The 110,856-nt window shown below is 69.8% G+C and carries 103 protein-coding genes, 1 tRNA gene and 1 other RNA gene (2 of these 105 running past the window's edge); 53 read left to right on the top strand and 52 right to left on the bottom strand.

Features of this window, described 5'->3' with window-relative positions; translation table 11 throughout:
• Positions 1-257, bottom strand: the 5' end (the start) of a protein-coding gene (locus ACX9GQ_RS00650; protein WP_459627594.1) for a KpsF/GutQ family sugar-phosphate isomerase. 724 nt of this gene lie to the left of the window's left edge; the window shows 257 of its 981 coding nt (coding positions 1-257); its start codon is at positions 255-257; its stop codon lies off the left edge, out of view.
• A 274-nt stretch (positions 258-531) separates the two neighbouring features.
• Here ACX9GQ_RS00650 and ACX9GQ_RS00655 point away from each other — a divergent pair, with 274 nt between their 5' ends.
• The gene (locus tag ACX9GQ_RS00655; protein ID WP_459627595.1) at positions 532-1,896 is read left to right on the top strand and encodes an outer membrane beta-barrel protein; all 1,365 of its coding nucleotides are present in this window, start codon (positions 532-534) and stop codon (positions 1,894-1,896) included.
• A gap of 45 nt (positions 1,897-1,941) precedes the next feature.
• On the opposite strand, the gene galU is transcribed toward ACX9GQ_RS00655, so the two are convergent.
• Positions 1,942-2,814, bottom strand: coding sequence for a UTP--glucose-1-phosphate uridylyltransferase GalU (galU, locus tag ACX9GQ_RS00660; RefSeq protein ID WP_459627596.1), 873 nt, complete (start codon positions 2,812-2,814; stop codon positions 1,942-1,944).
• Positions 2,815-3,005: 191 nt separating this feature from the next.
• Here galU and galE point away from each other — a divergent pair, with 191 nt between their 5' ends.
• From galE to ACX9GQ_RS00675, 3 genes are all read left to right on the top strand, one after another.
• Positions 3,006-3,995 (top strand): UDP-glucose 4-epimerase GalE, encoded by a 990-nt coding sequence (gene galE / locus ACX9GQ_RS00665; RefSeq protein WP_459627597.1) that lies wholly within the window; start codon positions 3,006-3,008, stop codon positions 3,993-3,995.
• Positions 3,996-4,090: 95 nt separating this feature from the next.
• Positions 4,091-5,605, top strand: coding sequence for a lytic murein transglycosylase (locus ACX9GQ_RS00670; RefSeq protein ID WP_459627598.1), 1,515 nt, complete (start codon positions 4,091-4,093; stop codon positions 5,603-5,605).
• A 59-nt stretch (positions 5,606-5,664) separates the two neighbouring features.
• Entirely contained in the window at positions 5,665-6,900 is a 1,236-nt protein-coding gene (locus tag ACX9GQ_RS00675; protein WP_459627599.1) for an SGNH/GDSL hydrolase family protein, read from the top strand.
• 3 nt (positions 6,901-6,903) lie between these two features.
• Here ACX9GQ_RS00675 and ACX9GQ_RS00680 read toward each other — a convergent pair whose 3' ends face one another.
• The 3 genes from ACX9GQ_RS00680 to gltB are packed head-to-tail and all read right to left on the bottom strand — an operon-like array spanning position 6,904 to position 13,595.
• Positions 6,904-8,322, bottom strand: a complete 1,419-nt coding sequence (locus ACX9GQ_RS00680) for a glutamate synthase subunit beta (protein ID WP_459627600.1) — start codon at positions 8,320-8,322, stop codon at positions 6,904-6,906.
• A 19-nt stretch (positions 8,323-8,341) separates the two neighbouring features.
• Entirely contained in the window at positions 8,342-8,929 is a 588-nt protein-coding gene (locus ACX9GQ_RS00685) for a glutathione S-transferase family protein (RefSeq protein WP_459627601.1), read from the bottom strand.
• A gap of 1 nt (position 8,930) precedes the next feature.
• Positions 8,931-13,595: a glutamate synthase large subunit gene (gltB, locus tag ACX9GQ_RS00690; protein WP_459627992.1), complete on the bottom strand. Its 4,665-nt coding sequence runs from the start codon at positions 13,593-13,595 to the stop codon at positions 8,931-8,933.
• 640 nt (positions 13,596-14,235) lie between these two features.
• On the opposite strand from gltB, the gene ACX9GQ_RS00695 reads away from it, so the two are divergent.
• Together ACX9GQ_RS00695 and ACX9GQ_RS00700 are read left to right on the top strand one after the other, a co-directional pair.
• Positions 14,236-15,288 carry a threonine aldolase family protein gene (locus ACX9GQ_RS00695; protein WP_459627602.1) on the top strand — a complete coding sequence of 351 codons (1,053 nt, stop codon included), beginning with the start codon at positions 14,236-14,238 and terminating at the stop codon, positions 15,286-15,288.
• Positions 15,289-15,380: 92 nt separating this feature from the next.
• Positions 15,381-16,358, top strand: coding sequence for a hypothetical protein (locus ACX9GQ_RS00700; protein WP_459627603.1), 978 nt, complete (start codon positions 15,381-15,383; stop codon positions 16,356-16,358).
• Between the two features lie 76 nt (positions 16,359-16,434).
• Here the strand turns inward: ACX9GQ_RS00700 and ACX9GQ_RS00705 are convergent, their stop codons facing one another.
• Positions 16,435-16,914, bottom strand: a complete 480-nt coding sequence (locus ACX9GQ_RS00705) for an Hsp20 family protein (RefSeq protein WP_459627604.1) — start codon at positions 16,912-16,914, stop codon at positions 16,435-16,437.
• A gap of 223 nt (positions 16,915-17,137) precedes the next feature.
• Here ACX9GQ_RS00705 and ACX9GQ_RS00710 point away from each other — a divergent pair, with 223 nt between their 5' ends.
• Positions 17,138-17,464 (top strand): hypothetical protein, encoded by a 327-nt coding sequence (locus ACX9GQ_RS00710; RefSeq protein ID WP_459627605.1) that lies wholly within the window; start codon positions 17,138-17,140, stop codon positions 17,462-17,464.
• Positions 17,465-17,560: 96 nt separating this feature from the next.
• Positions 17,561-18,577 (top strand): alpha/beta fold hydrolase, encoded by a 1,017-nt coding sequence (locus ACX9GQ_RS00715; protein ID WP_459627606.1) that lies wholly within the window; start codon positions 17,561-17,563, stop codon positions 18,575-18,577.
• Here ACX9GQ_RS00715 and hisN read toward each other — a convergent pair.
• Positions 18,567-19,349: a histidinol-phosphatase gene (gene hisN / locus ACX9GQ_RS00720; RefSeq protein ID WP_459627607.1), complete on the bottom strand. Its 783-nt coding sequence runs from the start codon at positions 19,347-19,349 to the stop codon at positions 18,567-18,569. The two genes, ACX9GQ_RS00715 and hisN, sit on opposite strands and share 11 nt — an antisense overlap.
• 379 nt (positions 19,350-19,728) lie before the next feature.
• Positions 19,729-20,619, bottom strand: a complete 891-nt coding sequence (locus tag ACX9GQ_RS00725; protein ID WP_459627608.1) for an N-formylglutamate amidohydrolase — start codon at positions 20,617-20,619, stop codon at positions 19,729-19,731.
• A 163-nt stretch (positions 20,620-20,782) separates the two neighbouring features.
• Here ACX9GQ_RS00725 and cpdR point away from each other — a divergent pair, with 163 nt between their 5' ends.
• The 7 genes from cpdR to ACX9GQ_RS00760 all read left to right on the top strand — a co-directional run bounded on the left by cpdR (position 20,783) and on the right by ACX9GQ_RS00760 (position 24,946).
• The gene (gene cpdR / locus ACX9GQ_RS00730) at positions 20,783-21,163 is read left to right on the top strand and encodes a cell cycle two-component system response regulator CpdR (RefSeq protein ID WP_459627609.1); all 381 of its coding nucleotides are present in this window, start codon (positions 20,783-20,785) and stop codon (positions 21,161-21,163) included.
• A gap of 92 nt (positions 21,164-21,255) precedes the next feature.
• A tRNA-Val gene (locus ACX9GQ_RS00735) sits at positions 21,256-21,330 on the top strand.
• A 142-nt stretch (positions 21,331-21,472) separates the two neighbouring features.
• Positions 21,473-21,901: a DUF1330 domain-containing protein gene (locus ACX9GQ_RS00740; RefSeq protein WP_459627610.1), complete on the top strand. Its 429-nt coding sequence runs from the start codon at positions 21,473-21,475 to the stop codon at positions 21,899-21,901.
• A gap of 222 nt (positions 21,902-22,123) precedes the next feature.
• Positions 22,124-22,933, top strand: coding sequence for a 3'(2'),5'-bisphosphate nucleotidase CysQ (gene cysQ, locus ACX9GQ_RS00745; RefSeq protein ID WP_459627611.1), 810 nt, complete (start codon positions 22,124-22,126; stop codon positions 22,931-22,933).
• Between the two features lie 90 nt (positions 22,934-23,023).
• Positions 23,024-23,149, top strand: coding sequence for a type B 50S ribosomal protein L36 (gene ykgO / locus ACX9GQ_RS00750; RefSeq protein WP_106334813.1), 126 nt, complete (start codon positions 23,024-23,026; stop codon positions 23,147-23,149).
• A 128-nt stretch (positions 23,150-23,277) separates the two neighbouring features.
• The gene (locus ACX9GQ_RS00755) at positions 23,278-23,883 is read left to right on the top strand and encodes a tetratricopeptide repeat protein (RefSeq protein WP_459627612.1); all 606 of its coding nucleotides are present in this window, start codon (positions 23,278-23,280) and stop codon (positions 23,881-23,883) included.
• 103 nt (positions 23,884-23,986) lie between these two features.
• The gene (locus ACX9GQ_RS00760) at positions 23,987-24,946 is read left to right on the top strand and encodes an alpha/beta fold hydrolase (protein WP_459627613.1); all 960 of its coding nucleotides are present in this window, start codon (positions 23,987-23,989) and stop codon (positions 24,944-24,946) included.
• Between the two features lie 11 nt (positions 24,947-24,957).
• On the opposite strand, the gene pyk is transcribed toward ACX9GQ_RS00760, so the two are convergent.
• The 3 genes from pyk to ACX9GQ_RS00775 form a co-directional block, all read right to left on the bottom strand.
• Positions 24,958-26,382, bottom strand: coding sequence for a pyruvate kinase (pyk, locus tag ACX9GQ_RS00765; RefSeq protein ID WP_459627614.1), 1,425 nt, complete (start codon positions 26,380-26,382; stop codon positions 24,958-24,960).
• A gap of 25 nt (positions 26,383-26,407) precedes the next feature.
• A complete protein-coding gene (locus ACX9GQ_RS00770) occupies positions 26,408-26,845 on the bottom strand; it encodes a DUF1036 domain-containing protein (protein WP_459627615.1) in 438 nt (145 codons plus the stop codon).
• Between the two features lie 109 nt (positions 26,846-26,954).
• Positions 26,955-28,247, bottom strand: coding sequence for a glycerate kinase type-2 family protein (locus ACX9GQ_RS00775; RefSeq protein ID WP_459627616.1), 1,293 nt, complete (start codon positions 28,245-28,247; stop codon positions 26,955-26,957).
• A 116-nt stretch (positions 28,248-28,363) separates the two neighbouring features.
• On the opposite strand from ACX9GQ_RS00775, the gene ACX9GQ_RS00780 reads away from it, so the two are divergent.
• The 3 genes from ACX9GQ_RS00780 (at position 28,364) to ACX9GQ_RS00790 (ending at position 30,281) form a co-directional block, all read left to right on the top strand.
• Positions 28,364-29,182, top strand: a complete 819-nt coding sequence (locus tag ACX9GQ_RS00780) for an N-formylglutamate amidohydrolase (RefSeq protein ID WP_459627617.1) — start codon at positions 28,364-28,366, stop codon at positions 29,180-29,182.
• A gap of 117 nt (positions 29,183-29,299) precedes the next feature.
• The gene (locus ACX9GQ_RS00785) at positions 29,300-29,539 is read left to right on the top strand and encodes a DUF2312 domain-containing protein (RefSeq protein WP_459627993.1); all 240 of its coding nucleotides are present in this window, start codon (positions 29,300-29,302) and stop codon (positions 29,537-29,539) included.
• A 28-nt stretch (positions 29,540-29,567) separates the two neighbouring features.
• The gene (locus ACX9GQ_RS00790) at positions 29,568-30,281 is read left to right on the top strand and encodes a ferredoxin (protein WP_459627618.1); all 714 of its coding nucleotides are present in this window, start codon (positions 29,568-29,570) and stop codon (positions 30,279-30,281) included.
• A gap of 1 nt (position 30,282) precedes the next feature.
• On the opposite strand, the gene ACX9GQ_RS00795 is transcribed toward ACX9GQ_RS00790, so the two are convergent.
• The 3 genes from ACX9GQ_RS00795 to ACX9GQ_RS00805 form a co-directional block, all read right to left on the bottom strand.
• Positions 30,283-31,977 carry a DUF882 domain-containing protein gene (locus ACX9GQ_RS00795; RefSeq protein ID WP_459627619.1) on the bottom strand — a complete coding sequence of 565 codons (1,695 nt, stop codon included), beginning with the start codon at positions 31,975-31,977 and terminating at the stop codon, positions 30,283-30,285.
• 308 nt (positions 31,978-32,285) lie between these two features.
• Complete coding sequence (locus ACX9GQ_RS00800) at positions 32,286-34,325, bottom strand: L,D-transpeptidase family protein (protein WP_459627620.1); 2,040 nt, start codon at positions 34,323-34,325, stop codon at positions 32,286-32,288.
• Positions 34,326-34,449: 124 nt separating this feature from the next.
• On the bottom strand, positions 34,450-35,943 hold the full coding sequence (locus ACX9GQ_RS00805; protein WP_459627621.1) for a sigma-54-dependent transcriptional regulator: 1,494 nt from the start codon (positions 35,941-35,943) through the stop codon (positions 34,450-34,452).
• A gap of 157 nt (positions 35,944-36,100) precedes the next feature.
• On the opposite strand from ACX9GQ_RS00805, the gene ACX9GQ_RS00810 reads away from it, so the two are divergent.
• Positions 36,101-37,942, top strand: coding sequence for a M3 family oligoendopeptidase (locus ACX9GQ_RS00810; RefSeq protein ID WP_459627622.1), 1,842 nt, complete (start codon positions 36,101-36,103; stop codon positions 37,940-37,942).
• Between the two features lie 73 nt (positions 37,943-38,015).
• A complete protein-coding gene (locus tag ACX9GQ_RS00815; RefSeq protein WP_459627623.1) occupies positions 38,016-39,431 on the top strand; it encodes an ABC1 kinase family protein in 1,416 nt (471 codons plus the stop codon).
• Here ACX9GQ_RS00815 and ACX9GQ_RS00820 read toward each other — a convergent pair.
• A complete protein-coding gene (locus ACX9GQ_RS00820) occupies positions 39,388-44,190 on the bottom strand; it encodes an NAD-glutamate dehydrogenase (RefSeq protein ID WP_459627624.1) in 4,803 nt (1,600 codons plus the stop codon). The genes ACX9GQ_RS00815 and ACX9GQ_RS00820 overlap by 44 nt on opposite strands.
• Before the next feature lie 166 nt (positions 44,191-44,356).
• On the opposite strand from ACX9GQ_RS00820, the gene ACX9GQ_RS00825 reads away from it, so the two are divergent.
• The gene (locus ACX9GQ_RS00825) at positions 44,357-44,905 is read left to right on the top strand and encodes a peroxidase-related enzyme (RefSeq protein WP_459627994.1); all 549 of its coding nucleotides are present in this window, start codon (positions 44,357-44,359) and stop codon (positions 44,903-44,905) included.
• 27 nt (positions 44,906-44,932) lie between these two features.
• On the opposite strand, the gene htpG is transcribed toward ACX9GQ_RS00825, so the two are convergent.
• Positions 44,933-46,837, bottom strand: coding sequence for a molecular chaperone HtpG (htpG, locus tag ACX9GQ_RS00830; RefSeq protein WP_459627625.1), 1,905 nt, complete (start codon positions 46,835-46,837; stop codon positions 44,933-44,935).
• A gap of 407 nt (positions 46,838-47,244) precedes the next feature.
• On the opposite strand from htpG, the gene ACX9GQ_RS00835 reads away from it, so the two are divergent.
• A complete protein-coding gene (locus tag ACX9GQ_RS00835) occupies positions 47,245-47,631 on the top strand; it encodes a DUF2794 domain-containing protein (protein WP_459627626.1) in 387 nt (128 codons plus the stop codon).
• A 12-nt stretch (positions 47,632-47,643) separates the two neighbouring features.
• Here the strand turns inward: ACX9GQ_RS00835 and ACX9GQ_RS00840 are convergent, their stop codons facing one another.
• The 4 genes from ACX9GQ_RS00840 to ACX9GQ_RS00855 form a co-directional block, all read right to left on the bottom strand.
• Positions 47,644-48,165, bottom strand: a complete 522-nt coding sequence (locus tag ACX9GQ_RS00840; protein WP_459627627.1) for an N-acetyltransferase family protein — start codon at positions 48,163-48,165, stop codon at positions 47,644-47,646.
• 66 nt (positions 48,166-48,231) lie between these two features.
• Positions 48,232-49,020: a Bax inhibitor-1/YccA family protein gene (locus ACX9GQ_RS00845; RefSeq protein ID WP_459627628.1), complete on the bottom strand. Its 789-nt coding sequence runs from the start codon at positions 49,018-49,020 to the stop codon at positions 48,232-48,234.
• 195 nt (positions 49,021-49,215) lie between these two features.
• Positions 49,216-51,798, bottom strand: a complete 2,583-nt coding sequence (locus ACX9GQ_RS00850; protein WP_459627629.1) for an ABC transporter permease — start codon at positions 51,796-51,798, stop codon at positions 49,216-49,218.
• A complete protein-coding gene (locus ACX9GQ_RS00855) occupies positions 51,795-52,487 on the bottom strand; it encodes an ABC transporter ATP-binding protein (protein ID WP_459627630.1) in 693 nt (230 codons plus the stop codon). Before ACX9GQ_RS00855 ends, ACX9GQ_RS00850 begins: the two co-directional genes overlap by 4 nt.
• 28 nt (positions 52,488-52,515) lie before the next feature.
• Here ACX9GQ_RS00855 and ACX9GQ_RS00860 point away from each other — a divergent pair, with 28 nt between their 5' ends.
• From ACX9GQ_RS00860 to ACX9GQ_RS00880, 5 genes are all read left to right on the top strand, one after another.
• Positions 52,516-53,247, top strand: coding sequence for an arylesterase (locus ACX9GQ_RS00860; RefSeq protein ID WP_459627631.1), 732 nt, complete (start codon positions 52,516-52,518; stop codon positions 53,245-53,247).
• Between the two features lie 154 nt (positions 53,248-53,401).
• Positions 53,402-54,451 (top strand): aldo/keto reductase, encoded by a 1,050-nt coding sequence (locus ACX9GQ_RS00865; RefSeq protein WP_459627632.1) that lies wholly within the window; start codon positions 53,402-53,404, stop codon positions 54,449-54,451.
• A 117-nt stretch (positions 54,452-54,568) separates the two neighbouring features.
• Complete coding sequence (thpR, locus tag ACX9GQ_RS00870; RefSeq protein ID WP_459627633.1) at positions 54,569-55,105, top strand: RNA 2',3'-cyclic phosphodiesterase; 537 nt, start codon at positions 54,569-54,571, stop codon at positions 55,103-55,105.
• A gap of 32 nt (positions 55,106-55,137) precedes the next feature.
• Positions 55,138-55,434, top strand: coding sequence for a 4a-hydroxytetrahydrobiopterin dehydratase (locus tag ACX9GQ_RS00875; protein WP_459627634.1), 297 nt, complete (start codon positions 55,138-55,140; stop codon positions 55,432-55,434).
• A 72-nt stretch (positions 55,435-55,506) separates the two neighbouring features.
• Entirely contained in the window at positions 55,507-55,899 is a 393-nt protein-coding gene (locus tag ACX9GQ_RS00880; protein WP_459627635.1) for a YkvA family protein, read from the top strand.
• A gap of 3 nt (positions 55,900-55,902) precedes the next feature.
• On the opposite strand, the gene ACX9GQ_RS00885 is transcribed toward ACX9GQ_RS00880, so the two are convergent.
• Together ACX9GQ_RS00885 and ACX9GQ_RS00890 are read right to left on the bottom strand one after the other, a co-directional pair.
• Positions 55,903-56,877 carry an NADPH:quinone oxidoreductase family protein gene (locus ACX9GQ_RS00885; protein WP_459627636.1) on the bottom strand — a complete coding sequence of 325 codons (975 nt, stop codon included), beginning with the start codon at positions 56,875-56,877 and terminating at the stop codon, positions 55,903-55,905.
• Positions 56,878-56,881: 4 nt separating this feature from the next.
• Entirely contained in the window at positions 56,882-57,460 is a 579-nt protein-coding gene (locus ACX9GQ_RS00890; RefSeq protein ID WP_459627637.1) for a sigma-70 family RNA polymerase sigma factor, read from the bottom strand.
• Between the two features lie 246 nt (positions 57,461-57,706).
• Between ACX9GQ_RS00890 and ACX9GQ_RS00895 the strand changes: the two genes are divergently transcribed.
• The 3 genes from ACX9GQ_RS00895 (at position 57,707) to ACX9GQ_RS00905 (ending at position 60,202) form a co-directional block, all read left to right on the top strand.
• The gene (locus ACX9GQ_RS00895; protein WP_459627638.1) at positions 57,707-58,363 is read left to right on the top strand and encodes an invasion associated locus B family protein; all 657 of its coding nucleotides are present in this window, start codon (positions 57,707-57,709) and stop codon (positions 58,361-58,363) included.
• Positions 58,364-58,475: 112 nt separating this feature from the next.
• Positions 58,476-59,729 (top strand): dual-specificity RNA methyltransferase RlmN, encoded by a 1,254-nt coding sequence (rlmN, locus tag ACX9GQ_RS00900; RefSeq protein WP_459627639.1) that lies wholly within the window; start codon positions 58,476-58,478, stop codon positions 59,727-59,729.
• Complete coding sequence (locus ACX9GQ_RS00905; protein WP_459627640.1) at positions 59,729-60,202, top strand: hypothetical protein; 474 nt, start codon at positions 59,729-59,731, stop codon at positions 60,200-60,202. The genes rlmN and ACX9GQ_RS00905 overlap by 1 nt, the downstream gene beginning before the upstream one ends.
• Positions 60,203-60,206: 4 nt before the next feature.
• Here the strand turns inward: ACX9GQ_RS00905 and ACX9GQ_RS00910 are convergent, their stop codons facing one another.
• From ACX9GQ_RS00910 to ACX9GQ_RS00920, 3 genes are all read right to left on the bottom strand, one after another.
• A complete protein-coding gene (locus ACX9GQ_RS00910; RefSeq protein WP_459627641.1) occupies positions 60,207-61,001 on the bottom strand; it encodes an SDR family NAD(P)-dependent oxidoreductase in 795 nt (264 codons plus the stop codon).
• 94 nt (positions 61,002-61,095) lie between these two features.
• A complete protein-coding gene (locus tag ACX9GQ_RS00915) occupies positions 61,096-61,284 on the bottom strand; it encodes a YdcA family protein (RefSeq protein ID WP_459627642.1) in 189 nt (62 codons plus the stop codon).
• 117 nt (positions 61,285-61,401) lie between these two features.
• Positions 61,402-63,306 (bottom strand): propionyl-CoA synthetase, encoded by a 1,905-nt coding sequence (locus ACX9GQ_RS00920; RefSeq protein ID WP_459627643.1) that lies wholly within the window; start codon positions 63,304-63,306, stop codon positions 61,402-61,404.
• A 238-nt stretch (positions 63,307-63,544) separates the two neighbouring features.
• On the opposite strand from ACX9GQ_RS00920, the gene ACX9GQ_RS00925 reads away from it, so the two are divergent.
• Together ACX9GQ_RS00925 and ACX9GQ_RS00930 are read left to right on the top strand one after the other, a co-directional pair.
• On the top strand, positions 63,545-64,306 hold the full coding sequence (locus ACX9GQ_RS00925; RefSeq protein WP_459627644.1) for a sulfite exporter TauE/SafE family protein: 762 nt from the start codon (positions 63,545-63,547) through the stop codon (positions 64,304-64,306).
• Positions 64,307-64,396: 90 nt separating this feature from the next.
• Entirely contained in the window at positions 64,397-66,025 is a 1,629-nt protein-coding gene (locus ACX9GQ_RS00930; protein WP_459627645.1) for an acyl-CoA synthetase, read from the top strand.
• 93 nt (positions 66,026-66,118) lie between these two features.
• Here ACX9GQ_RS00930 and ACX9GQ_RS00935 read toward each other — a convergent pair whose 3' ends face one another.
• Entirely contained in the window at positions 66,119-66,307 is a 189-nt protein-coding gene (locus tag ACX9GQ_RS00935) for a YdcH family protein (RefSeq protein WP_459627646.1), read from the bottom strand.
• A gap of 224 nt (positions 66,308-66,531) precedes the next feature.
• Here ACX9GQ_RS00935 and ACX9GQ_RS00940 point away from each other — a divergent pair, with 224 nt between their 5' ends.
• The 5 genes from ACX9GQ_RS00940 (at position 66,532) to ACX9GQ_RS00960 (ending at position 69,826) form a co-directional block, all read left to right on the top strand.
• Positions 66,532-66,750 carry a YdcH family protein gene (locus tag ACX9GQ_RS00940; protein ID WP_459627647.1) on the top strand — a complete coding sequence of 73 codons (219 nt, stop codon included), beginning with the start codon at positions 66,532-66,534 and terminating at the stop codon, positions 66,748-66,750.
• A 103-nt stretch (positions 66,751-66,853) separates the two neighbouring features.
• A complete protein-coding gene (gene purE / locus ACX9GQ_RS00945; protein ID WP_459627648.1) occupies positions 66,854-67,348 on the top strand; it encodes a 5-(carboxyamino)imidazole ribonucleotide mutase in 495 nt (164 codons plus the stop codon).
• Entirely contained in the window at positions 67,345-68,439 is a 1,095-nt protein-coding gene (locus tag ACX9GQ_RS00950) for a 5-(carboxyamino)imidazole ribonucleotide synthase (protein WP_459627649.1), read from the top strand. Before purE ends, ACX9GQ_RS00950 begins: the two co-directional genes overlap by 4 nt.
• A 156-nt stretch (positions 68,440-68,595) precedes the next feature.
• Complete coding sequence (gene rpsU / locus ACX9GQ_RS00955) at positions 68,596-68,832, top strand: 30S ribosomal protein S21 (protein WP_459627650.1); 237 nt, start codon at positions 68,596-68,598, stop codon at positions 68,830-68,832.
• Between the two features lie 127 nt (positions 68,833-68,959).
• Positions 68,960-69,826, top strand: coding sequence for a tetratricopeptide repeat protein (locus tag ACX9GQ_RS00960; protein WP_459627651.1), 867 nt, complete (start codon positions 68,960-68,962; stop codon positions 69,824-69,826).
• Between the two features lie 20 nt (positions 69,827-69,846).
• Here the strand turns inward: ACX9GQ_RS00960 and ACX9GQ_RS00965 are convergent, their stop codons facing one another.
• The 7 genes from ACX9GQ_RS00965 to ccmA form a co-directional block, all read right to left on the bottom strand.
• A complete protein-coding gene (locus ACX9GQ_RS00965; RefSeq protein WP_459627652.1) occupies positions 69,847-70,341 on the bottom strand; it encodes an N-acetyltransferase family protein in 495 nt (164 codons plus the stop codon).
• An 83-nt stretch (positions 70,342-70,424) separates the two neighbouring features.
• Positions 70,425-71,828 carry an NAD(P)(+) transhydrogenase (Re/Si-specific) subunit beta gene (locus tag ACX9GQ_RS00970; RefSeq protein WP_459627653.1) on the bottom strand — a complete coding sequence of 468 codons (1,404 nt, stop codon included), beginning with the start codon at positions 71,826-71,828 and terminating at the stop codon, positions 70,425-70,427.
• A gap of 5 nt (positions 71,829-71,833) precedes the next feature.
• Positions 71,834-72,283: a proton-translocating transhydrogenase family protein gene (locus ACX9GQ_RS00975; RefSeq protein WP_459627654.1), complete on the bottom strand. Its 450-nt coding sequence runs from the start codon at positions 72,281-72,283 to the stop codon at positions 71,834-71,836.
• Between the two features lie 12 nt (positions 72,284-72,295).
• Positions 72,296-73,450: a Re/Si-specific NAD(P)(+) transhydrogenase subunit alpha gene (locus ACX9GQ_RS00980; RefSeq protein WP_459627655.1), complete on the bottom strand. Its 1,155-nt coding sequence runs from the start codon at positions 73,448-73,450 to the stop codon at positions 72,296-72,298.
• 85 nt (positions 73,451-73,535) lie between these two features.
• Positions 73,536-73,685 (bottom strand): aa3-type cytochrome c oxidase subunit IV, encoded by a 150-nt coding sequence (locus tag ACX9GQ_RS00985; RefSeq protein ID WP_459627656.1) that lies wholly within the window; start codon positions 73,683-73,685, stop codon positions 73,536-73,538.
• A 93-nt stretch (positions 73,686-73,778) separates the two neighbouring features.
• Positions 73,779-74,450 carry a heme exporter protein CcmB gene (ccmB, locus tag ACX9GQ_RS00990; RefSeq protein ID WP_459627657.1) on the bottom strand — a complete coding sequence of 224 codons (672 nt, stop codon included), beginning with the start codon at positions 74,448-74,450 and terminating at the stop codon, positions 73,779-73,781.
• The gene (gene ccmA, locus ACX9GQ_RS00995; protein WP_459627658.1) at positions 74,447-75,052 is read right to left on the bottom strand and encodes a heme ABC exporter ATP-binding protein CcmA; all 606 of its coding nucleotides are present in this window, start codon (positions 75,050-75,052) and stop codon (positions 74,447-74,449) included. Before ccmA ends, ccmB begins: the two co-directional genes overlap by 4 nt.
• A gap of 184 nt (positions 75,053-75,236) precedes the next feature.
• Here ccmA and acnA point away from each other — a divergent pair, with 184 nt between their 5' ends.
• The 3 genes from acnA (at position 75,237) to ACX9GQ_RS01010 (ending at position 80,444) form a co-directional block, all read left to right on the top strand.
• Positions 75,237-77,951 (top strand): aconitate hydratase AcnA, encoded by a 2,715-nt coding sequence (acnA, locus tag ACX9GQ_RS01000; RefSeq protein ID WP_459627659.1) that lies wholly within the window; start codon positions 75,237-75,239, stop codon positions 77,949-77,951.
• Between the two features lie 135 nt (positions 77,952-78,086).
• The gene (locus tag ACX9GQ_RS01005; protein ID WP_459627660.1) at positions 78,087-78,830 is read left to right on the top strand and encodes a DUF1223 domain-containing protein; all 744 of its coding nucleotides are present in this window, start codon (positions 78,087-78,089) and stop codon (positions 78,828-78,830) included.
• 168 nt (positions 78,831-78,998) lie between these two features.
• Positions 78,999-80,444: a DUF1254 domain-containing protein gene (locus ACX9GQ_RS01010; protein WP_459627661.1), complete on the top strand. Its 1,446-nt coding sequence runs from the start codon at positions 78,999-79,001 to the stop codon at positions 80,442-80,444.
• A gap of 60 nt (positions 80,445-80,504) precedes the next feature.
• Here ACX9GQ_RS01010 and tolB read toward each other — a convergent pair whose 3' ends face one another.
• From tolB to ACX9GQ_RS01085, 15 genes are all read right to left on the bottom strand, one after another.
• Positions 80,505-81,794 carry a Tol-Pal system beta propeller repeat protein TolB gene (gene tolB, locus ACX9GQ_RS01015; protein WP_459627662.1) on the bottom strand — a complete coding sequence of 430 codons (1,290 nt, stop codon included), beginning with the start codon at positions 81,792-81,794 and terminating at the stop codon, positions 80,505-80,507.
• 104 nt (positions 81,795-81,898) lie between these two features.
• Positions 81,899-83,161 (bottom strand): cell envelope integrity protein TolA, encoded by a 1,263-nt coding sequence (tolA, locus tag ACX9GQ_RS01020; protein ID WP_459627663.1) that lies wholly within the window; start codon positions 83,159-83,161, stop codon positions 81,899-81,901.
• Between the two features lie 31 nt (positions 83,162-83,192).
• Entirely contained in the window at positions 83,193-83,645 is a 453-nt protein-coding gene (gene tolR / locus ACX9GQ_RS01025; RefSeq protein WP_459627664.1) for a protein TolR, read from the bottom strand.
• Positions 83,646-83,658: 13 nt separating this feature from the next.
• Complete coding sequence (tolQ, locus tag ACX9GQ_RS01030) at positions 83,659-84,378, bottom strand: protein TolQ (RefSeq protein ID WP_459627665.1); 720 nt, start codon at positions 84,376-84,378, stop codon at positions 83,659-83,661.
• Between the two features lie 210 nt (positions 84,379-84,588).
• On the bottom strand, positions 84,589-85,032 hold the full coding sequence (gene ybgC, locus ACX9GQ_RS01035) for a tol-pal system-associated acyl-CoA thioesterase (protein ID WP_459627666.1): 444 nt from the start codon (positions 85,030-85,032) through the stop codon (positions 84,589-84,591).
• Complete coding sequence (gene ruvB, locus ACX9GQ_RS01040; RefSeq protein ID WP_459627667.1) at positions 85,029-86,072, bottom strand: Holliday junction branch migration DNA helicase RuvB; 1,044 nt, start codon at positions 86,070-86,072, stop codon at positions 85,029-85,031. The genes ybgC and ruvB overlap by 4 nt, the downstream gene beginning before the upstream one ends.
• A 76-nt stretch (positions 86,073-86,148) precedes the next feature.
• Positions 86,149-86,766, bottom strand: a complete 618-nt coding sequence (gene ruvA / locus ACX9GQ_RS01045; RefSeq protein ID WP_459627668.1) for a Holliday junction branch migration protein RuvA — start codon at positions 86,764-86,766, stop codon at positions 86,149-86,151.
• Positions 86,763-87,398, bottom strand: a complete 636-nt coding sequence (locus ACX9GQ_RS01050; protein ID WP_459627669.1) for an FMN-binding negative transcriptional regulator — start codon at positions 87,396-87,398, stop codon at positions 86,763-86,765. Before ACX9GQ_RS01050 ends, ruvA begins: the two co-directional genes overlap by 4 nt.
• A 43-nt stretch (positions 87,399-87,441) precedes the next feature.
• On the bottom strand, positions 87,442-87,966 hold the full coding sequence (gene ruvC, locus ACX9GQ_RS01055) for a crossover junction endodeoxyribonuclease RuvC (protein ID WP_459627670.1): 525 nt from the start codon (positions 87,964-87,966) through the stop codon (positions 87,442-87,444).
• Positions 87,967-88,016: 50 nt separating this feature from the next.
• Entirely contained in the window at positions 88,017-88,760 is a 744-nt protein-coding gene (locus ACX9GQ_RS01060) for a YebC/PmpR family DNA-binding transcriptional regulator (RefSeq protein WP_459627671.1), read from the bottom strand.
• A gap of 121 nt (positions 88,761-88,881) precedes the next feature.
• Positions 88,882-89,712, bottom strand: a complete 831-nt coding sequence (locus ACX9GQ_RS01065) for a TIGR00282 family metallophosphoesterase (protein WP_459627672.1) — start codon at positions 89,710-89,712, stop codon at positions 88,882-88,884.
• A 2-nt stretch (positions 89,713-89,714) separates the two neighbouring features.
• Positions 89,715-90,287, bottom strand: a complete 573-nt coding sequence (locus ACX9GQ_RS01070) for a 5-formyltetrahydrofolate cyclo-ligase (protein WP_459627673.1) — start codon at positions 90,285-90,287, stop codon at positions 89,715-89,717.
• A gap of 9 nt (positions 90,288-90,296) precedes the next feature.
• Positions 90,297-90,453: non-coding RNA, 6S RNA (ssrS, locus tag ACX9GQ_RS01075), on the bottom strand.
• Positions 90,454-90,508: 55 nt separating this feature from the next.
• Positions 90,509-90,877 (bottom strand): cell division protein ZapA, encoded by a 369-nt coding sequence (locus ACX9GQ_RS01080; RefSeq protein WP_459627674.1) that lies wholly within the window; start codon positions 90,875-90,877, stop codon positions 90,509-90,511.
• Complete coding sequence (locus ACX9GQ_RS01085) at positions 90,877-91,170, bottom strand: DUF4164 domain-containing protein (RefSeq protein ID WP_459627675.1); 294 nt, start codon at positions 91,168-91,170, stop codon at positions 90,877-90,879. Before ACX9GQ_RS01085 ends, ACX9GQ_RS01080 begins: the two co-directional genes overlap by 1 nt.
• A gap of 430 nt (positions 91,171-91,600) precedes the next feature.
• Here ACX9GQ_RS01085 and tkt point away from each other — a divergent pair, with 430 nt between their 5' ends.
• The 10 genes from tkt to ACX9GQ_RS01135 all read left to right on the top strand — a co-directional run bounded on the left by tkt (position 91,601) and on the right by ACX9GQ_RS01135 (position 102,310).
• The gene (gene tkt, locus ACX9GQ_RS01090) at positions 91,601-93,583 is read left to right on the top strand and encodes a transketolase (RefSeq protein WP_459627676.1); all 1,983 of its coding nucleotides are present in this window, start codon (positions 91,601-91,603) and stop codon (positions 93,581-93,583) included.
• A 107-nt stretch (positions 93,584-93,690) separates the two neighbouring features.
• Positions 93,691-94,698, top strand: coding sequence for a type I glyceraldehyde-3-phosphate dehydrogenase (gap, locus tag ACX9GQ_RS01095; RefSeq protein ID WP_459627677.1), 1,008 nt, complete (start codon positions 93,691-93,693; stop codon positions 94,696-94,698).
• A 92-nt stretch (positions 94,699-94,790) separates the two neighbouring features.
• Positions 94,791-95,984 (top strand): phosphoglycerate kinase, encoded by a 1,194-nt coding sequence (locus tag ACX9GQ_RS01100; RefSeq protein ID WP_459627678.1) that lies wholly within the window; start codon positions 94,791-94,793, stop codon positions 95,982-95,984.
• 87 nt (positions 95,985-96,071) lie between these two features.
• Positions 96,072-96,350 (top strand): hypothetical protein, encoded by a 279-nt coding sequence (locus ACX9GQ_RS01105; RefSeq protein ID WP_459627679.1) that lies wholly within the window; start codon positions 96,072-96,074, stop codon positions 96,348-96,350.
• Positions 96,351-96,487: 137 nt separating this feature from the next.
• Positions 96,488-97,573: a class II fructose-bisphosphate aldolase gene (fba, locus tag ACX9GQ_RS01110; RefSeq protein ID WP_459627680.1), complete on the top strand. Its 1,086-nt coding sequence runs from the start codon at positions 96,488-96,490 to the stop codon at positions 97,571-97,573.
• Between the two features lie 98 nt (positions 97,574-97,671).
• On the top strand, positions 97,672-98,322 hold the full coding sequence (locus ACX9GQ_RS01115; RefSeq protein ID WP_459627681.1) for a thiamine phosphate synthase: 651 nt from the start codon (positions 97,672-97,674) through the stop codon (positions 98,320-98,322).
• A complete protein-coding gene (locus ACX9GQ_RS01120) occupies positions 98,319-99,269 on the top strand; it encodes a tetratricopeptide repeat protein (RefSeq protein ID WP_459627682.1) in 951 nt (316 codons plus the stop codon). The genes ACX9GQ_RS01115 and ACX9GQ_RS01120 overlap by 4 nt, the downstream gene beginning before the upstream one ends.
• A gap of 76 nt (positions 99,270-99,345) precedes the next feature.
• Entirely contained in the window at positions 99,346-100,146 is an 801-nt protein-coding gene (locus tag ACX9GQ_RS01125; protein ID WP_459627683.1) for an inositol monophosphatase family protein, read from the top strand.
• Positions 100,147-100,313: 167 nt separating this feature from the next.
• The gene (locus tag ACX9GQ_RS01130) at positions 100,314-101,282 is read left to right on the top strand and encodes a flagellar motor protein MotA (protein WP_459627684.1); all 969 of its coding nucleotides are present in this window, start codon (positions 100,314-100,316) and stop codon (positions 101,280-101,282) included.
• The gene (locus ACX9GQ_RS01135) at positions 101,279-102,310 is read left to right on the top strand and encodes a peptidoglycan -binding protein (protein ID WP_459627685.1); all 1,032 of its coding nucleotides are present in this window, start codon (positions 101,279-101,281) and stop codon (positions 102,308-102,310) included. The genes ACX9GQ_RS01130 and ACX9GQ_RS01135 overlap by 4 nt, the downstream gene beginning before the upstream one ends.
• An 81-nt stretch (positions 102,311-102,391) precedes the next feature.
• On the opposite strand, the gene ACX9GQ_RS01140 is transcribed toward ACX9GQ_RS01135, so the two are convergent.
• Positions 102,392-104,251: an ABC transporter transmembrane domain-containing protein gene (locus ACX9GQ_RS01140; RefSeq protein ID WP_459627686.1), complete on the bottom strand. Its 1,860-nt coding sequence runs from the start codon at positions 104,249-104,251 to the stop codon at positions 102,392-102,394.
• A gap of 130 nt (positions 104,252-104,381) precedes the next feature.
• Here ACX9GQ_RS01140 and rpmE point away from each other — a divergent pair, with 130 nt between their 5' ends.
• Positions 104,382-104,612: a 50S ribosomal protein L31 gene (gene rpmE, locus ACX9GQ_RS01145; protein ID WP_459627687.1), complete on the top strand. Its 231-nt coding sequence runs from the start codon at positions 104,382-104,384 to the stop codon at positions 104,610-104,612.
• Between the two features lie 109 nt (positions 104,613-104,721).
• Here the strand turns inward: rpmE and ACX9GQ_RS01150 are convergent, their stop codons facing one another.
• A complete protein-coding gene (locus ACX9GQ_RS01150; RefSeq protein ID WP_459627688.1) occupies positions 104,722-108,243 on the bottom strand; it encodes a PAS domain-containing hybrid sensor histidine kinase/response regulator in 3,522 nt (1,173 codons plus the stop codon).
• Positions 108,244-108,433: 190 nt separating this feature from the next.
• Here ACX9GQ_RS01150 and mscL point away from each other — a divergent pair, with 190 nt between their 5' ends.
• Positions 108,434-108,859 carry a large conductance mechanosensitive channel protein MscL gene (gene mscL / locus ACX9GQ_RS01155; RefSeq protein ID WP_459627995.1) on the top strand — a complete coding sequence of 142 codons (426 nt, stop codon included), beginning with the start codon at positions 108,434-108,436 and terminating at the stop codon, positions 108,857-108,859.
• A gap of 125 nt (positions 108,860-108,984) precedes the next feature.
• The gene (locus ACX9GQ_RS01160; RefSeq protein ID WP_459627689.1) at positions 108,985-109,419 is read left to right on the top strand and encodes a hypothetical protein; all 435 of its coding nucleotides are present in this window, start codon (positions 108,985-108,987) and stop codon (positions 109,417-109,419) included.
• 24 nt (positions 109,420-109,443) lie between these two features.
• Here ACX9GQ_RS01160 and ACX9GQ_RS01165 read toward each other — a convergent pair whose 3' ends face one another.
• Both ACX9GQ_RS01165 and ACX9GQ_RS01170 read right to left on the bottom strand, forming a co-directional pair.
• The gene (locus ACX9GQ_RS01165) at positions 109,444-109,689 is read right to left on the bottom strand and encodes a hypothetical protein (protein WP_459627690.1); all 246 of its coding nucleotides are present in this window, start codon (positions 109,687-109,689) and stop codon (positions 109,444-109,446) included.
• A gap of 117 nt (positions 109,690-109,806) precedes the next feature.
• Positions 109,807-110,856, bottom strand: the 3' portion of a protein-coding gene (locus tag ACX9GQ_RS01170; protein ID WP_459627691.1) for an AbrB family transcriptional regulator. Its footprint extends 33 nt past the window's final position; the window shows 1,050 of its 1,083 coding nt (coding positions 34-1,083); its start codon lies off the right edge, out of view; it ends in the stop codon at positions 109,807-109,809.

The following is a 110,856-nucleotide window of genomic DNA, read 5'->3' on the forward strand; positions in this document are numbered from 1 at the left end:
TCGCCCGGATGCACGAAGTGCGAAGGCGTGCCCGTCGAGGCCATCGTCGCCGCGATCTTGCGCCCGACGTGGCCCGACTTGCCCATCCCGGTGACGATGACGCGCCCACTCGCCGCGACGATGGCCTGGACGGCGGCGGAGAAGGCCGGGCCGAGGCCGTCGCGCAGCGACGCGCCCAGCGCGGCCAGGCCTGCTGCTTCGGTCTCGATGGTGCGCAGCGCGGAGGCGACGCTCGGATCGGTCGAGTCATGCGTCATGACAGCGCCTTAGCACGAGCGGAGGGGGAAGAACACGGGCTGCGGCTATCCGAACTTACCGCTCGTTAACCATGCCCGTTTTACGAGTGTTAACCATGTTCCGCACGCTGCGTGCGGTCTTTTCCGTTCGTCCGGAGGGTCTTCCGTGCGCGCCGCAGGGCGTCTTGCCTGCGCCCTTCTCGCCTCGGCCGCGTCCGCTTGCGCGGCCTCGACGGTGCACGCGCAAAGTTCGTCGCCGACGCTGAGACCCTCGCTGGAGGGTTCCGGGGACGGGGTGACGGATGACAAGCCGGCCTTCCGCGGCACCTATCCGGTGGTCGGGAAGCCGGTGCGCTCTGGCAAGAGCACCCGGCAGCAGCCCGCAAGGGGCTTTGCTGACCTGCCGCCGTCGGGCGACCGGCCGATCGGACCCCTGAAGCCGGGGACACCAACTCCGGCGGTGAAGGCCGCTCCGCCCCTGTCGTCCGAGCCGGAGGTCCGGCGCCGCGTCAGGCGCGAGGATGTCGATCCCTATGCGCCGCTGGGGTGGCGAACCGGGGGCCTCATCCTTCGCCCGAGCCTCGAGATGCTCGGCGGCTACGACACCAATCCCAATCGCATTCCCAACCCCGGCGGCGGATCGCCGATGGTGAAGACCGAGGCCGGCCTCGACGTCGCGAGCGACTGGCAGCGCCATGCCCTGCGGGCCGTGATCCGAGGTGCCTTCTACCGCTTCTTCGACACGCCGGCCGCGGATCGGCCCGAGGCGACGGCCGATATCGGCCTGCGGCTCGACGCGGCCCGGGACACGACCGTCGACCTCGCGGCGGTGTCGCGGCTGACGACCCAGCAACCGGGTATCGAGCAGCCGTTCGTGACCAACCAACGCGGGAACATCGTCGAGTACGGAGGCACGGCGGGCGTGACGCAGCGCTTCGGCCTCGCGTCGCTGGGCCTGCGGGGCGGGGTGCTCCGGACCGAATACCAGGACCTGTCGGGGCCGGGCGGCGCGACGATCAACGAGTCCGACCGCAACTACAACGCCTACGACGTCAGGTTGCGGGCGGGCTATGACGCCACGCCGGGCGTGCAGCCGTTCGCCGAGGTGGCGCTGAGCCAGCGCCTCTACGACCAGACCATCGATGCCGGGGGCTACGAGCGTTCGTCAAACGGATGGGCCGGGCGCGTCGGCACGACGCTCGAGTTCAGCCGGATCGTCACCGGCGAAGTCTCACTCGGATACGGCGCCCGGAGCTACGAGGACCCGCGGCTCCAGCCGATCGAGGGCGTGCTCACGGACGTGGCACTGCTGTGGACGCCGACGCCGCTCACCAGCGTCAAGCTGCGCGCCAGCACCGATATCTCCGAGACAACGGTGTCCGGCGCGTCCGGCGCCCTCGTCTACGCCGAAGGGATCGAGGTCACGCACGCCTTGCGCCGCAACCTGAGCCTGACCGCGGCGCTCGGCGCGAGCCAGACCCTCTACCAGGGGGTGCCGATCACCGAGGATCGATACACGGCGGGCCTGCGTCTCGACTGGAAGCTGAACCGCACCGTGGCGGTCCGCGCCAGCGTCGCGCACGAACGGCTGGACAGTTCCGTCCAGGGCGCCGACTACACGGCGAACGTGTATCTCGTGGGGCTTCGCTTCCAGCGTTGACCCCGGGGCGGCACCCCGGGGCCCTCGATGCGCCCGTCGCCGCGGTCAGCGGCCGAGCATCTTGTCCAGTTCGAGGCGGAAGGCCGGGCCTACGTCGTCGCGGGCCAGCGCATAGGCCATGTTGGCCATGAGGAAGCCGAGCTTGGAGCCGGTGTCGTAGATCTCCCCGGCAAAGGTGTGGGCGTAGAACGGCTGCGACTTCGCCAACGTGATCATGGCGTCCGTCAGCTGGATTTCTCCGCCCGCGCCGCGCTCCTGCGTCTCGAGGATGCGGAAGATCTCGGGGCTCAGGATGTAGCGGCCGGAGACGGCGAGGTTCGACGGGGCGGTCCCCTTCGGCGGCTTCTCGACCATCTCGGTGATCGCCTGTGCGCCTTTCTCCTCGCGGACGCCGACGATGCCGTACTGGTGCGTCTCGCTGTCTGGCACCTCGAAGACCCCGATGATGTTGCCGCCATGGGCTTCGTGGCCGCGGATCATCCCCGCAAGGCAGGGCTCCTTGCCGAGGTGAAGCATGTCGGGCAGGAGGACGGCGAAGGGCTCGTCGCCGACGATGTCGCGCGCACACCAGACGGCGTGGCCGAGGCCGAGCGGCGCCTGCTGGCGGGTGAAGCTCGTCGCGCCGGCAGCTGGCAGGTCCTTCTTCAGGGCGTCCAGCTCGCGGGTCTTGCCACGCTCGGCCAGCGTCCGGTCGAGTTCGAAGTTGATATCGAAGTGATCCTCGATCACCGCCTTGCCGCGGCCCGTGACGAAGATGAAGTGCTCGATCCCCGCCGCGCGGGCCTCGTCGACCACGTGCTGGATCACGGGGCGGTCGACGACCGTCAGCATCTCTTTCGGGATGGCCTTGGTGGCCGGGAGAAAGCGGGTTCCCAGTCCGGCGACGGGGAAGACGGCTTTGCGGATGCGCTGGGTCATCGTGGGGTGAAGGGGTCCGAGTTGCGGAACGGGTGAAGGGCGAACGGCGTTGCCGCCGGCCGGGAGAGTGGCGGCGCGAGATGGGCCTTTTTGCGACGCTCAGGAAAACATCAACCGGCGTTGCCTAAAATTCAGGAAAAGGTATGAGGTTCCGCGCCATCGTCCGCGCGAGAACAGGAGATGGCACTGACATGGCGGTACTCGTCACGGGCGGCGCGGGATACATCGGGTCGCATACGGTTCTGGCGCTTTCGGACCGAGGGGAGAAGGTCGTCGTCCTCGACGACCTGTCGACGGGCGTTGCCGGCTCCGTGCCGACGACCGTGCCGCTCGTCCGCGGCGACATGGGTGACGAGGACCTCGTCCTGCGCACCATCGCCGAGAACGATGTCGACGCCATCATCCACTTCGCCGCGAAGATCGTGGTCCCCGAGTCGGTCGCCGATCCGCTCGGCTACTATCTCAACAACACCGTGAAATCGCGGGCGCTTCTCGCCGCGGCGGTGAAGGGCGGGGTGAAGCACGTCATCTTCTCGTCCACCGCCGCCGTCTACGGCGATGCGTCGCTGGAGAAGGTCGCCGAGGAGACGCCCACGGGGCCCGTCTCCCCGTATGGCCGCTCCAAGCTGATGACGGAGTGGATGCTGCAGGACACCGCCCATGCACATCCGCTGAGCTACGTGGCCCTCCGCTACTTCAACGTGGCAGGCGCCGATCCGCGGGGCCGGACGGGCCAGTCCACGCCGCGGGCGACGCACCTCATCAAGGTCGCCTGCCAGACGGCGCTTGGCCAGCGGCCGATGCTGGAGGTGTTCGGCACGGACTTCCCGACGCCCGACGGATCCTGCGTGCGCGACTACATCCATGTCAGCGACCTGGCCCGGGCGCACGTGATGGCGCTCGACCACCTCCGGCAGGGCGGCGGCTCGCTGACGCTCAACTGCGGGTATGGCCGCGGATACTCGGTGCTCGAGGTGGTGCGGACGGTGAAGGCCGTATCCGGCGTGGATTTCGATGTCAGGATCGTCGGCCGACGGCCGGGCGATCCGCCCTCCATCGTGGCCACGGGCGAGCGCATCCGCCGGGAGCTCGGCTGGCAGCCCGAGCTCGACGATCTGGAGACGATCGTCTCCCACGCGCTGGCATGGGAGCGGCACCTGATGTCGCCCAACGCGCGATAGGCCCGGCGGCGGGAAGACGGTTAAGGACCGGTCAACCACGTATGCTATAATCGTTGCGACCGGGGCCCGAGAGCCCCGGCACACGGGGATGGCGCATGAAGCACGGCCGCATTCGCGTCGCGTCGGTGGGCGGGTCAGGCCTGTCCCGCGTCCTCGCCCTTGCGGCAGGTCTCGCGCTGGCCGCCGGCTCGGCGAGCGCCAACACGCCGCCTCCGCCGCAGGCCAAGGCCGCGAGCAAGACCGCAGCCTCCGGCAAGACCACCGCCCCTGTGAAGCCGGCGGCCACGAAGGCAACGGCCAAGCCGCAACCCGCCGCTCAGAAGACGACACCCGGCAAGGCAGTTCCTGCCGGAGCGAAGCCGGCTGCACCCGCACCCAAGGCCGCTGCCGCGAAGCCGGCTACGTCCCCGGCGCGTGCCGCTGATGGCTCCCCGGCGACGACGGCGTCTCTCGGCAAGCCGGAGAAGGCGATGGCGCGTCCCTCCACCGTAGCGGGTTCGGAAAGCTTCCAGGGCTTCGTCACGGCTCTCTGGCCCGACGCGCAGCGGCGTGGCGTGTCCCGCGCCACGTTCGAGTCGGCCTTCGCCGGCGTGACGCCGGACCCGAAGATCGTCGAGCTGACGCACCGGCAGTCCGAGTTCGTGAAGCCGATCTGGGAGTACGTCGCCGGCGCCGTCACCGCGGCGCGTGTCGAGCGTGGGCAGGAGGCGGCCCGCCAATGGGCGAGCGCGCTTGCCGCGGCCGAAAGCCGCTACGGCGTGGACCGCAGCGTCATCCTCGGCATCTGGGGCATGGAGACCCACTACGGCTCCTTCACCGGCGGCAAGGACGTCATCCGCTCGCTGGCGACGCTGGCGCACGAGGGCTATCGCGGCGACTTCTTCCGCGAGGAACTGCTGACGGCGCTGGTGATCCTCGAACAGGGCCACGTCGACCGCGAGGACATGAAGGGCTCCTGGGCCGGCGCCATGGGCCAGACGCAGTTCATGCCGACGAGCTTCATGAAGTTCGCCGTCGACGCGGACGGCGACGGCCACAAGAACATCTGGACGTCCAACCCGGACGCCATCGCCTCCACGGCGAACTACCTGCGGCAGAACGGCTGGACGCCCGGTCTGCCGTGGGGCTTCGAGGTGCAACTGCCCGAAGGGTTCGACTGGCGCCTGCAGTCGGGCTCTTTCTCGGCCTGGCAGCGCGCCGGGGTCCGGCGCACGGACGGCGAGGCAATGCCCCGCTCGGGCGAGGCCACCCTGTTCCTCCCGGCGGGCGTGAAGGGCCCCGTGCTGCTCATCACGTCCAACTTCGCAGTGATCAAGCGCTACAACTCCTCCGACGCCTACGCCATCGGCGTCGGCCACCTCGGCGACCGGGTGATGGGCGGAGAGCCGCTCGTGGCGCGCTGGCCGGTGGGCGAGAAGCAACTGGACCGCAACCAGCGGTTCGAGGTGCAGCGTCACCTCAACCGGCTCGGATTCGACGTCGGCGAGCCGGACGGCCGGCTGGGCTCGAAGACGCGCGAGGCTGTCCGCGGCTTCCAGGAGAAGCGGGGCCTCATCCCCGACGGCTACCCGACGCTGGCCCTTCTGGAAGCGCTGCGCGCCGTCCGTTGACGTGCTAAGCCTCGGTCCGGCGCCCAAGGGTTGCCGGATTCGGGGTTCACGGTTCCTCCATGCGAGCCACGCTGCACCGCGCCGCGTCTGTCGTCCTCCTTGCCGTGGTCCTTGCGGTCGCGACGGCGTCGATGGCCGCGGCCCAGCAGCCGCCGCCTTCGCAGGGGTTCCGCAACCCGATCTCCGACCTTCTCCGCCTGTTTTCGCCGCCGCAGCGACCCCAGCCTCCGCCGCCGGCTCCGGCGCCGCCGCGCAAGAAGCCGCCCGCGCCGATGGTGCTGACCGACCAGCCCAGCGTGCCCAAGGCCGATCCCACGGTGTTCGTCGCCGTCATCGGCGACAGCCTCGCAGAGAACCTCGCAGGCGGCCTGACCGAAGCGTTCGAAAACAACCCCGACGTGCAGGTGCAACGGCGCGGGCGCAGCTCGACGGGGCTCGTGCGCGACGACTTCTATGACTGGCGCAAGGCGACCCGCGAGCTTCTCGCCTCGGACGCGAAGGTGACGCATCTCGTCGTGATGATGGGGTCCAACGACCGCCAGACGCTGCGCGATGCCACCGGGGCCACGCTGGAGCCGTTCACCGATGCCTGGCGCGAGGCCTATGCGGCTCGGGTGGACGAACTGGCCGCTATCGCTGCAGAGCGCAACGTGCCGCTGATCTGGGTCGGCATGCCGCCGATGCAGAACGCGCGAACCTCGGCCGACATGCTCGCCCTCAACGAGATCGTGCGGGCCCGTCTCGTGCGGGGCGGACGGGGGGCGTATGTCGACATCTGGGAAGCCTTCACGGACCCGCAGAACCGCTTCTCGGCCACCGGCCCGGCCCTGACCGGGGAGACGGCCCGGCTCCGGGCCAATGACGGGATCCACCTGACGAAGGCGGGCGCCCGCAAGGCGGCTCACTTCGTCGAGATCGAGCTGAAGCGCATGCTGAACCGCGCCGACCCGACGCCGGTCTTCGCCATGCCGTCGGATCCCAACGATCCTGCTTCCAGCGACCCGGCGCTGCAGCCCGGCGGGATCGAGCGGGTGATCGACGACGCGGTCCGGCGAGGACTGGAGGGTCTTCCGCCGCTGCCGGTCAACATCCCGACCAAGGCCATCGCCGGGCCGATCCTGCCGCTCAACGCGCCAGAAGCGACGACCGGGGGGGCGCTTCTGGCCGGTGCCGTGCAGCGCGGGTCCACCGATGCGGGCCGCCTCATCGAGCAGGTGCTCGTCGAGGGGCGTAGCCCCGATTCCAAGCCGGGCCGCGCGGACGACTTCCGCTGGCCCGGCGCCCGCGCCCCCTGAGGATCAGCGCGGCAGCGTCGTCGAGCCCATCAGGAAGGTGTCGATCGAGTGCGCGGCCTGACGGCCCTCGCGGATCGCCCACACCACCAGCGACTGGCCGCGGCGCATGTCACCGCAGGCGAAGACCTTCTCCTTCGTGGACTTGTAGGAGAGCGTGTCCGCCGCCACGTTGCCGCGCCCGTCGAGCGTCACGCCGAGGGACTGCAGGAGGCCTTCCGGCACCGGCGAGACGAAGCCCATGGCGAGCAGCACGAGGTCGGCCTTCAGGTCGAACTCGGTGCCGGGCACCGGCTTGAAGCCCGCGTCGACGCGCACGCAGCGCAGCGCCTTCACCTGGCCGTTCTCGCCCTCGAAGGAGACCGAGTTCACCGAGAAGTCGCGCTCCGCGCCTTCCTCGTGCGAGGAGGAGGTGCGCATCTTCAGCGGCCAGTTCGGCCAGGTCAGGAGCTTGTTCTCCTTCTCCGGCGGCTTCGGCATGATCTCGAGCTGGGTCACGGAGAGCGCACCCTGGCGAACCGAGGTGCCGATGCAGTCCGATCCGGTGTCGCCGCCGCCGATGACGACGACATGCTTGCCGGTCGCGAGGATCGGCTCGTTCGTGCCGAGCTGCTCGCGACCGACGCGGCGGTTCTGCTGCGGCAGGAATTCCATGGCGAAGTGCACGCCGGCGAGGTCGCGGCCCGGGATGGAGAGGTCGCGGGGCTTCTCGGCGCCGCCGGCGAGTGCCACGGCGTCATGGGTGGCGAGCAGTTCCTCGGCGCTGACGTTGAACCCGACGTGGGCCCCGTAGTGGAAGGTGACGCCCTCCGCCTCCATCTGGGCGATGCGCCGGTCGATGTGGCGCTTCTCCAGCTTGAAGTCGGGGATGCCGTAGCGCAGCAGGCCGCCGGCGCGCGCGTGCTTCTCGTAGACGTGCACCTCGTGCCCGGCGCGGGCGAGCTGCTGGGCGCAGGCAAGACCGGCCGGTCCGGAGCCGATCACCGCGACCTTCTTGCCGGTGCGCTGCGCCGGAACTTCCGGCTTGATCCAGCCTTCCTCCCAGGCGCGGTCGACGATCGCGCATTCGATCGTCTTGATGGTGACCGGCTGGTCGGTGAGGTTGAGCGTGCAGGACGCCTCGCAGGGCGCCGGGCAGACGCGGCCGGTGAACTCGGGGAAGTTGTTCGTCGAGTGCAGGTTGCGCGACGCCTCCTGCCAGTCGCCCCGGTAGACGAGGTCGTTCCAGTCCGGGATCTGGTTGTTCACCGGACAGCCGTTGTGACAGTACGGGATGCCGCAGTTCATGCAGCGCGCCGCCTGGTCCCGGGTCGCCTCCTCGGAGAGAGGGATCAGGAACTCCTTGTAGTGCCGGATGCGATCGGCCGCGGGAGCGTAGCGCCGGTCGCGGCGGTCGATCTCGAGGAAGCCCGTAACCTTGCCCATGGTGGCTGCCCGTTCGTTGTCAGTGGATGGTCAGGCCGAGGGCCTGCTCGCAGCGCCCGATCCAGGAGCGGACCGAGATGCGGGGGGTGAGATCGAAGCCGCCCTCGGGGGCGAGCCGCGTGTAGGCCAGCAATGCGATGTCGGCGACCGTGAGCCGGTTGCCGACCAGAAAGTCGCGGCCCGCGAGGGCACGTTCCATCAGGTCGAGCGCCTGTTCGCCGCGCTCCACCCGCAGGGGCTCGCGCTGCTCGCGGGTGCGCTTGAGGTAGACCATCTGGAAGCGTGCGCCGGCCACGAAGAACTCGTGCCCGTTCTGCTCCCAGAAGAGCCACTGGTCGACCTCGGCCTGCTGGAACGGATCGTCCGGCAGCAGGTCGGAGCCGCGGGCGAGGAACCGGATGATGGCGTTCGACTGGGCGAGGCACCGCCCGTCATCGAACTCCACCACGGGCACCTGTCCCATGACGCTCCTGGCCAGGAACTCCGGCGTGCGGCTCTGGCCAGCCATGATGTCCACCGGCACCCACTCGTAGGGCAGGCCCAGGTGGTCGGCCGTGTACTTGACCTTCAGGCAGTTGCCCGAGTCGAGATCGCCGTAGATGCGCATCTCAGTGCCCCGCGGACGCCATCTGCGGCGCGGTGTCCTGCGCCATCAGCTCAGCCAGGGCGCGGCGGTACTCCACCGGCATGACCTTGCGGAACTTCGGCAGGTAGTGGTCCCACCGGTCCAGGATCTCCTTGGCGCGGGTCGAGCCGGTGTAGCGGGCGTGGTTGGCGACGAGCTGGCGCAGACGCTCGGCGTCGTGGCGCGTCATGTCGGCCATCACGTCCACCCGGCCCTTGTGGTGTAGGTCCCCGCCCTGATGGTGCAGCCGCTCGTTGAGCTCCTCTTCCTCCTCGACGGGCTCCAGCTCCACCATGGACAGGTTGCAGCGCTGGGCGAAGTCGCCGTCCTCGTCGAGGACGTAGGCGATGCCGCCCGACATGCCGGCCGCGAAGTTGCGGCCGGTCTTGCCGATGACCACCACGACGCCGCCGGTCATGTACTCGCAGCCGTGGTCGCCGGTGCCCTCGACGACCGCGATGGCGCCGGAGTTGCGCACGGCGAAGCGCTCGCCGGCGACGCCGCGGAAGTAGCACTCGCCCGCGATGGCGCCGTACATCACCGTGTTGCCGACGATGATCGACTCGTGCGGGACGATCTTCGTCGCGCTCCGCGGCGGATAGATCGCGATGCGACCGCCCGACAGGCCCTTGCCGACGTAGTCGTTGGCCTGGCCCTCGAGCTCCAGCGTCACGCCACGGGCCAGCCACGCGCCGAAGCTCTGGCCGGCGGTGCCGGTGAGCTTCACGTGGATGGTGTCATCCGGCAGGCCCTTGTGGCCGTAGCGCTTCGCCACCTCGCCCGAGAGCATGGCGCCCGTCGTGCGATTGGTGTTGTTGATGGTCGTCTCGATCGACACGGGCGTGCCGTGGGCGATCGCCGCCTCGGCGCGGGCGATGAGGGTGCGGTCGAGAACCTTGTCGAGGCCGTGGTCCTGCGTCTCGCTGTGGAACAGGCCGACGGAGGCGGGCACCTCCGGCTTGTGGAACAGCCGGCTGAAGTCGAGCCCCTTGGCCTTCCAGTGGTCGATCACCGCCGCGCGGTCGAGCATCTGCATCTGCCCGACCATCTCGTCGAAGGTCCGGAAGCCGAGCTCGGCCATGTACTCGCGCACCTCTTCCGCGATGAAGAAGAAGTAGTTTATGACGTGCTCGGGCTGGCCGACGAAGCGCTTGCGCAGGACGGGATCCTGCGTCGCGACGCCCACCGGGCAGGTGTTCAGGTGGCACTTGCGCATCATGATGCAGCCGGCCGCGATCAGCGGCGCGGTGGCGAAGCCGAACTCGTCCGCGCCGAGCAGCGCGCCGACGACCACGTCGCGACCGGTGCGCAGCCCGCCGTCGACCTGCACCGCGATGCGCGAGCGCAGGCGGTTCATGACCAGCGTCTGGTGCGTCTCGGCGAGGCCGATCTCCCACGGCGAGCCGGCGTGCTTGATCGAGGTGAGCGGGCTCGCGCCCGTGCCGCCCTCGAAGCCCGAGATCGTCACGTGGTCCGCCCGGCCCTTCGACACGCCGGCCGCGACCGTGCCGACGCCGACCTCGGAGACGAGCTTCACCGAGACGAGCGCCTGCGGGTTGACGTTCTTGAGGTCGTAGATGAGCTGGGCGAGGTCCTCGATCGAGTAGATGTCGTGGTGCGGCGGCGGCGAGATGAGGCCGACGCCCTGGGTCGAGTGGCGCACCTTGGCGATCACCGCGTCGACCTTGTGGCCGGGCAGCTGGCCGCCTTCGCCGGGCTTGGCGCCCTGCGCCATCTTGATCTGCATCATGTCGGAGTTGACGAGGTACTCCGTCGTCACGCCGAAGCGGCCCGAGGCCACCTGCTTGATGGCCGAGCGCATGCTGTCGCCGTTGGGCAGCGGCTTGTAGCGGTCGGCCTCTTCGCCGCCCTCGCCGGTGTTCGACCGGCCGCCGATGCGGTTCATGGCGATCGCCAGCGTGGTGTGCGCCTCGCGCGAGATCGAGCCGTAGGACATGGCGCCCGTCGCGAAGCGCTTCACGATGGCGCTCGCCGGCTCCACCTCGTCGAGCGGAACGGGCTTGCGCCCGTCCTCCTCGGCCTTGCGGATGCGGAACAGGCCGCGGATCGTCAGCAGTTGCTCCGACTGCTCGTTCAGCAGCTTCGCGAACTCCCGGTAGCGGTCCTGGCTGTTGCCGCGGACCGCGTGCTGCAGCAGCGACACCGACTGCGGCGTCCAGGAGTGCGCCTCGCCGCGAATGCGGTAGGCGTACTCGCCGCCGACCTCGAGCGCGTTGCGGTAGACGGGCGAGTCGCCAAAGGCATCCGCATGACGGCGGACCGTCTCCCGGGCGACCTCGGGAAGGCCGATGCCGCCGATGCGCGAGGCGGTTCCGGCGAAGAAGCGGTCGACGAACGACTTGGACAGGCCGACCGCGTCGAAGATCTGCGCGCCGCAATAGGACTGGTAGGTGGAGATGCCCATCTTGGACATCACCTTGAGGATGCCCTTGTCGATCGACTTGATGAACCGCTTCACCACTTCGTAGCTGTCGACCTCCTCGGGGAAGTCCTTGGCCATCGCCTGAAGCGTCTCGAAGGCGAGATAGGGGTTGATCGCCTCCGCGCCATAGCCGGCGAGGCAGCAGAAGTGATGCACTTCCCGCGCGTCACCGGTCTCCACGACGAGGCCGACGGAGGTGCGCAGGCCCTTGCGGATGAGGTGATGGTGCACGGCCGCGGTGGCCAGCAGCGAGGGGATCGGGATGCGGTCGGACCCCACCATCCGGTCGGACAGGATGATGATGTTGTAGCCGCCCTTCACCGCCGCCTCGGCCCGGTCGCACAGCCGCTCGAGCGCCGACTCCATCCCCTCAGGGCCCTGCTCGGTGGGGTAGGTCATGTCGAGCGTCTTGGTGTCGAAGGCGTCCTCGAAGTGGCCGATGCAGCGGATCTTCTCGAGGTCGCCGTTGGTCAGGATCGGCTGGCGCACCTCGAGCCGCTTGCGGCGCGAGGACCCCTCCAGGTCGAAGATGTTCGGCCGCGGCCCGATGAACGACACCAGGCTCATGACGAGTTCCTCGCGGATCGGGTCGATCGGCGGGTTCGTCACTTGGGCGAAGTTCTGCTTGAAGTAGGTGTAGAGCAGCTTCGACTTGTCGGAGAGCGCCGAGATCGGCGTGTCCGTGCCCATCGAGCCGACCGCCTCCTGGCCCGTCACCGCCATCGGCGCGAGCAGGAGCTGAAGGTCTTCCTGCGTGTAGCCGAAGGCCTGCTGGCGATCGAGCAGCGACACGTCGGTGCGCACGGCGCGCGGCTCGACCGGCTTCAGGTCCTCCAGCACGATCTGGCTGCGCTCGAGCCACGCCTTGTACGGGTGGGAGGTCGAGAGCGACGCCTTGATCTCATCATCGGAGATGATGCGGCCCTGTTCGAGGTCGACGAGCAGCATCTTGCCCGGCTGCAGGCGCCACTTCGTGACGATCTTCTCCTCCGGGATCGGCAGCACGCCCATCTCGGAGGCCATCACGACGAGCCCGTCGTCGGTCACGAGGTAGCGCGCCGGCCGCAGGCCGTTGCGGTCGAGCGTGGCGCCGATCTGGCGGCCGTCGGTGAAGGCCACGGCGGCCGGGCCGTCCCAGGGCTCCATCAGCGCGGCGTGGTACTCGTAGAAGGCGCGCCGGCCCTCGTCCATGAGTGGGTTACCCGCCCAGGCCTCGGGGATGAGCATCATCATCGCGTGGGCAAGCGAGTAGCCGCCCTGCACGAGGAACTCGAGCGCGTTGTCGAAGCAGGCCGTGTCGGACTGGCCCTCGTACGAGATCGGCCACAACTTGGAGATGTCGGGGCCGAAGAGCTCGCTGTCGACGGACGCCTGACGGGCCGCCATCCAGTTGACGTTGCCGCGCAGCGTGTTGATCTCGCCGTTGTGCGCCACCATCCGGTAGGGGTGCGCCAGCGACCAGGTCGGGAAGGTGTTGGTCGAGAAACGCTGGTGGACGAGCGCCAGCGCCGACGAGAACCGCGGGTCGTTGAGGTCGTGGAAGTACTCGCCGAGCTGACCGGCGAGCAGCATTCCCTTGTAGACGAGCGTGCGCGAGGACAGCGACACCGGGTAGTAGCCGGCGGTGCGCGGATCGTTCGCGTCATAGATGGTGTTGGAGATGACCTTGCGCAGGATGAACAGCCGGCGCTCGAATTCGTCCCCCGCCGCGGCGCTCTTGCGGCCGACGAACAGCTGACGGATGACGGGCTCGGTCGGCTTCACGCTCTCGCCGAGGCCCGAGCTGTCGACCGGGACGTCGCGCCAGCCGAGGAAGGTCTGGCCCTCCTCGGCGATCACGCGCTCGATGGTGCTCTCGCAGAACGCACGCCCCTCAGCGTCGCGCGGCAGGAAGATGAGGCCGGCGCCGTAGTCGCCGAGCGGCGGCAGCGCGATGCCGAGCGCCGCGCATTCCGCACGCAGGAACGCGTCCGGCATCTGCACCAGCATGCCGCAGCCGTCGCCCGCCTTGGGATCGGCGCCGACGGCCCCGCGGTGGTCGAGGTTGAGCAGGATCTGCAGGCCCATCGCCACGATCTCGTGCGATGCCCGGTTCTTCATGTCGGCGACGAAGCCGACACCGCAGGAGTCCTTCTCCAGGGCGGGGTCGTAGAGCCCGACGGCGTCGGGCAGCCCGGGATCGCGCACCACCAGCGGCGCGGGCATGCCGGCCGTTCCGGCCGCGTGCGACCCCACTTCGGAAAAGCCCTGTTCCGTCCGCTCGCTCATGGTGACCCTCGCCACGTCCTCAACCCAGGATCGACACGGCCGATGACCGTGCGCCTCGCCGCGTCCTAGCAAGGACCGCGCCGGGCTGGGGGCTTTCGTGGTGTCAGGGTGTAGCTCGGTCGCGCCCCGTCTTGCGCCCGCACCCCGCGGGCGTACCGGGAGGACCGGTGCCCGTCAGGCTCGATCTTTGCGCGTGGCACGTTTGCCGGCGGTCGCGGCCGTCAGGTCGCGTCCCACCGTCATGCTGTTCGTGCCGTTCGTGCGCACAGTCGGAACCCGTCTCTGGCGGGGCCACGCCCCGATGGAATGGGACAGCAAGACTGTCCTATTCGCCGCGGACCTTGCCACACGATTTTCCCGCGCACAAGCGGATTGTGGCAGGGGACAGGCCGCTCCCGCAAGATTCTTTCGCGAGGGGTCCTCCGAGGGTAACGGACGGCAAGAACGGAGCCGCCCGCGGGTCATTACCGGTCGCCGCTGTGGCCGTCGGGCCATGCCGAGGACCGTTGTCTTTCGCGACGGCGTGTGCAACTCCCGACCTGCGCCGCGGGCGCGCTGCAACGATGGACCGGACGTCATGAACTTTGCCAGCGACAACGTCGTGGGGGCGAGCCGCCCCGTGCTCGAGGCCCTGTTGGCCGCCAACGACGGGGCGGAGACCGCCTACGGCGCCGACACCTACAGCCAGCGGGCGGAACGGATGCTGGCGGAGGTGTTCGAACACGAGGTCTCGGTGTTTCTCATCGCCACCGGGACGGGTGCGAATGCGCTGGCGCTTTCCGCGCTGACGCCGCCGTGGGGCGCGGTCTTCTGCCACGCCGAGAGCCACGTGCTCGACGACGAATGCGGTGCTCCCGAGATGTTCACGGCCGGCGCGAAGCTGGTCGGCATCCCCGGGCCCGGCGGCAAGATGGCACTGGCCGACCTGCAGGCGACGCTCGACCGCTTTCCGCGGGGGCTGGTGAAGGCCGTCCAGCCCTCGGCGCTGTCGATCTCGCAGGTGACGGAAGCGGGGACGCTCTATTCGCTCGCCGAGATCCGCGCCCTCAGCGAGGCCGCCCGCAAGGCGGGCGTACGGGTCCATCTCGACGGGGCCCGGTTCGCCAATGCCATGGTCGCGCTCGGCTGTACGGCCGCCGAGATGACGTGGAAGGCCGGGGTCGACGTGGTGACCTTCGGCGCGACGAAGAACGGCTGCCTTGCCTGCGAGGCCGTCGTGTTCTTCGACAAGGCCCTCGCCGACAGCTTCGTCTTCCGCCGCAAGCGCAGCGGCCACACCCTTTCGAAGGGGCGGCTCCTGGGCGCACAGCTCGTCGCCTACCTCTCGGACGATCACTGGATCTCGAACGCGCGGCACGCCAATCTCATGGCCTCCGTCCTCGCAGGCGGGCTGAGCGGCATCCCGGGCGTGCGAATGCCGTGGCCCACGCAGGCGAACGAGGTGTTCGCGGTCATGCCCCCGGCCGTGGACGCACGCATCCGTGCCGCGGGCTTCAAGGGGGCCGACTGGTCCAGCCTGAGCCTTCCCGAGGGCTTCTCCGTGGGGAACGACCGGTTCGTGCGCTTCGTCACGTCCTGGGCCACGCGCCCGGATCACATTGAGGGCCTCATCGCCGCCGCGCGGGGATGACACCCCGCGGAATCGACGGTCCCAGACGCGCCCCAATCGTCGTTTAATCCGTTGTCAGGGATGTCAGTCCGTCCCGAGCCACCGGAGCCGCCATGTCCGCCTGCCAGCGTCCCGTCCTCGCCCTGTCCGCTGCCCTCCTGCTTTCAAGCGCCGCGCTCATCCTCCCGGCCGGGTCGGCACAGGCGCAGCCGATGGCGTTCTGGGGCTGGGGGCCGCCGGGGCCGGCCGTCGAGGAGCGGCTCCCGCCGGGCACCTATCGCAGCTACTCCAGCCGCCAGATCGCCGAGATCCTCTACCGCCGCCACGGAGCGGCACAGGTCCTCATGGTGCGGCCGGCCGGGGACGTGTTCGACGCCGAGGTCATCGACCGCCGCGGCTACCGCGTCCGCTACGTGATCGCGCCCGACACGGCTGAAATCCTCGAGCGTGTGGTCCTGGGGGAGCGCCGGTGGGAGCGCGACCCGGCGGTTCCTCCCGGGCTGGTGCCGCAACCCGGCCCAGGCCGGGATCGGGCGCCCGCGCCGCGCGAGGCCCGGCGGGAGCCGGCCGAGAGGACGGCGCCGGTGGCGCCTCCGGTTCAGGAGGGGCCCTCCGTGACCGTGCCGCGGGTCGGGCCGGTCGAGCAGCGCCCGCTGCCCGAGCCTCCCGTCGCGGCCAAGCCGAAGGGGCCGGAGGCCGAGCCCGCGCCGCCGCGGGCGCCCGCTGCGACGCCAAGCCCTGCGCCAGGCGCTCCCGCAGCGTCACCCGACCGGGCTGAGCCGCAGGCGGCCCCGCAGCGGACGCCGCAGCCCAAGCCGGAGCTCGCCCGGCCGCCGGCCCTGCAGCCCGAGACGCCGCGCACCGTCACGCCCGCGCCGACAGGTGCTCCGCCGGCCGCCGGCGCTGCGCCACAACGGCCCGCGACGGCGCAGACGCGGCCTGTGCAGGCGCCGCCGCGCATACCCGAGCCGCTGGTCGATCCGAAGACAGGCCAGAAGAACCCCCTCGCCACCGTTCCGGTGGCCCCACTCGACGAGACGGTGAAGCCGTCGGGCCCCGTGACGATCGTGCCTCCGGCCCCGCTCGAATGAGAGCGGGATCGCTGAGCGAGCAACAAAAAAGGGCGCCCGCAGGGGCGCCCTTCGTTCATCGGAGAGTGCGGGCCGTTCAGGCGGCGCGCGGGGCTTCGACCGGCTTCTGATCGATCACCGTCCGGGTGCTGCCGCCGCTGATCGGGATCAGGCGGGGCTTCTTCGCCTCGGGAATCTCGCGCACGAGGTCGATGTGCAGGAGCCCGTTCTCGAGGCTGGCGCCCGTCACCTGGACGTGATCGGCGAGCTGGAAGCGGCGCTCGAAGGAGCGGGCCGCGATGCCCTGGTAAAGCATCTCGCTGGCGCGATCGGTGCCGGTCGCCTGACGCTCTCCGCGGACGGAGAGCACGGTCTCCTTCACCTCGATGGCGATGTCCTTGTCGGTGAAGCCGGCCACGGCGACGGAGATGCGGTACGCATTCTCGCCGGTGCGCTCGATGTTGTAGGGCGGGTAGGCGCTGCCGCTGTCGGCGCCGGTGGCCTGGTCGAGCATCGAGAACAGGCGGTCGAAGCCGATGGTGGAGCGGTAGAGGGGGGACAGATCGTACTGACGCATGGCATATCCTCCATGTTGAGCGACATGCGGGGCGGTCCGCCTCTCGAGGCCGGACCGTTCCGGAGCGCAGCCATCATGGCCTGCGCTGACCCCGATGTGGGTGTGCCCCATCTGCAGCGCAAGAGGGGCCGGATGAACGCCGCCTGAACGATCGGGACCGGCTTCGTTCAGGCACGCCGTCGCATGGTTGCCACCGTGGGGCGGGTGGGCCCCGGAGTCGACCATGCGTAAGCGCACGATCTCGCGGCGGGCGGTGGCCCTCCTCGCCGCCTCTCTCATGGCTGCCGGCATGCCCGCCGGAACGGTGACGGCCGACGAACGGCCGACGCTCGACGCGGCGGGAGTCGAGGCCGTGCTGAGGCACCTCGGCTACCGCGACATCGAGCGGGTGCAGCGCCGCGGCGGACTCTTCCTCGCCGACGTCTCCGCTCCCCAGGGGCAGCGCCTGCGCGTCGTCGTCGACGCCTTCAGCGGCGAACTGACGGGCCTGCGGGCGCTGGACTCGACGCAGCCCCGGCGGGCCGAACCGATCCGTACGTCGTCCAACTGAGCGCGGTTCCGTTCCGCCACGCTTGCATCGGGGGGCGCCGCTGCGGCCTACTGGCCCGGCCGCGAGTCGCCGCGCGCATGAGGTTGCCCAACCCGAATGGAACTCGCCTCGCTTCCCCACGTGCCCGTGCCGTCGCAGGCCTCCGTGACGAGCGTCACCAGCGCCGGCGGTGTTCGCCTGCGCGTGGCGCGCTGGCGGCCGACGTCGCGCCGCACGCGCGGAACGGTCTGCCTGCTGCAGGGGCGTGCCGAGTTCATCGAGAAGTACTTCGAGGTCGTGGCCGAGCTTCGCCGGCGCGGCTTCGCCGTCGTCGCGTTCGACTGGCGAGGGCAGGGCGGCTCTGACCGGCTCCTCGCCAATCCGCGCAAGGGTCACGTCGACGACTTCGCCGACTACGAGGCGGACCTGCGTGCCGTGGCCGCGACGGTTCTCGCCGGAGCGCCGCAACCTCACTTCGCGCTCGCCCACTCCATGGGCGGAACCGTGCTGGTCCATGCGCTGGCGAGCACGCCCGATCTCTTCGATCGCGCGGTGCTCACGGCGCCGATGTTCGGCATCGCCGGCCTGCGCCGGCCGCGGGGCGCCCGCCTGCTCGCCGCCGCGCTCGACGTGATGGGGTTCGGTGGGGCGTTCATTCCTGCAGGCGGAGAGACCGCCGTCGCGACGAAGCCGTTCGAGGACAATCCCCTGACGCGCGATCCACAGCGCTACGCCCGGACGGGCGACCTGATCGCCGTCGCGCCGTCGCTCGGCCTTGGCGACCCGACCATCGGATGGGTCCACGCGGCCTTCAGGTCCATGGATCCGTTCCGAGATCCCAACTATCCGCTCCAGATCCGGACGCCGATCCTCAGCGTCGTGCCTGCCGTCGATCGGGTGACGCAGACGCCCCTGGTCGAGCGCTTCTGCGCCCGTCTCAAGGCCGGCCGCTGCCTTGCTCTCGCCGGCGCCGAGCACGAGATCCTGATGGAGCGCGACCCGGTCCGGGCCCTGTTCTGGGCGGCCTTCGACGCCTTCGTGCCGGGAGAGACCCCGCCGCGCACGACGGCGAACGATGCCGAGGACAGCGTCGAGGCCGCCGGCGCCGCGGCGGGCGAACCGGTCAGCGGTTGAGCAGCGCCAGGGCCTCGGCGTGCACGCGGGGGTCGCCCGCGGCCACGATGGCGCCTCCCTCGGCGGCCGGGCCGCCGCTCCAGGTCGTGACCACTCCGCCGGCGCCCTCGATGATCGGCACCAGGGCGACGATGTCGTAGGACTTGAGGCCCGTCTCGATGACCACGTCCATGTGGCCGGCGGCGAGCATGCAGTACGCGTAGCAGTCGTAGCCGAACCGCGTGAGTTTGGAGGCCCTCTCGACCCGCTCGTAGGCCTCGAGGTCCTTGCCCGTGAACAGCCGCGGGCTGGTCGACGAGAGCGTCGCCTCCGACAGGCTGGCACAGGGCCGGGTGCGCAGGGTGCGCGTCCCGCCGGGGCCGCGCCATGTGGCGCTGCCGCCGTCGCCCGAGAAGCGCTCGCCGGTGAAGGGCTGGTGCATCATGCCGAAGCAGGGAGAGCCATTGCGTAGCAGGCCGATCAGGGTTCCCCAGACCGGCAGGCCCGAGATGAAGGAGCGGGTGCCGTCGATGGGGTCGAGCACCCACACGAACTCCGCGTCCTTGCGCTCGTCGCCGTATTCCTCGCCGACGATGCCGTGCGAGGGGAAGGTGCGCTTGATGAGGTGGCGCATCGCGGCCTCGCCCGCGCGGTCCGCCTCGGTGACGGGGTCGAACGCGACGCCCTTCGACTTGTCGGACGCGGCAATGGCCGTCCTGAAGAAAGGAAGGATGGCCTTGCCGGATACTCCGGCGAGGTCGTCCACGAAGGCGGCGAAGTCAACGGCCGTCATGTCGTCCAGTTCCTGCTGAGCCTTGGCGGGTCCATAGAGGATTCTGCCGCTCAGGGAAATTGCGCTTCCGGCAACCTCGTGTCGTCCGGATGAGCCGGCCCGACGCGCCATGCGCTGACGGGGGCGTGCTGAGAGATTCGCCGTTCAGTCATGCATCCCGCGCGGGCCTGCCCGGGTTCATCGATCGATAACGCTGTCCTCGCAATGGCTTGGCTCACGCTCTCACATAGGACAGCAATGCTTGCCTTTTGTGCGCTGCGGTGCCATATTGATGCGGTGCGGTGATGCTCTTGCGTCCCGCGCATGCCCTCCTTGGGCGTTTCCTCCCTAGACTTGGGCCGCCGACGTCAGTCAGGCGGCCTTTTTCTTTCTTGCGCTGCTATTCCGCGGCCAGCCTGCCGCCGCCGAGCTGCAGGTCGACCTCCGCCATCAGCGACTCCACCGTGTGCATGAGGTCGGCGGCGACGGTGGAAAAGTTGGCGGTGCGCTGCAGGCGGCGCTCGTCCATGTAGAGGCCGCGGTTGATCTCGATCTGCAGGGCATGGAAGTCGGACGCCGGGTTGCCGTAATGCTCCGTGATGAAGCCGCCGGCGTAGGGCTTGTTGCGCGTGACCACGTAGCCGCGGCCGCGCAGGCTCTCGTCGAGGATGTCGGCGAAGAGGCCGTTGGCGCTCGTGCCGTAGCGGTCGCCGATCACGAAGTCCGCCCGGCCCGCATCGTCACGTCCGCCCTGCGAGCTCGGCATCGAGTGGCAGTCGATGAGAACCACCATCCCGAACCGGCGGTGCGTCTGCTGCAGCAGACGCTGCAGCGCGCGGTGATAGGGCTTGTAGAGAAGCTCGATGCGCAGCAGCGCGTCCTCGACCGGCAGCCGGCGGGCGTAGATCTCCTGCGAGTCGCCGACGACGCGGGCGATCGTGCCGAGCCCACCCGCGACCCGCATCGAGCGCGTGTTGGCGAACGGCGGCAGCCGACCCTCAAACATGCGCGGGTCGAGCTCGTAGGGCTCGCGGTTGACGTCGAGATAGGCACGGGGGAAGTGAGCCTTCATCAGCGGCGCGCCGCGGCTGACGACGCCGGCGATGAGGTCGTCGACGAAGCTGTCCTCGGACCGTCGCAGGGTCAGCGGGTCGAGCCGCGAGGCCTCGATGAAGGCGCGCGGGTAGGTCCGCCCTGAATGCGGGGAGTTGAACACCAGCGCCGTGGACACGACGTGGGGCTCGACGATCTCGAAAGGCGGGTCGAAGTCGCTGGCCGTGGGGGCTGGCATCGGCGGCGAGAACCTTCCGTTTCGCGGTGGACCAGTGTGCCGCGCGGGCGGGTCCGTGTCCACGCGGCACCACGATCCTGCCATGCCCCGTCCTTACGCGTTAACACTTTCACCGCTTTTTTACCCAGACGGGTCCTAATGGCGGGCGACATCGGAGTTCGACATGGTGCCTGAGACGCTTCCCGCCCCGCGGATCCTCCTCGCGGAAGACGACAACGACATGCGCCGGTTCCTCGTGAAGGCGCTCGAGAACGCCGGATACCAGGTGGCCTCGTTCGACAATGGCCTCTCGGCCTACCATCGCCTGCGCGAAGAGCCGTTCGAACTGCTTCTCACGGACATCGTGATGCCGGAGATGGACGGCATCGAGCTGGCGCGCCGCGCCACCGAACTCGATCCCGACATCAAGGTCATGTTCATCACCGGCTTCGCGGCCGTGGCCCTGAACCCCGATTCGCAGGCGCCGAAGGAGGCGAAGGTCCTCTCCAAGCCGTTCCACCTGCGCGATCTCGTCGCCGAGGTGGAGAAGCTGCTCGCCGCCTGAACCGGGGCTCGCGCAACCTCGCCAAGCGGCTTGCCATCCCCCGATCCTGCCGGTATATCCCCGTCACCTCGCAGCCGGCTCGTCCGGCAGCCGGGCGCGTAGCTCAGCGGGAGAGCACTACGTTGACATCGTAGGGGTCACAGGTTCGATCCCTGTCGCGCCCACCATTTTCCAGCGGCGAAGGCCGTTGCGCTCGACCCCGGGTTCCACCGAACCCGGGGTCGTTTGCTATGGACCTGCCGACCGGCATCGGCGACACCAAGGCAGCACCGGCCGGCGACCCTGCGGCCGAGACGCCAGGAGAATCCCTTGACGGGACATGTCGATCCCTCCCGCGAGACGTTCGCGGCTTTTCGCGCGCTGGACCGCCCGGGGCCGATCCACATGCTGAACCTCGTCCGGTTCCGCGAGACGGCGGCTTACCCCGACGGGCGTGTCACCTCCGGGGCCGAGGCTTATGCGGCCTACGGACGGGAAAGCCAGCCGGTCTTCTCCCGCCTCGGCGGGCGGATCGTCTGGCGGGGCCAGTTCGAGCTGATGCTCATCGGACCGGCGGAAGAGAACTGGGACGAATGCTTCGTCGCCGAGTATCCGTCCGTCGAGGCGTTCGCGACGATGCTGCGCGATCCGGTCTACCGGGAGGCCGTGAAGCACCGGCAGGCCGCAGTGGCAGACTCGCGTCTCGTCAGGCTTTCACCCTCCGCCGCCGGGGAGGGGTTCGGAGGAGCGTTGACTTGACCGTAAAGACCCGTTTACCGCTCGACGTCACCTGCCGTTATGACTAACGTGACATTCACCGTGATTTTGCCAGTCGTGACCGGCTGCATCCAGAAGAGCAGGGTCACTGTATTAACAACCTAGGGTTTAGTGGTGGTGCAGGCGACGCGCAAACGTCGCGACAATTTGTGATTGATCAAGACGGATGTTTCCGGCTGCGGTCGGTAACGTCGCGAGGCAAGCGTGCTCGATTTCCGTTCGCCCTCCCTCATCTCCGGCCTGGCTGACGCCGCCTCGGCGGCGGGTGCGGCCATCATGGCGCATTACGGGACGTGCCGGCCGACGGAAAAGGCCGACGGCAGTCCCGTGACCATCGCCGACCAGGAGGCCGACGCGATCCTTACGGCGGCCGTGAGGCGGCTGCTGCCCGGCCTTCCCGTGATCTCCGAAGAGAGCGCGCCGACGGCGAAGGTGACCGACTTCGACGCCTTCGTGCTCATCGACCCGCTCGACGGCACGCGGGAGTTCCTCGCGCAGAACGGCGACTTCACGGTGAACCTCGCCGTCGTCGTCAACGGCACACCGGTGACGGGCGTCGTCTTCGCTCCGGCTCACGGGCGCCTGTGGACCGGCGGGGCGGATGCCCACGTGTCCTCGCTCGAACCCGGCCGGCCAGCCTCCGCGGCAGGCGACCGGAAGCTGATCAAGGTGCGGCGCCCGCGCAAGCGGCTTGTGGCCTTCGCCAGCCGCAACCATCGGGACGCGTCGACCGATGCCTACCTGGCGCGCCTGGGCATCCACGAGGTCCGGACGGCCGGGTCCTCTCTCAAGTTCTGCTACATCGCGCAGGGTGACGCCGACCTCTACCCCCGGTTCGGCCCGACCATGGAGTGGGACACCGCGGCGGGCCACGCCGTCCTGACCGCGGCCGGCGGCGTCGTGCTCACGCCGGACGGGGAACCCTTCCTCTACGCCAAGTCGGAGGACGACTACCGCAACGGTCCTTTCATCGCGGCCGCCTCCTCGACCCTCGTCGTCGCCGCGGCCGCCTGACGGCGGGCTTGATTTTCCCGCGCGTTCTCTCTAGTAGACCCCCGACTGCCGGCATCTTCGTCGGCCGACCCGTTTTCCGGAACCAGACCGATGAAGATCCGCAACTCTCTCAAGTCGCTGCGCGAGCGCCATCGCGACAACCAGATCGTGCGCCGCAAGGGCCGCGTCTACATCATCAACAAGACCCAGAAGCGCTATAAGGCGCGTCAGGGCTGACGTTTCCATCCCGGGAACGGGATGACGGGGCGCCTCGCGGCGCCCCTTTTCGTTTGTGGATCGCCCCTCCCGAAGCTGTGAGCGGCGATGTTTTTGACAGACGGAACGGCTGCCCTACACTTTGGGGTATGAGGATCGCCGGTCCCGCCTTTGCCCTCGCCGTCGTGTTTGGCCTCTCGGCCGGGTCGACGGCCGCGCTGTCGCAGCAGACCCAGCAGCAGGGTCGCAAGCCTGCGCCGAACGCCTCGGTGCGGCCCACGACGCTCGACGACCTGTTCGAGCGCCTGCAGCGCGCCAAGACCGAGGACGAGGCCAAGGGAATCGCCGACGCCATCCAGCGGCGCTGGATGCGATCGGGCAGCGACACGGCCGACCTGCTGATGGACCGGGCGCTCGAGGCCCTGCGCAGTGGCGACCAGCCCTTGACGATCGAGCTTCTCGACCGGGTCGTGGTCCTGCAGCCGAACTGGGCCGAGGGCTGGAACAAGCGTGCCACCGTGTTCTTCATGATGGGCGACAACACGCGCTCGATGGCTGACCTGCAGCAGGTCCTGGCCCGGGAGCCGCGGCACTTCGGGGCGCTCGCAGGGCTCGGGATGATCCTGAAGAACAACGGCGACGACAAGAAGGCCTACGAGGCCTTCAAGAAGGCGCTCGCGATCAACCCGCACATGCCGGAAGTGAAGTCCGCCGTGGAGCGGCTCGCCCCGGACTACGAGGGACGCGACATCTGACGGCTGTGCTGCGGAGTATGGGCTGACGTCACCTTGCCGGTTCGCAGCCCCCGCCATGCCCGAGAGTTCCGTCCAGCCCCGCCCTGCCAGGAGAGTGCCCCGCATGGTCCTGACCCTCGTCGTGCTCGCGGCGGCGATGGCGGCCGGCGTGCAGGGCCTCGTCTGGCACATCGAATCGAAGCACCCCCCGCTAGGCCGGCGCGTCCCGGTCGATGGAGGTCAGCTGCATGTGATGGAGGCGGGGCCGACGGACACCGACGCGCCGACCATCCTCCTGATCCACGGTGCATCTGGAAATGCCGCCGAGATGATGCTCGCGCTGGGTGAGCCGCTCGGCCGGCGGCTCAGGGTGCTGGCCGTCGACCGGCCGGGCCACGGCTGGAGCGACAGGCCCGGCGGCCGCGAGGACGCGGCACCCGAACGGCAGGCGCGGCTTATCCGGCAGGCGGCGGAGGCGGCTGGCGCGAAGCGCGTCGTGGTGGTGGCACACTCCCTGGCGGGGGTGGTGGGAACGCGTCTCGCGCTCGACCACGCCGACTTCGTCGAGGGGCTGGTGCTGGTGTCCCCCGTCACGCACCCGTGGCCGGGCGGCATCGCTTGGTACTACACGGTCGCCGCCCTGCCCGTGGTGGGGACGGTCTTCACGCAGACACTCGCGCCGCTGGCAGGCTGGCTTCTGCTCGACTCCGGCGTGCGCGGCAGCTTCGCGCCGCAGTCGCCGGTAGGTGGCTATGCCGAGAAGGCCGGCATCCCGCTCGTCCTGCGGCCCTCGCAGTTCCGCGCCAACGCGCAGGACGTGGCGGCGCTGCTGGGGCACGTGGAGGCGCAGTATCGGGAGTACGACCGGATCCGCGTACCGACGGTGGCCGTCCACGGCGAGAAGGACACGGTCACCTCGCACGTCCTCCATTCGGAGGCGATCGCGCGGCAGGTGCCGGGGGCGGGCCTCGTGCTTCTGCCCGACGTCGGTCACATGCCGCACCATGTCGAGACGGACGTCGTCGTGGGCGCCGTCGACGACGTGCTCCAGCGCGGAGCCGGGGCGCAGGCCGGACTCCGGTAGCCGCCCCACCCCTAGCGCTGGGGGCCGACGAAGGCGATCCGCACCATGTTGGTGGCGCCGGGCGTGCCGAAGGGGACGCCGGCCACGATGATCACGCGCTGGCCCGTCGCCGCGAAGCCTTCCGCGGCGGCGATGCGGCAGGCGCGGTCGGCCATGTCGTCGATGTCGCGCGCATCGTCCGTCACGAGGGCGTGCACGCCCCACACCAGGGCAAGCCGCCGGGCTGTCGAGATGTTGGGCGTCAGCGCGAGGATCGGCGGCTGGGGGCGCTCGCGGGCGATGCGCAGGCCGGTCGAGCCCGAGGCCGTCCACGCGATGACGGCCTTGAGGTCGAGCGTCTCGGCGACGTCGCGGGCGGCCACCGCGATGGCATCGGCGCCCGTGGGCTCCGGAGCCGCGCGCTGTGCGGTGATGATGGCGCGGTAGACCTGGTCGCTTTCCACCTCCTCAGCGATCCGGTTCATCGTCGCCACCGCATCGTAGGGGAACTGGCCGGAGGCCGATTCGGCCGACAGCATCACGGCGTCGGCGCCTTCGAACACGGCGGTGGCGACGTCGGACACCTCGGCGCGGGTCGGCACCGGCGAACTGATCATCGACTCCAGCATCTGAGTCGCGACGACGACCGGCTTGCCCATGCGGCGCGCTGTGCGCGTGATCCGCTTCTGCAGGCCGGGCACCTTCTCCAGCGGCATCTCCACGCCGAGATCGCCGCGCGCGACCATCAGCGCGTCGGAGATCTCGATGATCTCCTCGAGGCGGCTGATGGCCTGCGGCTTCTCGATCTTGGCCATGACCGCCGCCCGGCCGCGCGCCGTCTTGCGCACTTCCGCCACGTCCTCGGGACGCTGGACGAAGGAGAGGGCCACCCAGTCGATGCCGGTGTCGAGCGCGGCCTCGAGGTCCGACCGATCCTTCGGCGTCATGGCCGAGACGGGAATCGTGGTGTCGGGCAGGCTCACGCCCTTGCGGTTCGAAATCCGCCCGCCGACCTCGACGATGGTCACGGCCTTCTTCGGCGTGGCCTCGATCACGCGCAGGCGCAGCTTGCCGTCGTCGATGAGGATCGTGTGGCCCGGCTCCAGGGTCCGCAGGATCTCCGGGTGGGGCAGGTGCACCCGCGTCGCGTCGCCCGGCGTCTTCACCGCGTCGAGCACGAACGTCTGGCCGTTCTTGAGCACGGCAGCGCCGTCCGCGAACTCGCCCACCCGCAGCTTCGGTCCCTGAAGGTCGACGAGGATGCCGATGGGGCGCCCCACCTCGCGCTCCACGTCGCGGATCATCGCCACGCGCTCGCGCATGCCATCGTGTGAGGCGTGCGACATGTTGATGCGGAAGACGTCGGCGCCCGCCTCGTGCAGGCGGCGGATCGCCTCGCGGTCGGCCGTCGCGGGGCCGAGCGTGGCGAGGATCTTCACGCGGCGAAGGCGTCTCATCGTCGGCTCCGGGGGCTCGGGGGTGTCACGGTGCGCGCGGGGCCGGCCGGGCCGGATCGGTCAGCTGGACCGTCCAGTTCTTCTGCTCGCCCGTGTCGATCTCGAAGAAGCCTGTGCGGTCGAAGCCACGCGCCAGGCAGTCCTCCACCCCGCGGATGGTGAACTCCTTGTCGCGCGTGCACATGAAGGTCTTGCCGCTCCACTCGCCGCCGCGGTCGTAGTCCTGCGCAAACACGTAGTAGAAGCGGGCCGCGAGCGGCCCCTTCAGCATCGTCTCGCATTCGTTGGGCTTGAGGTTCCACCAGCCCTCCGAGAGCCAGCCCTGACCGTCGCGGTACCCCATCGCCACGCCGACGCGGCTCTGCGTCATGTTGCACAGACGCAGGTCCGCCAGCGCGGGCCGCGGCGCGAGCGTGGCGGCGAGGGGCAGCAGGAGGAGAAGGAGTGCGCTGCGCGGGATCATGAGTCGGCGGACTTCGGTTCGAGGCCGGTCGCAGACCGCTCCGACCGCGCTTCTGCGGATATCGAAACGATCCAACTGCGGCGTTTGTGCCGTTCAACGAAGGTCGAAGTCAACCGACCAGCACCACGCGCAGGTCGTTGACGTTCGTCCGGGTGGGTCCGGGCACGAGAAGGTCGCCGAGTGGCTCGAAGAAACCGGTTGAGTCATTGTCGGCGAGACGCGCCGCGGGATCGAGGCCGGCCGCCTGCGCGCGGGCGAGCGTCGTCTCGTCGACGATCGCGCCGGCCGGGTCGTCGGGATCGCCGCCCCCGCCGTCCGTTCCATCGGTGTCCCCGGCGATTCCCGCGATGCCCGTGGCGCCGTCCAGCGCGAGCGCGAGTGCCAGGGCGTACTCCTGGTTGGGCCCGCCGCGACCGTGGCCGCGGATCGTGACTGTCAGTTCCCCGCCGGACAGAATGGCGACGCGCCGTCCGGCCGCTGCATGGTCGCGCGCCATGGCGGCGTGGCGGGCGGCCACGTCACGGGCCTCGCCTTCGAGGTCCGCACCGAGGTCGATGGTCTCGTAGCCTGCTGCCCGGGCCGCGGCCACGGCGGCGTCGAGGCTGTCGCGCGGGCGGGCGACGATGCGGAACTCCGCGTGGGCGAAGGCCGGATCGCCCGGCTTCGGGGTCTCGTTCGCCGGGTCGTCGAGCAGCGCCCGTGCGGCAGGGGGCAGGGCGATGCCGTAGCGGGCGACGATGGCCCGGGCCTGATCCGTGGTCGTCGGGTCCGGCACGGTGGGGCCGGACGCAATGGTCGAAGGATCGTCTCCCGGCACGTCCGACACGGCGAGCGTGAGCACGCGGGCGGGCGCCGCGCAGGCGGCGAGGCGTCCGCCCTTGATGCGCGAGAGGCGCTTTCTCAGCGTGTTGATCTCGCCGATCGAGGCGCCGGAGCGCAGCATGGCGCGGGTGATCGCCTGCTTGCCGGCGAGGTCGAGGTCGCCGGCGGGGGCGATCCAGTTGGCCGAGCCGCCGCCCGAGAGCAGCACGAGCACGAGGTCGCCGGCCGTCGCCGCCGACGCGAGGTCGAGCGTGCGCTTCGTGGCGTCGATTCCGGCCTGGGTCGGCACCGGGTGTCCGGCCTCGATCATTTCGATCCAGCGCGTCGGCGCGGCATAGCCGACGCGCGTGACGGCGAGGCCGACCAGTCGGTCGGGGCCGAGGCCGTACTCACGCGCGTAGTACGCCTCCGCGACTGCCGCCATGCTGCCGGCGGCCTTGCCGGCCGCGAGCACGACGATCCGTCCATCGGGCGGCGGTGCCGGCAGGTGCGGCGGCAGGCACGAGGACGGATGCGCCCGCTCGACCGCGGCGTCGTAAAGCGACCGCAGGAGCGCCCGCTGCTGCATCCGGTCCGCCATGCGTCGTCCTCTCCCGCCGTATCGCCCCGTCGTTTCGTCCTGTCGTATGGCATGGCCGGCGCATCGTCACTATGGTTCGCGCGCCCGTGCCCGTCGATCCGTCCGCGAGTCGCACCGTGACAGCCAGCCTCACCCAAGCCGGTCTCTTCGATCACCCCGCGGTGCAGTTGGTGCCCGGCACCCTGTCGGGCGGGCTGGTGCTGATCTGCGATCATGCCTCGAACGCCATGCCGGCGGAGCACGGCACGCTCGGCCTGCCGCCCCACGAGTTGGAGCGACACATCGCCTACGATATCGGCGCGGCCGCGGTGACGCGGGAGCTGGCGCGGCTCACGGGAGCGCCCGCGGTGCTGAGCACCTTCTCCCGCCTGCTGATCGACCCGAACCGGGGACCGGACGACCCGACGCTGGTGATGAAGCTCTCGGACGGCGCCATCGTGCCGGGTAACCGCCATGCCGGCGCCGACGAGGTGGAGCGCCGGCTCGACCGGTTCTACCGCCCCTACGACCGGGCGGTGGGGGCGGTCGTCGAGGCGGCGCTGGCAACCGGCGTGCCCCCGTGCCTGCTCTCCATCCATTCCTTCACGCCGTCGTGGAAGGGCGTTCCCAGGCCCTGGCACGTGACGGTGCTGTGGGACGCGGACCCGCGTCTGCCCCGCCCGCTGCTGGAGGCCCTGGCGAACCCGGGAGACGTGGTGGTGGGCGACAACGAGCCCTATGACGGCGCCCTGGCCGGCGACACCGTCAACCGTCACGCCACGCGGCGTGGCCTCGCCAATGCCCTGATCGAGGTGCGCCAGGACCTGATCGGCGAAGAGGCGGGGGCGCTGCACTGGGCCCGGCGTCTCGCGGATGCCTGGGAGGCGGTGCGCGGCGACCCGTCGCTATTCCGCGTCGAGCCGCACCCCACGCGCACGGGACGGCGGCGCGGATAGGCATCATCCCCGCCATCCACAGGCCGCGTGTTCCACGGGCCGGCTGCGGCTTGACCCCCGGTCGGCTTTGCTCGACACGGATGCTCCCCGTGCGTGACCTTCGACGAGGCCTTTTCCATGGACAACTCCATCGCCGCCGACCAGCTCAAGGCCATCATCGAACGGATCGAGCGCCTCGAGGAGGAGAAGAAGGCGCTCTCCGACGACATCAAGGACGTCTACGGGGAAGCCAAGGCCAACGGGTTCGACACCAAGATCATCCGCAAGATCGTCGCGATCCGGAAGAAGGACCACGCGGAGCGCAAGGAGGAGGAGGCCATCATGGAGCTCTACCTCGAAGCGCTGGGCATGGCCTGATCGGCCGGTCCGATCCGGACCCGCGGTGATGGCCCCGGCGCCCTCTCCCGCCGGCCTCGACGCGATCGAGGCGCTGGTCACGGCGCAGGGCCTCGTGATGCGCGGCGCCTTCCACCCCGGCGTCGCCGACGACGTTCCGCCGCTTTCCGACGGGCAGCCCTGCGGCACGCTCGTCCTCTTCGGCTTCGTCGGCCGTCGCGGCTTCGACCGCTTCGCCTTGTCGACCGAGGCGCGCGATGGCCTGCCCGATCCCCTCGACCGCTGGTCTCTCCGCGTCATCGGGGCGATCGCCGAGGCGTGCGGCGGCGTTCCGCTGTTCCCGTTCGGCGGTCCCCCGCATCACCCCTTCCAGCGCTGGGCCCGACGCGCGGAGGACGTGCACCCCTCGCCGATCGGCCTGCTGGTGCATCCCCGCTGGGGGCTCTGGCACAGCTATCGCGGGGCGGTGGCTTTGCCCGCTCGCCTCGACCTCGCGGCGTTGCCGCCGCGCGCCGGGCATCCGTGCAAGACCTGTGTCGGGCGCCCGTGCCTCTCGGCCTGTCCGGTCGGTGCGTTCACCGGCAACGGTTACGATGTCGACGCCTGCGTGGCCCACGTCAGCGCGGACCCGGACGGAACGTGCAAGACCAATGGCTGCCTCGCGCGCGGCGCATGCCCGATCGGGCAGGATGGCGCGCCATCGGCCGCGCAGGCTGCGTTCACGATGAGGGCGTTCCTGCGGGCGAGGCCCGCGCCGCGCTGAGCTACTGCGCCGGCGTGAACCGGTGCACCGGCAGCGGCTTCACGGCAGGCCCGGTGAAGCGGTCCGTCGCGAGGTCGCCGGCGGCAGGCGGATTGAAGCCGTTGGCCACGGCGGCGCTCGGCCTGTTGGTCAGGCCCGAGAGGTCACGGTCGGCCGGGCGCGTCTTCGCGGTGGCCACCATCTGTCGCCCGCCGGGTTCGGCAGGACCGCTGATGCTGGCGGTCGCGAACAGCGCCTTGAGGCCCGACCGGTCGAGGGTCCCGGCGGTGAGACCCGGCGCCGGTTCCCGGGCGGCCGTGGTGACGGGCGCGGGCGGCGGCGTGACGGGAGGAGCCGTCGGCGCCGGCGCGGCCGGTGACGTGCGGGCGGCCTGCACGATCGCGGCCGTCCCGACCCCCGCCGGCCGCATGGGGGGCAGCGGCACATTGGCGTAGGTGAGCGTGACCGGCGCCGCGGGCTGTGCCTGCTGGAGCGGCGGCATCGCCGCCACGGCGGCGGCGGCACCGGCGCCCAGAGCAGCGATCTCCACCGGGCGGGCCGGCGGCATCGGTACGTTGGCGAAGGCGGTGAGGCCGGCGATATCGGTCGGCCGCGCCAGCGGCAGCGGGACGGAGGCGACGGGTGCCTCGACGAGCGGCGCACCGGAGGGCCCGGTCTGCCATACCTGCCGCGGCGCGCTCTCGGCGGCGGGCGCAGGAACCGGCGCGGCGGCCGGTGCGGCAGCGGTCGTCACCGGCTCGGGAGGCGGCGCTGTCACGCGGCGCGGTACGGCGACCGGGACGGATTCGGTCGGGCGGACCGACGTGTTGGCGAAGAAGACCGGACGTCCGTAGTCGTCGCCGGTGCCGGACATCGTGTAGGCCGCGAGCTGCTGCTGCCCGGTGTCGCGGCGTGCCGCCTGGCGTTGCGGCGCGCGTGTCGCCTGGGCCTGCGCGACGTCCTCCTCCTCGTCGGCGCCGCCGAAGAGGGCTGCGAAGAAGCTCTTGCCGCGGCGGGTCGAGAACAGGCCACCCTCGTCGCCCGCATCGGCATAGGCTGAGACGGAGCCGCCGCCCGCCTCGATCTCGGCCGCCGCCTCCTCGTACCGCGGCATCGGCTTGCCGTCGGAGGGGATGTGCACGGTCTTTCCGTCCGGGAAGAGACGGGCCAGTTGGTCGCGGGACATGCGCGGCCAATGGCGGACGCTGCCGGCATCGAGGTGAACGAACGGGTTGTACGACGTGGGGTAGTAGCCGACGCCGCCGCGCTGCATGCGCAGGGCGATCTCGCGAACCTGCCCCATGGAGACGTCGGGCAGGTAGAAGTCCATCGCCTTGCCCTCCATGTGCTGGGAGTGCTTGGCGACGGCACGCGAGCGGCGCCGCAGCATGGCGTTCGTCTCGGGGGCCCGGTAGGCGGAGACGATGTGCAGCGGCTCCTGGGAGCCCACGGCCCGGCGGACCTCCCACACGATGTCGAACAGGCGCGGGTCCATCGACGTCGGCTCGTCGCGCCGCCAGTCGCGCAGGAGCCAGTTCAGCTTCTCCAGCGCGGCTTTGTCGAACGACCCGCCCTTCTTGTAGGTGATCGACGCCGATTCCTTGGTGTGGGTGTGGTAGACCTCGAGCGTCCGGGTCTCGCCGTTCGCGACCGCATCTCCGACACGGCCCGTGCCCGCCGCGAGCACGACGGCGGCGCCGAGGCAGGGCACCATCATCGACGTCCAGCGGGACGGGGTGCGGACGGTACGCCGGGAGCGTGTGCGAACCAAAACGTCAACTCACGGATGCGGCGCGGGCCAGCGCGGATCGTGGCAGGATCGCTGCCATGCTGAACAGAAGCTTGCGCAAAACGGTTAATGGCACCTTAAGCCCCCTCCGGCGCCCAGCGACTCGACCATAGTCGTCCGACCGGGGGGAGCAAGCGCGCGTCCGCCTGCCGTCGGAGTGGGCATCGGGTAGGCCGGAATGGTGGCGAAATTCCGGCCGCGGCCGGGCCGCGGCGCCGGTCGCTCGACCGAGAGCGTCAGGGCTCCGCGCGCTTCAACTGCGCGAATCGCCGGCCGTCCGCCCCGACGCCGAGGGCCGTCTTCACCTTGCCGTCGTAGCCGTAGAGATCGTCGACGCGGCGCAGGCGGCCGGTCTCGTCCACCGTCAGGGTGAAATAGGTCAGGTGCACGGGCAGAGGGGTCTTGAGGCGGATCGTCCTCTCGCCCTTTCCGATCATCGCCCGCATCCGCTCCTCGGTGTAGCCCTGGTCGCCGAGCACGAACTCGGCGAGGCGGAACGGCTGCTCCACCCGCACGCAGCCATGGCTGTAGGCCCGGCGCTCGTTGGCGAACAGGTTCCGGGTCGGCGTGTCGTGCAGGTACACCGCGTGCTGGTTGGGGAACATGAACTTGATGAAGCCGAGCGCATTGCGCTCGCCCGGAGGCTGGCGCACCGAGATCGAGTTGCCGCGGCGGATCACCTCGTAGCCGCGCTTGGCGGCATAGTCGGGATCCTCCTTCAGCTTCGGCAGGATCTCCTTGCGCAGGATCGACGGCGGGATGTTCCAGTAGGGATTGACGATGACGTGGTCCATCGCGTGCGAGAAGACCGGCGTCGGCGTCTCCGTCTTGCCGATGATGACCCGCGTGCGGTGGATGACCTGCCCCTCCTCGACGAGCCGCAGCGTGAACTCCGGCAGGTTGACGATGATGTGCCGCTCGCCGAGGTCCTGCGGCAGCCAGCGCCAGCGCTCCATGTTGGCCACGATGTCGGCCGCCGTGAACGACCCGCCGCCGCGCGTGTCGTCGAGCGCCGCCACCGTTCGCCGGTCCAGCCGACCCGAGGCCGGAAGACCCCGCGCGCGCTGGAAGGCGCGCACGGCGCCGGCGAGATCCTCGTCGTAGACGTCGTCGGCACGGGCCGGGAGGCCGAGCCGGTCGCGCAGGGCCGGCACGCGCTCGTCCTGCATGCCCTGGACGAGCGTCGGCCCGTCGGCCACGGCGAGGCGCGGCGCCAGGGCCGCCGTCGAATCGCGGAGCTCCGCCAGCTTGGCGCGGAGGGCGGCATACCCCGCGTGTCGGGGCTGGAAGCCGGCGAGCACCTGGTCGGGGGCTGCCGACGCCTGCAGGGCGCCGAGCACCTCGTCGGGCCTCGGCAGGTCGAGGTCCGGCGTGATCAGGCTGGAGAGCCGCGTCGGCTCGATCCGCCCGCCGCGCGCGTCGCGGGCATAGGCGAACGCGGCGGCGGACAGCGCGAACTCGGCCTGTGCCAGCGCAGCCGGACCGGCAGCCTTGCCCGGATGCAGCACCGGGTAGGAGCCCGGGTCGAGGCCGTCGCGGTCCGCCGTCTCGAGCACGCCGGCGATGGCACGCGCGGCGGGCGTCCATGCGCCGTCCTGCAACCACAACGGCTGAAACTCGCGAGCGGCGTAGAACGCAACGAGCGCCTCCCGGTCCCGCCTTCCGACCGTGAGGCCGGCCGGGAGGGCCAATGGCCCGCTGCCGACCAGATCTCGCAGCGCGAGCACCACCGGCGCGCCGAGGGCCTCGACGGCGAGACGAGACGGCAACTCGTCAGGCAGCGGCACCGTGAAGGCTTGCTCGGTGCGTGCAACCGGTTGCAGGGCCTTCTCCCGGTCGACAATGAGGATCTCGGCGACCTCGGGGAGGGGAACGGTGACGGCGACGTCGTCGTGGGCCGGTGCCTGGGCCGGTGACGGCGGCATCTCGGCCGTGATGACGGGCGGGGGCAAGGCGTCGGGCAGCGGGACGACGACATCGACGGCCGGGCCGGCGACCATCTCGACGATGAGACGGTCAGCGACCTCCGGCAGGGCCGGCATGGCGATGGAGGGCGACGGGGCCAGTTCGTTGACGGCGAGAACCGCGACGGGGTCGTCGGGCAGGGGGATCGCCGTGGATACGTCGGCATCGGAGAGTGTCGGCCGGAGGGCCGGCGCGTCATCTGCTCGGGCGGCTGGCGCCAGCACCACGCAGAGCGCCACCGCGGATACCCCCGCCAGCGCCGCACGCAACCGCCGAACCTGCATCGCCCACTCCACCCGAATCGACGTCATCCGTGCCGCCCTGATCTTCTCGTCCCCGGCCTCGGCGAGCGCAAGCGACGCCGACGCCGCACGGCTTCTCCCTGCATCCCGGAGATGCGCTTTTCGCCGCCGCTGTTGCCGGAAAGCCTCCCGATCACGCCGCCGCGTCGGCCTGGTCGTCACCGCCGCTATCGAGCCCGAACTCCTTCAACTTCCGGTAAAGGGTCGAGCGTCCGATCCCGAGCTTTCGCGCCATTTCGGTCATGTGCCCGCGATAGTGATCGAGGGCGTAGCGGATGACCTGTTCCTCGATCGAGGCCAGGGGCCGAACATCGCCGTTCTCGTCGAGGAGGCGCATGAGGCTCGAATCCCGCAGAGTCGGAACGGGGTCATGGACGGCGGGCACGGGAGCGAGGCTCTCGGGCCGCACGGCCGGCAGCGGCGGGATGCGGACGTCGAAGCCCTCGACCTGCGCCGCGATCTGCGGGAACTCGGCGACGCCCAGTTCGTCGCCGTCGCAGAGCACGACGGCCCGGAACACCGTGTTCTCCAACTGGCGGACGTTGCCGGGCCACGCGTAGCTCGCCAGCAGCGCCATCGCCTCGGCGGAAATGCCGCGGATGCGCTTGCCTTCCTCGGTGGCGAAGCGCGCGGCGAAGCGCGAGGCGATGTCGGCGATGTCCTCGCGGCGCGAGCGCAGCGGGGGAATGGTGATCGGGAAGACATTGAGCCGGTAGAACAGGTCCTCGCGGAAGCGGCCCTGCTTCACCAGCTCGATCAGGTTCTGGTTGGTGGCGGAGATGAGCCGGATGTCGACGCGCACCGAGCGGCGCCCGCCCACCGGATCGACTTCGCCTTCCTGGATGGCGCGCAGAAGCTTGACCTGGGCGTCGAGGGGCAGTTCGCCGATCTCGTCGAGGAACAGCGTGCCGCCGCTCGCCTCGACGAACTTGCCGACGTGGCGCTCGGTCGCGCCCGTGAAGGCGCCCTTCTCGTGGCCGAACAGGATCGACTCCACGAGGTTGTCGGGGATCGCGCCGCAGTTCACGGTGACGAAGGGCTTGCCGCGCCGGTCGGACGAGCCCTGGATGGCGCGGGCGAGCAGCTCCTTGCCGACACCCGACTCGCCCTCGATCAGCACCGGGATCGTCGACTTCGACGCCCGCTCCGCGAGGCGGACCACGCGGCTCATGTCAGGGCTGCGGGTCGCGAGGTCCTTGAAGGTGAGCGTGTTGCCGGCGTGCCGGCTCATGCGGCGCAGCTCGCTCTCCAGCGCCCCGGTGCGCAGCGCGTTCTTGACCGAGACGCTGAGCCGCTCCGCGCCGACGGGCTTCACGACGAAGTCGGCGGCGCCCGCGCGCATGGCGGAAATGACGGTCTCGATGGAGCCGTGCGCCGTCTGGACGATCACCGGCACCTCGATGGCGGCCGCGGACATGCGGCCCAGCACGCCCATGCCGTCGAGGTCGGGCATCACGAGGTCGAGGACGACGAGATCCACGGGAATCGCCGCAGGGCCGTGCAGCAGGGCGAGGGCCTCCTCGCCCCCTTCAGCGACGACGGTGTCGTAGCCCAAGCGCCGCAGCATGTTGTCGAGCAGGCGACGCTGGATGGGATCGTCGTCGACGATCAGGATGGTCTTGGTCATGGAAGCCCGGGCGTGGCGACGCAGTGTGTCGTTTCGGGGCAATCCTGAGGGGGCACGGTAAACGAGCCTTTAACGGCCTGTGGCCGGGCGGCCATTGATCAGGCGGGGCCCGTGCCGATATGTGGAGATGATCCCCGCGGCGAAACCGGTGAACCCGATGATCCACGTCCACGCCCGCCCGACAGCCCCCTCCGGCGGCTCCGGCTCCCGCGGCCAAGCCCTCGGCGACCTGCCAGAGTGGGATCTGGCGGATCTCTATCCGTCGATGGACTCGCCCGCGTACCTCGCCGACCTCGAGCGCGCCGAGAAGGACTGCAAGGCCTTCGCCGACCGGTATCGCGGCAAGCTCGAGGCGCTCCTCGCCGGTCCCGAGCCGGCCGCCGCTCTGTTCGAGGCGGTGAAGCGCTACGAGGGCATCGAGGACCGCCTCGGGCGCATCATCTCCTTCGCCGGCCTCGTCTATGCCGGCGACACGACCGACCCGCACCGGGCGAAGTTCTACGGCGATGCGCAGGAGCGGCTGACCGCGGCTTCGTCGGACCTGCTCTTCTTCCAGCTGGAGCTCAACCGCCTCGACGACGCGCGTCTCGACGCGCTCGCCGCGCAGGCGCCGCTCGACCATTACCGCCCGTGGCTGGAGGACATCCGCAAGGAGAAGCCCTACCAGCTCGACGACAAGCTGGAGCAACTCTTCCACGAGAAGTCCGTGACCGGCCGTGCGGCCTGGAACCGCCTCTTCGACGAGACCATCTCCTCGCTCACCTTCCGGGTCGCCGGCGAGGACCTGACGCTGGAGCCCACGCTCAACCGCCTGCAGGATTCCGACGGCGCGGTGCGCAAGGAGGCGGCGGAGGCGCTGGCGAAGACCCTCGGCGGCAATCTCCGCATCTTCACGCTCATCACCAACACGCTGGCCAAGGACAAGGAGATCGCCGACCGCTGGCGCGGGTTCCGCGACGTCGCCGAGAGCCGCCATCTGTCGAACCGTGTCGAGCCGGAGGTAGTCGAGGCCCTCGTGTCCGCCGTGCGCGAGGCCTATCCGCGCCTGTCGCACCGCTACTACGCGCTGAAGGCGCGCTGGTTCGGCGTCGACGCGCTGAACCACTGGGACCGCAACGCGCCGCTGCCGAAGGTCGAGCAGCGCACGATCCCCTGGACCGAGGCGCGCGACACGGTCCTCGACGCCTATCGCGGCTTCGACCCGGCCATGGCGGACATCGCCCGGCGTTTCTTCGACGACCGGTGGATCGATGCCCCCGTGCGGCCTGGCAAGGCGCCGGGCGCCTTTGCCCATCCCACCGTGCCGTCGGCGCACCCTTACGTGCTGCTGAACTACCAGGGCCGGCCGCGCGACGTGATGACGCTCGCCCACGAACTCGGCCACGGCGTTCACCAGGTGCTGGCGGCGCCGAATGGCGCGCTGATGGCGCCGACGCCTCTGACGCTGGCCGAGACGGCGTCGGTGTTCGGCGAGATGCTGACCTTCCGCGCGCTGCTGGACCGCACGTCCGACAAGGCCGCTCGCAAGGCAATGCTCGCCGCGAAGGTCGAGGACATGATCAACACGGTCGTGCGGCAGATCGCCTTCTACAGCTTCGAGCGCGTCGTCCACACGCGCCGCGGCGCGGGCGAACTGACGGCAGAGGACCTCGGCAAGGCGTGGCTGGAGGTGCAGGCCGAGAGCCTCGGCCCGGCGATCCGCCTCGGCCCGGGCTACGAGACCTTCTGGGCCTACATCCCGCACTTCGTGCATTCGCCCTTCTACGTCTATGCGTACGCCTTCGGCGACTGCCTGGTGAACTCGCTCTACGGCGTCTACGAGAAGGCGGAGGGCGGCTTCGCCGAGCGCTACCTTGCCATGCTCGCGGCCGGCGGCACGAAGCATCATTCCGAGCTGCTGGCGCCGTTCGGGCTCGATGCCCGCGATCCCGCGTTCTGGCAGATCGGCCTGTCGCTCATCGAGCGGCTGATCGGCGAGCTCGAGGCGATGGACGCCTGACGCCGCTCGATCCGTCGGGCCTTCGCGCGCGTAGACGGTCGACATCCACCGCCCACGGACCCATATCCCGCGCATGAGCAGACGAGACGAGGAAGCCAACCGCCTGAGCGCGCGCGTGTCGCGCTATGCGCGGGTGGGAGCGAACGTGGGCGGCGTGGCGGCGCGGATCGCCGGGACGCGGCTGTTCGGCATGGACGACCGCGACCGGTCGAACGCCGCGGCCCTCATGCAGGCCCTCGGCGGCCTCAAGGGCCCCATCATGAAGGTCGCCCAGTTGATGGCGACCATCCCCGACGTGCTTCCGCCCGAGTACGCCGAGGAGTTGTCCAAGCTGCAGAGCGAGGCGCCGCCCATGGGGCCGGCCTTCGTCAAGCGCCGGATGATGGCGGAGCTCGGCCCCGACTGGCAGAAGCGCTTCGCGTCGTTCGACCTCCACTCCACCGCGGCGGCCTCGCTGGGGCAGGTGCACCGGGCGACGACGCTCGATGGCGAGCCCGTCGCCTGCAAGCTGCAGTACCCGGACATGCAGTCGGCGGTCGAGGCGGACCTGCGCCAGCTCAACGTGCTCTTCGCCATCCACCGGCGGATGGACCCGGCCATCGACACGACGGAGATCGCCAAGGAGATCGCGGCCCGCGTCCGCGAGGAGCTCGACTACGACCGCGAGGCGCGCCACGCGAAGCTCTACGCCCGCATGCTCGCCGACGAGCCGCTGGTGCGCGTGCCGGTCATCCACGATGACCTGTCGACCACGCGGCTGCTGACGCTGGGCTGGCTCGACGGCGAGAAGCTGCTCGCCTTCAAGCAGCACGACCTCGCCGACCGCAACCGCATTGCCACCGCCATGTTCCGGGCGTGGTGGCTGCCGTTCAGCCACTACGGCGTGATCCACGGCGACCCGCACCTCGGCAACTACACCGTGTTCTCCGAGAAGGGCTCGCCGGCAGGCATCAACCTGCTGGACTACGGTTGCATCCGCATCTTCCCGCCGAGCTTCGTCGGCTGCGTGGTGGACCTGTACAAGGGGCTCCTCGAGGGTGACGAGGCGCGGATCGTCCACGCCTACGAGATGTGGGGGTTCCGCGGGCTGACGAAGGAGCTCATCGAGATCCTCAACATCTGGGCCCGGTTCATCTACGGGCCGCTGCTCGACGACCGCGTGCGCACCATCGCGGACGGCGTCAGCCCTGGCCAGTACGGGCGCAAGGAGGCCTTCACGGTCCACAAGGCGCTCAAGGAGAAGGGCCCCGTCACGGTCCCGCAGGAGTTCGTGTTCATGGACCGCGCCGCGATCGGGCTCGGCGGCGTGTTCCTGCACCTGGCGGCCGAGCTGAACTTCTACCGGCTGTTCAACGAGGCCATCGAGGACTTCTCGCTCGACGTCGTCTCGAAGCGGCAGGCCGACGCGCTCGCGTCCGTCGGGCTGCCGCCTCCTGTGTCCTCCGTCAGCGCCGCACGAGGTCGCCGAGCAGGCTCGCGGCCACGGTGAGCTTCGACAGCGTGAGCCCCGACGCCGCGATCGCGTCGACGCTCGCCACCAGCCGCTCCACGTCGGTGCCGCGGCTTCGGCTCCACGCCGCCACAGCGTCCGCGCCGGTGCCGTGGCCGCCCGCCGCCACCTCGCGGGTCAGTGCCCGGTGGGCGCTCTCGATGGTGGCGAGCGCTCGGTCGAGCGCGAGCCGGTCGTAGTAGTCGGCGAGCGGGACGTCCCGGGCCGACGCGACGATCTCCGCGACTCGGAAGCGGGCCGCGACGGCAAAGTGGATCGCCGCGACGTCGGCGATGGGCTGACCCGTCTCTTCCGCCACCAGCACCACGTCCGGCGCGACGTAGAGCGCGGGCAGGATCGAGATGCGGACGGCGAGCGCCTCGGGCACGCCGTCGGCCATGAGCGCGGCGGCGCGGCGCCCGGCGGCCTCGGTCTGCGCGGCGCTGAGGCTGGAAGCCAGCGACGCCTCGACGGCGGCGATCCCCGGCCTGAAGCGTGCCACCGTGGCGGCCAGCCCGTCGCCGGCGAGGTCGACGTGCCGGATGAACCACACCATCCGCGACAGCAGCAGGTCCTGCACCGCGCCGTAGAGGCGCAGCTGCAGCGGGCCGGCGACGCGGTTGTCGAGCTTGTCGATCGACCGGTTGGTGGCGAGGAGGTCGTAGCTGTCGCGCACCGCCGCGTAGCCCGTCGCGATCGTCGCGGCGTCGGCGCCCGTCTGGTCGGCGAGGCGCACGAGCACGGTCGGGCCGGTCCGGTTGATCACGGCATTCGCGAGCTGGGTTGCGATGATCTCGCGCCGCAGCCGGTGGCTCGCGATGGCGTCGGGGAAGCGGGCGAACAGCGTCCGGGGGAAGTAGCTCTCCAGCTGCAGCGAGAGGTACGGGTCGTCCGGCACGCGGCTCGCCAGGATCGCATCGTGCAACGCGAGCTTGGCGTAGGCGAGCAGCACGGCGAGCTCGGGCCGGGTCAGGCCCTCGCCGCGGCGCTCGCGCTCGGCCAGCGCCACGTCGTCTGGCAGGTACTCCACCGCCCGGTCGAGCCGCCCCGCACTCTCCAGGACCTGCATCAGGCGCCGCGCGTAGCCGAGCTCGTCGCGGCCGCGCTGCTCGGACAGCGAAAGTGCCAGCGTCTGCAGGTAGTTGTTGCGCAGCACCAGCTCGCCGACCTCGTCGGTCATCTCGGCCAGCAGCGCATTGCGCGCCGTGGGGTCGAGGCGCCCGTCGCGCTCGGGCGTCGCCAGCGCGATCTTGATGTTCACCTCGACGTCGGACGTGTTCACGCCTGCCGAGTTGTCGATGGCGTCGGTGTTCATGCGCACGCCTGCCCGCGCCGCCTCGATGCGGCCGAGCTGGGTGCAGCCGAGGTTGGCGCCCTCTCCGATGACCTTCGCGCGCACCTGTGCGCCGGTGATGCGGATCGCATCGTTGGCGCGGTCGCCGACCTGGTCGTCCGTCTCGGTCGCGGCGCGAATGTAGGTGCCGATGCCGCCGAACCAGAGCAGGTCCACCGGCGCGCGCAGGATGGCACGCATGACCTCGAAAGGCGTCGCCTCGGGCTTGTCGATCCCGAGCAGGGACCGCACCTCCGGGCTCAGCGCGATGCTCTTGGCGGAGCGTGCGAACACGCCACCGCCGGTCGAGATCAGGCTCTTGTCGTAATCCGCCCAGGACGAGCGCGGCAGGTCGAACAGCCGTCGCCGCTCGGCGAAGCTCGCGGCGGTGTCCGGGTTCGGGTCGAGGAAGATGTCGCGGTGGTCGAAGGCGGCCACCAGACGGATGTGCGGCGACAGCAGCATGCCGTTGCCGAACACGTCGCCGGACATGTCGCCGACGCCGGCCACGGTGAAGGGCGTCGTCTGGATGTCGGTGCCGATCTCGCGGAAGTGACGCTTCACCGCCTCCCACGCGCCGCGGGCGGTGATGCCCATCTTCTTGTGGTCGTAGCCCTGCGACCCGCCGGAGGCGAAGGCGTCGCCCAGCCAGTGGCCGTGCGTGAGCGACAGGTCGTTGGCGATGTCGGAGAACGTCGCCGTCCCCTTGTCGGCGGCGACGACGAGGTAGGGGTCGTCGCCGTCGTGGCGCACCGTGTTGGCGGGGGGCACGACGCGCTCGCCCTCGAGGTTGTCGGTGAGGTCGAGCAGCGTGCCGACGAACTCGCGGTAGGCGGCGATGCCCTCGGCCATCCAGGCCTGCCTGTCCGAGGGCGGCGGCAGGTGCTTGGGCACGAAGCCGCCCTTGGCGCCGACGGGCACGATGACGGCGTTCTTCACCTGCTGCGCCTTCACCAGACCGAGGATCTCGGTGCGGAAGTCCTGCCGGCGGTCGGACCAGCGCAGGCCGCCGCGGGCGACCTTGCCGAAGCGCAGGTGCACGCCCTCGACGCGGGGCGAATAGACGCTGATCTCGTAGAGCGGCCGGGGCAGGGGAAGGTCGTCGATGCGCCCGCTCTCGAACTTGAACGCGATGGTGCCGCGCGGACGCCCGTGCTGGTCGAGCTGGTAGAAGCTCGTGCGGATGGAGGCCTCGATCAGGTTGACGAAGCGGCGCAGGATGCGGTCCTCGTCGAGGCTGGCGATGGCCTGCAGCCCCGTCTCGATCTGGGCGCGCAGCGCCGTCTGCCGGTCGGCCCGGCCGTCGTCCGGCAGGCGGGGGTCGAAGCGGGCGTGAATCAGGTCGACGACCAGTGCAGCGAGGGCGGGATGCTTCGCCAGCGTCGCGGCCATGTAGTCCTGGCTGAACGGCACGCGTGCCTGCTGCAGGTAGCGCGCCAGCGCCCGCAGCGCGGCGACGTCCCGCCAGCCGAGGCCGGCCTCGAGCACCAGTGCGTTGAAACCGTCCGACTCGGCCTCGCCCTTCAGCACCGCCATGAGGGCGGATTCGAGACGGTCGCGCAGCGCATCGTCGAGCTCGATGCTCGCGCCGCGCGCGCGCTCCAGGGCCATGTCGTGCAAAGCGGCGGGCGTCGCATCGCCGGCGGGCGCGACGCTGTAGGTGCGCTCGCTGACCACGCGGAAGCCGAGGTTCTCCAGCACCGGGACGCGCTCGGACAGCGGCAGGCTGGCGCCGTGGCTGAACATCATCAGCGCGATGCGGCCGTCGCCGTCGCCGGACCGGCGTGTGATGCGCACGGCGAAGCGCCGCTCGGGCGACAGCCGTTCCAGCACGGCGATGTCGGCCACCGCGTCGGCGGGATCGACGGCCTCCCGGTAGGCGGCCGAGAAGGCGGCGCCGTAGCGGTGCGCGAGGTGGCGTGTGCGGGTCGGGTCGTGGCTCAGGGACAGCCGGTCGCGCAGGGCGTCCGACCATGTGCGCACCACGGCCTCCACGGCGGCCGTCGCGGCGGCGGCGGTCACGGCCGGTGTGGCGCCCTCGTAGCGGCCGATGACGTAGTGGGTGCGGGCGAGCGGGCCCTCGGGATAGGCGGGGTAGCCGGCCGAGTAGCGGCCCTCGAAGAGCCGGGCGAGGGCCTCGCCGACGCGCTGGCGCACGCCGCTGTCGTAGCGGTCCTTGGGGATGTAGACGAGGATCGAGACGAACCGGTCGAAGCGGTCGGGCCGCGGCAGCGCGAGGATGCGCGGGCGCTCGTAGAGCCGCATGATCTCGGTGGCGAAGCCGAGCAGCGTGTCGACGTCGATCTGGAAGAGCTCGTCGCGCGGATAGTTCTCCAGCACGTTCATCAGGGCGCGGCCGGAGTGGCTCGACGGGTCGTAGCCGGCGCGCCTGAGCACCTGCGTCGCCTTGTGGCGAACGTAGGGGATCGCCGCCGTCGTCTCGGTGTAGGCGCTCGCGGTGAACAGGCCGACGATGCGCAGCTCGCCCTGCAGGATGCCGTCCGGCGAGTACTGCTTCACGCCGACGTAGTCGAGGTGCACGCGGCGGTGGACGCGCGACTTGACGCTCGCCTTGGTGACGATGAGGGGCACCGGCTCGGCGAGAAACGCGCGGATTTCGGGCGTCGTGACGACGAGCTCGCGGCCCCGGCGCAGGATGCGCACGTCGGGATCGGACAGGATGCCGAGGCCCGTCCCGGAGATCGCTTCCTCCGAGCCGTCGCCGCCGTAGCGGTACTCGCCCACGCCGAGCAGGGTGAAGTTGTCGGCCGCCAGCCAGTCGAGGAAGGCGACGGCCTCGCTGATCTCCTCAGCGGGCAGCGGCGGCGGGTTGCTGCGGTAGAGATAGCCAAGGCCCGCCACCCTGCCGCGCATCGCGCCCCAGTCGCGCACGGCGACGCGGACGTCGCCGTAGACCTTCTCCAGCGACTCGACGAGGGCCCGGCGGACGCCGTCGTCGTCGATGCGGTCGAGGTGGACCTGGATCAGGCTCTCGCGCCGCGTCCCCGGCTGGCCGCTGGCCGACGCCTCGCCGGCGAAGCGGATCAGCCGGCCGTCGGGCGCGCGCTCGACCGCGAGGATGGGGTGCGCGACGAAGCGCAGGTCGAGCCCGCGCTCGGTCAGCTCCGCAAGGGTCGAGTCCAGCAGGAACGGCATGTTGTCGTTCAGGATCTGCAGGACGGTGAGATCGCGCAGGCGCCCGTGGCTCTTGGTCTCGCAGTCGATCAGCCGGATGGCGCTGCTGCCGCCGGGGTGCGCCTCGCACAGCTGGTCCCAGGCCATCGCCGCGAACCGCGCGACCGCCTCGGGCGCGTACTGGTCGAGGTCGGCGGGCGACACGCGCCCGTAGAGAGCGTCCCGGAACTCCGGCGGCTGAACGGGCCCTTCGCCCGATGCAGGCGCCGCATCGCGCTCTTGGATCGTCATGGCGTCTTCCCCCGTCGACGGTCCACCGCATGCCGTCGTAGGCTGCAGCTTACCGGCGCAGTGGTAGAGAAACCATGACGAAGACGGGCCGCGGGAGGTGCATATGACGACGAAGAAGCCCGAAACCGGCGAAAAGCCCCGCCCGCAGGCCGGCCGCGACGCTCCGATGGCGCTCGATCTCGCCCAGGCCGACCTCTCCCCGGCGATGGCGGCCTATTTCGAGAAGTGCCGGGAGAAGATCGGCTTCATCCCCAATGTCCTCTCGGCCTACGCGCACGACATGGCGAAGCTGGAGGCATTCGTCGCCTTCTATAACGACCTGATGCTTGCGCCCTCGGGCCTGAGCAAGCTCGAGCGCGAGATGATTGCGGTCGTGGTATCGTCCGAGAACCGCTGCTTCTACTGCGTCGTCGCCCACGGGGCCGCGGTTCGGCAACTCTCCGGCGACCCCATCCTCGGCGAGCTCATGGCGACGAACTGGCGCGCGGCGGACCTGTCGCCCCGGCACCGGGCCATGCTGTCCTTCGCCGCCAGGATCACGCGCGACAGCCATGGCATCGGCGAGGAGGACCGGCAGGCCCTGCGGGACGTGGGCTTCGGCGACCGCGACATCTGGGACATCGCCGCGGTCGCGGCCTTCTACAACATGTCGAACCGCATGGCGTCCGCCGTCGACATGCGCCCGAACGACGCCTACCACGCGCAGGCGCGGTAGGCGTCCTCCACGCGCCGACGCCTGTGCTCAGCCGAGCGCCTTCGCCAGCAGCGCGTTGAGGCGCTTCGCCGACGCGGCCGGGTCGACGGGCGGCAGGCCCTCCGCGGCGCGCGCCTGGTCGAGCAGGAGGTGGGCCGCGTCGCCGATCGCGTCGCGGTCGCCACCCGTGGCAAACTTCTCGGCGAGCGACTGCACCAGTGTCAGCCGGGTGTTGATCTCCAGCACCGGCTTCTGGCCGCCCGTGGCCCTGCCGCTGGCGGCGAGCAGCTTCTCCAGCCCGCGGTCCGGCCCGTGCTCGGCGGCGACGAGGCAGCTCGCGCTGTCGGCGAGGCGGTTCGAGGCGCGCACCGTCTCGACATGGTCCTCCAGCGTCTCCTTGAAGAAGGCGAGCAGCGTCGCGACCTTCGCGTCCACGTCCGCGGCCGGCGGCGTCGCCGTCTCGTCGAGCAGGGGGACGAGGTCGATGTCGGCGGCGCCCTGCGTCACCGACTTGAACGGCTTGCCCTCGAAGCCGATCGCCGCGTTCACCCAGAACGCATCGACGGGATCGGACAGGAGCAGCACCTCGATCCCGCGGGCGCGGAAACCCTCCAGATGCGGGCTGGCGGCGAGGCGGGCCTTGTCGTCGCCGACGAGGTACCAGATCGCGGTCTGGTTGGGGCGCAGGGCCTCGACATAGGCCTTGAGCGAGCGGTCGCCGTCCGGATGGGTGGACGTGGTGAAGCGGGCCAGCTTGTACAGCTGGTCGCGGCGTTCCATGTCCTCGTAAAGACCTTCCTTCAACACGGCGCCGAAGGCGTTCCAGACCTTCCCGTAGGCCTCCGCGTCATTCTCCGCGAGCTTCTCGAGGTCGGAGAGCACGCGGTTGGTGACGCCCTTGCGGATGGCGCCGAGGATCGCGCTTTCCTGGATCGTCTCGCGGGAGAGGTTCAGCGGCAGGTCGGCGGAATCGACGATCCCGCTGACGAAGCGCAGGTAGCCGGGCAGGATCTCGATGTCGTCGGCGATGAACATCCGCCGCACGTAGAGCTTCATGCGGCCCTTGCGCATCGGGTCGAACAGCGCGAACGGCGGCTGCGAGGGCACGAAGGCGAGCACGGAGTATTCGTGCCGGCCCTCGGCGCGCCAGTGCAGCGTCATCGCCGGATCGTCGAACTGGCCGCCCAGCGACTGGTAGAAGGCCTTGTATTCGTCCGCCGTGATCGACGACTTCGGCTTCGTCCACAGCGCCGTGCCGTCGGTGACGGACCGTGGCTCCGCGCCTTCGGCCTCGACCAGCTCGACGGGGACCGGGATGGCACTGCCGTGCGCCTTGACGATGCGCTCGACGGTCCAGGGTTCGGCATAGTCGGCGGCGTCCTCCGACAGATGCAGGATCACGCGGGTGCCGCGGGCGGGGGCGTCATCGAGGTCGCGCGGCTCGATCGTGTAGGTGCCGTGCCCGTCGGACGACCAGCACCACGCCTCGGCCGTTCCCGCCCGGCGGCTGACGACGTCCACCCGGCCGGCGACCATGAACGCGGAATAGAAGCCGACCCCGAACTGGCCGATCAGCCGCGACCCGTCGCCCTGCTCGCCGAGTGCCTCGATGAAGGCCTTGGTGCCGGAGCGGGCGATGGTGCCAAGCGCCTCCAGCATCTCGTCGCGGCTCATGCCGATGCCGTTGTCGGCCACGGTCAGGGTGCGGGCCTCCTTGTCGAGGCGGATGACCACGTGGAGGCGGGTGTCGTCGCCGAGCAGGTCGGCCTGCTGGAGCGCCAGCGTGCGAAGCTTCTCGCAGGCATCGGCGGCGTTGGCGATCAGCTCGCGCAGGAAGATGTCCCGGTCGGAATAGACCGAATGGACCATGAGGTGCAGAAGCCGCGAGACGTCGGCTTCGAACGGACGGCTCTCGGCCGCTCCCGGGCTCGTGCTCAGGGTATCCGTGTCCACGGGTGCCTCGTTCTGTCAGTGCATGGGTTCGCGGCGCAGGCCGCGCGTCCTGCATATCGAGCCAGGGCCGTGCTTTTTCAAGACGCCGTCGTCGCGGTCGCCGCAAAGGAAAAGGGCCGGTCCTTTCGGACCGGCCCTAGGGGCAGGGTATCCGTCGCGGAGTGTACCGTCCGAGCCCGGGGGGCTGGGGGCTGATCGATTCCGAGCCCGGCGGCAAACCCTTCGCAACGTGAGCAGATTCACCGGGCAGTGCGGCCTCCGTTGGCCGTGCTCGGGGCAAAATCGTGGCATCCGGTGACGTTTCCTTGACCGCGGCGGGCATTGAACCGGGTCGACGATTCCGCGTTCCCTGCGGGGTGCCGGCGTGCCAATCTGTCGGTTCCCGACAGCCGATCGCAGGAGGCGCGATGAGCGAGAGCGACGTCTCGGAGCCCGTTTCGGTGGCGTGGCGCCCCGGCCCCGGGCCGGCGACCCCGCCACCGGGCCCGGCGCCCCAGCAGGTCGTCTTCGACCGCGAGGAGCTGCGGCAGCTGTTCAATCTCTACGGCCGGAAGGTGGCGGAAGGCGAGTGGCGCGACTATGCACTCGACTTCCTCAGGGACCGTGCGGTCTTCAGCGTTTACCGCCGCGCGACCGAGTATCCGCTCTACCGGGTCGAGAAGGATCCACGCCTGGCCCGCCGCCAGGGCGCCTATTCGGTCGTGACGCAGAGCGGCCTGGTGCTCAAGCGCGGCCACGATCTCGACCGTGTGCTGAGGGTCCTCGACAAGCCGGTGAAGCTCGTCGACCTCTAGCACGGCCTTCGTTCAGCGCGATGGCGGCGTCGCGTCGCCGGCGCCGAGCGGGCGCTGCATGAGGACCTGGTCGAGCCAGCGCCCGTGCTTCCAACCGACGCAGGGCACGATCCCGGCCGCGATGAAGCCGCAGGAGGCGTGCAGCGCGATCGACCCTGTGCTCCGGCTATCCCCGATCACCGCCACCATCCGGCGCATCCCAAGGTCCGTGCAACGCGCGACGAGGGCTTCCAGCAGCGCCCGGCCCACTCCCTGGCCGTGGCACGCCGGGTCCACGTAGATCGAATCCTCGACGGCGAAGCGGTAGGCAGGCCTTGGCCGGTAGGCCCCGGCATAGGCGTAGCCCGCGATCCGGCCGGCGCGTTCGAGCACCAGCCACGGCATGGCCGCCTCGACGACCCGCTCCCAGCGCTGCCGCATCTCGCCGACCGCGGGGGGCTCGAGCTCGAACGACGCCGTCCCGTTGAGAACGGCGTCGGCATAGATCGTGGCCACCGCCTCCATGTCGGCCGCCGTCGCGTCACGGATGGTCATGCGCCTCCCCAAACGAAAAAGGCCCCGGTCTCCCGGGGCCTTATCTAGCACATCGTGCCGTTCCGCTTACTCGTTGCGCTGGCCGACCAGCGACAGGAGCATCTGGAACATGTTGATGAAGTTCAGGTAGAGCGACAGGGCACCCATCACCGAGGCCTTGCCGGCCAGTTCGCTGTCACCAGCGACCACGTCGTACTCGTTCTTCAGGCGCTGCGTGTCCCACGCCGTCAGGCCGGCAAAGACGAGCAGGCCGACGATGTTGATCACGAACTGGAACGTGCCGCTCTGGAAGAACAGGTTGACCAGGCTCGCGATCACGAGGCCCCAGACGCCCATGATCAGGAAGGCGCCCATGCCGGACAGGTTCTTCTTCGTCGTGTAGCCGATCAGCGAGAGACCGCCGAAGGCCGCCGCCGTGATGAACAGCGTCTGGACGATGCTGCCCATCTTGAAGACGAGGAAGATCGAGCCCATCGACAGGCCCATCACCGCCGCGAACGCCCAGAAGGTCGTCAGCAGCGACGAGTAGCTCATCCGGTCGAAGCGGAACGACAGGAAGAACACGAATGCCAGCGGGGCGAGCATGACGACCCACTTCAGCGGGCTGCCGTAGAGGGCGACGCCGAAGCTCGTCAGGTAGACGCTGCCCATCCGGGCCGCCGCGGCGGACGGATCGGTGGTCATGGAGGCCATGCCCACGCCGAGGGCGACCAGCGCCGAGATCGCCAGCGCCAGCGTCATGTGGTTGTAGATGCCGAGCATATAGGCGCGCAGGCCCATATCGTACTCGGCGGCGCCGACGCGGGAGTAACCCGTGCCGAACGGCGCTGCAGCGTTGCGATCGTAGTTAGACATGTGAGTCCTCTCGAAGAGCGGATTCAGAAACTCTGCCGCCGGGGGATCCCGACGTTGCAAGGAATATGAGGGGCTGATTTGCGAAAAACAAGGGGCGTGCAGAAGTTCGCGTCCTTCCGCCGCGTCGAAAGGAGTCGCCACGGCGGCACCATACAGAAGAGTCGCAACCTAGACTGAACGCCCCGTGAATTACACTTACAGGTTCCGTAGATAAGGCGCCGGCTTCTGCCCGAGGATACGCCAAGTTCCAATGAGCCCAAGGAGGATCGTCAGGGCGATGGCGCCGCCGGCGACAAGAAGAGCGCCGCCGATGTCCCAGGTGAACGACAGCTTCATCACCGTCGTGAGCACCCACCATGCGGCGATACCTCCGGCCAGCGCGCCAAAGACTGCCGTTGCCAGCCCGATGATCCCGTATTCGAGGATGTAGGCGGCGAGCAGCCGGCCGCGGGTGGCCCCGAGCGTCTTCATCACCACCGCGTCGTACACGCGGGCCCTGTGGCCGGAGGCCAGCGCGCCGGCGAGGACGAGGATGCTGGCGAGGATGGCGACCGAGCTGGCGCCTCGGATCGCCATGGCGAGCTGGCCCACGACCTCGTTGACCGCCTCGAGCGCGTCCTTGACGCGGACACTGGTGACGTTGGGGAAGTCCCGCCCCGCCGCGGCGAGGATACGTGCCTCCTGCTCGGCCGTGGCCCCGCCGGGGAAGGTCACGGTGGCGAGGTTGGTGTGCGGCGCGCCGGCGAAGGTATTCGGCGAAAACACCATCACGAAGTTGATCCCGAGCGTCTGCCACTCGACCCGGCGGAAATTCGCGACCTTGGCCGAGATGTCGCGGCCGAGCACGTTGACGGTGATCGTGTCGCCGATCTTCAGGCCGAGGCCGGCGGCGACCTCGGCGTCGAAGGAGACGAGTCGCTCCCCGCGGTGGTCGGGGGCCCACCAGGTGCCCTCCACCAGCCGCGAACCCTCCGGCAGCGCCGGCGAGAAGGTGATGCCGCGGTCTCCCTCCAGCACCCACTGCGCGTTCTCGGCCGCCTTGACCTCGGAGGCCCGGACGCCGTTCAGCGCGACGAGGCGCCCGCGCATCATCGGGACGCGCTCGACGCGGGCGCCGGCTGCGTTCTGGGCGAGGAAGCCGTCGAAGCGCTCCACCTCGCGACTCGGCACGTCGAGGAAGAAGAAGCTCGGCGCCCGGTCGGGCAGGGAGCGCGCCAGCTGGGTGCGGATGGTCCCGTCGATCAGCGCCAGCGTCACCAGCAGCGTCACGCCGAGGCCGAGCGACAGCACGAGGGAGGGGGTCGGCGCGCCGGGCCGGTGCACGTTGGTCAGCGCCAGCCGCAGCTCGGTGGTCTTCGGCCGGGGAATGCGAGCGGCGCCCGCCATCATGGCCGCCCCCACAAGCCGCAGCAGGACGAAGGCGCCGGCCGTGCCGACGACGGCGCCGATGGCGATGCGCTTGTCATACGAGAAGGCGATGGCGCTGCCGGCCAGCGCCGCGACGGCGGCGATGGTGAGCAGGATGTAGCGGCGACGCGGCCAGCGCCGCCCGGGCTCGACCGCATCGCGGAAGAGGGCGGAGACCGGGATGTCGTGGACCCGCCCGAGCGGCCAGAGCGAGAAGGCCAGCGCCGTCATCAGCCCGTAGAGGGCGCCGAGGCCGAGTTCGCGCGGGTAGAGGTGGGGCTCCAGCGGGACCGGCAGGAGGTGGCCGACCGTCGCGGTGAGTGCGAACGGCAGGATCGCTGCCGCAACCAGACCAATCACCACGCCGAAGCCGGCGAGCACGAGCACCTCCGCCAGCGCGATGACGAAGACGCGCCCGCCCGTGGCGCCAAGGCTCTTGAGGGTGGCGAGCGAGGCGCGACGCCGATCCACGTAGGCCGAGACGGCGTTGGCCACGCCCACGCCGCCCACGACCAGCGCGGCGAGGCCGACGAGGGTCAGGAACTGGGTGAATCGCTCGATGTTGCGCTGGAACTGCGGCGCCGCGTTGACCCGGGAGCGGACCTCGAAGCCCGACTGGGGCAGCTCCCGCTGCAGCGTGTCGGCGAACTCCTGCAACCTTCGGTCGTCCGAGGCTCCGGAGAGCACGACACGATGGTTCCACCGGACAAGGCTGCCGGGCACGAGCAGGCCCGACGCGCGCAGCGCGTCTTGGCTGACGATGATGCGCGGGCCGAAATTGATGCCGGCGGAGACCTTGTCAGGCTCCGAGACAAGTTCCGCAGTGAGGACCAGATTGGCGTCGCCGAGACGGACCGTGTCGCCGATCTTGAGGCCAAGGCGCGCGAAGAGCGCCGCGTCGGCTACGGCGCCGAAGGACGCCCCCTTGGGGGCGACGGCCGCAGCGATCGGACCCGGCGGGTCGAGGACCACCGACCCGACCGCCGGGTAGGCGCCATCAATCGCCTTCGGCTCCACCAGCGACGAGGTGCCGTCCGGCTTGCGCACCATCGCGCGCATGGTGGCGACGGTCGTGACGGCACCGAAGCGCCGGATCACGGCCAGTTCGTCGGCCGTCGCCTCGCGCTGGAGCAAGCTCGCGGCGACGTCGCCCCCGAGGATGAGCCGGCCCTGCGAGGCGAGGCCGTCGGTAAGGGAGCGCGCGACCGAGCCGACGCCGGCGATCGCCGCGACGCCGAGCGCAATGCACGCGAGGAAGATGCCGAATCCGCGGATCCCGTGCCGCAGGTTGCGCCCGGCGAGGCGCAGGGTCAGCGACAGCCCGGCGCCTTCCGTCGGCTGGGCGGCCGGTCGTTCGAGCGCCAGCGTCATGCCGCCACCGTCTGCTCGGGGCCGGTCACGATGCGGCCGGACCGCAGCGTGATCATGCGGTCGCAGCGCTGCGCCAGCCCGCGGTCGTGCGTCACGAGCACCAGCGTCGTGCCGCGCTCGCGCTTCATCTGGAACAGCAGGTCGACGATCTGGCTGCCGGTTCGCTCGTCGAGGTTTCCTGTGGGCTCGTCGGCCACGACGATGGCCGGATCGGGAGCCAGCGCCCGCGCCAGCGCCACGCGCTGTTGTTCGCCGCCCGACAGCTGGGCCGGAAAATGGGAAAGGCGGTGCCCGAGGCCGACGGCCTCCAGTTCGGCGGCCGCCTTGTCCCGGGCGCCGGCGATGCCCGCCAGTTCGAGCGGAATGGCGACGTTCTCGAGTGCGCTCATCGTGGGCAGGAGGTGGAAGGACTGGAAGACGATGCCGATCCGGCGGCCCCTGAACCGGGCCAGACCGTCCTCGTCGAGCGGCGCGAGGTCCTCTCCGTCGATCCGAACGCGGCCGCTGTCGGGGCGCTCCAGGCCCGCCAGCGTCATCAGGAGCGTCGACTTGCCCGATCCCGACGGGCCGACGAGGCCGACGGCCTCGCCGCGGTCGACGGTCAGGGACACGCCCTTCAGGATGTGGACGCGGGCCGCGCCGCGCCCCAGGCTCAGTTCGACGTTCTCGAGTTCGATAGCCTTGACCATCCTGCCGCCTGCACCGATGTGAGCCTGCATGACCGAAGCGAACCCCCCCGAGGCCGCGCGATCGTCGTCGTCATATGGTGACACCCGCGTCGAGTTCCAGCATATCCCCGTCCGCGCGCCCAGCCGGCGCACCTTCGCCGCCCTGCTGGGCGGTCTTGTGGCGGCAGTCGTGACGACCGGCGCGACTGCAGCGACGCCCATCCGGCTGGTCGTCCTGGGCGACAGTCTCAGCGCCGGCTACCAGTTGCCGCAAGGCGCCGCGTTCCCGGAGCAGTTGCAGGCCGCCCTGCGTGCCCGCGGTCGCGCCGTCGAGATCACGAACGCCGGCGTCTCGGGCGACACCGCTTCACAAGGTCTTGATCGCCTCGACTGGTCGGTTCCGGAGGGGACGCAGGCCGTGATCGTCGAGCTCGGCGCCAACGACGCGCTGCGCGGCGTCGACCCGGCCGTCACGCGCAAGGCGCTGTCCACCATCGTCGAGACGCTCAAGTCGCGTGGGATCGCCGTCATGCTGGCCGGCATGCTGGCGCCGCGGAACATGGGCGCCGACTACGCCGCTGCCTTCGACCGGATCTACCTGGACCTCGCGAAGCAGTACGGTGTGCCGCTCTATCCGTTCTTTCTCGACGGGGTCGCCGGCGTGGCGAAGCTGAACCTGCGGGACGGGATTCATCCGACGGCCGAGGGCGTGGGCGTAATCGTCGAGCGCATCCTGCCGTCGGTCGAGGCCTTCCTGTCCACCGTCAAGCCGTCGAGCTGACCCTCTGCGCCTTCTCCCCGAGGCCGCGGGGCGGCGTCGATCCGGGACTGGCGGGATGGCCCGGTCCATGCTTTGTAGCGCCCCGGCCTGACCCGGCCGTTGCCCTCCTGCCTCTGCGCCGGTTCCCGGCGCTGCCGTCCCCCCGGAGTTTCCGATGAAGTACCGCCCGCTCGGCCGCACCGGCCTCGACGTCAGCATGATCTGCCTCGGCACGATGACCTGGGGCCAGCAGAACACGGAGGCCGAGGGCCACGCGCAGATGGACTATGCCGTCGACCGCGGCGTGAACTTCTTCGACACCGCCGAGCTCTACTCGATCCCGCCGAAGGCGGAGACCCAGGGATCGACGGAGCGGATCATTGGCTCGTGGTTCGCCTCCCGTGGCCGCCGCGACCGGATCGTGCTGGCGTCCAAGGTCATCGGCCGCAGCGCGATGGACTGGTTCCGCGATGCGCGGATCCCGGGCGAGCTCAACCGGGCACAGATGACAGAGGCGCTCGACAAGTCCCTGAAGCGGCTCAGGACGGACTATCTCGACCTCTACCAGCTGCACTGGCCGGACCGTCCCGTGCCGTGGGGCTCCAACCCGACCGTGTTCCGGGAATCCGAGTTCCGCGGCCCGGAGAACCCGATCGAGCAGATTCTCGAGGTGCTCGGCGACTTCGTGAAGGCCGGCAAGGTCCGCCATGTCGGGCTCTCCAACGAGAGCGCCTGGGGCACCATGACCTTCCTGAAGGCTTCGGAGATGCGCGGCCTGCCGCGGGTGGTGTCCGTGCAGAACGCCTACAACCTGCTCAACCGCACCTACGAGGTGGCCATGGCGGAGGTAAGCATGCGCGAGGACGTCGGGCTTCTGGCCTACTCCCCGCTCGCGCAGGGTTACCTGACGGGCAAGTACCTCGACGGCGCCCGCCCGGCCGGGGCACGCACGACGCTGTTCAACCGGGGCCAGCGCTACGAGAAGCCCGGAGCGGAGGAAGCGATCCGCAAGTACGTGGAACTGGCGCGCGAAAGCGGGCTCGATCCGGCGCAGATGGCGCTCGCCTTCGTCAACGGGCGTCCGTTCGTCACCGCCAACATCATCGGCGCCACGTCCATGGCGCAGCTGGAGACGGCGATCGGCTCGATCGACGTGACCCTGCCTGCCGAGGTCGAGGCCCGGATCGACGCCATCCACCAGCTGCACAGCAATCCCTGCCCGTGAGGCGCGCTGGCTGGGTGGGTTGAGAATCGCCTCCTGCCGCCCCATCATCCGGATGTATTCGCGGGGACGGATTCGTTCGGCCCCATCGTCCGGATGTTCGGCGCGCGGGAGGTTCGCATGCCCCGCCTCTTCACCGGTCTAGAGGTCCCCTCCGACGTCTCCGAGATGCTCTCGATGCTGCGTGGCGGCCTCGTGGGCGCGCGATGGGTCGAGGCAGAGGACTACCATGTGACCCTCCGCTTCGTCGGTGACATCGACGATGCCAGCGCCCGTGACCTTTCAGTGATGCTCGGCGCAGTCCGGCGGCCCCCGGTCACGCTGACGATCGGCGGCCTCGACGTGTTCGGGGGCGACAAGCCGCGGGCGCTCGTGGCGCGGATCGCGCAGAACGATCGCCTGTGCGAGCTCCAGGCGGAGCAGGAGAAGCTGGCACGCAGCGTCGGTCTCGCCCCCGAGAAGAGAAAGTTCGTGCCGCACATCACGCTCGCCCGGCTGCGGGACACGTCGCCCTGGCAGGTGGCGGACTTCCTCTCCCATCGCGGCCACTTCCTGCGCCGCAGCTTCACCGCCGACCGGTTCGTGCTGTTCTCCTCCCGTGCCTCCATCGGCGGAGGACCCTATGTGGTGGAAGCGGCCTACCCGCTCGCGTCCTGAGCGGGCCGGGCCGCCGGCGCGGAGGTGAGGACATGGGAAAGAAGCTGATCGGGGCCGAGAGGGAGGCCGTGCTGCACGGCCTGCCGGGTTGGGAGCCCGTCGACGGGCGGGACGCGATCCGGAAGCGGTTCGTGTTCCGTGACTTCAGCGAGGCCTTCGGCTTCATGGCCCGCGTCGCGCTGGTCGCCGAGAAACTCGACCACCATCCCGAGTGGAGCAACGTCTACCGGACCGTGGACGTTGTCCTGACCACCCACGACGCCGGGGGCCTGACCGGTCTCGACGTCGAACTTGCGTCCGCCATGGACCGCATCGCGGGCCTTGGCTGAGGAAACGGGACGCGAGGCCTTGCGCGGCGGCTGCGCGGGGCCATCTCATTCCCGACGAGGAGGGCCGACGGAATGGCCGACGACGTGTTCAGCTCCACCTTCAGCAAGGCCGAGATCGAGGCCATGCGACGCGCCGCGCGCGACGAGGCGACGCTGGGCGAGGGGCTTTTCGGCCTGATGCGCCGCTTCGGAAGCCGGATCCCCTTCGCCGAGGACGCGCTGGCCGCCTGGTACTGTGCGACCGACCCGACCACCGAGCGTCGCGTGAAGCTGATCCTGCTCGGCGCGATTGGCTATTTCGTGCTCCCGGCGGACCTCGTGCCCGACATCCTGCCGCTGATCGGCTTCGGCGACGATGCTGCGGTCATCGCGGCGGCCGTGACGTCCGTCGCCCGGGCGATCAAGCCCGAGCACCGCGAGCGTGCTCGCGGAACGCTGGGCCTCGATCCCGAAGCCACGGCGTGAGGATCAGGGCCTGATCACGACCTTGCCCAGCGCCTTGCGCTCGGCGATCAGCCGGATGCCGTCTCCGGTGCGCTCCAGCGGCAGGACCTCGACAGGCCCGGTTCCAATCGCACCCGCTGCCGCCCAGTCGAAGAGCGTCCTGACGTTCGAGGCGTGGGTCTCGGGTTCCTTCTCGGCGAAGGCGCCCCAGAACACGCCGAGCACGTCGCACCCCTTCAGAAGGACGAGGTTGAGCGGCAGCTTCGGGATTTCGCCCGCGGCGAAGCCGACGACGAGGAAGCGGCCCTTCCAGGCGATCGCCCGGAGCGCGGCCTCGGCGAGCGACCCGCCGACGGGATCGTAGACGACGTCGACGCCCAGCCCGCCGGTCAGCGTCCGCAGGCCGTCCTTGAGGTCGGCCTGCCCGTAGTCGAGGAGGTCGTCCGCCCCATGGGCCTTCGCGACCGCGAGCTTGTCCGCCGACGAGGCGCAGGCGATGACGCGGGCGCCCATCAACCGGCCGATCTCGACGGCCGCGAGGCCGACACCCCCGGCGGCGCCGAGGATGGCGAGCGTCTCGCCCGGCTGCAGGCGGGCACGGTCCTTGAGGGCGTGGAGCGACGTTCCGTAGGTGACCATCAGCCCGGCCGCGACGTCGTCGGACAGCCCATCGGGGATCGGCACGAGCTTGGCGACATCGACGGCGATCTTCTCACGGCAGGCGCCCCAGCCGACATAGGCGGCGACGCGACGGCCGATCCAGGCAGGATCGACGCCGTCTCCCACCGCCATGACCCGGCCAGCGAACTCGGCTGCCGGGGAAAAGGGCAGGTCCGGCTTGAACTGGTACCGGTTCTGGATGATCAGGCTGTCGAAGAAGTTGAGCGCCGCTGCGCTGACGGCGACGACGGCCTGTCCGGGGCCTGCGGACGGTTCCGGCACATCTTCCACGACCAGGCTCTCGGGCGGACCGAACGCCCGGCACAGCACGGCCCTCATGGGATCAGCCGGCCTCGACCACGCCGTCGGCCTCCAGCAGGCGCCGCAGGCGCGTGAAGGCGAGGCGGATGCGGGATTTCACCGTGCCAAGCGGGAGATTGGCGCGCTCCGCGATCTCGCTGTGCGACAAGCCTTCAAAGAAGGCAAGGCGCACCAGCGCCAGTTGCTCCGGCGGCAGACTGTCGAGCGCCAGCCGCAGTCGCTCCTCCCGCTGCTGCAGGTCGATCAGCCGGTCGGCATCCGGATCCTCGCCGACGTCGTGCGTCGGCTCCAGGGGATCGACGAAGTCGAGCCGGTCCCGACGCAGGTGGTCGATGCGGCGGTTGCGGGCGATGCGGTAGAGCCAGGTCGGAACCGACGACTTCGAAGGATCGAACTGGTCCGCCTTGCGCCAGAGCGTGACCATGACCTCCTGCGTCAGTTCCTCGGCGAGGGTCGCCTCGGTGCCGAGCCGTTGGAGATAGGCTGCGATCCTGGGCACGAAATGGTCAAACAGCTGCGCAAAGGCGGCGCGGTCGCGGCGAGCCGCGACAGCATCGACGAGTGCCGCCAGTTCAGCGTGTGACGTCAACCCAGACCCCATCCTGCGCTGCAACTTGAAGGTGCGGCGCGGCTGCTGGCCGGAACGCGCCCGAAAGACCGGGTCAACCACCGGTCCAATATATGTTGGCACTTTTTGTCGCGCTGCGAAACAACCGCCTGCCGCGCGCCGAAAGCTTTCCTGAAATGTGAACGGGATGACCCGAACTCAAGGTGCCGGATGGCGTGCCTCGCGCGTCGCGCTAACATGCACTCCATGATTCGGACGCCGCTCCCTCTTCGTGTCGCCATGCTCTCGGCCCTCGCGGCCGTGGCCGTCGCGTCCCCCGTGGCCGCTCAGACCACGCCGCCGAAGCCCGCCGCCCCTGCTGCGCCGAAGCCCGCGACGGCAGCGCCCAAGCCGGCGACGCCCGCCAAGCCAGCGACGCCGGCCAAGCCGGCTGCCAGTGCGGCGAAGCCCGCCCCCGCAAAGGCGGCCGAAACGGCTGCCCCCGGCGGCGGCAAGCCCATCGAACTCGCCAAGTTCAATGATTGGGGCGCCTACGCGTCGGAAACGCCGAAGGGCAAGGTCTGCTACGTGCTGGCCCAGCCCTTCGAGCGGCTGCCGAAGAGCCTCAACCGCGACCCGGGGTACCTCTTCGTCTCGAGCCGCCCCGCCGAAGGCGTCCGCAACGAGGTCAGCGTCGTGCTCGGCTTCCCCGCCAAGGAGGGCAGCGACGGCTCTGCCGCCATCGGGAACACCAGCTTCGCTCTGGTGACGAAGGGCGCGGCGGCGTGGATCAAGAATGCCGCCGAGGATGCCGCCTTCGTCGAAGCCCTGCGGCGCGGGCAGAACCAGACGCTTCAGGTCAAGGCCGTCTCCCGCAAGGGCAACGAGTCGACCGACCGCTATCGGCTGAATGGGTTCGCCGCCGCGCTGGACCGCGTGCGCAAGGAATGCCCCTGAGGCCTCCGTCGGGGCCCACGGTCGCGCGGGACGTTCCGTGCCATAGGATTGCCCGGGATAATGTGGTAAGGCCGCGCCACCTGCGGCATTGCCGCCCGATCTCGCGACCGTCATGACCCTGAAGCCCGCCGAGGGTGCCGCGCCGCCCGCGCCCCGCCCCTTCGTTCCCGCCGCCCCGCCCCTCGCCCGTCCCTCGCTGGTCGGGCTCACGCGCGACCAGCTCGGCGAGGCGCTCGCGTCCGTCGGCGTCCCGGCGCGCGACCTGCGCATGCGGGTCGGCCAGCTCTGGCACTGGATCTACTTCCGCGGTGCGACCTCTTTCGACGTGATGACGAACGTCAGCAAGGGCCTGCGGGCCTCGCTCGACGCCGCGTTCACGCTCGACCGGCCGACGATCGTCTCCGAACAGGTCTCGGTGGACGGCACGCGGAAGTGGCTGCTCCGGATGCCCTCCACCGGTCCCGCCGACCGTGGCGCCGAGATCGAGGCGGTCTACATCCCCGAGAGCGATCGCGGCACGCTGTGCGTGTCCTCTCAGGTCGGTTGCACGCTGACCTGCACGTTCTGCCATACGGGCACGCAGCGCCTCGTGCGCAACCTGACCGCCGCTGAGATCGTGGCGCAGGTGATGGTGGCGCGTGACCGCCTCGGCGACTGGCCGGGCGCCTCGCGGCCGACCGACGGGCTGGTGCCGGATGCCGAGCGCGCGGTGTCGAACATCGTCCTCATGGGCATGGGCGAGCCGCTCTACAACTTCGAGAACGTGCGGGATGCCGTGGCGGTGGTGTCGGACGGGGAGGGCCTCTCCCTCTCGCGGCGCCGCATCACGCTCTCGACGTCGGGCGTCGTTCCGATGATCCCGCGGGCGGGCGAGGAGATCGGCACCATGCTGGCGATCTCGCTGCATGCCGTGCGCGACGATCTGCGCAACGAGCTCGTGCCCCTCAACAAGAAGTATCCGATCCGCGACCTGCTCGATGCCTGCCGCGCCTATCCCGGCTTGTCGAATGCGCGGCGCATCACCTTCGAATACGTGATGCTGAAGGACGTGAACGACAGCCTCGCCGACGCGCGCGAGCTGGTGCGCCTGCTCAAGGGCATCCCGGCGAAGATCAACCTGATCCCCTTCAATCCCTGGCCCGGCACGAAGTACGCCTGCTCGGACTGGGAGCAGATCGAAGCGTTCTCGGAGGTGGTGTTCCGGGCCGGATACGCGTCCCCCGTGCGCACGCCGCGCGGCCGGGACATCCTCGCCGCCTGCGGTCAGCTGAAGAGCGAGACGGAGAAGCTGCGGGCCCGGGCGCGGCTGATGATGGAAAGCGGCATCGGGGCCGAGGGGCTCTTCGTCGGCGCGGGCGACGACTGATGCGCCGGATCCTCGTCGTCATCGTCGGACTGATCCTCGCGTGGTCCGCGGGCACGCTGTTCCTCTCGATCGGCGGGCTGATGGTCCCGGCGACGCGTGAACTCGCGGCCGACCTCACCCTTGGCAGCATCCTCACTGCGCTTGCATCGATGGCGGCCTCCGACTCGCCGGACCGCGTGTGGATGGCGGTCGCCGTCGCGTTCTGGACGCTGACGGCGGCGCTGCTGCTGCTGCCGCCCTTCATCGCGGCGGTTGTCGGCGAGGTGGCGGGTGCCCGCTCCTTCGTCTGGTATGCCGGCCTCTCCGGTCTGCTCACCGCGGCGACGGCGTGGATCGGCCATACGCGTGGCGTGGGCCCCGACCCCACCGAGACGAAGCTGCTGGCCCTGCTGTTCCTGACCGGCGCGGTCTCGGGTCTCGTCTACTGGATGGTGGCTGGCCGCGGCGCCGGACGCGACCCCGAGGCGGCCTGACCCGTCACAGGTTCTCCGGCACCGGCACCACGTAGTTCAGTGCCATGCGCCCGCCGTCGGCCACCACCGTCTCGCCGGTGACGTAGCTCGCGTCGTCCGAGGCGAGGAACGCCGCGATGGCCGCGATCTCGGACGGCTGGCCGAAGCGGAGCAGCGGCGTGCGCGACAGCAGGGTGCGGCGCATGGCGTCGTCCGTCGCCACCTTGGCGAGGATGTCGGTGGCGATGGAACCCGGGCCGATGGCGTTGACGCGGATGCCCCACTGGGCGAGCGAGATCGCCATGACGCGCGTGAGCTGTGCGAGCCCGCCCTTCGACACGCAGTAGGCAGTCTGGGTGGCGATCGTCACCTGCGCGTTCACCGACGACATGTTGACGATGGTGCCCGGTGCGCGCCCCGCCTCGACCTGCTTCACCATCACGCGCGCCGCCTTCTGCCCGAACAGGAAGGCACCCCGCAGGTTCACGCTCAGCACCCTGTCGAAGTCCGCCGGCGCGAGGTCCAGGAAGGATGCGCCATGGACGATACCGGCGTTGTTGACCGCGATGTCGATGCCGCCATGGGCTGCCAGTGCCGCCTCCACGAAGGCGGTCACGTCCTCCTCGCGGGTCACGTCGCAGCGGATGAAGCTCGCGTTGCGCCCGGCGTCGCGCAGCGCGGCGGCGGCCGCCTCGCCACGCACGGCATCCACGTCGGAGAGAACGACGGTGGCGCCCTCCGACGCGAACCGCTCCGCCACGGCCAGCCCGATCCCCTGCGCCGAACCCGTGATCAGCGCCACCTTGTCCTTGAACCGCATGCCCGGCCCCCATGTCTCGCGATGCGGCGACATTAGGGGGAGGGGTGGGCGGCCTCAAGGCGCCGACGGCGCATGGTCGGGCTGCGCCCGGCGGTCAACCGGTACACATCTTCTTCGACGAACTTTTCGAGCCGTCCTTGCAGACGAACTTGCCGCCCTCGCAGCGTTCGACCCCGCCCTTCTTCCCCGAGCAGGGCTGGCGCGTCGCCGCGGCGGCCGGCGCAATCAGGCTCGCCGCGAGGCCGAACGCGGCTGCGGCGAGCACCACCTTGTGGACCCTCATCGTCTCCTCCCTCGTCAGGACGGACACGACTTCAGCACGAGGGAGGCAGCGCCGAAACGAACCAGCGCTTGCATTTTTCCGGTCGCCGCGGCGCGACGTTTCAACCGCGAGTCTGCCTCAGGAAATGCCCTTGTGCTGCAGCGCCGCGGCGATCTCGTCGAGGACGCCGGGATCGTCGATCGTCGCGGGCATCGACCACGTGTCACCGTCCGCGATCTTCTTCATCGTGCCGCGCAGGATCTTGCCTGAGCGGGTCTTGGGCAGGCGGTTCACCGTGATGGCGATCTTGAACGCTGCCACGGGACCGATCTTGTCGCGCACCAGCTGGACGATCTCCTTCTCGATCTCCAGCGGCGAGCGCGAAACCCCGCTCTTGAGCACCACGAAGCCGCAGGGCTGCTCGCCCTTCAGCGAGTCCTTGATGCCGATCACCGCGCACTCGGCGACATCGGGGTGGGAGGCGAGAACCTCCTCCATGCCGCCCGTCGAGAGGCGGTGGCCGGCGACGTTGATGATGTCGTCGGTGCGCCCCATGATGAAGAGGTAGCCGTCCTCGTCCATGAAGCCGGCGTCGGACGTGTTGTAGAAGCCGGGGAAGGTGGAGAGGTAGCTCTCCCTGAACCGGTCGTCGGCCTGCCACAGCGTCGGCAGGCAGCCGGGCGGCAGCGGCAGCTTCACGACGATCGAGCCCATCTGGTTGGCCGCGACCGGCTTGCCGCCCTCGTCGACGATCTGCACGTCGTAGCCAGGCATGGCGACGGTCGGGGAGCCGTGCTTCACCGGCAGGGCGCCGAGGCCGAGCGGGTTGCCGGCGATGGCCCAGCCGGTCTCCGTCTGCCACCAGTGGTCGATCACCGGCACGCCGAGGATGCGCTCCGCCCACTGCACGGTGTCGGGATCGGCGCGCTCGCCGGCGAGGAACAGGGCGCGGAAGCAGCCCATGTCGTAGCGCTTCAGGTGCTCCGCGTTGGGATCCTCCTTCTTGATCGCGCGGAAAGCGGTCGGCGCGGTGAAGAGGGTGCGGATGCCGTACTCGGAGATCATGCGCCAGAAGGCGCCGGGATCGGGGGTGCCGACCGGCTTCCCCTCGTAGACGACGGTGGTCCCGCCGACGAGCAGCGGCGCGTAGACGATGTAGCTGTGGCCGACGACCCAGCCGACGTCGGAGGCGGCCCAGAACACTTCGCCCGGCCCGCTGCCGTAGAGGTTCGTCATCGACCAGGCGAGCGACACCATGTGCCCGCCATTGTCGCGCACCACGCCCTTGGGCTTGCCGGTCGTGCCGGAGGTGTAGAGCACGTAGAGCGGGTCCGTCGCGGCGACGGGCACGCAGTCGGCGGCCTTGCCGCTCTCCTTCGCGGTGCCAACCGCGTCCGCCCAGTCGACGTCGCGGCCGGGCGTCATCGCGGCCTGCGCCTGCGGGCGCTGCAGCAGCAGGACGTGGGCGGGCGGGGCCGAGGAGAGGGAGATGGCTTCGTCGAGCAGCGGCTTGTAGGCGACGACCCTGTTCGGCTCGATGCCGCAGGAGGCGGCGAGCACGAGCCTGGGCTTCGCGTCCTCGATTCGGGTGGCCAGTTCCTTCGCGGCGAAGCCGCCGAAGACGACGGAATGAATGGCGCCGATGCGGGCGCAGGCGAGCATCGCGACCAGCGCCTCCGGGATCATCGGCATGTAGACGATGACGCGGTCGCCCTTCGTCACGCCGAGGTCCTGGATGACGGCGGCGAGCGCGGCGACCTCGCGCTGCAGTTCCGCGTAGGTGACCTTGCGCTTCGTGCCCGTGACGGGGCTGTCGTAGATGATGGCGGCCTGGTCGCCGCGCGTGGCCACGTGCCGGTCGACCGCGTTCCAGCAGGTGTTGCAGACGGCGCCGGGGAACCAGCGTCCGTAGACCCCCGCCTGCGGATCGAACACCTTGTCCGCCGGCCGGATCCAGTCGATGGCCTTGGCGGCCTCGCCCCAGAACGCGACCGGGTCGGCCTTCCAGCTGGCGTAGGTGTCGTGGTAGCGGCTCGTCGTCATGGGACGGTCTCCCTTCGTCCGGCGCGCCGGATTGTCGGGGGCGCCCCCCGGCGCTTGTTGAGCCGGTGCGTAGCATCCGGCGCTGCCGCCGTCAGGAGAGACTTTGGGTGCAGGCAGGGCGCAGGGCAGGGCTGCAGGCGCGAGGAACGGCTTGCACTTTCGGCGGGGGCGGCGTCATGGTCCGGCCGACGCAGCCTTCGTCACCCCACCTGCCGCCCCGGATTCCCGTCTTCCCGCGATGCCCGATCCGCTGATCCTCGCAGCCACCGCCGTCGCGGTGATCCTGATGGGCTTCGCCAAGGGCGGCTTCTCGGGCCTCGGGCTCCTCGCGCTGATCCTCCTCTCGCTGGTCATGTCGCCGCTGCAGGCGGCGGCGCTGATGCTGCCCATCATGGTGGTGCAGGACCTCGTCAGCGTCTGGTCCTATCGCAAGGCCTTCGAGCGGAACCTCGTGCTGGTGATGCTGGCCGGCTCCGTCGTCGGCATCGGCGTCGGGTGGTTCATCGCCTCCTGGGTGAGCGAGAACGCCGTGCGCGTGCTCGTGGGGCTCATCGCCATCGCCTTCGTCGGCGTGTACTGGAAGCGGCAGGCGCTCGTCGCCGCGGCGGCCGTGCCGCGGCAGGCGACGACGGGGGGCAGCCTCTTCTGGGGGGCGCTCGCCGGATACACGAGCTTCGTCGCCCATGCGGGCGGGCCGCCGTTCCAGGTGCACGTCATGCCGCTGCGGCTGTCGCCCGAGCGCTATGCCGGCACGAACACGATGTTCTTCGCCGTCACCAACATGATCAAGGTGATCCCCTACGTGGCGCTGGGGCAGATCACGCGCGAGAGCGTGACGCTGTCGGCGATGATGTTTCCCCTCGCCATCGCCGCCACGCTGGCCGGCGTGTGGGTGATCCGCCGCATCAACGCGGCGCGCTTCTACACCATCATCTACGCGCTCACCCTGTTCGTCGGGCTGAAGCTGCTGTGGGACGGCCTCCGGGGGCTGATGGCCTAGACGAAGGGGGTGTCGCGGGCGGTCTCTTGCCCATTGACCCTCCCGATGCGGCCTGAATAGGGTCTCGCGCACGATCCGGAGGAGCGAGACATGGCGACCACGGCCTACGATACCGACCTCGACCGCAACCCCGCGAACTACCAGCCGCTGACGCCGCTGACGTTCCTCGAGCGCGCGGCGCAGGTGTATCCGGACCGCGTCGCCATCATCCACGGTGACCTGCGCCGCACCTACCGGGAGTTCCACGAGCGCTCGAAGCGCCTCGCCTCGGCGCTGGCGCGGCTCGGCATCGGCCGGGGAGACACGGTGGCGGTGATGCTCGCCAACACGCCCGCCATGCTGGAGTGCCACTACGGCGTGCCGATGACGGGCGGCGTGCTCAACACGCTCAACACCCGCCTCGATCCGGCGATCATTGCCTTCTCGCTCGACCACGGCGAGGCGAAGGTGCTCATCACCGACCGCGAGTTCTCCAGGATCATCAAGCCCGCCCTGGAGCAGTGCAAGGTGAAGCCGGTCGTGATCGACTACGACGACCCGGAGTTCAAGGGCGACGGCGTGCGGCTCGGCACGCTCGACTACGAGGATGTCGTGGCCTCGGGAGATCCCGGCTATGCCCGCTCCGCTCCGGGCGACGAGTGGGACGCCATCTCGCTGAACTACACGTCCGGCACGACGGGCAACCCGAAGGGCGTCGTCTATCATCACCGCGGCGCCTACCTGCTGGCACAGGGCAATGTCGTGACCTGCGGCATGGGCAAGCATCCCGTCTACCTGTGGACGCTGCCCATGTTCCACTGCAATGGCTGGTGCTTCCCATGGTCCATCTCGGTGGTGGCGGGGACGCATGTGTGCCTGCGGCAGGTGCGGGCGCCTGCGATGTACGACGCCATCGCCACCCACAAGGTGACGCACCTGTGCGGCGCGCCGATCGTCATGTCGACGCTGCTCAACGCCCCCGATGCCGAGAAGAAGCCGCTGCCGCACGTGGTCGAGTTCTTCACGGCCGCGGCGCCACCGCCGGAGGCGGTGCTGGCGGCGATGAAGGCCGCTGGCTTCAACGTGACGCATCTCTACGGCCTGACCGAGACCTACGGGCCGGCGGTCGTGAACGACTGGCATGCCGAATGGGACGCGCTGGAACCGGCCGCCCAGGCCGCCAAGAAGGCCCGGCAGGGCGTCCGCTACCTCGCGCTCGAGGCGCTGGACATCATTGACCCCTCGACCATGCAGCCCGTGCCGGCCGACGGCACGACGATGGGCGAGGCCATGTTCCGCGGCAACGTGGTGATGAAGGGCTACCTGAAGAACGCCAAGGCGACGCAGGAGGCCTTCGCCGGCGGCTGGTTCCACTCCGGCGACCTCGGCGTGAAGCACCCCGACGGCTACATCCAGCTCAAGGACCGCTCCAAGGACATCATCATCTCGGGCGGCGAGAACATCTCCTCGATCGAGGTCGAGGACGCGCTGTTCAAGCATCCCGCCGTGCAGGCAGCGGCGGTGGTGGCGCGCCCGGACGAGAAGTGGGGCGAGACGCCGTGCGCCTTCGTCGAGTTGAAGCCGGGGAAAACGGCCACGGAGGAGGAACTCGTTGCGTGGTGCCGGCAGAACCTCGCCGGATACAAGTGCCCGCGCACGATCGTGTTCACCGAGCTGCCGAAGACCTCCACCGGCAAGATCCAGAAGTTCCGGCTGCGCGAGATGGCAAAGGCGCTCTGACGGGGCTCACGGGTCCCCGAATCAAGACCGCCGCGAACCTCACAAGGTCCGCGGCGGCGACAATGACTTGTCCCCGAAAGCGAGATCCGTAGATCAGTGCAACGTCGGCTTGGGGGTCGCCTGACGGATCCGTTCGATCTCGTCTTTCAACTGCAACTTACGCCGCTTCAACTCTACCAATCTGAGGTCGTCGCTCGACGGATGGAGGAGTTCCTGTTCGATCTCCTTTTCGAGCGCCTGATGCCGCCTCTCGAGTTCGGCAAGGTGGGACTGCAAGGCCATTGCGAAACCTCCCAGTGCTCTTCGCAACAATAGAGTGACACATCCCCGCCCCGGCGGAAATCCAAAACCGGGCGCACGGCAAAAATTGGGTCACCAACCAAAATCGATGTCGGGGGCCCTTTGCTTGTGCACTGCACGCTGCGCGCGCCGCTTGCTGAGGGCGGGAGCCGCGGCCATAGTGATTTCCGCCCTTCGGGGCCGTGCAGGCTTGATTCACGAGTGCCATGGCGAACGACACCGGCGACCGGAGCGACGAGGCCCTCATTGCGGAACTCGCCCGGTTGCGACAGGAGCACCGGGATCTCGACGCGGCCATCAACGCGCTCGAGGGCATTTCCGCCAAGGACCAGTTGCAGATCCAGCGGCTCAAGAAGCGCAAGCTCTACCTCAAGGACCGCATCATCGCGCTGTCCGACCAGGTGACGCCCGACATCATCGCGTGAGGCCGGAGCGCGGGCGCCGCCGGGCCTTGCGCAGCCCGGCCCGCAGCCGATACAAGGCGCGCTTTCCGGATCCGGCGCGTGCCGGGGGAGCCAGCGGGGTGCCATGAGCAGCAGCCGTCCCGTCGCGATCATCATGGGCAGCCAGTCCGACTGGGCGACCATGAAGCACGCCGCCGACACGCTCGGCCGGCTCGAGGTCGGCTTCGACGCCAGGATCGTCTCGGCGCACCGGACCCCCGAGCGTCTCTTCGCCTTTGCGAAGGGCGCCAAGGCCGCCGGCTACAGCGTCATCATCGCCGGCGCTGGCGGGGCCGCGCACCTGCCCGGCATGGCGGCATCGCTGACCAGCCTGCCGGTTCTCGGGGTCCCCGTGGAGTCGAAGGCGCTGTCGGGGCAGGACAGCCTGCTCTCCATCGTCCAGATGCCGGCGGGCATCCCGGTCGGCACGCTCGCGATCGGACGGGCCGGCGCCGTGAACGCGGCGCTGCTCGCCGCGTCGATCCTGGCGCTGAACGACCAGGCCCTCGCGGCGCGGCTCGATGCATGGCGCGCGGCGCAGACCGCCGCCGTTGCCGACGAGCCGGTCGACACGCCATGACCACGCCGTCCGTCGGGATGCTGCAGCCGGGCGACGTCATCGGCATCCTCGGCGGCGGCCAGCTTGCCCGGATGATGGCGCTCGCCGCCGCGCCGCTGGGGCTCGACTGCCACATCCTGGCGCCGGAGGAGGACAGCCCGGCCTTCCCTGTCGCCGCTGCCCGGACCGTGGCACGCTACGACGACGAGGCCGCGCTTGCCGCCTTCGCCGCGGCGGTGAAGGTCGTGACCTACGAGTTCGAGAACGTGCCGGCGGACACGGCGGCCTTCCTCGCGGCGCGCGTGCCGGTCCTTCCCGGTCCGCGGGCGCTGGCGACGACGCAGGACCGTCTCGTGGAGAAGAGCTTCGTCAACGACATCGGCCTGCCGACCCCGGCCTTCCGCGCGGTGGATTCGCTCGCCGACCTCCACGCAGCCGTGGCGGCGCTGGGACGACCGAGCGTGCTGAAGACGCGCCGCTTCGGCTACGACGGCAAGGGGCAGGTCATAATCCGCCCGGAAACCGACCTCTCGGAGGCCTGGGATACGGTTGGTCGCAATCCGTGCGTGCTGGAGGCGTTCGTCCCCTTCGCGCTGGAGGCCTCGGTCGTCGTCGCGCGAGGCGCGGACGGCGTGGTCACGCCGTTCGACGTCTGCGAGAACGAGCACCGGCACCACATCCTCGCCATGACCCGCGTGCCCGCATCGCTGTCGCCGGCGACGGAGCATGCCTGCAAGGAGCATGCGGCCCGCATCGCGGTGGCGCTCGACTATGTCGGCGTGCTGGCCGTGGAGTTCTTCGTGCTGCGCGACGCCGCCGGCGAGCGCGTGCTGGTCAACGAGATCGCGCCGCGGGTGCACAATTCCGGCCACTGGACGATCGAGGGCGCGGAGACGTCCCAGTTCGAGCAGCACATGCGCGCGGTCGCGGGCTGGCCTCTCGGGTCCGTCCGTCGACTCGGGCGGGTGGAGATGGAGAACCTCGTCGGCGACGAGGCCCTGCGCTGGCGCGAGATCGCCGAGACGCCGGGCGCCCACCTGCATCTCTATGGCAAGCGCGAGGCTCGCAAAGGCCGCAAGATGGGGCACGTCACGCGCGTGTTCCCGGCCTGAGAGAGGCGCGCGGACAGGGCCGCCCGTGGACATCAGGGCCTGTTTCTGCTAACCGACTCGTCCGATTTGCCGGGGGTTTGCGCCCGCGGCGAGGCTCAGCATGTTCACCGCAGTCTCGAGTGTCCGTGTCCAACTGGGAAAATCGGGAAACGACGCGTGCAGGTTCTCGTTCGTGACAACAACGTCGACCAGGCCCTGAAGGCTCTCAAGAAGAAGATGCAGCGCGAGGGCATCCTCCGGGAAATGAAGCTGAGGGATCACTTCGAGAAGCCCTCCGAGAAGAAGACGCGCGAGAAGGCCGAGGCGGTGCGCCGGGCGCGCAAGCTGGCTCGTAAGGCGGCCCAGCGCGAAGGCCTCCTCCCGGCTCCGCCCTCCCGGATGGGGGCGCGCTGACACCGGTGCAGGCACGCCGCCTGTACCACATGGATCCAAAGCGGCGCCCCGACCGCAATGGTCGCTGGGCGCCTCGCCTTTTCTCCCCGGGGGTCGCACGATCCTCGGTCACGTCAGGGATTGCAGCATGCACGCGACCTTCTCCCCCTTCGCGGCCGTCCGCCGGCCGGCGCTGATCCTCGCCGCCCTCGCGGGTGTCGCCGTTCTGGCGGGCTGCGAGACGGTGACGCGCGCGGGGAACTGCGGCGGGATCGCCGAGTGCGTCGACGACAAGAACGGCGTGCAGCAGATCAACATCCAGTCGCTGACGGATGTCATCAAGGCGAACCCGAATGACCCGGGCCCCTACAACACCCGCGGCGCCGCCTATGCGCGCATCGGCCGTTACCAGGACGCCATCGCCGACTTCACCAAGGCGATCGAGCTCAACCCGGGCTATGCCGCCGCCTACACCAACCGCGCCCTGGCGCTGCGCCAGACGGGCCGCAACGACGCGGCGATGACGGACTTCAACCGCGCGATCCAGGCCGACCCGAACTATGGGCCGGCCTATCTCGGCCGGGCGAACCTGTCGCGCGCACAGAACGATTTCAACGCGGCCTTCGCCGATCTGTCGCAGGCCATCCGGCTGAGTCCGGAGTCGGCGCAGCCCCACCACGCGCGCGGCCTGATCTACCAGCGGCAGGGCCAGCACCCGCAGGCGATCAACGACTTCGACGCGGCGATCGACCGCGATCCGTTCGCCGCGGCGCCCTACCTGGCGCGGGGCCAGAGCCTCGTCGCCGTGGGCAAGCTCGACCAGGCCATCGAGGACTTCAACGCGGGCCTGAACGTCGACAACCGCGACGCCAACGGCTGGGCCGGCCTCGGCCTCGCCTGGGAGAAGAAGGGCGACCGCGCCAAGGCGCAGGAGAACTACCAGCGCGCCTTGTCCATCGATCCGAACAACCAGGCCGCGCGGGCTGGTATCCAGCGGGTCGGCGGCCGGGCCTGACCGGCCTGCGCCCGGTCAGCCTAGAAGCGCTTGACCAGTTCGATCGACTGCCGTCGGAAGCCGACATCCTCGTAGAGGCGCAGGGAGGGATCGTTCCCCACCAGCGCATGGATGTGCATGGCCGCGAGCCCGGCGGCCCGTGTGCGTTTCTCGGCTTCGGCGAGCAGCAGGCGCCCGATGCCGCGGCTGCGCGCCCGCTCCGCCACCACGAGGTCGGCGACGAGCCCGTGGGGGCGCAGGTCCGGGCGCAGGAAGGTCTCGGCGCTGTCGAAGCAGAGCACCAGCACGCCGGCCACACCGGACGCGTCCGTGGCGACGAGGATCGCCCCGCCATGCCCGGTGATCCAGGCCTCGTCCTCCGCGAGGCAGGCCCATCCGGCCTCCTCAGCCACGAAGCGGTCACCGGCGATGCGGTCCTCGTGGCGGTTCAGGGCGAGCAGAAGCGCGGCGACGGCGGGGCGGTCGTCCACCGTCATGTCGCGGATGAGGATGTCGGCGGCGCGTGCCTCGCCCATCTCGGCGTCCCGTGCGTCGGGGCAAAAGAAAACGGCCGGCATGGTGACCGGCCGTCATGACGTTCACACGAAGGTGAGGGCCCTCAGTGGGCCATCGCCTTGTTGATGTCCTCGACCATCTTCTTGGCGTCGGCAAAGAGCATGAGCGTGTTGTCCTTGAAGAACAGCTCGTTCTCGACGCCCGCGTAGCCGGAGCCCATGCCGCGCTTGATGAAGAGCACGGTCTTGGCCTTCTCCACGTCGAGGATCGGCATGCCGAAGATCGGCGAGGCCGGGTCCGTCTTGGCAGCCGGGTTGGTCACGTCGTTGGCGCCGATGACGAAGGCCACGTCCGCCTGCGCGAACTCCGAGTTGATGTCCTCGAGCTCGAACACCTCGTCGTAGGGCACGTTGGCCTCGGCGAGCAGGACGTTCATGTGCCCGGGCATGCGGCCCGCGACCGGGTGGATGGCGTACTTCACCTCCACCCCTTCCTTCTTCAGGTTGTCGGCCATCTCGCGCAGCGCGTGCTGCGCCTGGGCGACCGCCATGCCGTAGCCGGGGACGATGATCACCTTCGACGCGTTCTTCATCATGAAGGCGGCGTCGTCGGCGGAGCCCTGCTTCACCGGCCGCGTCTCCTTCACGCCGGACCCGGCCGCGGCCGTCTCGCCGCCGAAGCCGCCGAGGATGACGGAGATGAAGGAGCGGTTCATCCCCTTGCACATGATGTAGGAGAGGATCGCGCCCGAGGAGCCGACCAGCGCGCCCGTGATGATCAGCGCAAGGTTGCCCAGGGTGAAGCCGATGCCCGCGGCCGCCCAGCCCGAGTAGGAGTTGAGCATCGACACCACGACCGGCATGTCCGCGCCGCCGATCGGGATGATGATCAGCACGCCGAGCACGAAGCTGACGATGACGATCAGCCAGAAGGCGGTGTGGCTCTCGGTCATGACGAGCGCGACGATCAGCACGGCCAGCAGGATGGCGAGGCCGATGTTGATGGCGTGGCGCTGCGGCAGCATGATCGGCTTGCCGCTCATGCGCCCGTCGAGCTTGAGGAAGGCGATGACCGAGCCGGTGAAGGTGATCGCGCCGATGGCGACGCCCAGCGCCATCTCGACGAGGTTCGCCTTCGGGATCGTGCCAACCTTGCCGAGGCCGAAGGCGGCCGGGGCATACAGCGCCGCCGCCGCGACCATCACTGCGGCGAGGCCGACCAGCGAATGGAAGAAGGCGACGAGCTGCGGCATCGCCGTCATCGGGATGCGCTTTGCCACGACGGCGCCGGCGCCGCCGCCGATGCCGAGGCCGGCAATCAGCAGCAGCCAGCCCATCACGCCGCTGGGCGGCGACAGGACGAGCGTTGTCACCATGGCGATGGCCATGCCGACCATGCCGAAGAGGTTGCCCTGGCGGCTGGTCGCGGGCGACGAGAGCCCGCGCAGCGCCATGATGAAGAGGACGCCCGCGACGAGGTAGAGGAGGGCTGCGACGTTCGCGCTCATCCCTGTCAGCCCTTCTTCTTGTACATCGCCAGCATGCGCTGGGTGACGAGGAACCCGCCGAAGATGTTCACGCTGGCGAGGATCAGCGCCACGAAGCCGAGGAGGCGCGCCCAGATCGGGCCGTCGTCACCGATCTGCCCGGCGTCGACGCCGACGGCGAGCAGGGCGCCGACCACGATGACCGACGAGATCGCGTTGGTGACCGACATCAGCGGCGTGTGCAGGGCCGGCGTGACCGACCAGACCACGTAGTAGCCGACGAAGACCGCCAGCACGAAGATGGCGAGGCGGAACACGAAGGGATCGATCGCCCCGCCGGTCGCGGCATGGGCGGCGGCGCCGAGGGCGCCGGCCAGCTGGTCGGCATTGGCCTGCGCGGCGTTGGCGGCCTCCTGGGCCAGCCGGGCGGCGGCCTGCGCCTTCTCGAGCAGCTGCTGCGGTGTCTCGTTGGCCATTCAAGCCTCCCGTCAGGCCGCCGGCTCGGCGACTTTGGGCTGGAAGTTGGGGTGCACGACCGCGCCGTCGCGGGTCAGGTTCGTCGCCTTGACGAGTTCGTCGTCCCATTTCACGGCGATGGCCTTGGCAGCCTTGTCGACCATGGTCTCGAGGAAGGCGAAGAGGTTCTTGGCGTAAAGCGCGGACGCCGTCGCCGCGAGGCGGCCGGGAACGTTGAGGTGTCCGACGATCTTGACGCCGTTCGGCGTGGTGACGATCTCGCCGGGCTTGGCCAGCGCCACGTTGCCGCCCCGCTCGACGGCGAGGTCGACGATGACCGAGCCCGGCTTCATCGAGGCCACCATCTCCTCGGTGATGAGCTTCGGCGCGGGGCGCCCGGGGATCAGCGCCGTCGTGACGACGATGTCCTGCTTGGCGATGTGCGAGGCGACCAGCGCGGCCTGCTTGGCCTGGTACTCCTTCGACATCTCCTTGGCGTAGCCGCCGGCCGTCTCGGCCTGCTTGAACTCCTCGTCCTCCACCGCGATGAACTTGGCGCCGAGCGACTCCACCTGCTCCTTGGCGGCGGGGCGCACGTCGGTCGCGGTGACGACGCCACCGAGGCGGCGGGCCGTGGCGATGGCCTGGAGGCCGGCGACGCCGGCGCCCATGACGAAAATCTTCGCGGCCGGCACCGTTCCGGCGGCGGTCATCATCATCGGCAGGCCGCGGCCGAATTCGGCTGCGGCGTCGATGACGGCGCGGTAGCCGGCGAGGTTGGCCTGCGAGGAGAGCACGTCCATGACCTGGGCGCGGGTGATGCGCGGCATCAGCTCCATGGCGAACGCAGAAACCTTGGCATCCGCCAGCGCCTTCAGCGCTGCGTCATTGCCGTAGGGGTCCATGATGCCGATCACGAGGGCGCCGGGCTTGATCTGCCCGATTTCCTTCGTGCCCGGCCGCCGGACCTTCAGAACCACGTCGGCGTCAGCCAGCGTCGCCTTGGCGTCCTTCGCGATGGTCGCCCCGGCCGCCTCGAACTCGGCGTCGGTGATGCCGGACGTCAGCCCCGCGCCGCTCTGCACGACGACGGTGGCGCCGAGGGCGCCGAGCTTCTTCACGGTCTCGGGCGTCGCGGCGACGCGGGTCTCCTGACCCTCGGTCTCGGTGGGCACGGCGATGCGCATGGGCGGCTCTCCGCTGGGCGCGCCGACCACGGGCGCGCTGGGCACCCGCGCACCCCGAGGGGCGCCGGGCGAGGGGTCGCTTGGGTCAGACGAGGAAGATCGCCATGAGGACGAGGATGGTGGCCACGGTGATCGTGCCCCACTTCGTCATCGTGGTGAAGGCGGCATACGTGCGCTCGTGCTCGGCATAGTCCATGGCCGGGTGGCCGCCGTGCGACGCGTCGTGATGTGCCATTTCCTCAACTCCCTGCAGTCACGTGTTGACCCGGTCGGGCTTTAGCGCAAGCACACTTAGGGCGCAACGGAAACCCTTTCCAGACCAGCGCTTTCAGGCCGCCCCGGCCCGGATGGCGGCAGCGGCGCCGAAGGCCGCGAGCACCAGCGAGAACAGCGACAGACCCGACAGGATCAGGAGGGGGGTCGCCAGCGGAATGGTGCCGCCGATGGCGGCGTTGGCGGTCGAGACGCCGAAGATGAGCACCGGGACCATAAGGGGCAGCACGAGGACGGACAGCACCAGCCCGCCGCGCCTCAGGCTGGAGGTGAGGGCGGCGCCGATGGCGCCGATCAGCGTCAACCCGGGCGTTCCGAGGAGGAGGGACACCGTCACCCCCCACAGCGCAGCCGGCGACAGGGCGAGGAGCAGGCCGAACAGCGGCGCGGCGAGGACGAGCGGGAGCCCGGTCAGCAGCCAGTGGGCGGCGGCCTTGACGACCACCACCAGTTCGAGCGGGGCCTCGCCCATGACGATGAGGTCCATGGAGCCGTCCTCGACGTCGGCCTGGAACAGCCGGTCGAGCCCCAGGAGCGTGGCCAGCGCCGCCGCGATCCAGAGGATGGCCGGGCCGATCCGCGAGAGGAGGTTGAGGTCCGGCCCGATGGCGAAAGGGACGACGGTGACCAGCATCAGGAAGAAGACGAGACCCATGATCCCGCCGCCGCCGATGCGCAGGGCGAGCCTGAGTTCCCGGAGGAAGAGCGCGGTGAGGGCGGACGTCATCGCGTCTCTCCCACCGCGAGCCGCTGCGACGTGCGGAAGCCCAGCGGCATGTGGGTCGCGGCGATGGCGAGGCCGCCGGCGTCGAGGTGTTCGTCGACGATGCGGTCGAACAGGCCCTGCGAGGCCACGTCGAGGGCCGAGGTCGGCTCGTCGAGCAGCCATAGCGGCCGCCAGCTGACGAGGAGCCGGGCGAGGGCGAGGCGACGGCGCTGGCCGGCGGAGAGGTAGGAACAGGGCAGGTCGCGGGCGTGGGACAGGCCCATGCGCTCCAGCGCGGCGTCGGGGGTGAGGCGGGCGCGACCCAGCAGGCCCTGCCAGAAGACGAGCGTCTCGTGTGGCGTGAGGGCCGGCTTCAGCGCGTCGCGGTGGCCGAGATAGTGGGCGCTTTCGGGGACCGTCCGCTCGCCGTCGGCCGGTTCCAGCCGGACCGAGCCGCCGGCGGCCTCGAGGAGGCCGGCGAGGATCAGCAGGAGGCTCGACTTCCCCGCGCCGTTACGGCCCGTCAGGACGAGCGACTCACCCTGCGCCACGGCGAACGAGAGACCGGAGAAGATCGGCCGCCCGGACCGCACGCAGGCCAGATCGGCGGCAATGAGACGCATGTGGCGGCGACGGGACCGGTACAGGACGACTTTTGTCCGTGTAGCGGTTTCCTGCGAAGTTTTCTATAAGCGCCACGGCTGCGTCGAGCGCTTCATCCAGCGCGGGGACTCGGGCACTCCCGGGGCGGCGCGCGTGCCCACGCATTTGGCCGTAGTCCATCGCGAACCCCAAGAGGATCCAGCCGTGACTGCACTCGACAGCTTCAAGTGCCGCAAGAAACTCAAGGTCGGCGCCAAAACCTATTTCTACTACTCGTTGAAGGACGCGGAGAAGAACGGGCTGAAGGGCGCCTCGCGCCTTCCCGTCTCCCTGAAGGTCCTGCTCGAGAACCTCCTGCGATTCGAGGACGGCCGGTCGGTCACGAAGGAGGACATCCTCGCCGTGGCCGAGTGGCTGAACAGCAAGGGCAAGTCCGAGCGCGAGATCGCGTTCCGCCCGGCGCGCGTTCTGATGCAGGACTTCACGGGCGTCCCCGCCGTCGTCGACCTCGCCGCGATGCGTGACGCGATGAAGACGCTGGGCGGCGATCCCAAGAAGATCAATCCGCTCGTCCCGGTCGACCTCGTGATCGACCACTCGGTGATCGTCGATGAGTTCGGCACGCCGAAGGCGCTCAAGCAGAACGTCGCCCTGGAGTATGCCCGCAACGGCGAGCGCTACGACTTCCTGCGCTGGGGCTCAAAGGCGTTCGAGAACTTCCGCGTCGTGCCGCCGGGCACGGGCATCTGCCACCAGGTGAACCTCGAGTACCTCGCCCAGACCGTCTGGACGAAGAAGGAGAAGGTCCGCAACGCGAAGAACCGCCTGGAGGTCCAGGAAGTCGCGTATCCGGACACGCTGGTCGGCACCGACTCGCACACCACGATGGTCAACGGCATGGCCGTGCTGGGCTGGGGCGTCGGCGGCATCGAGGCCGAGGCGGCCATGCTGGGCCAGCCGATCTCGATGCTGGTGCCCGAGGTGGTCGGCTTCAAGCTCACGGGCCGCATCCGCGAGGGCGTGACGGCGACCGACGTCGTCCTCACCGTCACCCAGATGCTCCGCAAGAAGGGCGTCGTCGGCAAGTTCGTCGAGTTCTTCGGCGCCGGCCTCGCCTCGCTGACGCTCGCCGACCGCGCGACGATCGCCAACATGGCGCCCGAGTACGGCGCGACCTGCGGCTTCTTCCCGGTCGACACCGAGACGCTCGACTTCCTCAAGACCTCGGGCCGCGCGCCTGCCCGCGTCGCCCTCGTCGAGAAGTACGCCAAGGCCCAGGGCATGTTCCGCAGCCGCGTCACGCCCGACCCGGTGTTCACCGACGTCCTCGAGCTCGACCTCGGCACCGTCCAGCCGTCGCTGGCCGGGCCGAAGCGGCCGCAGGACCGGGTGCTGCTCACCGAGTCGAAGGCCGGTTTCGCGGCGGCCATGGCCGGCGAGTTCAAGAAGGACGCGGCCGAACTCGCCAAGCGCTACAAGGTCTCGGGCAAGAACTTCGACATCGGCCACGGCGACGTGGTGATCGCTGCGATCACGTCGTGCACCAACACGTCGAACCCCGGGGTGATGGTGGCGGCCGGCATCCTCGCCCGCAAGGCGGTGGAAAAGGGCCTCACCGTGAAGCCGTGGGTGAAGACCTCGCTGGCGCCCGGCTCGCAGGTGGTGGCGGAGTACCTCGCCAAGTCCGGCCTGCAGAAGTCGCTCGACAAGCTCGGCTTCAACCTCGTCGGCTTCGGCTGCACGACCTGCATCGGCAACTCCGGCCCGCTGCCGGCGGAGGTGTCGAAGGCGATCAACGACAACGACCTCGTCGCCGCCGCGGTGCTCTCGGGCAACCGCAACTTCGAGGGCCGCGTGAACCCCGACGTGCGGGCGAACTACCTCGCGTCGCCGCCTCTGGTCGTCGCCTACGCACTGGCGGGCTCGCTGCAGGTCGACCTCAGCAAGGACCCGATCGGCGCCGACAAGAAGGGCAAGCCCGTCTACCTGAAGGACATCTGGCCGTCCTCCAAGGAGATCGAGGACACCATCCGCAAGACGATCACGAAGGCGCTCTTCAAGTCGAAGTACGCCGACGTGTTCAAGGGCGACGCCATGTGGCGCAAGATCAAGGTCGAGGGTGGCCTGACCTATGGGTGGAACAACAAGTCCACCTACGTGCAGAACCCGCCCTACTTCACCGGCATGTCGAAGACGCCGAAGCCCGTCACCGACATCGTCGGCGCCCGGGTGCTCGGCCTCTTCCTCGACTCGATCACGACCGACCACATCTCCCCGGCCGGATCGATCAAGGCGGCCTCGCCGGCCGGCAAGTACCTGATGGCGAACAAGGTCGACCCTGCCGACTTCAACCAGTACGGCACGCGGCGCGGCAACCACGAGGTCATGATGCGGGGCACCTTCGCCAACATCCGCATCAAGAACCAGATCGTGCCGGGCGTCGAAGGCGGCGTGACCATCCACTATCCGTCGGGCAAGCAGCTGCCGATCTACGACGCGGCGATGCAGTACAAGAAGGACAAGGTTCCGCTCGTGATCTTCGCGGGCAAGGAGTACGGGACCGGCTCCTCTCGTGACTGGGCTGCCAAGGGAACCAACCTCCTCGGCGTGCGCGCCGTGGTGGCGCAGTCCTTCGAGCGCATCCACCGCTCGAACCTCGTCGGCATGGGCGTCGTCCCGCTGGTCTTCGAGGACGGCACGTCGTGGCAGACGCTCGGCCTCAAGGGCGACGAGACGGTGACGATCAAGGGCCTGGGCGCGGACCTCAAGCCCCGCCAGACCCTGAAGGCGGAGATCACCTTCGCGGACGGCAAGACCAAGACCGTCCCGCTCGTGTGCCGCATCGATACGCTCGACGAGCTCGAGTACTTCCGTAACGGCGGCATCCTGCAGTACGTCCTGCGGAGCCTCGCGGCCTGATCCGGTCTGTGAATGTTGTGCGGCCGCCGGCCTTGCCGGCGGCCGTATCATTTCCCTTCAAGGCAACGTGAATTCTCACCCGGGGTCTTCGCGCCTAGGGTCCGGCGACGTGAACTTCCGGTGGCGGCAAGGCGGATGGCATTTGTCAATCGCAGGGTAATCTTTGTGGCGGCTCTTCTGGTCTCCGGGGGGCTGCGTGCCGAGACTCCGACACCACCGCAAGCTGTTCTTGAGCTCTTCACGAGCCAAGGTTGTTCTTCCTGTCCGTCTGCCGACCTGCTGGTGTCGGAGATGGCGAAGGACCCCTCGCTGCTGACCCTCTCCTTCCCCGTCGACTACTGGGATTATCTCGGTTGGAAGGACACGCTCGCAGACAAGGCGTTCACCGCCCGCCAGCGGGCGTATGGTGACGCACGGGGCGACCGGCACATCTACACGCCGCAGGCCATCGTCAACGGATCCCGCCACAACGTCGGCTCGGATCGCGACGCCGTGAACGCGTCCCGCGTGGCGGGTCGGTCCAAGGGCGCGATGTCGGTCGCGCTGACGGCCACCGTCGACGGCGAGACGATCCGGGTCGCGGTACCGCAGGCCGCCCAGCCTCCACGCATGCCTGCGACGCTTGTCCTCCTTCCCGTGACGAGGAAGGCGGAGGTCGCCATCGCGCGCGGCGAGAACAAGGGGCGCACGGTCACCTACACCAATGTCGTCCGCGAGATCGTCCCGGTCGGCACCTGGGATGGCGCCGCCAAGTCGTTCGAGGCGCCGGCCTCCCTGATGAAGATGCGCAATGCCGACACCTTTGCCGTGCTGCTCCAGGAAGGCACGCCCGAGAAGCCCGGCCTGATCCTCGGAGCGGCCAAGGGGCCGGGCCTCTAGCACCCTGACTTCATGGCCCGTCGACGCGGCCCCTTCCGGCTGAACGACGCGGCCGGGCCGCGTTCATCCGCCGCTCCGCTTCCGCTCGATCTGTCCTCAATACGATAGGATCCGTGTCGCCGAGGGTGCTAGCGTCAGGCACCTTCAACTGGACCGGATCCCCCTCTCATGCTTACGAAGCGCGATCTACTTCGCGGCGCTGCCGCCGGCACCCTCGCTGCGGGGGCCCTGCAAACGGGAGGCGCGGCGGCGCAGTGGTTCTCGTCCGGCCGTCCCGGGTTTTTCAAGTCGAAGGACATCGCGGAGGCGGGCTTCATCTACGGCCTGCCGATGGTGATGGCCTACGCCATCATGTACGAGTACGCCGTCGACAAGAACTCTGGCCAGTACAAGGCCCCGTTCAACGTCCTCGTGAACGAATCCAACGTGTTCACGTGGAAGGACACGGCGGTGATCACGCCCAACAGCGACACGCCGTACTCGTTCGTCTGGATGGATCTGCGTACGGAGCCCTTCGTCCTCACCGTCCCGGCCTTCGACCCGAAGCGCTACTACTCCGTCATGCTGACGGACATGAATACCTACAACTTCGGGTACATTGGCAACCGCGCGACGGGAGTCGGTGCGGGCAGCTACATGGTCATCGGGCCTGACTGGACGGGCCCCGTTCCCCCCGGGATCAAGAAGGTGTTCCGCTCGACCAGCACCTTCGCGGCGGCCGTGTTCCGCACCCAGCTCTTCAACCCGGCGGACCTCGACGCCATGCGGGCCGTTCAGGCGGGATACAAGGCGCAGCCCCTGTCGGTCTTCCAGGGCCGGGCGGCGCTTCCGGCCCTGCCGCTGCCGTCGTTCCCGAAGTTCGAGAAGGACCTCGTGAAGACGGAGTTCTTCGAGTACCTCGACTTCGTGCTGCAGTTCATCCCGGCCCTGCCGCAGGATGCGTGGATCCGAGAGCAACTCGCGAAGATCGGTGTCGGTAATGGCAGCCACTTCGACTTCAAGTCCCTCTCTCTCGAGGACAAGGCCGAAATCCTGCTCGGCATGAAGGAGGGGAAGAAGAAGGTCGACGACGCCGTCTCCAACTTCGGCAAGGAGATCAACGGCTGGCGCGTGGGCGCGGCCTTCGGCGACGCAAACTTCTTCCACGGCGACTGGCTGCTGCGGGCGGCCGCTGCCCAGGCCGGCATCTTCGGGAACGACGCGGTCGAGGCGATGTATCCCATCGCCAAGGTGGATTCGAGCGGCCAGCCGCTCGACACGTCGAAGAACAACTACACGCTCACCTTCCCGGCCGGGCAGCTTCCGCCGGTGAACGCGTTCTGGTCCGTCACCATGTATGACGGAAAGACGCAGCTCCTGATCCGCAACCCGATCGATCGCTACCTCATCAACTCGCCGATGCTGCCCAGCATGAAGCTGAACGCGGACGGGTCGCTGACGCTCTACATCCAGAACAAGTCGCCGGGCGCCGACAAGGAGAGCAACTGGCTCCCTGCGCCGGACGGGCTCGCCTACATCGTCATGCGCCTCTACTGGCCGAAGGAGTCGCCGCCGTCGATCCTGCCGCCGGGCGAGGGATCATGGCAGCCGCCGGGCATCGTGCGCGTCGGATGACGACGGGGCACGGCCGCGCCGCCGACGGCGGCGCGGTTCCCGTGCCTGTTCGTGACCGGTTCAGTTCAGCAGCGGCGACCAGGCCGGATCGGACGCGAAGGAAGGCGCCGGGACGGGCTGCTCGACGCGACCCGTGACGTCGACCATGAACAGCCGCGCGCCGGAGTTGCCGCCGGCGTCGCGGAAAAACACGAGGTAGCGGCCGTTCGGAGCCCAGGACGGGCCCTCGTTGTGGAAGCCTTCGGTGAGGATGCGCTCTCCGCTGCCGTCCGGCTTCATGATGCCGATCGCGAAGGTGCCGCCCTTCTGCTTCGTGAAGGCGATGTAGTCGCCGCGCGGCGACCAGACCGGCGTCGAGTAGCGGCCCTCGCCGAAGGAGATGCGCTTCGCCGCGCCGCCGCCTGCGCCCATCACGTAGATCTGCTGCGAGCCGCCGCGGTCGGACTCGAAGACGATCTGCGTGCCGTCCGGCGAGTAGGACGGCGACGTGTCGATGGCATTGGTGTCGGTGAGGCGGGTCGTGGTGCGCGAGCGCAGGTCCATGACGAAGATGTTGGACGACGCGCCCTGCGCGAGGCTCATCACGATCTTCTGCCCGTCCGGCGAGAAGCGCGGCGAGAAGGTCATGCCGGGGAAGTTGCCGACCACCTCGCGCTGGCCGGTCTCGATGTTGAGCAGGTAGACCTTCGGGTCACCGCCACCGAAGGACATGTAGGTCACTTCCTGGCTCGACGGCGAGAAGCGCGGCGTGACCACGAGGTCGTCGCCGCGGGTCAGGTAGCGCAGGTTCGCGCCGTCCTGGTCCATGAGGGCGAGCCGCTTCTTGCGGTTGTCCTTCGGGCCCGTCTCGTCCACGAAGACGATGCGGCTGTCGAAGAAGCCCTTCTCGCCGGTCAGCCGCGCGTAGATCGCGTCCGAGATGATGTGGGCGACCCGGCGCCAGTTGTTCGGGTCGGTGAAGTACTGCTGGCCTGTGAGCTGCTGGCCGGCGAACACGTCCCACAGCCGGAACTCCGCGCGCAGCCGGCCCGAGGGATCGCGCGAGATGCGGCCGGTCACCAGCGCCTGCGCGTTGATGACCTTCCACGAGTCGAACTGCGGCGCGACGTCGGGGTTCGACGTCTTCTCGACGAAGGCCTTCTTGTCGATCGGCGCGAAGACGCCTGAGCGGCGCAGGTTGTTGGTGATCACACCGGAGATCTGCGCGCCCAGGTTCGGGTCGGACCCGCCGAAATCGGTGATCGCGATCGGCATCGGCTGGAAGTTGCCGCGGTCGACCGTGATCGAAATCTCGGCCTGGGCCGGGAGCGCGGCGGCGCCTGCCACGGTGGCCAGTCCCAGGAGGGACATCTGACGACGTGTGAAGAGAGACGAGCTCATCGAACCTGCCATCGGGGGTCGGGGGCCTTCGAGGGCCGAGCGGAGTGAGGTGACGGGAGGACTGGACCGCATCATCAGCCGAGCATCTCCTTCGCGTCGAAGGTGATGGACCAGTCCTGCCAGTCGCTGAAGAAGGGGGCGTACTGGGCGGGGATCCTGAACGGCGAGCAGCGGCGGATCGCACGGCTCGCGCTCTCCGCCATCGCCCGGAAGGCTGGGTCCCCGGAGGGGTTCATGAGGACGGGCTCGGCCTGGAGCGAGCCGTCCGGCTTCAGGGACATGGTGAAGCGAGGCTTCAGGTTGTCGATGTTGGCGAAGCCCGGCGGCGGGTTCCAGCAACCTCGGATCTGCTCCTTGAGAAGCGAGCCGAGGGCATCCTTCTGGCTGGGATTGAGCTTCTGCGCCGTGCCCGTCGCGGTGCCCAGCGACGCCGTCCGGTTGATCTCCTTCGCCGTCGAGGGGGCCTGCTGCGCCTTCTCCTTGGAGGTCAGCAGCTTCTCAATCGCGGAGGGGTCGAACTTCGTCTCGGGCTTGGGCTCCGGCTTCGGCTTCGACTGCTCGGCGAGCGCCGCGAGGCGCTGCGCCTCCGCGGCGCGGACCTTCGCCTCGGTCTCCCTGCGCCTGGCCTCAGCCTCGGCCTCCTTGCGCTTCGTCTCCTCGGCGCGCGCCCGGGCTTCCGCATCGGCCTTGGCCTTCGCCTCGGCACGGGCCTTGGCCTCTGCGTCGGCCTTCGCCTTCGCCTCGGCATCGGCTTTCGCCTTGGCCTTCGCCTCGGCCTCGGCCCTGGCCTTCTCCAGCGCTTCCGCCTCGGCTTCCGCCTTGGCCTTCGCCTCCGCGTCGGCCTTCGCCTTCTCGGCACGGGCCTGCGCCTCGGCTTTCGCGGCGGCTTCCGCCTTCGCCGCGGCTTCCGCCTTTGCGCGGGCCTCGGCCTCGGCGCGGGCCTTCTCGGCCTCCGCCTTGGCCTCGTCCTCCCTGGGCCGCTCGGGCGGCACCGGCAGGGCCGCGACCTTCTGCTCCTCGGGCGGCCGGGCCGGCGGCGTCGGCACGTCGCGCTTCAGTTCCGGCGCGTCGGGCTTCGTCTCCTGGATGTCCGCCTGTTTCGTCGCGCGCGGCTGCGGGTTCGGGCGGACCTCCTTCGCCGTCTGTTCCCCGCGCGTGATCTGGGACAGCTGGCTCTCCGAGATCACCTCCACGGGCACGGCCTCGGCGGCGTCGTCGAAGGGCTTCGTGTCGGAGAAGGCGATTAGCGTGGCGGCGAGCAGGGCAACATGCGCCGTGCCGGACACCACCATGCCCGGCTGCGACCAGTCGATCTTCCTGAGCCGCTCCCTGATCACGCGACGATCCTGTCCGTCCCTGGCCCGTCCGTCACTTGCGCTGGTCGGGCTCGGTGACGAGCGCCACCTTGCGATAACCGGCCTGCGTGATCACGGCCATGACCTCGGCCACCTTGCCGTAGGCGATCGCCTTGTCGCCGCGCACATAGATGCGCTCGTCCTGCCCCGTCTTCGCCACGGCCTGCAGCTTGGCCGGGATCTCGTCGAGACCGATTGGCGTCTCCATCAGGTAGATCTTGCCGTCGGCCTTCACGGACACCGTGAGCGGCGTCTTGTCGATGTTGAGGGCGGCGGCTCTGGTTTGCGGCAGGTCGAGTGGAACGCCGACCGTCAGCAGCGGCGCGGCGACCATGAAGATGATGAGCAGCACCAGCATGACGTCGATGAACGGCGTCATGTTGATGTCGGCCATCGGCGCGTGCCGGCGCCCGCCGCGGCGGCGGCGTCCGGCCTTTGCTCCTCCTGCGGCGGCGCTCATGGCCATCGGTCGATCCTCCTCAGGCGGCGATGCGCTCGTCGATCTGGCGCGACAGGATGGCGGAGAACTCGTCCGCGAAGCCCTCGAGCCGCGCCTGCTGCTTGGCCGCCTCGGCCTGCAGCTTGTTGTAGGCGATGACGGCCGGGATGGCGGCAAAGAGCCCGATGGCGGTGGCGAAGAGCGCCTCGGCGATGCCGGGCGCCACCACGGCGAGCGAGGTGTTCTTCGAGGCCGCGATGGCGCGGAACGAGGTCATGATGCCCCACACCGTGCCGAAGAGCCCGATGAACGGCGCCGACGAGCCGATGGTGGCAAGCACGAGCAGCTTGGATTCCAGCCGCTCGACCTCGCGCTGGATGGTGACGTCGAGCACCTTGTCGATGCGCTGGCTGAGGCCCATCACTGCGCGGTTGGGACCTTCGAAGGAGCGCTTCCACTCACGCATGGCGGCGACGAAGACGGAGGCCATGCTCGTCGTGGGCCGGTCGGCGAGGGCCCGGTAGAGTTCTTCAAGGGACTGTCCGGACCAGAACACCTCCTCGAAGCGGTCCATCGAGCGGCGGGTGCGCGAGAACAGCAGCGTCTTGTCGATGATGATCGCCCAGCACCACACGGAGGCGGCCAGCAGCCCGAGCATCACGAACTTCACGACGAAATGGGCGTGCCAGAACATCGACCAGAAGGTGATCTCGGCGCCCGGGGCGGTGAGGCCCTGGCTGATCACGTCGGTGCCATTCATCGGCAAGGTCCTTTCCTGCGGTTGCGGCGACCCCTGACGCCGGCCGCGGTAGCGCCTCTCGGGCTCTCGTCCCCGGACGCGGATCGAAAAACCTGTCGGCTGCGCCCGTCTCCTTCGCGGGGGAATCCGGCGAAAGCGGGGCGCAGGACCGCGGTCGCCGATCCGGCGGCCGACCCAGCGAGTTAAGGGGTTGTCAGGGTTAACGCCCGGTTACCCGGCGCTCTTTTCCCAAGCCGGGCCGTCTTTTGCCGCAGGTGCGAAGGCCTCCAGCCGCTCGCGCAGGCCCGGGGGGAGCCGTGCCGCCCGGCCCGCGGCCACGCCGGCCACCAGCACCTCGGCCGCCACGAGGACCTCGTCCGCCCGGAGGACCCGCTGCGCCAGTTGCATCGAAGCTCCCTTGAGGGCGAGGGGAGCGGTCGCGACGGTCACCACGTCGTCCATCCGTGCCGGCTTCAGCCAGTCGATCGCCATGCGCCGCACGACGAAGGAGAAGCCCGTGTCCCGGAACACCGCTGCCTGGTCGATCCCCAGCGACCGGATGAACTCGGTCCGCCCGCGCTCGAGATAACGCAGGTAGGACGCGTGGTAGACGACGCCGGAGAAGTCCGTGTCCTCGTAGTAGACGCGGACGGAAAGGGTGTGCGGGGCACTCACTCTGCGTCGTCCTCGCCGAACAGCCCGAACTGGGAGGCCTGCTGCTGCGGCTCGGCGAGGCCGAGGTGGCGGAACGCGGCGGGCGTGAGGAGCCGGCCGCGCGGCGTGCGCTGCAGGAAGCCCTGCTGGAGGAGATACGGCTCGATGATGTCCTCGATGGCGTCGCGAGGCTCCGACAGGGCGGCCGAGATGGTCTCGATGCCGACCGGCCCCCCGCCGAAGTTGACGGCCACCATCTCGAGATAGCGCCGGTCCATGATGTCGAGACCGATGGAATCGACGTCGAGGAACCGCAGCGCGGCGTCGGCGGCCTTGCGGTCGACGATCGCCGCGCCGTCGACGATGGCGAAGTCGCGCACCCGGCGCAGCAGCCGGCCGGCGATGCGGGGCGTTCCGCGGGCGCGGCGGGCAATCTCGTTGGCGCCGTCTGGCGACATCGGCACCCCGAGCACGCGCGCGCCGCGGCTGACGATGAGCTCCAGTTCGTCCACCGTGTAGAAGTTCAGCCGGATCGGGATGCCGAAGCGGTCGCGCAGCGGCGTGGTCAGCAGGCCGGCGCGGGTCGTCGCCCCGACGAGGGTGAACTTGGCGAGGTCGATCTTCACCGAGCGCGCGGCCGGGCCCTCGCCGATGATCAGGTCGAGCTGGAAGTCCTCCATCGCCGGGTAGAGGATCTCTTCCACCGCCGGGTTCAGGCGATGGATCTCGTCGATGAAGAGGACGTCGCGCTCCTCGAGGTTCGTGAGCTGCGCGGCGAGGTCGCCCGCCTTGGCGATCACCGGTCCCGACGTGGAGCGGAAGTTGACCCCCAGCTCGCGAGCCACGATCTGGGCCAGCGTCGTCTTGCCGAGGCCGGGCGGCCCGACGAACAGCACGTGGTCCAGCGCCTCGCGCCGCGCCTTGGCGGCCTCGATGAACACCTTCAGGTTCTTGCGCGCCGCCGCCTGCCCGACGAAGTCCTCGAGCACGAGCGGGCGGATGGATGTCTCGAGGTCGTCCTCGCGCTTCTCGGACGACACGAGGCGGGGCGGGAGGCTCATGCCGCCACCTCGCAGCGCGTGCGGGGTGCGTGGGGGCCGCACGCGTTTCCGACGGGGGCCACGGCCGTGTCGTCCCTCACCGTGCCATCTCCTTGAGCCCGAGCCGGATGAGCTGCGGCGCCTCGGCCCCCTCGCCGGCCTGCTTCAGGGCGGCGGCGACGGCTGCCGAGGCCTGTGCCTGCGGATAGCCGAGGTTGACCAGGGCCGAGACGGCGTCCGCCACGGGCTGGGGTGCCTTGCGCTCCGCCACCTGGCCGGCAAGGCGCGCCACGGACGGGTCGAGGCCGACCGCTGCAGGCGCCTTGTCCTTCAGTTCCGCGACGATGCGCGCGGCGAGCTTCGGGCCGACGCCGGGCGCGCGGGAGATCGCGGCCTTGTCCTGCGTGCCGATGGCGGTCGCCAATGCGCCGGGGTCGAGCGCCGAGAGGATGCCGAGGGCCACCTTCGCCCCGACCCCCTGCACCGTCTGCAGCAGGCGGAACCACTCGCGCTCCGTGTCCGTGCGGAAACCGAACAGGCGGATGGCGTCCTCGCGGACCTGCGTCTCGATGGAGAGCACCGCCGCCTCGCCCGCGGAGGGCAGCGCGGCCAGTGTCTTCGCCGAGCAGATCACGACATAGCCGACGCCATGCACGTCGAGGATGACGTGGTCCTCGCCCTGGCTGTCGATGACGCCCTTCAGCTTGCCGATCATGCGCGCCCGCCGCCCTTCACCAGCGCCGCCATGACCGCGGCGGCCTCCGTCCCTTCCGCTGCGAGGCCCTCGACCACGCCCGCGCGGTCCGCCTCGCTGCGGTTCTGGCTCGCCTTGACCTTGCCGTCGATGGCGGTGATCGCGATCTCGATCCCGACGATGCCACGCACCTGCCCCTCGACGAAGGGCGCTGGCGCATCATCGACCGCCCAGGGCTGGGGCCGTCGCCCCTCCATCTTGTCGGTCAGGGCCCGGATCTGCGCGTGCAACCATGCCGGGTCCTCGACAGCCTTTGCTCGGCCGCGCGCCTGCACCATGGCGTAGTTCCAGGTCGGCACGACGCGGTGCGTCTCCTGCTTGGTCGCGTACCAGGAGGGCGTGACGTAGTGCTCCGGGCCCTGGAAGACCACCAGCACGTCGAGGCCGTTCCCGCACTCGCGCCATTGGGTGTTCGGCCGCGCAAGGTGGCCGCGCAGGACCCCGAGGCCGGTGTCCGTGTCCAGCACCCAGGGGATGCCGTTCGCCATGAGGCCGCCGGCTCCCGCCGTCATCAGCAACCCGAACGGTTGGGCCGAGATGAACGCGTGCTGCCGGGAGAGGTCGGTCTCGGCGAAATGCGGGGGCTGGTACATCCCGGTCGTTCCTGTGATCCCGTTCAGCCTAGCACCTGAGCTGCTACCGCGCGCGCGCCAGCACGGCGGCGGTCAGCGCTCGCGAGGCGCGGTGCTGGGCATGGGTGAGCGCGATCGCCAGCGCATCGGCGGCGTCCGCGGTCTTCGGATCCGCCTTCGGCAGAAGCACCCGGACCATCATGTGGATCTGGTCCTTCTCCGCGTGCCCGGCGCCGACGATGGTCTTCTTCACGAGGTTCGGGGCATACTCGGCGACTGGAAGGCCCGCCTGCGCCGGCACCAGCAGCGCGATCCCCCGCGCGTGGCCGAGCTTCAGGGTCGCGCGGGCGTCCTTGTTGACGAAGGTTTCCTCGACGGCGACCTCGTCCGGCATCGCCTCGTGCAGAACCTTCTCGAGCCCCTCGTGGAGCTGGCGGAGCCGGTCCGCGAGGTGCAGCGTGCCATCGGAGTGCACCGAGCCGCAGCCGAGAAAGGAAAGCCGCGTGCCCACGCACTCGATCACGCCCCAGCCCGTGTTGCGCAGGCCGGGGTCGATGCCGAGGATCCGAATCGGTTGCGTCGCCGCCATCGCTCCGCGATACAGCGTCCCGCGGCGGAACGGAACAGGTACGCCCGCGATCAGCTCATCTTGGCGACGAGGGCGTCCGAGAACTCGGCGTTGGAGTAGACGTTCTGCACGTCGTCATTGTCGTCGAGCGAGTCCATCAGCCTCAGGATCTTCTCGCCGGCCTCGTCGTCCACCGCCACGTTGTTCTGCGGGCGCCAGACGAGGGCGGCCTTGCGCGGCTCGCCGAACTTCGCCTCGAGTTCCTTCTGGACGTCGCGCAGCGTCTCCATGGCCGTGACGATCTCGTGGCCGTCCTCGGAGGACGAGACGTCGTCGGCGCCGGCCTCGATGGCCGCCTCCATCACGGCGTCCTCGCTGCCGACCTTGGCGTCGAACTCGATCACGCCGACACGGTCGAACATGAAGGACACGGCGCCCGTTTCCGCGAGGCTGCCTCCGGCCTTGGTAAAGTAGGAACGCACCTCGCTCGCCGTGCGGTTGCGGTTGTCGGTCAGCGCCTCGATGATCACGGCGACTCCGCCGGGGGCATAGCCTTCGTAGCGGATTTCCTCGTAGTTCTCGCCGTCGCCGCCCGCCGCCTTCTTGATGGCGCGCTCGATGTTGTCCTTCGGCATGTTCTCGGCCCGGGCCGCCTGGATCGCGGCGCGCAGGCGCGGGTTCATGTTCGGGTCGGGCAGGCCGAGCTTTGCGGAGACGGTGATTTCACGCGCCAGCTTGGAAAAAAGCTTCGACCGCATGGCGTCCTGGCGCCCCTTGCGGTGCATGATGTTCTTGAACTGGGAATGACCGGCCATGTCGTCCTCGATCGCCACCGGCACTGCCGCGGCCCCCGGAAGGCGTCGCGGCGCACCTCGAAATTGCGCGGGCGAGCTTATACGGCGCGACGCGGCGGAAATAAAGGAACGAGGTGCAGGATCAGGCGCCGGGCAGCCACCACGCCGGCAGGCTCTCCGGGAGGTGCGGGCCGATGCGGACGGCTGCCGCGCGCAGGGCCAGCCCGGTGCGGTCGTCCGTCTCGACGGCGAGGCCGCACAACGTGCCGGGGCCGGTCGCGGCCTCCATCCTTGCGCCGGGCGTCTTCTCGAGAAAGCGGCGGACGGGTTCGTCCTTGCCCATGCCGAGGATGGAGTCGTAGTCGCCGCACATGCCTGCGTCGGAGAGGTAGGCCGTGCCGGCGGGCAGGATTCGCGTGTCGGCCGTCGGGACGTGCGTATGGGTGCCGACCACGACCGAGACCCGTCCGTCGAGGAACGTCCCCATCGCCTGCTTCTCGCTGGTCGCCTCGGCGTGGACGTCGATCAGGATGGCGTCGCAGACCTGCCCGAGAGGGGCCTGCTCGATGGCGTTGTCCACGGCCCGGAACGGGTCGTCGAGCGCGTCCATGAAGATCCGTCCCATGACGTTGACCACCAGAACCCGCGCCCCTGAGCGGGTCTCGACGAGCGTAGCGCCGCGTCCGGGGGTTCCCGCCGGATAGTTCACGGGGCGCAGGAGGCGGGGCTGTCGGTCGATGAAGACCAGGGCCTCGCGCTGGTCGAAGGAGTGGTTTCCGAGGGTCACGGCGTCCGCGCCAGCCGCGATGAGGTCATCGCAGATCGCCTCGGTGATGCCGAATCCACCGGCTGCGTTCTCGCCGTTGACCACGACGCAGTCGAGCTGCCATGCCTCGCGCAGGCCCGGCAGGAGGTCCGTCACGACGTCGCGGCCCGGACGGCCGACCACGTCCCCGAGAAACAGCAGGCGCATCGTCACTCCTCCGTTGCGGCCGGGAGGATCAACTCGTGCTCCGTCGCCACCGCGTCGAGCGCACGGTCGTGCGGCTCGTCGGGCACCCTCTCCACCTCCTGCGCCGCGAAGGCAAGCCCGATCGTGCGCACGCCGGGGCGCTGCCCAATGGCGCGGTCGTAATACCCCGCCCCGTAGCCGATGCGGTGGCCGCGCCGGTCGAAGGCCGCCAGCGGAACGAGCATCAGTTCTGGTTGTATCTCCGGGTTGCCGGCCGGCGGCTCGGACAGGCCGAAGCCGGCCTTGACCAGCCGCTCACCCGGCGCCCACAGGCGAAAGACGAGGCCCCTGTCCGTGACGGACGGGAGGGCCGTGGGATGGCCGGCCGCCGCGAGTGCCTGGATGATCGGGCGGGGGTCGATCTCCGAGCGGATCGGCCAGAACGCCGACACGACCATCGGCGGCGAGGCGGCCAGCCAAGCCCGGACGCGCTCTGCCACGGCGGCGGAGGCTCGCGCTCGTGACGCGGGGTCAAGGGCATCCCGGCGGGCGAGGGCCTCGCGGCGCAACTGGGCCTTGCGTTCTGCGGGCGTCATGGAAGGAAGCGCGGAGCCACAGTGGCCGTGGGACGATCGATCCCGGGAAACCTACAACGTAGGTGGGCGCCGTGTGCCCAAGTCCACGGACGAGGGCGGGGACAGCTCCCGTTAGGATCGATAAGGCCCCGGGGATTCATTGTCCTCACGCACCCCGCAGCCCCGCATCTCGTGATGTAGGGGAGCCCGGCCGGTTTGGCCAGCGGGAACTTGAGCCGGCGTCAGCCGGCCTGGGTCGGCGCGAGCCGGCGGGCGAGGTCCTCGATCCGCTCCGCGGCTTCGACGATGGCGCGCGCCACGCGATCCTCGTCGTCGCGCGTCCGCAGTTCGGCGTTCGCATGGGCATCGCGCAAGGCGGCTACATCGGCCTCGAGACGGCGGAGACGCTCCTTCACGTCCTCGCGCTCGTCGACGAAGGTGATGGCCGCCATGACGGTCAAGCGGTTGTCGCCGATCTCGCCGAAGGTCCGGCGCATCTCGTCGATCTTCCCGTCAACCTCCTCGGCGAGGCGGCGGAGGTGCTCCTCCTGCCCGTCCTCGCAGGCGATGCGGTACTGCTTCTGCGCGATGGTGACCGTGACCTGCGCCATCAGCCGGCCCTCGCCTGGGCGTCGATCACCGCCCGGACGCTGCCGATGGCGTCGTCGATGCGGCGGGCGAGGTCGGACGCGACGCCGTCGAGCCGTGCGCTGCGGGCGAGGGCGCCGTCGAGTTCGACCGCCAGCCTCGCCCGATCGTCCTGCATCAGCGCGAGTTCGGTCTCCAGCGTCGCCTTGGAGCGGTCGGCCTCCAGCTTGCGCGACGCCGTCGCCTCGAGAAGGCCCAGCGCCGCACTGAGGCGGGCGAGGGCCTGTTCGAGTTCGGTCGGTCGCGGAAGGCTCATGCCGCCGGTTTCCCTGCGTTCTGTCGGGTTCGCGCTTTCTGGCACACGTGTTGTCGCGCCGCACGACCCACCAGACGCCGTCGCACGGAACGACCGTTACTATGGTGCGATTCAAGTTCGCGTCAATGTCGTCACGGGTGCGAAACGGCGCCTAACTGCCAGCGGTTGCACAGCTTTTCGCCGTTTCGGCCTAGGATTGCGCAATTAATCTCATGACTCATTTCAATTCCTAAACGATTGAGGGCGCTGTCCTTTATCTCCGTCGGGACGAATGGATGCGTAAATCCAGCCTCGTGAGACGATTCCAGCGGTGTCGCGCCCGAGTCGACGGCAGCCCCTGGCCCAGGGCCGCCACTGGCGCTCGTCCAATTGACTCGCGGGGGCGAGGTGATAATCAGGCGGCGCCCCTGCACCCCCCGGAAAGAGCCGAATGAGCATGCGCAACCACCACACGGCGATGGCCAATGCCATCCGCAGCCTCGCCATGGACGCGGTGGAGAAGGCCAAGTCCGGGCATCCGGGCCTTCCGATGGGTGCGGCGGACATCGCGACCGTGCTGTTCGCGGACGTGCTCAAGTTCGACCCGGCCGATCCTGCATGGCCCGACCGCGACCGCTTCGTGCTGTCTGCGGGCCACGGCTCCATGCTGCTTTACGCGCTGCTGCACCTGATCGGCGTCGAATCGATGACGCTCGACCAGATCAAGTCTTTCCGCCAGCTGGGTTCCCGCACGCCGGGCCATCCCGAATTCGGGCACACGCCGGGCGTCGAGACGACGACGGGGCCGCTGGGGCAGGGCATCGCCACCGCCGTCGGCATGGCGATCGCCGAGCGGCTCCTGGCAGCCGAATTCGGGTCGGATCTCGTCGACCACCACACCTACGTGCTCGCTTCCGACGGCGACCTGATGGAAGGCGTCTCGCAGGAGGCCATCGCGCTCGCGGGGCACCTGCGCCTGAACCGGCTGATCGTGCTGTTCGACGACAACGGGATCTCCATCGACGGACCGCTGTCGCTCTCCGACAGCGTCGACCAGGTGAAGCGCTTCGAGGCGGCGGGCTGGCTCGCCGAGCGCGTCGACGGGCACGATCCGGACGCCATCGCGGCCGCCATCGCGCGGGCCCGCGCTTCCGACCGGCCGACGCTGATCGCCTGCAAGACCATCATCGGCTATGGCGCGCCGAACCGTGCCGGCACGTCAAAGGCCCACGGCGAGCCCCTCGGCGCCGAGGAACTGGCAGGCGCCAAGGCGCGCCTCAATCTCTCGCCGGAGCCCTTCTCGGTGCCGGCCGAGGTGATCGAGCAGTGGCGGGCTGCCGGGCGTCGCAGCGTCGATGCGCGCAAGGCGTGGGATGCTCGGCTGGCCGCCCTGCCCGCGGAGCGTCGCGGCGAGTTTCTCCGGCGGATCTCCGGCGAGCTTCCCACCGGGCTCGATGCGGCGGTCACTGCCCTCAAGGCGAAGCTCTGCGCCGAACCCCAGACCGTGGCCACGCGCAAGGCGTCCGAGCTGGTGCTGGAGGCGATCACGCCTGCCGTTCCCGAGCTCGTCCTCGGCTCTGCAGACCTCACGCCGTCGAACAACACCAAGACGAAGAACCTCGCGGTGGTGCAGCCGGGCGCGGTGGCCGGCCGCTACATCCACTACGGCATCCGCGAGCACGGCATGGCCGCGGCGATGAACGGGATGGCGCTGCACGGCGGCATCCTGCCCGCTGGCGCCACCTTCATGGTGTTCACCGACTACTGCAGGCCCGCGATCCGGCTGGCGGCCCTGATGGGCGTGCGGGTCGTCTATGTGATGACGCACGACTCGATCGGCCTCGGCGAGGACGGCCCGACCCACCAGCCGGTGGAGCACCTGGCCGCGCTGCGCGCCATTCCGAACCTCGCCGTCTTCCGGCCGGCCGACCCGGTGGAGACGGCGGAGTGCTGGCAGCTCGCCCTCGAGAACCGGACCGGACCAAGCCTGCTGGCGCTGACCCGCCAGAACCTCGCACCGCAGCGGTGCGACGGTGCCTCCGCCAACCGCAGCGCCGCCGGCGCCTACGAACTGCTGCCGGCGGACGGCGCGGCGCAGGTGTCGATCTTCGCGTCGGGCTCCGAGGTGGAGATCGCGGTGGCCGCGCGGGCCCTGCTGGCCGCGCGCGGCATCCGCGCGCGGGTCGTCTCCGTGCCCTGCATGGAGCGCTTCGCGGCGCTTCCCGCGGCCGAGCGGGCCGCCGTCATCGGCAACGCACCGGTGAAGGTGGCGGTCGAGGCGGGCATCCGCATGGGCTGGGACGCGATCATCGGTTCCGACGGCATCTTCGTGGGCATGACGGGCTTCGGTGCCAGCGCGCCCTACAAGGAGCTCTACAAGCACTTCGGCATCACGGCCGAGGCGGTGGCCGACGCGGCTGCAGCCCGGGTGTGATCCATCTCAAGGCGGGCCGGAGCGGCCTGCGATTGGTGTGTGCCCGCAACGGGTCGGCCGACCGGGCGTTGCGGCATTGGCGAGTGGACCCTGCGAGGGAGTGATCAATGGCTGTTCGTGTCGCGATCAACGGGTTTGGCCGCATCGGCCGCAATGTCCTGCGGGCCATCGTGGAGTCCGGGCGCAAGGACATCGAGGTGGTGTCGATCAACGACCTGGGGCCGGTGGAGACGAACGCCCACCTGCTGCGTTTCGACAGCGTCCACGGCCGGTTCCCGGCGGAGGTGAAGGTCGCGGGCGACACGATCGACGTCGGCCGCGGGCCGATCAAGGTGACGGCCGTCCGCAACCCTGCCGAGTTGCCCCACAAGGACCTCGGCGTCGACATCGCCATGGAGTGCACGGGCATCTTCACCGCCCGTGACAAGGCCGCCGCGCACCTGACGGCCGGCGCCAAGCGCGTCATCGTCTCGGCGCCCGCGGACGGCGCCGACCTGACGGTCGTCTACGGCGTCAACCACGACAAGCTGACGAAGGACCACCTCGTCATCTCCAACGCGTCGTGCACCACGAACTGCCTCGCGCCGGTCGCGAAGGTGCTGCACGACGCCGTCGGCATCGAGCGCGGCTTCATGACGACGATCCACTCGTACACGGGCGACCAGCCGACGCTGGACACCATGCACAAGGACCTCTACCGCGCCCGCGCCGCGGCGCTGTCGATGATCCCGACCTCGACGGGCGCGGCGAAGGCCGTGGGTCTGGTGCTGCCCGAGCTCAACGGCAAGCTCGACGGCTCCGCCATCCGCGTGCCGACCCCGAACGTCTCGGTCGTCGACCTGAAGTTCGTGGCCAAGCGCGCGACGACCAAGGACGAGATCAACGCGGCCATCAAGGCCGCCGCCGAGGGGCCGCTGAAGGGCGTGCTGGGCTACACCACCTCGCCGAACGTCTCCGTCGACTTCAACCACGACCCGCACTCGTCCATCTTCCACATGGACCAGACGAAGGTCATGGAGGGGACGCTCGTGTCGATCCTGTCCTGGTACGACAACGAGTGGGGCTTCTCGAACCGCATGTCCGACACGGCCGTCGCCTTGGCGAAGCTGATCTGACGCGGGATCATCCGAACGAACCAGACGCCGCCTCCGGGCGGCGTCTTGCTGTGGGAACCGGGTCCGGCCGGACCCTGACAGGGAGAGGGACCATGACCGCCTTCCGCACCCTCGACGACGCCGATCTCGCCGGCAAGCGCGTCCTCGTCCGCGTCGACCTCAACGTCCCGATGGAGGACGGCCGGGTCACCGACGCCACGCGCATCGAGCGCATCCTGCCGACGATCCGGGAGATCGCGGACAAGCGCGGCAAGGTGATCCTCCTCGCCCATTTCGGACGGCCGAAGGGCCGTGACCCCAAGGAATCGCTGGCGCCGGTGGCGCAGGCGCTGGCCGCGCATCTCGGCCGGCCGGTCGGCTTCGCCGACGACTGCATCGGGCCTGCCGCAAAGGCCGCCGTCGATGCGATGAAGCCGGGCGACGTGCTCTGCCTCGAGAACACCCGCTTCCACAAGGAGGAGGAGAAGAACGACCCGGCCTTCGTGAAGGCTCTCGCCGAGAATGGCGACGTATGGGTCAACGACGCCTTCTCCGCGGCGCATCGCGCTCACGCGTCCACCGAGGGGCTGGGGCACGTGCTGCCGGCCTATGCGGGGCGCACGATGCAGCAAGAGGTGGAAGCGCTGTCGAAGGCGCTGGAGGCGCCGCAGCGCCCCGTCCTCGCCGTCGTCGGCGGGGCGAAGGTGTCGACGAAGCTCGATCTCCTCGGAAATCTCGTGAAGAAGGTCGACATGCTCGTCATCGGCGGCGGCATGGCGAACACCTTCCTTGCCGCGCAGGGCAAGGCCGTCGGCAAGTCGTTGTGCGAGAAGGACCTTCTCGACACCGCCCGGTCGATCCTCGATGGCGCAAAGGCGGCGGGCTGCACAATCGTTCTGCCGGTCGATGCCATGGTCGCGGGGGAGTTCAAGGCCCATGCGCCGTCTAAGGCGGTGCCGGTCGATGCCGTCGGCTCCGATGACATGATCCTCGACATCGGCCCCGCGTCCGTGGCTGCCGTGGCAGCGAAGCTCGCCGAGGCGAAGACGCTCGTCTGGAACGGGCCGTTCGGTGCTTTCGAGCTCACGCCCTTCGACCGTGGAACGACCGCCGTCGCCCAGGCGGCCGCGAAGCTGACCGCCGAGGGAAAGCTGCTCTCCGTGGCCGGCGGTGGCGACACCGTGGCGGCCCTGAACCACGCCGGAGTGGGCGAGGCCTTCACCTATGTCTCGACGGCGGGCGGGGCGTTCCTGGAGTGGCTGGAGGGCAAGCCGCTTCCAGGCGTCGAAGTGCTCCGCAAGAGATAAGCGATCGTTCTGTTTTTGTTCTTGCGCCGGGTGTGGTGAGGGGGTAACGTTCTCGCATTGCGAAACCATCGTATTGCGGGTTGACCCATGGCTGAGACAACGGAAGCGATCGTTCTGGAGGTCTTGAGGCGGATCCTCACGGATCTCGGCGAAACCCGGAAGGAGGTCACGGCCTTCCGCGCTGAGATGCAGGTTTTCAGGACCGAGGCCGGTCGCCGGCTCGACGGCCTGGATCAGATGGTCGCCGACAGCCGGCGCGACATGGCGGGGCTGCTGGCGACCGGGACGGCCCTTGCGGGCCACATGCACCAGCGCATCGGCGACCTCGAGTGCAGGCTGGCCCCGCAGAATGTCGCGCGCCCCTAGGGCGGGCGTCCGCCCGGCGCGCGGCAGAACCTTCACCCTCCTTCACGCTTTGTCGCTTTGATGATTTCGGTCGCCTCGAAAATGCTCTAGGGGATTGCCATCGAAGGTCCCCCGACCGCGCGAAGGAGATCACCGACATGGCACGCATCACGCTGAGGCAGCTTCTCGATCATGCTGCCGAGCACGGATACGGCGTTCCCGCCTTCAACATCAACAACATGGAGCAGGCGCTCGCCATCATGACCGCTGCGGACGCGGTCGATGCGCCGGTGATCATCCAGGCCTCCCGGGGGGCCCGCCAGTACGCCAACGACATCATGCTCAAGCACATGATGGACGCGCTGACGGAGATCTACCCGCACATCCCCGTGTGCGTGCATCTCGACCATGGGAATAACGCCGCCACCTGCATGACGGCGATCCAGGCGGGCTTCACGTCCGTGATGATGGACGGCTCGCTGAAGGAAGACGGCAAGACCCCGGGCGACTGGGCCTACAACGTCGGCGTGACGAAGACGGTCGTCGACATGGCCCACCTCGGCGGCATCTCCGTCGAGGGCGAGCTCGGCGTGCTCGGCTCGCTGGAGACCGGAATGGGCGACAAGGAGGACGGGCACGGAGCCGAGGGCAAGCTCAGCCACGACCAGCTGCTCACCAACCCCGCCGAGGCGGTCGAGTTCGTGAAGGCCACCAAGGTGGACGCCCTGGCCATCGCGATGGGCACGTCGCACGGCGCCTACAAGTTCTCCCGCAAGCCCGATGGCGCGATCCTCGCGATGAACGTGATCGAGGAGATCCACCGCCTCCTGCCCAACATGCACCTCGTGATGCACGGCTCGTCCTCGGTGCCGCAGGACCTCCAGGACATCATCAACCAGTATGGCGGGAAGATGCCCCAGACATGGGGCGTGCCGGTCGAGGAGATCCAGCGCGGCATCAAGAACGGCGTCCGCAAGATCAACATCGATACCGACAACCGCATGGCGATGACCGGCCAGATCCGGCGCATCCTCGCCGAGCACCCGGGCGAGTTCGACCCGCGCAAGTACCTCAAGCCCGCCATGGAGGCGATGACCAAGCTGTGCAGGCAGCGGCTCGAGGAGTTCGGCACGGCCGGAAAGGCCTCGAAGATCGGCAAGGTGATCCCGCTCGCCGACATGGCGAAGCTCTACGCCAGCGGGAAGCTCGACCCCACCTTCGCGACCGCTAAGGCCGCCGAGTAGGACCTTCGTCCGGCAACGGGTTGAAGCGAAGCGGGGAGGCGGGTTAAACACCGCCTCCCCGTCTGTTTTCCAGACGTGATTTCGGAAGCTGTTCCGCGATGAACGAGCGCGCCCGCCTTGTCCTGGTCACGCCGGCACCCGCCGAGGGGCAGGAGTGGCCGTCCGACCTCGGGTCCCGGCTGGCACAGGCGCTCGAAGCCGGCCGCGTGGATGCCGTGATCCTGCGCCTGCCGCAGCAGGACGACCGGACGCTGATCAAGCTCGTGAAGCCGCTGGTGCCGATCGTCCAGGACCGTGGCGCCGCACTGCTCCTCGAGGACGCGATCGCGATCGTGCCTCGCGCCGGCGCGGATGGCGTGCACCTGACGGGGCCCTCGCGCCTGGCCGAGGCGCTGGAGACGCTGCGGCCGCAGGAGCGGATCGTCGGGGTCGGGGGCCTGCGCGCGCGGCACGACGCCATGGAGGCGGCCGAGGCCGGGGTCGACTACGTCATGTTCGGCGACCGTCGTGCCGATGGCTCCGTGCCTCCGGACGGTGCCATCGTCGAGCGGGCCGCGTGGTGGGCGGAAGTCTTCGAGACCCCCTGCGTCGCCTGTGTCCACGATCTCGGCGGCGTCCAGGCCATGACCGAGACGGGCTGCGAATTCGTGGCGCTCGGATCGGCGGTCTTCGATCATCCCGATGGACCCGCGAGCGCCGTCCGGCAGGCCCTCGAGTCCATCGCCTCGGCAACGGTCCCCCAGCGGTGAAGCGCGCGGCGGCCATCGTCGCTGCGCTCCTCGCCGCGGCGCCCGCCCTTGCCCAAGGCGGCCTGGCTCCCGGCAGTGCTTCGCCGCTCCCTGCGGCCACGGCCGCCGCGACCACGACGCCGCCCGACCTGGCCTACGGGGCTTTCCAGCGCGGGCTCTATCTCACCGCGTTCCGCGAGGCGACACGCCGCATCTCGCTCGATCCGAGCGATGCGGCGGCCATGACCCTGATCGGCGAACTCTACGCGAACGGGTTCGGCGTCCGGCAGGACTGGGCCAAGGCGGCCGACTGGTACAGGCTCGCGGTGCAGCGCGGCGATCCGCAGGCCTCGTATGCGCTGGCGATGATCCTGCTCGACGGCCGGGGAGGAACCAAGGACCCGGCCGAAGGGCGACGCCTTCTGGAAACGGCGGCGGATGCCGTGCCGGCTGCGGCCTACCACCTCGGCCTCCTGCTCCTGGAGGCCAACAAGCCGGAAAGCGACCGGCGCGCGGCAGAGTTGTTCCGCCGGGCCGGCGAGGCCAGCAACACCGACGCGCAATACGCCCTCGCCGTGCTCTACCGCAGCGGACGGGGCGTCGAGAAGGACCCCACGGAGGCGGCCATCCTGATGGCCCGCGCGGCGACGGCCCGGAATACGGCGGCCGAGCTGGAATACGGGATCATGCTGTTCAACGGCGACGGCGTGAACCGCACCGAGCAGGGAGCGGCGAAGTTCTTCCTGCGTGCCGCCGAGAAGGGCAACGCGGTCGCGCAGAACCGCCTCGCCCGGCTTTACGTCGCCGGCCGCGGTGTCCCGAAGGACCTCGTGGAAGCGGCGAAGTGGCATTACCTGGCGGGGCTTCGCGGCATGAGCGACCCCTGGCTCGACGACCAGCTGAAGGAGTTGACCGCGGCGCAGCGCACGCGCGCGGAGGGCGCCGCGCGAAAGTGGCTGGGCGACTGACGCGGAGCCGACTTGACGCGCGGGCTCACATGGCGTTGATCCTGCGCTCCCCGTTCCGCCCGCCCGGAGGCCCGCCATGATCCGCTCGCCCGTGATGACCGTGATGGTCGATGCCGTGATGAAGGCGGCAAAGGGGCTGCGGCGCGACTTCGGCGAGATCGAGAACCTGCAGGTGTCTCGCAAGGGACCGGGCGACTTCGTCTCTGCGGCCGACCACAAGGCGGAGAAGGTGCTGCGCGAGGCCCTGGAGCGGGCGCGGCCCGATTTCGGCTTCGTCATGGAAGAGAGCGGCGTCGTCGAGGGCAAGGACGGCCAGCACCGCTGGCACATCGACCCGCTCGACGGTACGACGAACTTCCTCCACGGCATCCCGCACTGGGCGATCTCGGTGGCTCTCGAGCGCGAGGGCACGCTCGTCGCCGGCGTGGTCTACGACGGGGCGAAGGACGAACTGTTCATCGCCGAGCGCGGCAAGGGCGCCTTCCTGAACAACCGCCGCATCCGCGTCTCGGCCCGGACGGACGTGGCTGACAGCGTCTTCGGCACCGGCATTCCCAGCCTCGGCCGCCGCGATCATCCCGGTTTCCTGAAGCAGGTCCGCCACGTGATGATGCGGACCGCCGGCGTGCGCCGCTTCGGCTCCGCCGCCCTCGACCTCGCCTACGTGGCGGCCGGCCGCATGGAGGCCTACTGGGAGCAGGGCCTCAACTCGTGGGATGTCGGTGCCGGCGCCCTTCTGGTGAGGGAAGCCGGTGGCTTCGTCAGCGATGCCTTCGGCAAGGACGAGGTGCTCGGGGCGGACACGATCGTAGCGGGCAACGAGGCGATGCACCGCGCCCTGCTGGACATGCTCAAGCAGGCACGCGCCGAAGCCTGAAGCGGCGTCCCCGCCGCCCAAGGCGAGCACAAGCCCGGCATCCGCGCGAGGCCGGGGCGGGCCTTCCCGGCAGATGGCCGGGGTTCGCCGCGTTTTCGCCGCTCCGGCCGGCTTGATTGCGGCCGCGCGGATGGCGAACATGCGTCACCGTCCCCGATGTGAGTCCCATGGCCGCCATCCTCGAAACGCGCCGCCTCTCTCCGCCCCGGGTCTACCTGCTGCGGATGCTGGTGTTCGTCATCCTGGCGGGCCTGCTGGCGACGATCCTGTACCGCTCGATCGTCGAGGCGTTCTTCGCGAACCCCGGGTTGAACGGGACGATCCTGGGCGTCCTTTTCATCGGCATCATCCTCGCGTTCCGCCAGGTCATCCGCCTGTTCCGCGAGGTGCGCTGGGTCAACACGTTCCGGCTGAACGACCCGGGCATCCTGCCGCCCGAGCCGCCCGTCCTGCTGATGCCGATGGCCACGCTGCTGTCGAAGGGGCGGGCCGGGATCACCACGGTGATGCTGCGCTCGATCCTTGATTCCGTCGGCGTCCGCCTGGACGAGAGCCGCGACATCAGCCGCTACCTCACCGGCCTGCTCGTGTTCCTCGGGCTGCTCGGCACCTTCTGGGGCCTGCTGGAGACGGTGTCCTCCGTCGGCAAGGTGATCGAAACGATGCGCGGCGGCTCGGACGCGGCCAACATGTTCGAGGACCTGAAGCGGGGTCTCGCGGCGCCGCTGGGCGGCATGGGCATCTCGTTCTCGTCCTCGCTCTTCGGCCTCGCCGGCTCGCTGGTGCTGGGGTTCCTCGACCTGCAGGCGGGCTCCGCGCAGAACCGCTTCTACAGCGAGCTCGAGGACTGGCTCACCACGACGGTGATCGAGCCGACCGCCGAGCTGCTGCCGCCGCAGGAGGGGGGTGAGGACGTCCGCACCGCCCTCGAGCGACTGACCCGCAGCATTGCGGAGGGCGGCAGCAGCCGCGCCACGAATGCAGCCCTGGCCAGCCTAGCCGAGGGCATCCAGGCTCTCGTCCAGCACATGCGCGCCGAGCAGCAGATCATCCGCGACTGGGTCGAGTCGCAGGCGGCGCGCGAGGCCGAACTCCAGAAGGTGCTGGAGCGGCTGGCCCCCGAGGACCGCCGATGATCGGGTCCCGGGCCCGGCGCGGCTATCGAGCGGTCGACTACTGGCCCGGCTTCGTCGATGCCCTGTCGACGCTGGTCCTGTCGATCGTCTTCCTGCTCTCCGTCTTCATGCTGGCGCAGTTCTTCCTCAGCCAGCAGGTCACGGACAAGGACACGGCCCTGTCGCGGCTCAACCGCCAGATCAGCGAACTCACCGATCTTCTTGCGCTGGAGAAGATCAACCGGAAGACCCTTGAGGACAACCTTGCCGCGCTCACGACGACGCTGCGGTCGGCGGAAGCGGAACGCGGGCGGCTGCAGGCGCTGGTCGATTCCAACAGCGCCAGCGCTGCCGCTGCGGGCAGCCAGGCAGGTGCCCTCACGAAGCAGCTCGAGGCGGAGAAGCAGGTCTCGGCCCGGGCCATGTCGCAGGTCGAGATCCTCAACCAGCAGATCGCCGCGCTGCGGCGGCAATTGGCCGCCCTCGAGCAGGCGCTGGACGCCTCCGAGCAGCGCGACCGGGAAAGCCAGGCCCGCATCGCCGACCTCGGCTCGCGCCTCAACGTCGCGCTCGCGCAGAAGGTGCAGGAACTGGCGCGCTACCGCAGCGAGTTCTTCGGGCGGCTTCGGCAGGTCCTCGGCAACCGCTCGGACATCCGCGTCGTCGGAGACCGGTTCGTCTTCCAGTCGGAGGTGTTCTTCGACGCCGGGCAGGCGGGCGTGAACCCCGCCGGACAGCAGGAGCTCGACAAGCTGGCGGCAGCGCTCGTCGACCTCGACCGGGAGATCCCGGCGGACATCCCGTGGGTGCTGCGCGTCGACGGCCACACGGACAAGCGGCCGCTGTCCGGTGCGGGCGTCTTCAAGTCCAACTGGGACCTGTCGGCCGCGCGTGCCATCTCCGTGGTGCGCTACCTCGTCGACAAGGGCGTTCCGCCGAACCGGCTCGTGGCGGCAGGCTTCGGCGAGTTCCAGCCGCTGGAACTCGGCGACAGCGACGAGGCGCTCCGCCGCAACCGCCGCATCGAGCTCAAGATGACGGAGCGCTGACGCCGCGGGCCGCGCGGGTCCATCGACCCTTCCGGCCTGCGCTCGGTGGCGGTGTGAACAGGACGGGTCGCCCGACCTCGCTCACTCTGCCGCGCGGTCCACCGCGAGCGCAGCGGCCCCGGCCTCGAACTGCAGGCGGGCGAGGCGGGCATAGAGGCCGCCTCGCGTCACCAGTTCGGCGTGGGTACCCTCCTCGACGATCCGGCCGCCATCCATCACGAGGATCCGGTCTGCCTTCAGCACCGTGGCGAGGCGATGGGCGATGACGATGGTCGTGCGCCCTTCCATCAGGCGGTCGAGCGCGCCCTGCACGAGCGTCTCGCTCTCGGCATCGAGCGCCGAGGTGGCCTCGTCGAGCAGCAGGATCGGGGCGTCGCGCAGGACGGCGCGCGCGATGGCGATGCGCTGGCGCTGGCCGCCCGACAACGTGACCCCGCGCTCGCCGATCCGGGTGTCGTAACCCTGCGGCAGGGCGCGGATGAAGCCGTCCGCGGCCGCCCACTCGGCTGCGCGGCGGATATCGTCCATCGACGCGTCCTGCCGGCCGTAGCGGATGTTGTCGGCGATGGTCGAGCCGAAGACGACCGCATCCTGCGGGACGAAGGCGAGCCTGCGGCGGAGTTCCTCCGGGTCGGCTTCCTTCAGGGGAATGCCGTCGACGATCACCTGTCCGTGCTGCGGATCGTAGAAGCGCAGGATCAGCTGCACGATCGTGCTCTTCCCGGCGCCGGACGGGCCGACGATCGCGACCCTCTCGCCCTGCCGCACGGAGAAGGTGAGCCCCTCCAGGACCACGCGGTCCGGCTGGGTGGGGTAGGCGAAGGAGACCTCCTCGAACGCGACCGTCCCCGTGGCCGGGGTCGGCAGGGGCCGCGGACGGGCGGGGGCCTCGATGCGCGGCTCCACCGACAGGATCTCGGCGATGCGGCCGGCGGCCCCGGCGGCCGCGCTCACCTCGCCCCAGACCTGGGAGAGCTCGCCCAGCGCGCCGGCCGCGAAGACGGCGTAGAGCACGAACTGCGAGAGCCGGCCGGCGGTCATCCGGTCGGCCAGCACGTCCTGCGCTCCGTACCACAGCACGGCCACGACGCTGGCGAAGATGAGGAAGATCGCCACTGCGGTGAGCACCGACCGGGCGAACGTCGCCGTGCGGGACGCATCGAAGGCTTCCTCGGCGGCGTCGGCGAAGCGATCGACGGTGAGCTTCTCGGCGTTGAAGGCCTGCATCACCCGTGTCGCGCCGATGGCCTCGGTGGCGTAGGCGGACGCGTCGGCGAGGCGGTCCTGGGCGAGACGCGTCCGCCGGCGGACGGACCGCCCGGATGCGACGAGCGGCAGGACGATGACCGGAATGGCCAGCAGGACCAGCATCGACAGGCGCGGGCTTGTGATCACCATCATCGCCACGGCGCCGAGGAACAGCACGAGGTTCCGCAAGGCGACGGACGCGCTGGCCCCGAAGGCCGACTTGATCTGCGTGGTGTCGGCGGTGAGGCGGGAGACGATCTCGCCCGACTTCACCGTGTCGTAGAACCCGGGGTCGAGCCGTGTGAGGTGACGGAAGACGGCGGCGCGGACGTCGGTCATGACGCGCTCGCCCAGCGTCATCACGAGATAGTAGCGGGTCGCGCTGGCCACGGCGAGCACGGCCACGACCACGATCATGACCACGAAATAGCTGTCGATCAGCCCGTGCTGGTCGGCGCCGAAGCCGTAGTCGATGACGCGGCGCACGGCGAGCGGGATGGCGAGGGTCGCGCCGGAGGCGAGGACAAGCGCCACCAGCGCCATGACGATGCGGCCCCGGTACGCCAGCGCGTAGGGCAGCAGCGGCAGCAGGGACCGCAGGGACGTGCGGTCCGCGGCGGCCTTGCGGTCGTCGGCCGTGGACCGGGGGGCGGCGTCGGCGGGCTGGGCGTTGTTCGCGTTGGAGGCGCTCATCGGGGGGCGGTTCTGCTCTGCGGGTCGTTCATGCTTGTGTGCAGGCAAGGCCTGCGCTATAGGGGCGCGACTTCATTCCAAGGCTCTATACAGACATCGGGCCGCCGCGGCGACCTCCGAGGACTGCATCATGAAGACCGACATCCATCCCGCCTACCACACGATCAAGGTCGTGATGACCGACGGCACCGAGTTCTTCACCCGCTCCACCTGGGGCAAGGAGGGGGACACGATGCAGCTCGACATCGACCCGAAGACCCACCCGGCGTGGACCGGCGGCCAGCAGCAGCTGCTCGACCGCGGTGGCCGCGTGTCGCGCTTCAACAAGCGCTTCGAGAGCTTTGGCCTCGGCAAGAAGTAAGGACCGGCGGCCGCTGCCTGACCGGCGGCCGGCCCCTCATCCTGCTTCGACGAACTCCAGAGCCCCGGCTTGCCGGGGCTTTCTGCGTTGGTAGAGCCTCCGTCCCGCGTCACTCGGCCGCGGAGAGGGTTGCGCGCCACTGCGCCAGCAGGGCCCGCAGCGCCGCCGGCTTCAGCGGCTTGTTGAGCACGTGGACCCCCTTGGCGGCGGCCGCGTCGCGCACGGCGGGCGAGCGGTCGGCCGTCAGCAGGACGGCGGGCGTCTCCCGTCCGAGCTTCCATCGCAGGGTCGTGATGGCGTCGAGGCCGTCCCCGTCGTCGAGGTGGTAGTCCGCGACGATGATGTCCGGCGTCACCTTGCGCCGCTTCATCCCCTGCTCCGCCTCCTTGGGCGAGGCTGCGGTGACGACGGTGCATCCCCAGCCGCCGAGCAGGGTGCGCATGCCGTCGAGGATCGCCGGCTCGTTGTCGATGCACAGCACCACGAGGCCCGCGAGCGGCGCGGCCGGGTGAGGCGCGTCCTCTCGGGTGGCGCGGGCGGCCGGGACCGGGGCCGTGACCGGGACCTCGACCGTGAAGACGGAGCCCTTGTTGAGCTGCGACCTCAAGCGGATCGAATGGTCCAGCACGCGGCCGATCCGTTCGACGATCGACAGGCCGAGGCCGAGGCCGCGGGCGACGCGGGCCCCCTGGTCGAGGCGCTGGAACTCCCGGAAGACGGTCTTCAGCTTGGAGGGCGGGATGCCGAGGCCCGTGTCCCACACCTCGACGCGCAGCCTGCCCTTCAGCCGGCGGACCCCGACGAGCACCCGCCCGGACGGCGTGTACTTGATGGCGTTCGAGACGAGGTTCTGCAGCAGCCGGCGCAACAGTCGCCGGTCCGAGCGGACCGTGAGCGAGCAGGGCACGAAGACGAGGTCGAGCGCCTTCTCCCTTGCCACGGGCTCGAACTCGACCTTGAGCTGGCCGAGGATATCGTCGATCCGGAAGCTCGACAGTTCGGCCTTCATCGCGCCGCTGTCGAGCCGCGAGATGTCGAGCAGCGCGGTCAGGATCTCCTCGACCGCCTCCAGCGAGGCGTCCACGTTCTGGGCGAGGCGCGCATCCCCGCCGGTCCGGTCGCGCTCGACGAGCGAGGTGGCATAGAGCCTCGCCGCGTTGAGCGGCTGGAGAATGTCGTGCGAGGCGGCGGCGAGAAACCGCGTCTTCGAGACGTTCGCCTCCTCGGCCTCCGCCTTGGCGCGGCCGAGCTCCTCGTTGAGGCGGAGCAGTTCCTCGGTGCGTTCGCGGACGCGCCGCTCCAGCGTCACGTTGGCCTGCTCGAGGGCCTCCTCGGCTTCCACCGACGACGTGATGTCGGTGTAGGTGGTGACGATGCCGCCATCCGGCATGTGCGCGGAGCGGATCTCGACCACCTTGCCGCTGTCGTGCAGCCGCAGCCGCACCGGTTCGAGGTCGTTGACGAAGCTTTCGAGGCGGGCGGCCACGAACTCGTCCGCTTCGCCGGGGCCGTAGGATCCGCGCTCGGCGTTGAACCGCACGATCTCGTCGAGGCCCGTTCCGGCGCGGGCCAGTTCGCTCGGCAGGCCGAACAGGTCCTGGAACTCGCGGTTCCAGCACATCAGCCGGAGGTCCTTGTCGAACACGGTGATGCCCTGGCGGGCATGGTCGAGCGCGTGCTGCAGCAGGTCGCGGTTGTACTGGATCGCGGCCGAGGCGTCGTCGAGCAGCTTCAGGGCAGCCTTCTTGCTGACGTTGCGCCGGCGCAGGAGAAGGGACAGCACGAGCCGGGACGACGCGGCGCCGATGGCCGACGCCAGAAGGTGCTCGGCATAGCGCAGGAGGTGGATGTCGGCATCGCGCATCGCGTCCAGCCGCACGCCCCGGCTGCGCGCGAAGGCCTCGAACGACGCCTGCGTCTGCTCCTGACCCAGGTAGCGGGCGACGGTGGTGCGCAACTCGTCGACGGTGACGGACGTCCGCCACAGCCGGAAGGTCTGCGCCATCACCGGCATGTCCGGGGAGACGAAGGCGCTCGCCTGCAGGCGCTCGATGGGCGTCGCCGGCCGGGCCAGCGAGAAGGCGACGTAGCAGGCCGTGTTGGCGAGGAGGCTGACGAGGGCGCCGCGCGTGATCTCGGGGACGCCCAGCGTGAACTGGCCACTCGGCATCAGGTGCCCGAGCCAGTCGAAGCCGAGCGCTCCGATGGCGTTGGCGACCGTCTCGGGCTCCGAGATCGAGGGGATGAAGAGCATGGCCGCCCACACGACGAGGCCCGTCGCGAGCCCGGCCGTGGCACCCAGCGCGTTGCCGCGGCGCCAGAAGAGGCCGCCGAAGAAGGCCGGTGCGATCTGTGCGATGGCGGCGAAGGAGATCAGGCCGATCGATGCGAGGGCGGCCGCGCCGAGGTTCTTGTAGTAGACGTAGGCGAACAGCATCAGCAGGACGATCGCCACGCGCCGCACGGCCAGGATCAGCCCGCCCATGTCGCCTGTCGGCGCCCGGCCGGACAGGGCTCGCCGCCGCAGCATCAGTGGGATGACGAGGTCGTTGGAGACCATGATGGCGAGCGCCACCGATTCCATGATCACCATGGCCGTCGCCGCCGAGAGCCCGCCGATGAAGGCGAGCATGGCGAGCATCTCGGCACCGTGGCGCATCGGCAGCGACAGGACCGTCATGTCCTTGTCGCTGCCGGGCGGCAGCAGCAGGTCACCGGCCAGCGACAGGGGTACGACGAAGATGTTGATGAGGACGAGGTAGAGCGGGAACATCCACGCCGCGCGGCGCGTGTCGTCCTCGTCCCGGTTCTCCACCACGGTGACGTGGAACTGGCGCGGCAGGAGCAGGATGATCATGCCCGACAGCGCGGTCGTCACGAGGAACGAGACGATCCCCGAACCACGCTCGGCGATAGGCACGATGTCGGGCCGGGCCGCGACCTTGGCGAAGATGTCGCCGATGCCGTCGAACATCCAGTAGGAGACGAACACGCCGACGGCCAGGAAGGCCACCAGCTTGACGAGCGACTCCATCGCGATGGCGAGGATCAGGCCGTCCTGGTGTTCGGTGGCGTCGACGTGGCGGGTGCCGAAGGCGGTGGCGAAGCCCGCAAGGATGAGGGCGATGAAGAGCGCGAGGTCTCCGAAGGCCGGCGTGGCGCGCGCCACCGTGCCGGGCTCGACGTAGTCGATCAGGGCGGTGAGCGAGCCCGCGATCGCCTTCAACTGCAGGGCGATGTAGGGCACGCAGCCGATGACCGCGATCAACGCCACGAGCGCTGCCACGCGTTCGCTCTTGCCGTAGCGCGAGGCGACGAAGTCGGCGATGGAGGTGATGTTCTGGGACTTCGCCAGGCTGACGACACGCCGGATCAGCCGGTGGCCCAGCATGATCACGAGGATCGGGCCGATATAGATCGCGAGGAAGTCGAGACCGGATCGGGACGCCAGACCGACGGAACCGAAGAACGTCCACGACGTGCAGTACACGCCCAGCGCGAGGGCGTAGATGGTCGGGCGGCCGGCGCCCGCCATCCAGCGGCGACCGGTCGTGTCGCCGTAATGTGCGACGGCGAAGAGGGCGCACATGTAGCCCAATGCGGCGAGAACCACCGCCCAACTGGCGAGCATGCCGCTCCGTCCCCCCTAAAGCCGCCATCGGCACTGTATAACCGAGGGCGGCGCGGCGGAAGTCGCTGTCAACCCGGATGACGCTGCCGCCGGCGGCTTGACAATCGTCGATCCCGGTTCACGACTTGTCGCGGCAGGCGCGTCGGGGACGGACGTGCCCGGAGAGAGTGCACGAGGAGGGGCCATGGCCATCATTCAGGAGTTCAAGGATTTCGCGATGAAGGGGAACGTCGTCGACCTCGCCGTGGGCGTGGTCATCGGCGCCGCCTTCACCAAGATCGTCGACTCCATCGTCGGCGACCTCATCATGCCGGTCATCGGCGCGATCACCGGCGGGCTCGACTTCTCGAACTACTATCTGCCGCTGTCCTCGGCGGTGAAGGGCGGCATGGCCTACGAGGAGGCGAAGAAGGCGGGTGCCGTCTTCGGCTACGGCAGCTTCCTCACCAACGTGGTGACCTTCGTCATCGTCGCGTGGGCGCTGTTCATCGTCGTGAAGGGCATCAACCAGCTGCGCCGCAACCAGGCTGCCGCGGCTCCCGCCGCCCCGCCGCCGCCGACGAAGGAGGAGGTGCTGCTGACAGAGATCCGCGATCTCCTCGCCAGGAAGGCCTGATCCGGCGCACCACCTGCGCCTCGCCGAGGCGAAGGGCTGAGGATCATCACGGACTCCGGAAACCGGAGCGGCATGCCCATCTGGGCACAGACAGCGGCCGCCGGGCGGCCGACGGAGTGACGATCATGACGGCATCATCCGGCTGGACGAGGACGGCGCTGGCGACTGCTATGGCCGTCGCCGGCTTCGTCGCAGCCCGGCCGGCCCTGGCCCAGGACTGCACCTGGGGCCAGCCCGGCTATCGCGACTGCGTCGACGCGAAGATCCGCAAGCTGAAGGAGGCGGAGGCGTCCGGGCAGGCGAAGCCGTCATTCCCCACCGCGCCCGCCAATCGGCGTGCGCCGCAGCTGACGCCGCTGACCGACTACGACATCGAGCAGCCGGTGATGCCCGCGCCACCGGGTTCGGCCGATCCCCGGGCGATGCGCCAGAACCAGAAGGCGCTGGACCGGAACCTCACGATCATGCGCCGCGACGCGGTGCGACCGCCCATCATGCCGCCGACGCGCGATCCGTTCCCGCCGATCCCGGGGCGGATCTGTCCGTCGCAGGGCTGCTGAGCGGGCGGTACGCCGCCGAGCGGGTCAGTACTTCGCGCGCACCGTCGCCGGTGCGGTGACCGGCGCGCAGGAATAGGTGCGGTACCAGCCGTGGGCCCACCGCTTGGGCGGCGATTCGCACATCCCCGTGTAGCGCGCCGACAGCGGCACGTCGTTTCGGGCCACGACGGCGCCACGGAACTCTCCGTCGTAGGAGATCACGGTCGGACCGGGTCCGGTGGCGCAGCCGGCGAGCAGAGCCGCGGCAGCGGTGACGATCACGAGTCGCATGAACAACCCCTAGTTTCGAATCAGCCTGCCGAACGGTAGCGGCTCCTCCGGAACGAGGGAATCGTCTCCGGAACGATCGTGCGGCTGCACGGGGAACGCGGCCGCTCCCGTTCCGGTTCAGTCCGCGTCGGCCCGGGCGATCTCGGGGCGCATCCGGATCACGAACGGCACGAGCACGGCCACGAAGACGAAGCGGAAGAGGTGGTGCACGCTCACGTAGAGCGGGTCCAATCCGAGGGCGACGGCCAGCACCGTCATCGCCTCGAGCCCGCCGGGCGCGAAGGCGATCGCCGCGGGACCGAACTCCACGTCGACGATCATCGTCACCAGCCAGGCGAAGGCGGCGGCCACGGTGAGTGCCGTCGTCACCGACAGTGCCGTCGCCGGCAGGATGCGGACCAGCTCGGCGGCGTTCACCGCCCGGAAGCGCTGGCCGATGAACACGCCGACCAGCACGAAGCCGAGGATGACGATCGGCTGGGGCATGGCGCCGGTGACCGTTCCCGTCCCCGTGAGCAGGGCACTGGCGGCCATCGCGCCCATGATCATCGGGCCGGCGATCCGCAGGCGTTCGAACAACCACGATCCGGCGAAGGCCGCCGCGAACACGACGGCCAGAGCACCGGCGCCCATGTTCACGGGGACCGCCGATGGCGGCGGCGCGGCATTCTCCACGGCCGTGATGGCGGTCGGCAGGATCATCACCAGCACGAAGATCCTGCAGGTCTGGAGCAACGCGATCCGCGCGACGTTGGCCCGGACGGAGGCCGCGATGATGAGCACCGCGGTCAGCGATCCGGGCGCAGAGGCGAAGAACGCGTCGCGCAGCGGCCAGCCGCAGAACCGCACCAGAATCACCGTCGACGAGGCGAGGATGGTGATCATCCCCAGCGCCAGCAGGGCAAGGCTGACGGGGAAGGTGGCGATGGCCGACACGGCCTCCGGAGTGACGGATGCGCCCATGGTGGTCCCCGCGAGCAGCATCGCGAGGTCGCGCAGCGTGGGGACCATCGGCGGCGCCAGCCTCAGGGCGCCGAGCACGATGGTGGCGATCATCGAGCCCGTCAGCCAGGGCGCGGCCACGCCGGCCCGATCGCACAGCCAGCCGCCGGCGAGGGCCGCGCCGATCGGCCATGCCTGGGCCAGGGCACCGCGCAGCACCCCCGC

The sequence above is a fragment of the Alsobacter sp. R-9 genome (assembly GCF_054612375.1).

Bases quoted from the DNA above. Each gene is read 5' to 3' on its own strand.
- galU (WP_459627596.1), bottom strand. From the start codon at position 2,814: ATGACCCAGCGCATCCGCAAAGCCGTCTTCCCCGTCGCCGGACTGGGA.
- galE (WP_459627597.1), top strand. From the start codon at position 3,006: ATGGCGGTACTCGTCACGGGCGGCGCGGGATACATCGGGTCGCATACG.
- ACX9GQ_RS00670 (WP_459627598.1), top strand. From the start codon at position 4,091: ATGAAGCACGGCCGCATTCGCGTCGCGTCGGTGGGCGGGTCAGGCCTG.
- ACX9GQ_RS00675 (WP_459627599.1), top strand. From the start codon at position 5,665: ATGCGAGCCACGCTGCACCGCGCCGCGTCTGTCGTCCTCCTTGCCGTG.
- ACX9GQ_RS00680 (WP_459627600.1), bottom strand. From the start codon at position 8,322: ATGGGCAAGGTTACGGGCTTCCTCGAGATCGACCGCCGCGACCGGCGC.
- ACX9GQ_RS00685 (WP_459627601.1), bottom strand. From the start codon at position 8,929: ATGCGCATCTACGGCGATCTCGACTCGGGCAACTGCCTGAAGGTCAAG.
- gltB (WP_459627992.1), bottom strand. From the start codon at position 13,595: ATGCCCGCGCCGCTGGTGGTGCGCGATCCCGGGCTGCCCGACGCCGTC.
- ACX9GQ_RS00695 (WP_459627602.1), top strand. From the start codon at position 14,236: ATGAACTTTGCCAGCGACAACGTCGTGGGGGCGAGCCGCCCCGTGCTC.
- ACX9GQ_RS00700 (WP_459627603.1), top strand. From the start codon at position 15,381: ATGTCCGCCTGCCAGCGTCCCGTCCTCGCCCTGTCCGCTGCCCTCCTG.
- ACX9GQ_RS00705 (WP_459627604.1), bottom strand. From the start codon at position 16,914: ATGCGTCAGTACGATCTGTCCCCCCTCTACCGCTCCACCATCGGCTTC.
- ACX9GQ_RS00710 (WP_459627605.1), top strand. From the start codon at position 17,138: ATGCGTAAGCGCACGATCTCGCGGCGGGCGGTGGCCCTCCTCGCCGCC.
- ACX9GQ_RS00715 (WP_459627606.1), top strand. From the start codon at position 17,561: ATGGAACTCGCCTCGCTTCCCCACGTGCCCGTGCCGTCGCAGGCCTCC.
- hisN (WP_459627607.1), bottom strand. From the start codon at position 19,349: ATGACGGCCGTTGACTTCGCCGCCTTCGTGGACGACCTCGCCGGAGTA.
- ACX9GQ_RS00725 (WP_459627608.1), bottom strand. From the start codon at position 20,619: ATGCCAGCCCCCACGGCCAGCGACTTCGACCCGCCTTTCGAGATCGTC.
- cpdR (WP_459627609.1), top strand. From the start codon at position 20,783: ATGGTGCCTGAGACGCTTCCCGCCCCGCGGATCCTCCTCGCGGAAGAC.
- ykgO (WP_106334813.1), top strand. From the start codon at position 23,024: ATGAAGATCCGCAACTCTCTCAAGTCGCTGCGCGAGCGCCATCGCGAC.
- ACX9GQ_RS00755 (WP_459627612.1), top strand. From the start codon at position 23,278: ATGAGGATCGCCGGTCCCGCCTTTGCCCTCGCCGTCGTGTTTGGCCTC.
- ACX9GQ_RS00760 (WP_459627613.1), top strand. From the start codon at position 23,987: ATGGTCCTGACCCTCGTCGTGCTCGCGGCGGCGATGGCGGCCGGCGTG.
- pyk (WP_459627614.1), bottom strand. From the start codon at position 26,382: ATGAGACGCCTTCGCCGCGTGAAGATCCTCGCCACGCTCGGCCCCGCG.
- ACX9GQ_RS00770 (WP_459627615.1), bottom strand. From the start codon at position 26,845: ATGATCCCGCGCAGCGCACTCCTTCTCCTCCTGCTGCCCCTCGCCGCC.
- ACX9GQ_RS00775 (WP_459627616.1), bottom strand. From the start codon at position 28,247: ATGGCGGACCGGATGCAGCAGCGGGCGCTCCTGCGGTCGCTTTACGAC.
- ACX9GQ_RS00785 (WP_459627993.1), top strand. From the start codon at position 29,300: ATGGACAACTCCATCGCCGCCGACCAGCTCAAGGCCATCATCGAACGG.
- ACX9GQ_RS00790 (WP_459627618.1), top strand. From the start codon at position 29,568: ATGGCCCCGGCGCCCTCTCCCGCCGGCCTCGACGCGATCGAGGCGCTG.
- ACX9GQ_RS00795 (WP_459627619.1), bottom strand. From the start codon at position 31,977: ATGATGGTGCCCTGCCTCGGCGCCGCCGTCGTGCTCGCGGCGGGCACG.
- ACX9GQ_RS00800 (WP_459627620.1), bottom strand. From the start codon at position 34,325: ATGACGTCGATTCGGGTGGAGTGGGCGATGCAGGTTCGGCGGTTGCGT.
- ACX9GQ_RS00805 (WP_459627621.1), bottom strand. From the start codon at position 35,943: ATGACCAAGACCATCCTGATCGTCGACGACGATCCCATCCAGCGTCGC.
- ACX9GQ_RS00810 (WP_459627622.1), top strand. From the start codon at position 36,101: ATGATCCACGTCCACGCCCGCCCGACAGCCCCCTCCGGCGGCTCCGGC.
- ACX9GQ_RS00815 (WP_459627623.1), top strand. From the start codon at position 38,016: ATGAGCAGACGAGACGAGGAAGCCAACCGCCTGAGCGCGCGCGTGTCG.
- ACX9GQ_RS00820 (WP_459627624.1), bottom strand. From the start codon at position 44,190: ATGACGATCCAAGAGCGCGATGCGGCGCCTGCATCGGGCGAAGGGCCC.
- ACX9GQ_RS00825 (WP_459627994.1), top strand. From the start codon at position 44,357: ATGGCGCTCGATCTCGCCCAGGCCGACCTCTCCCCGGCGATGGCGGCC.
- ACX9GQ_RS00835 (WP_459627626.1), top strand. From the start codon at position 47,245: ATGAGCGAGAGCGACGTCTCGGAGCCCGTTTCGGTGGCGTGGCGCCCC.
- ACX9GQ_RS00840 (WP_459627627.1), bottom strand. From the start codon at position 48,165: ATGACCATCCGTGACGCGACGGCGGCCGACATGGAGGCGGTGGCCACG.
- ACX9GQ_RS00845 (WP_459627628.1), bottom strand. From the start codon at position 49,020: ATGTCTAACTACGATCGCAACGCTGCAGCGCCGTTCGGCACGGGTTAC.
- ACX9GQ_RS00850 (WP_459627629.1), bottom strand. From the start codon at position 51,798: ATGACGCTGGCGCTCGAACGACCGGCCGCCCAGCCGACGGAAGGCGCC.
- ACX9GQ_RS00855 (WP_459627630.1), bottom strand. From the start codon at position 52,487: ATGGTCAAGGCTATCGAACTCGAGAACGTCGAACTGAGCCTGGGGCGC.
- ACX9GQ_RS00860 (WP_459627631.1), top strand. From the start codon at position 52,516: ATGACCGAAGCGAACCCCCCCGAGGCCGCGCGATCGTCGTCGTCATAT.
- ACX9GQ_RS00865 (WP_459627632.1), top strand. From the start codon at position 53,402: ATGAAGTACCGCCCGCTCGGCCGCACCGGCCTCGACGTCAGCATGATC.
- thpR (WP_459627633.1), top strand. From the start codon at position 54,569: ATGCCCCGCCTCTTCACCGGTCTAGAGGTCCCCTCCGACGTCTCCGAG.
- ACX9GQ_RS00875 (WP_459627634.1), top strand. From the start codon at position 55,138: ATGGGAAAGAAGCTGATCGGGGCCGAGAGGGAGGCCGTGCTGCACGGC.
- ACX9GQ_RS00880 (WP_459627635.1), top strand. From the start codon at position 55,507: ATGGCCGACGACGTGTTCAGCTCCACCTTCAGCAAGGCCGAGATCGAG.
- ACX9GQ_RS00885 (WP_459627636.1), bottom strand. From the start codon at position 56,877: ATGAGGGCCGTGCTGTGCCGGGCGTTCGGTCCGCCCGAGAGCCTGGTC.
- ACX9GQ_RS00890 (WP_459627637.1), bottom strand. From the start codon at position 57,460: ATGGGGTCTGGGTTGACGTCACACGCTGAACTGGCGGCACTCGTCGAT.
- ACX9GQ_RS00895 (WP_459627638.1), top strand. From the start codon at position 57,707: ATGCTCTCGGCCCTCGCGGCCGTGGCCGTCGCGTCCCCCGTGGCCGCT.
- rlmN (WP_459627639.1), top strand. From the start codon at position 58,476: ATGACCCTGAAGCCCGCCGAGGGTGCCGCGCCGCCCGCGCCCCGCCCC.
- ACX9GQ_RS00905 (WP_459627640.1), top strand. From the start codon at position 59,729: ATGCGCCGGATCCTCGTCGTCATCGTCGGACTGATCCTCGCGTGGTCC.
- ACX9GQ_RS00910 (WP_459627641.1), bottom strand. From the start codon at position 61,001: ATGCGGTTCAAGGACAAGGTGGCGCTGATCACGGGTTCGGCGCAGGGG.
- ACX9GQ_RS00915 (WP_459627642.1), bottom strand. From the start codon at position 61,284: ATGAGGGTCCACAAGGTGGTGCTCGCCGCAGCCGCGTTCGGCCTCGCG.
- ACX9GQ_RS00920 (WP_459627643.1), bottom strand. From the start codon at position 63,306: ATGACGACGAGCCGCTACCACGACACCTACGCCAGCTGGAAGGCCGAC.
- ACX9GQ_RS00925 (WP_459627644.1), top strand. From the start codon at position 63,545: ATGCCCGATCCGCTGATCCTCGCAGCCACCGCCGTCGCGGTGATCCTG.
- ACX9GQ_RS00930 (WP_459627645.1), top strand. From the start codon at position 64,397: ATGGCGACCACGGCCTACGATACCGACCTCGACCGCAACCCCGCGAAC.
- ACX9GQ_RS00935 (WP_459627646.1), bottom strand. From the start codon at position 66,307: ATGGCCTTGCAGTCCCACCTTGCCGAACTCGAGAGGCGGCATCAGGCG.
- ACX9GQ_RS00940 (WP_459627647.1), top strand. From the start codon at position 66,532: ATGGCGAACGACACCGGCGACCGGAGCGACGAGGCCCTCATTGCGGAA.
- purE (WP_459627648.1), top strand. From the start codon at position 66,854: ATGAGCAGCAGCCGTCCCGTCGCGATCATCATGGGCAGCCAGTCCGAC.
- ACX9GQ_RS00950 (WP_459627649.1), top strand. From the start codon at position 67,345: ATGACCACGCCGTCCGTCGGGATGCTGCAGCCGGGCGACGTCATCGGC.
- ACX9GQ_RS00960 (WP_459627651.1), top strand. From the start codon at position 68,960: ATGCACGCGACCTTCTCCCCCTTCGCGGCCGTCCGCCGGCCGGCGCTG.
- ACX9GQ_RS00965 (WP_459627652.1), bottom strand. From the start codon at position 70,341: ATGGGCGAGGCACGCGCCGCCGACATCCTCATCCGCGACATGACGGTG.
- ACX9GQ_RS00970 (WP_459627653.1), bottom strand. From the start codon at position 71,828: ATGAGCGCGAACGTCGCAGCCCTCCTCTACCTCGTCGCGGGCGTCCTC.
- ACX9GQ_RS00975 (WP_459627654.1), bottom strand. From the start codon at position 72,283: ATGGCCAACGAGACACCGCAGCAGCTGCTCGAGAAGGCGCAGGCCGCC.
- ACX9GQ_RS00980 (WP_459627655.1), bottom strand. From the start codon at position 73,450: ATGCGCATCGCCGTGCCCACCGAGACCGAGGGTCAGGAGACCCGCGTC.
- ACX9GQ_RS00985 (WP_459627656.1), bottom strand. From the start codon at position 73,685: ATGGCACATCACGACGCGTCGCACGGCGGCCACCCGGCCATGGACTAT.
- ccmB (WP_459627657.1), bottom strand. From the start codon at position 74,450: ATGACGTCCGCCCTCACCGCGCTCTTCCTCCGGGAACTCAGGCTCGCC.
- ccmA (WP_459627658.1), bottom strand. From the start codon at position 75,052: ATGCGTCTCATTGCCGCCGATCTGGCCTGCGTGCGGTCCGGGCGGCCG.
- ACX9GQ_RS01005 (WP_459627660.1), top strand. From the start codon at position 78,087: ATGGCATTTGTCAATCGCAGGGTAATCTTTGTGGCGGCTCTTCTGGTC.
- ACX9GQ_RS01010 (WP_459627661.1), top strand. From the start codon at position 78,999: ATGCTTACGAAGCGCGATCTACTTCGCGGCGCTGCCGCCGGCACCCTC.
- tolB (WP_459627662.1), bottom strand. From the start codon at position 81,794: ATGTCCCTCCTGGGACTGGCCACCGTGGCAGGCGCCGCCGCGCTCCCG.
- tolR (WP_459627664.1), bottom strand. From the start codon at position 83,645: ATGGCCATGAGCGCCGCCGCAGGAGGAGCAAAGGCCGGACGCCGCCGC.
- tolQ (WP_459627665.1), bottom strand. From the start codon at position 84,378: ATGAATGGCACCGACGTGATCAGCCAGGGCCTCACCGCCCCGGGCGCC.
- ruvB (WP_459627667.1), bottom strand. From the start codon at position 86,072: ATGAGCCTCCCGCCCCGCCTCGTGTCGTCCGAGAAGCGCGAGGACGAC.
- ruvA (WP_459627668.1), bottom strand. From the start codon at position 86,766: ATGATCGGCAAGCTGAAGGGCGTCATCGACAGCCAGGGCGAGGACCAC.
- ACX9GQ_RS01050 (WP_459627669.1), bottom strand. From the start codon at position 87,398: ATGTACCAGCCCCCGCATTTCGCCGAGACCGACCTCTCCCGGCAGCAC.
- ruvC (WP_459627670.1), bottom strand. From the start codon at position 87,966: ATGGCGGCGACGCAACCGATTCGGATCCTCGGCATCGACCCCGGCCTG.
- ACX9GQ_RS01060 (WP_459627671.1), bottom strand. From the start codon at position 88,760: ATGGCCGGTCATTCCCAGTTCAAGAACATCATGCACCGCAAGGGGCGC.
- ACX9GQ_RS01065 (WP_459627672.1), bottom strand. From the start codon at position 89,712: ATGCGCCTGCTGTTTCTCGGGGACGTGGTCGGCCGTCCGGGCCGCGAC.
- ACX9GQ_RS01070 (WP_459627673.1), bottom strand. From the start codon at position 90,287: ATGACGCCCGCAGAACGCAAGGCCCAGTTGCGCCGCGAGGCCCTCGCC.
- ACX9GQ_RS01080 (WP_459627674.1), bottom strand. From the start codon at position 90,877: ATGGCGCAGGTCACGGTCACCATCGCGCAGAAGCAGTACCGCATCGCC.
- ACX9GQ_RS01085 (WP_459627675.1), bottom strand. From the start codon at position 91,170: ATGAGCCTTCCGCGACCGACCGAACTCGAACAGGCCCTCGCCCGCCTC.
- tkt (WP_459627676.1), top strand. From the start codon at position 91,601: ATGAGCATGCGCAACCACCACACGGCGATGGCCAATGCCATCCGCAGC.
- gap (WP_459627677.1), top strand. From the start codon at position 93,691: ATGGCTGTTCGTGTCGCGATCAACGGGTTTGGCCGCATCGGCCGCAAT.
- ACX9GQ_RS01100 (WP_459627678.1), top strand. From the start codon at position 94,791: ATGACCGCCTTCCGCACCCTCGACGACGCCGATCTCGCCGGCAAGCGC.
- ACX9GQ_RS01105 (WP_459627679.1), top strand. From the start codon at position 96,072: ATGGCTGAGACAACGGAAGCGATCGTTCTGGAGGTCTTGAGGCGGATC.
- fba (WP_459627680.1), top strand. From the start codon at position 96,488: ATGGCACGCATCACGCTGAGGCAGCTTCTCGATCATGCTGCCGAGCAC.
- ACX9GQ_RS01115 (WP_459627681.1), top strand. From the start codon at position 97,672: ATGAACGAGCGCGCCCGCCTTGTCCTGGTCACGCCGGCACCCGCCGAG.
- ACX9GQ_RS01125 (WP_459627683.1), top strand. From the start codon at position 99,346: ATGATCCGCTCGCCCGTGATGACCGTGATGGTCGATGCCGTGATGAAG.
- ACX9GQ_RS01130 (WP_459627684.1), top strand. From the start codon at position 100,314: ATGGCCGCCATCCTCGAAACGCGCCGCCTCTCTCCGCCCCGGGTCTAC.
- ACX9GQ_RS01135 (WP_459627685.1), top strand. From the start codon at position 101,279: ATGATCGGGTCCCGGGCCCGGCGCGGCTATCGAGCGGTCGACTACTGG.
- ACX9GQ_RS01140 (WP_459627686.1), bottom strand. From the start codon at position 104,251: ATGAGCGCCTCCAACGCGAACAACGCCCAGCCCGCCGACGCCGCCCCC.
- rpmE (WP_459627687.1), top strand. From the start codon at position 104,382: ATGAAGACCGACATCCATCCCGCCTACCACACGATCAAGGTCGTGATG.
- ACX9GQ_RS01150 (WP_459627688.1), bottom strand. From the start codon at position 108,243: ATGCTCGCCAGTTGGGCGGTGGTTCTCGCCGCATTGGGCTACATGTGC.
- ACX9GQ_RS01160 (WP_459627689.1), top strand. From the start codon at position 108,985: ATGACGGCATCATCCGGCTGGACGAGGACGGCGCTGGCGACTGCTATG.
- ACX9GQ_RS01165 (WP_459627690.1), bottom strand. From the start codon at position 109,689: ATGCGACTCGTGATCGTCACCGCTGCCGCGGCTCTGCTCGCCGGCTGC.